At 67.6% G+C, this 115343-nt stretch carries 98 protein-coding genes and 2 tRNA genes (1 of these 100 running past the window's edge); 45 read left to right on the top strand and 55 right to left on the bottom strand.

Annotated elements, in window-relative coordinates; genetic code table 11:
* Nucleotides 1-2560: the 5' portion of a LuxR C-terminal-related transcriptional regulator gene (locus tag U0177_RS20005; RefSeq protein ID WP_409572430.1), read on the bottom strand. The gene continues 167 nt to the left of window position 1, outside the view; only the first 2560 of its 2727 coding nucleotides appear in the window; its start codon is at nucleotides 2558-2560; its stop codon lies beyond the left edge, outside the window.
* Between the two features lie 39 nt (nucleotides 2561-2599).
* On the bottom strand, nucleotides 2600-3838 hold the full coding sequence (locus U0177_RS20000) for an MFS transporter (protein WP_409572429.1): 1239 nt from the start codon (nucleotides 3836-3838) through the stop codon (nucleotides 2600-2602).
* A 459-nt stretch (nucleotides 3839-4297) separates the two neighbouring features.
* On the opposite strand from U0177_RS20000, the gene U0177_RS19995 reads away from it, so the two are divergent.
* From U0177_RS19995 to U0177_RS19970, 6 genes are all read left to right on the top strand, one after another.
* On the top strand, nucleotides 4298-5503 hold the full coding sequence (locus tag U0177_RS19995; RefSeq protein ID WP_409572428.1) for an ABC transporter substrate-binding protein: 1206 nt from the start codon (nucleotides 4298-4300) through the stop codon (nucleotides 5501-5503).
* A 96-nt stretch (nucleotides 5504-5599) separates the two neighbouring features.
* A complete protein-coding gene (locus U0177_RS19990; protein ID WP_409572427.1) occupies nucleotides 5600-7033 on the top strand; it encodes a gamma-aminobutyraldehyde dehydrogenase in 1434 nt (477 codons plus the stop codon).
* Between the two features lie 297 nt (nucleotides 7034-7330).
* Nucleotides 7331-8365, top strand: a complete 1035-nt coding sequence (locus U0177_RS19985; RefSeq protein WP_409572426.1) for an ABC transporter ATP-binding protein — start codon at nucleotides 7331-7333, stop codon at nucleotides 8363-8365.
* A gap of 78 nt (nucleotides 8366-8443) precedes the next feature.
* Nucleotides 8444-9190 carry a Uma2 family endonuclease gene (locus tag U0177_RS19980; RefSeq protein ID WP_409572425.1) on the top strand — a complete coding sequence of 249 codons (747 nt, stop codon included), beginning with the start codon at nucleotides 8444-8446 and terminating at the stop codon, nucleotides 9188-9190.
* 80 nt (nucleotides 9191-9270) lie between these two features.
* The gene (locus tag U0177_RS19975; protein ID WP_409572446.1) at nucleotides 9271-10164 is read left to right on the top strand and encodes an ABC transporter permease; all 894 of its coding nucleotides are present in this window, start codon (nucleotides 9271-9273) and stop codon (nucleotides 10162-10164) included.
* Nucleotides 10165-10176: 12 nt separating this feature from the next.
* Complete coding sequence (locus U0177_RS19970; protein WP_409572424.1) at nucleotides 10177-10995, top strand: ABC transporter permease; 819 nt, start codon at nucleotides 10177-10179, stop codon at nucleotides 10993-10995.
* A 21-nt stretch (nucleotides 10996-11016) separates the two neighbouring features.
* Here U0177_RS19970 and U0177_RS19965 read toward each other — a convergent pair whose 3' ends face one another.
* The 7 genes from U0177_RS19965 to U0177_RS19935 all read right to left on the bottom strand — a co-directional run bounded on the left by U0177_RS19965 (nucleotide 11017) and on the right by U0177_RS19935 (nucleotide 20400).
* Nucleotides 11017-12324 carry an MFS transporter gene (locus U0177_RS19965; RefSeq protein ID WP_409572423.1) on the bottom strand — a complete coding sequence of 436 codons (1308 nt, stop codon included), beginning with the start codon at nucleotides 12322-12324 and terminating at the stop codon, nucleotides 11017-11019.
* Between the two features lie 1058 nt (nucleotides 12325-13382).
* On the bottom strand, nucleotides 13383-13688 hold the full coding sequence (locus tag U0177_RS19960; RefSeq protein WP_409572422.1) for a hypothetical protein: 306 nt from the start codon (nucleotides 13686-13688) through the stop codon (nucleotides 13383-13385).
* A gap of 312 nt (nucleotides 13689-14000) precedes the next feature.
* Nucleotides 14001-14156, bottom strand: a complete 156-nt coding sequence (locus U0177_RS19955) for a hypothetical protein (protein WP_409572421.1) — start codon at nucleotides 14154-14156, stop codon at nucleotides 14001-14003.
* A 78-nt stretch (nucleotides 14157-14234) separates the two neighbouring features.
* Nucleotides 14235-15263 carry a tetratricopeptide repeat protein gene (locus U0177_RS19950; RefSeq protein ID WP_409572445.1) on the bottom strand — a complete coding sequence of 343 codons (1029 nt, stop codon included), beginning with the start codon at nucleotides 15261-15263 and terminating at the stop codon, nucleotides 14235-14237.
* On the bottom strand, nucleotides 15196-17598 hold the full coding sequence (locus U0177_RS19945) for a CHAT domain-containing protein (RefSeq protein ID WP_409572420.1): 2403 nt from the start codon (nucleotides 17596-17598) through the stop codon (nucleotides 15196-15198). Before U0177_RS19945 ends, U0177_RS19950 begins: the two co-directional genes overlap by 68 nt.
* Nucleotides 17599-17615: 17 nt before the next feature.
* Entirely contained in the window at nucleotides 17616-17966 is a 351-nt protein-coding gene (locus U0177_RS19940; RefSeq protein WP_409572419.1) for a hypothetical protein, read from the bottom strand.
* 1057 nt (nucleotides 17967-19023) lie between these two features.
* Nucleotides 19024-20400 carry a tetratricopeptide repeat protein gene (locus U0177_RS19935; RefSeq protein WP_409572418.1) on the bottom strand — a complete coding sequence of 459 codons (1377 nt, stop codon included), beginning with the start codon at nucleotides 20398-20400 and terminating at the stop codon, nucleotides 19024-19026.
* 104 nt (nucleotides 20401-20504) lie between these two features.
* On the opposite strand from U0177_RS19935, the gene U0177_RS19930 reads away from it, so the two are divergent.
* Nucleotides 20505-20696 carry a hypothetical protein gene (locus U0177_RS19930; protein ID WP_409572417.1) on the top strand — a complete coding sequence of 64 codons (192 nt, stop codon included), beginning with the start codon at nucleotides 20505-20507 and terminating at the stop codon, nucleotides 20694-20696.
* A 39-nt stretch (nucleotides 20697-20735) separates the two neighbouring features.
* Nucleotides 20736-20990: a hypothetical protein gene (locus tag U0177_RS19925; RefSeq protein WP_409572416.1), complete on the top strand. Its 255-nt coding sequence runs from the start codon at nucleotides 20736-20738 to the stop codon at nucleotides 20988-20990.
* Here the strand turns inward: U0177_RS19925 and U0177_RS19920 are convergent.
* The 3 genes from U0177_RS19920 to U0177_RS19910 form a co-directional block, all read right to left on the bottom strand.
* The gene (locus U0177_RS19920; protein ID WP_409572415.1) at nucleotides 20960-21124 is read right to left on the bottom strand and encodes a hypothetical protein; all 165 of its coding nucleotides are present in this window, start codon (nucleotides 21122-21124) and stop codon (nucleotides 20960-20962) included. The two genes, U0177_RS19925 and U0177_RS19920, sit on opposite strands and share 31 nt — an antisense overlap.
* Nucleotides 21102-21485 carry a hypothetical protein gene (locus U0177_RS19915; RefSeq protein ID WP_409572414.1) on the bottom strand — a complete coding sequence of 128 codons (384 nt, stop codon included), beginning with the start codon at nucleotides 21483-21485 and terminating at the stop codon, nucleotides 21102-21104. The genes U0177_RS19920 and U0177_RS19915 overlap by 23 nt, the downstream gene beginning before the upstream one ends.
* Nucleotides 21486-23931: 2446 nt before the next feature.
* Entirely contained in the window at nucleotides 23932-24120 is a 189-nt protein-coding gene (locus U0177_RS19910; protein ID WP_409572413.1) for a hypothetical protein, read from the bottom strand.
* A 995-nt stretch (nucleotides 24121-25115) separates the two neighbouring features.
* On the opposite strand from U0177_RS19910, the gene U0177_RS19905 reads away from it, so the two are divergent.
* Both U0177_RS19905 and U0177_RS19900 read left to right on the top strand, forming a co-directional pair.
* Nucleotides 25116-25793: a hypothetical protein gene (locus U0177_RS19905; protein WP_409572412.1), complete on the top strand. Its 678-nt coding sequence runs from the start codon at nucleotides 25116-25118 to the stop codon at nucleotides 25791-25793.
* A 299-nt stretch (nucleotides 25794-26092) separates the two neighbouring features.
* Nucleotides 26093-26584 carry a DUF1572 family protein gene (locus U0177_RS19900; RefSeq protein WP_409572411.1) on the top strand — a complete coding sequence of 164 codons (492 nt, stop codon included), beginning with the start codon at nucleotides 26093-26095 and terminating at the stop codon, nucleotides 26582-26584.
* Between the two features lie 118 nt (nucleotides 26585-26702).
* On the opposite strand, the gene hflX is transcribed toward U0177_RS19900, so the two are convergent.
* Nucleotides 26703-28070: a GTPase HflX gene (gene hflX / locus U0177_RS19895; protein WP_409572444.1), complete on the bottom strand. Its 1368-nt coding sequence runs from the start codon at nucleotides 28068-28070 to the stop codon at nucleotides 26703-26705.
* A 279-nt stretch (nucleotides 28071-28349) separates the two neighbouring features.
* Between hflX and U0177_RS19890 the strand changes: the two genes are divergently transcribed.
* From U0177_RS19890 to U0177_RS19825, 14 genes are all read left to right on the top strand, one after another.
* Nucleotides 28350-29372 (top strand): SDR family oxidoreductase, encoded by a 1023-nt coding sequence (locus U0177_RS19890; protein WP_409572410.1) that lies wholly within the window; start codon nucleotides 28350-28352, stop codon nucleotides 29370-29372.
* A gap of 234 nt (nucleotides 29373-29606) precedes the next feature.
* A complete protein-coding gene (gene polA / locus U0177_RS19885; protein WP_409572409.1) occupies nucleotides 29607-32558 on the top strand; it encodes a DNA polymerase I in 2952 nt (983 codons plus the stop codon).
* Between the two features lie 466 nt (nucleotides 32559-33024).
* Entirely contained in the window at nucleotides 33025-33951 is a 927-nt protein-coding gene (locus tag U0177_RS19880) for a hypothetical protein (RefSeq protein WP_409572408.1), read from the top strand.
* A gap of 67 nt (nucleotides 33952-34018) precedes the next feature.
* Nucleotides 34019-35032: a glycosyltransferase family 2 protein gene (locus U0177_RS19875; protein WP_409572407.1), complete on the top strand. Its 1014-nt coding sequence runs from the start codon at nucleotides 34019-34021 to the stop codon at nucleotides 35030-35032.
* 39 nt (nucleotides 35033-35071) lie between these two features.
* Entirely contained in the window at nucleotides 35072-35566 is a 495-nt protein-coding gene (locus U0177_RS19870; RefSeq protein ID WP_409572406.1) for a GNAT family N-acetyltransferase, read from the top strand.
* Between the two features lie 36 nt (nucleotides 35567-35602).
* Nucleotides 35603-36487: an indole-3-glycerol phosphate synthase TrpC gene (gene trpC / locus U0177_RS19865; protein ID WP_409572405.1), complete on the top strand. Its 885-nt coding sequence runs from the start codon at nucleotides 35603-35605 to the stop codon at nucleotides 36485-36487.
* A 228-nt stretch (nucleotides 36488-36715) separates the two neighbouring features.
* On the top strand, nucleotides 36716-37537 hold the full coding sequence (locus U0177_RS19860) for an ABC transporter ATP-binding protein (protein ID WP_409572404.1): 822 nt from the start codon (nucleotides 36716-36718) through the stop codon (nucleotides 37535-37537).
* 303 nt (nucleotides 37538-37840) lie between these two features.
* Entirely contained in the window at nucleotides 37841-38566 is a 726-nt protein-coding gene (locus tag U0177_RS19855) for an ABC transporter permease (protein ID WP_409572403.1), read from the top strand.
* Between the two features lie 173 nt (nucleotides 38567-38739).
* Nucleotides 38740-39138, top strand: coding sequence for a hypothetical protein (locus U0177_RS19850; protein ID WP_409572402.1), 399 nt, complete (start codon nucleotides 38740-38742; stop codon nucleotides 39136-39138).
* 5 nt (nucleotides 39139-39143) lie between these two features.
* Nucleotides 39144-39959, top strand: a complete 816-nt coding sequence (locus tag U0177_RS19845) for a sensor histidine kinase (RefSeq protein ID WP_409572401.1) — start codon at nucleotides 39144-39146, stop codon at nucleotides 39957-39959.
* Entirely contained in the window at nucleotides 39956-40636 is a 681-nt protein-coding gene (locus tag U0177_RS19840) for a response regulator (RefSeq protein ID WP_409572400.1), read from the top strand. Before U0177_RS19845 ends, U0177_RS19840 begins: the two co-directional genes overlap by 4 nt.
* A gap of 696 nt (nucleotides 40637-41332) precedes the next feature.
* On the top strand, nucleotides 41333-41863 hold the full coding sequence (locus U0177_RS19835) for an SH3 domain-containing protein (protein ID WP_409572399.1): 531 nt from the start codon (nucleotides 41333-41335) through the stop codon (nucleotides 41861-41863).
* Nucleotides 41864-41961: 98 nt separating this feature from the next.
* Nucleotides 41962-42687 (top strand): CDP-alcohol phosphatidyltransferase family protein, encoded by a 726-nt coding sequence (locus tag U0177_RS19830; RefSeq protein WP_409572398.1) that lies wholly within the window; start codon nucleotides 41962-41964, stop codon nucleotides 42685-42687.
* A 98-nt stretch (nucleotides 42688-42785) separates the two neighbouring features.
* The gene (locus tag U0177_RS19825) at nucleotides 42786-43193 is read left to right on the top strand and encodes a hypothetical protein (RefSeq protein ID WP_409572397.1); all 408 of its coding nucleotides are present in this window, start codon (nucleotides 42786-42788) and stop codon (nucleotides 43191-43193) included.
* Between the two features lie 348 nt (nucleotides 43194-43541).
* Here the strand turns inward: U0177_RS19825 and U0177_RS19820 are convergent, their stop codons facing one another.
* Nucleotides 43542-43871 (bottom strand): translation initiation factor, encoded by a 330-nt coding sequence (locus U0177_RS19820; protein ID WP_409572396.1) that lies wholly within the window; start codon nucleotides 43869-43871, stop codon nucleotides 43542-43544.
* 80 nt (nucleotides 43872-43951) lie between these two features.
* On the opposite strand from U0177_RS19820, the gene malQ reads away from it, so the two are divergent.
* The gene (malQ, locus tag U0177_RS19815; protein ID WP_409572395.1) at nucleotides 43952-45469 is read left to right on the top strand and encodes a 4-alpha-glucanotransferase; all 1518 of its coding nucleotides are present in this window, start codon (nucleotides 43952-43954) and stop codon (nucleotides 45467-45469) included.
* A 127-nt stretch (nucleotides 45470-45596) separates the two neighbouring features.
* Here malQ and U0177_RS19810 read toward each other — a convergent pair whose 3' ends face one another.
* Nucleotides 45597-46499: a DNA-3-methyladenine glycosylase family protein gene (locus tag U0177_RS19810; protein WP_409572394.1), complete on the bottom strand. Its 903-nt coding sequence runs from the start codon at nucleotides 46497-46499 to the stop codon at nucleotides 45597-45599.
* 120 nt (nucleotides 46500-46619) lie between these two features.
* Complete coding sequence (locus U0177_RS19805; protein WP_409572393.1) at nucleotides 46620-46976, bottom strand: VOC family protein; 357 nt, start codon at nucleotides 46974-46976, stop codon at nucleotides 46620-46622.
* Nucleotides 46977-47039: 63 nt separating this feature from the next.
* Between U0177_RS19805 and U0177_RS19800 the strand changes: the two genes are divergently transcribed.
* Nucleotides 47040-48707, top strand: coding sequence for a hypothetical protein (locus U0177_RS19800; protein ID WP_409572392.1), 1668 nt, complete (start codon nucleotides 47040-47042; stop codon nucleotides 48705-48707).
* A 165-nt stretch (nucleotides 48708-48872) separates the two neighbouring features.
* On the opposite strand, the gene U0177_RS19795 is transcribed toward U0177_RS19800, so the two are convergent.
* The 10 genes from U0177_RS19795 to U0177_RS19750 all read right to left on the bottom strand — a co-directional run bounded on the left by U0177_RS19795 (nucleotide 48873) and on the right by U0177_RS19750 (nucleotide 55530).
* Nucleotides 48873-49487 (bottom strand): RNA polymerase sigma factor, encoded by a 615-nt coding sequence (locus U0177_RS19795; protein WP_409572391.1) that lies wholly within the window; start codon nucleotides 49485-49487, stop codon nucleotides 48873-48875.
* A gap of 20 nt (nucleotides 49488-49507) precedes the next feature.
* Complete coding sequence (locus U0177_RS19790; protein WP_409572390.1) at nucleotides 49508-49918, bottom strand: DsbA family protein; 411 nt, start codon at nucleotides 49916-49918, stop codon at nucleotides 49508-49510.
* A 149-nt stretch (nucleotides 49919-50067) separates the two neighbouring features.
* On the bottom strand, nucleotides 50068-50442 hold the full coding sequence (locus U0177_RS19785; protein ID WP_409572389.1) for a hypothetical protein: 375 nt from the start codon (nucleotides 50440-50442) through the stop codon (nucleotides 50068-50070).
* Nucleotides 50443-50452: 10 nt separating this feature from the next.
* On the bottom strand, nucleotides 50453-51073 hold the full coding sequence (locus U0177_RS19780) for a copper chaperone PCu(A)C (protein WP_409572388.1): 621 nt from the start codon (nucleotides 51071-51073) through the stop codon (nucleotides 50453-50455).
* Nucleotides 51074-51075: 2 nt separating this feature from the next.
* Nucleotides 51076-51678 (bottom strand): SCO family protein, encoded by a 603-nt coding sequence (locus tag U0177_RS19775; RefSeq protein ID WP_409572387.1) that lies wholly within the window; start codon nucleotides 51676-51678, stop codon nucleotides 51076-51078.
* A gap of 251 nt (nucleotides 51679-51929) precedes the next feature.
* Nucleotides 51930-52418: a hypothetical protein gene (locus U0177_RS19770; protein WP_409572386.1), complete on the bottom strand. Its 489-nt coding sequence runs from the start codon at nucleotides 52416-52418 to the stop codon at nucleotides 51930-51932.
* Between the two features lie 23 nt (nucleotides 52419-52441).
* Complete coding sequence (locus U0177_RS19765; RefSeq protein ID WP_409572385.1) at nucleotides 52442-53053, bottom strand: copper resistance protein CopC; 612 nt, start codon at nucleotides 53051-53053, stop codon at nucleotides 52442-52444.
* Between the two features lie 73 nt (nucleotides 53054-53126).
* Nucleotides 53127-53525, bottom strand: a complete 399-nt coding sequence (locus tag U0177_RS19760) for a FixH family protein (protein ID WP_409572384.1) — start codon at nucleotides 53523-53525, stop codon at nucleotides 53127-53129.
* A gap of 193 nt (nucleotides 53526-53718) precedes the next feature.
* Nucleotides 53719-54201 carry a hypothetical protein gene (locus U0177_RS19755; RefSeq protein WP_409572383.1) on the bottom strand — a complete coding sequence of 161 codons (483 nt, stop codon included), beginning with the start codon at nucleotides 54199-54201 and terminating at the stop codon, nucleotides 53719-53721.
* Nucleotides 54202-54579: 378 nt separating this feature from the next.
* Nucleotides 54580-55530 carry a helix-turn-helix transcriptional regulator gene (locus U0177_RS19750; RefSeq protein ID WP_409572382.1) on the bottom strand — a complete coding sequence of 317 codons (951 nt, stop codon included), beginning with the start codon at nucleotides 55528-55530 and terminating at the stop codon, nucleotides 54580-54582.
* Between the two features lie 170 nt (nucleotides 55531-55700).
* Here U0177_RS19750 and U0177_RS19745 point away from each other — a divergent pair, with 170 nt between their 5' ends.
* The 6 genes from U0177_RS19745 (at nucleotide 55701) to U0177_RS19720 (ending at nucleotide 61453) form a co-directional block, all read left to right on the top strand.
* On the top strand, nucleotides 55701-56432 hold the full coding sequence (locus U0177_RS19745; RefSeq protein ID WP_409572381.1) for a DUF6062 family protein: 732 nt from the start codon (nucleotides 55701-55703) through the stop codon (nucleotides 56430-56432).
* A gap of 41 nt (nucleotides 56433-56473) precedes the next feature.
* The gene (locus U0177_RS19740; protein WP_409572380.1) at nucleotides 56474-58153 is read left to right on the top strand and encodes a CocE/NonD family hydrolase; all 1680 of its coding nucleotides are present in this window, start codon (nucleotides 56474-56476) and stop codon (nucleotides 58151-58153) included.
* A gap of 113 nt (nucleotides 58154-58266) precedes the next feature.
* A complete protein-coding gene (locus U0177_RS19735; RefSeq protein WP_409572379.1) occupies nucleotides 58267-59466 on the top strand; it encodes an MFS transporter in 1200 nt (399 codons plus the stop codon).
* 69 nt (nucleotides 59467-59535) lie between these two features.
* Entirely contained in the window at nucleotides 59536-59838 is a 303-nt protein-coding gene (locus U0177_RS19730) for a hypothetical protein (protein ID WP_409572378.1), read from the top strand.
* A 113-nt stretch (nucleotides 59839-59951) separates the two neighbouring features.
* Nucleotides 59952-60578, top strand: a complete 627-nt coding sequence (locus tag U0177_RS19725) for an NADPH-dependent F420 reductase (RefSeq protein WP_409572377.1) — start codon at nucleotides 59952-59954, stop codon at nucleotides 60576-60578.
* Between the two features lie 20 nt (nucleotides 60579-60598).
* Entirely contained in the window at nucleotides 60599-61453 is an 855-nt protein-coding gene (locus U0177_RS19720; RefSeq protein WP_409572376.1) for a serine/threonine protein kinase, read from the top strand.
* Between the two features lie 131 nt (nucleotides 61454-61584).
* Here the strand turns inward: U0177_RS19720 and U0177_RS19715 are convergent, their stop codons facing one another.
* From U0177_RS19715 to U0177_RS19685, 7 genes are all read right to left on the bottom strand, one after another.
* The gene (locus tag U0177_RS19715) at nucleotides 61585-63945 is read right to left on the bottom strand and encodes a glycosyltransferase family 87 protein (RefSeq protein WP_409572375.1); all 2361 of its coding nucleotides are present in this window, start codon (nucleotides 63943-63945) and stop codon (nucleotides 61585-61587) included.
* An 8-nt stretch (nucleotides 63946-63953) separates the two neighbouring features.
* A complete protein-coding gene (locus tag U0177_RS19710) occupies nucleotides 63954-65054 on the bottom strand; it encodes a DegT/DnrJ/EryC1/StrS family aminotransferase (RefSeq protein ID WP_409572374.1) in 1101 nt (366 codons plus the stop codon).
* A gap of 27 nt (nucleotides 65055-65081) precedes the next feature.
* The gene (locus U0177_RS19705; RefSeq protein WP_409572373.1) at nucleotides 65082-67232 is read right to left on the bottom strand and encodes a glycosyltransferase family 87 protein; all 2151 of its coding nucleotides are present in this window, start codon (nucleotides 67230-67232) and stop codon (nucleotides 65082-65084) included.
* The gene (locus tag U0177_RS19700) at nucleotides 67229-68455 is read right to left on the bottom strand and encodes a PQQ-dependent sugar dehydrogenase (protein ID WP_409572372.1); all 1227 of its coding nucleotides are present in this window, start codon (nucleotides 68453-68455) and stop codon (nucleotides 67229-67231) included. The genes U0177_RS19705 and U0177_RS19700 overlap by 4 nt, the downstream gene beginning before the upstream one ends.
* Nucleotides 68452-69447: an NAD-dependent epimerase/dehydratase family protein gene (locus U0177_RS19695; protein WP_409572371.1), complete on the bottom strand. Its 996-nt coding sequence runs from the start codon at nucleotides 69445-69447 to the stop codon at nucleotides 68452-68454. The genes U0177_RS19700 and U0177_RS19695 overlap by 4 nt, the downstream gene beginning before the upstream one ends.
* A gap of 141 nt (nucleotides 69448-69588) precedes the next feature.
* The gene (locus U0177_RS19690; RefSeq protein WP_409572370.1) at nucleotides 69589-70383 is read right to left on the bottom strand and encodes a glycosyltransferase family 2 protein; all 795 of its coding nucleotides are present in this window, start codon (nucleotides 70381-70383) and stop codon (nucleotides 69589-69591) included.
* Between the two features lie 1920 nt (nucleotides 70384-72303).
* Nucleotides 72304-75171: a class I SAM-dependent DNA methyltransferase gene (locus U0177_RS19685; protein ID WP_409572369.1), complete on the bottom strand. Its 2868-nt coding sequence runs from the start codon at nucleotides 75169-75171 to the stop codon at nucleotides 72304-72306.
* 208 nt (nucleotides 75172-75379) lie between these two features.
* On the opposite strand from U0177_RS19685, the gene U0177_RS19680 reads away from it, so the two are divergent.
* Nucleotides 75380-75455 (top strand) — tRNA-Arg (locus U0177_RS19680).
* Nucleotides 75456-75538: 83 nt separating this feature from the next.
* On the opposite strand, the gene U0177_RS19675 is transcribed toward U0177_RS19680, so the two are convergent.
* Complete coding sequence (locus tag U0177_RS19675) at nucleotides 75539-75703, bottom strand: hypothetical protein (protein WP_409572368.1); 165 nt, start codon at nucleotides 75701-75703, stop codon at nucleotides 75539-75541.
* 125 nt (nucleotides 75704-75828) lie between these two features.
* Nucleotides 75829-76362, bottom strand: a complete 534-nt coding sequence (locus tag U0177_RS19670) for a GNAT family N-acetyltransferase (RefSeq protein ID WP_409572367.1) — start codon at nucleotides 76360-76362, stop codon at nucleotides 75829-75831.
* Nucleotides 76363-76740: 378 nt separating this feature from the next.
* Here U0177_RS19670 and U0177_RS19665 point away from each other — a divergent pair, with 378 nt between their 5' ends.
* The 3 genes from U0177_RS19665 to U0177_RS19655 all read left to right on the top strand — a co-directional run bounded on the left by U0177_RS19665 (nucleotide 76741) and on the right by U0177_RS19655 (nucleotide 80278).
* Entirely contained in the window at nucleotides 76741-77796 is a 1056-nt protein-coding gene (locus U0177_RS19665) for an agenet domain-containing protein (RefSeq protein WP_409572366.1), read from the top strand.
* Between the two features lie 6 nt (nucleotides 77797-77802).
* Entirely contained in the window at nucleotides 77803-79020 is a 1218-nt protein-coding gene (locus U0177_RS19660) for a lycopene cyclase family protein (RefSeq protein WP_409572365.1), read from the top strand.
* 352 nt (nucleotides 79021-79372) lie between these two features.
* Nucleotides 79373-80278, top strand: coding sequence for a diguanylate cyclase (locus tag U0177_RS19655; protein ID WP_409572364.1), 906 nt, complete (start codon nucleotides 79373-79375; stop codon nucleotides 80276-80278).
* Here the strand turns inward: U0177_RS19655 and U0177_RS19650 are convergent.
* The 3 genes from U0177_RS19650 to U0177_RS19640 form a co-directional block, all read right to left on the bottom strand.
* Nucleotides 80262-81212, bottom strand: coding sequence for a ring-cleaving dioxygenase (locus U0177_RS19650; RefSeq protein ID WP_409572363.1), 951 nt, complete (start codon nucleotides 81210-81212; stop codon nucleotides 80262-80264). The genes U0177_RS19655 and U0177_RS19650 overlap by 17 nt on opposite strands.
* A 394-nt stretch (nucleotides 81213-81606) precedes the next feature.
* Nucleotides 81607-82251 (bottom strand): alpha/beta hydrolase, encoded by a 645-nt coding sequence (locus tag U0177_RS19645; protein WP_409572362.1) that lies wholly within the window; start codon nucleotides 82249-82251, stop codon nucleotides 81607-81609.
* Nucleotides 82252-82310: 59 nt separating this feature from the next.
* Nucleotides 82311-82760: a MarR family winged helix-turn-helix transcriptional regulator gene (locus U0177_RS19640; protein ID WP_409572361.1), complete on the bottom strand. Its 450-nt coding sequence runs from the start codon at nucleotides 82758-82760 to the stop codon at nucleotides 82311-82313.
* 357 nt (nucleotides 82761-83117) lie between these two features.
* Between U0177_RS19640 and U0177_RS19635 the strand changes: the two genes are divergently transcribed.
* Both U0177_RS19635 and U0177_RS19630 read left to right on the top strand, forming a co-directional pair.
* A complete protein-coding gene (locus U0177_RS19635) occupies nucleotides 83118-83288 on the top strand; it encodes a hypothetical protein (RefSeq protein ID WP_409572360.1) in 171 nt (56 codons plus the stop codon).
* A gap of 163 nt (nucleotides 83289-83451) precedes the next feature.
* Nucleotides 83452-83847, top strand: coding sequence for a response regulator (locus U0177_RS19630; protein WP_409572359.1), 396 nt, complete (start codon nucleotides 83452-83454; stop codon nucleotides 83845-83847).
* Nucleotides 83848-83970: 123 nt separating this feature from the next.
* On the opposite strand, the gene U0177_RS19625 is transcribed toward U0177_RS19630, so the two are convergent.
* Complete coding sequence (locus U0177_RS19625; protein ID WP_409572358.1) at nucleotides 83971-87432, bottom strand: PAS domain S-box protein; 3462 nt, start codon at nucleotides 87430-87432, stop codon at nucleotides 83971-83973.
* A gap of 358 nt (nucleotides 87433-87790) precedes the next feature.
* On the opposite strand from U0177_RS19625, the gene U0177_RS19620 reads away from it, so the two are divergent.
* Nucleotides 87791-88762 (top strand): hypothetical protein, encoded by a 972-nt coding sequence (locus U0177_RS19620; protein ID WP_409572357.1) that lies wholly within the window; start codon nucleotides 87791-87793, stop codon nucleotides 88760-88762.
* Between the two features lie 194 nt (nucleotides 88763-88956).
* Here the strand turns inward: U0177_RS19620 and U0177_RS19615 are convergent, their stop codons facing one another.
* From U0177_RS19615 to U0177_RS19595, 5 genes are all read right to left on the bottom strand, one after another.
* The gene (locus U0177_RS19615) at nucleotides 88957-89811 is read right to left on the bottom strand and encodes an energy-coupling factor transporter transmembrane component T family protein (RefSeq protein WP_409572356.1); all 855 of its coding nucleotides are present in this window, start codon (nucleotides 89809-89811) and stop codon (nucleotides 88957-88959) included.
* 144 nt (nucleotides 89812-89955) lie between these two features.
* Complete coding sequence (locus U0177_RS19610) at nucleotides 89956-90915, bottom strand: ECF transporter S component (protein ID WP_409572355.1); 960 nt, start codon at nucleotides 90913-90915, stop codon at nucleotides 89956-89958.
* Nucleotides 90902-92593 carry an ABC transporter ATP-binding protein gene (locus U0177_RS19605; RefSeq protein WP_409572354.1) on the bottom strand — a complete coding sequence of 564 codons (1692 nt, stop codon included), beginning with the start codon at nucleotides 92591-92593 and terminating at the stop codon, nucleotides 90902-90904. The genes U0177_RS19610 and U0177_RS19605 overlap by 14 nt, the downstream gene beginning before the upstream one ends.
* Before the next feature lie 537 nt (nucleotides 92594-93130).
* Nucleotides 93131-94567, bottom strand: coding sequence for an ATPase domain-containing protein (locus U0177_RS19600; RefSeq protein WP_409572353.1), 1437 nt, complete (start codon nucleotides 94565-94567; stop codon nucleotides 93131-93133).
* Nucleotides 94568-94660: 93 nt separating this feature from the next.
* Entirely contained in the window at nucleotides 94661-95065 is a 405-nt protein-coding gene (locus U0177_RS19595) for a response regulator (protein ID WP_409572352.1), read from the bottom strand.
* 346 nt (nucleotides 95066-95411) lie between these two features.
* Between U0177_RS19595 and U0177_RS19590 the strand changes: the two genes are divergently transcribed.
* From U0177_RS19590 to U0177_RS19570, 5 genes are all read left to right on the top strand, one after another.
* On the top strand, nucleotides 95412-96197 hold the full coding sequence (locus U0177_RS19590; protein ID WP_409572351.1) for a sortase: 786 nt from the start codon (nucleotides 95412-95414) through the stop codon (nucleotides 96195-96197).
* Nucleotides 96198-96368: 171 nt separating this feature from the next.
* Entirely contained in the window at nucleotides 96369-97424 is a 1056-nt protein-coding gene (gene recA, locus U0177_RS19585) for a recombinase RecA (RefSeq protein ID WP_409572350.1), read from the top strand.
* Between the two features lie 90 nt (nucleotides 97425-97514).
* Nucleotides 97515-98186 carry a regulatory protein RecX gene (locus U0177_RS19580; RefSeq protein ID WP_409572349.1) on the top strand — a complete coding sequence of 224 codons (672 nt, stop codon included), beginning with the start codon at nucleotides 97515-97517 and terminating at the stop codon, nucleotides 98184-98186.
* A gap of 11 nt (nucleotides 98187-98197) precedes the next feature.
* Nucleotides 98198-98866, top strand: a complete 669-nt coding sequence (locus U0177_RS19575; RefSeq protein ID WP_409572348.1) for an MBL fold metallo-hydrolase — start codon at nucleotides 98198-98200, stop codon at nucleotides 98864-98866.
* Nucleotides 98867-99592: 726 nt separating this feature from the next.
* Complete coding sequence (locus tag U0177_RS19570) at nucleotides 99593-101287, top strand: CTP synthase (RefSeq protein ID WP_409572347.1); 1695 nt, start codon at nucleotides 99593-99595, stop codon at nucleotides 101285-101287.
* An 83-nt stretch (nucleotides 101288-101370) separates the two neighbouring features.
* Here the strand turns inward: U0177_RS19570 and U0177_RS19565 are convergent, their stop codons facing one another.
* The 7 genes from U0177_RS19565 to U0177_RS19535 form a co-directional block, all read right to left on the bottom strand.
* Nucleotides 101371-102420, bottom strand: coding sequence for an RNA polymerase sigma factor RpoD/SigA (locus U0177_RS19565; RefSeq protein ID WP_409572346.1), 1050 nt, complete (start codon nucleotides 102418-102420; stop codon nucleotides 101371-101373).
* A gap of 393 nt (nucleotides 102421-102813) precedes the next feature.
* Nucleotides 102814-102890: transfer RNA gene (locus tag U0177_RS19560), tRNA-Pro, on the bottom strand.
* A 185-nt stretch (nucleotides 102891-103075) separates the two neighbouring features.
* Complete coding sequence (locus U0177_RS19555) at nucleotides 103076-105070, bottom strand: acetyl/propionyl/methylcrotonyl-CoA carboxylase subunit alpha (protein ID WP_409572345.1); 1995 nt, start codon at nucleotides 105068-105070, stop codon at nucleotides 103076-103078.
* A 2-nt stretch (nucleotides 105071-105072) separates the two neighbouring features.
* Entirely contained in the window at nucleotides 105073-105867 is a 795-nt protein-coding gene (locus U0177_RS19550) for an enoyl-CoA hydratase-related protein (RefSeq protein WP_409572344.1), read from the bottom strand.
* 36 nt (nucleotides 105868-105903) lie between these two features.
* On the bottom strand, nucleotides 105904-107526 hold the full coding sequence (locus tag U0177_RS19545) for an ATP-binding protein (protein ID WP_409572343.1): 1623 nt from the start codon (nucleotides 107524-107526) through the stop codon (nucleotides 105904-105906).
* Nucleotides 107527-107808: 282 nt separating this feature from the next.
* Nucleotides 107809-109308, bottom strand: a complete 1500-nt coding sequence (locus U0177_RS19540) for an ATP-binding protein (protein ID WP_409572342.1) — start codon at nucleotides 109306-109308, stop codon at nucleotides 107809-107811.
* A gap of 249 nt (nucleotides 109309-109557) precedes the next feature.
* The gene (locus U0177_RS19535; protein WP_409572341.1) at nucleotides 109558-110976 is read right to left on the bottom strand and encodes a hypothetical protein; all 1419 of its coding nucleotides are present in this window, start codon (nucleotides 110974-110976) and stop codon (nucleotides 109558-109560) included.
* Between the two features lie 274 nt (nucleotides 110977-111250).
* Here U0177_RS19535 and lipB point away from each other — a divergent pair, with 274 nt between their 5' ends.
* A complete protein-coding gene (gene lipB, locus U0177_RS19530; protein ID WP_409572340.1) occupies nucleotides 111251-111922 on the top strand; it encodes a lipoyl(octanoyl) transferase LipB in 672 nt (223 codons plus the stop codon).
* A gap of 167 nt (nucleotides 111923-112089) precedes the next feature.
* Here lipB and U0177_RS19525 read toward each other — a convergent pair whose 3' ends face one another.
* The 4 genes from U0177_RS19525 to U0177_RS19510 form a co-directional block, all read right to left on the bottom strand.
* Nucleotides 112090-112914 carry a mechanosensitive ion channel family protein gene (locus tag U0177_RS19525; RefSeq protein WP_409572339.1) on the bottom strand — a complete coding sequence of 275 codons (825 nt, stop codon included), beginning with the start codon at nucleotides 112912-112914 and terminating at the stop codon, nucleotides 112090-112092.
* Between the two features lie 22 nt (nucleotides 112915-112936).
* The gene (locus U0177_RS19520; protein ID WP_409572338.1) at nucleotides 112937-113275 is read right to left on the bottom strand and encodes a hypothetical protein; all 339 of its coding nucleotides are present in this window, start codon (nucleotides 113273-113275) and stop codon (nucleotides 112937-112939) included.
* 28 nt (nucleotides 113276-113303) lie between these two features.
* Nucleotides 113304-113918 carry an RNA polymerase sigma factor gene (locus U0177_RS19515; RefSeq protein WP_409572337.1) on the bottom strand — a complete coding sequence of 205 codons (615 nt, stop codon included), beginning with the start codon at nucleotides 113916-113918 and terminating at the stop codon, nucleotides 113304-113306.
* Between the two features lie 115 nt (nucleotides 113919-114033).
* Complete coding sequence (locus U0177_RS19510) at nucleotides 114034-115197, bottom strand: iron-containing alcohol dehydrogenase (RefSeq protein WP_409572336.1); 1164 nt, start codon at nucleotides 115195-115197, stop codon at nucleotides 114034-114036.
* Nucleotides 115198-115343: the final 146 nt, after the last annotated feature.

Raw genomic sequence — 115343 nt, 5'->3', positions numbered from 1 at the left:
CGCGCTGCTCCTGCGGGCTCAGCGGCTCGGCCAGGGTATCGAGCGCGCCGGGCAGGGCGCGCGGTGGCGCAGCATTCGCGGGGGCGCTCGGGAAGCGCGCCAGCAGGCGCTCGGCCAGTGCGCGCGCCGGGTCGGATGCGGCCAGGCTGCGCGCGGCGCCAGCCAGCAGCGCCGCCATCGGCGCGCCGTGGTCGAGGAACACGCGCCATGCGCCCGATGCCTGTGCCCGCACCAGCGCCAGCCGCAGCGCCTCGGCCGCCTCGTGGGGGTGGCTGCCGGCCTGTGCCAGTGCGAGCAGCGCCAGCAGCGCGATCTCGCTCAGGCCGCGCCCGGCGGCCCGCGCATCGGCCAGCCAGTGCTCGATCGCGCGTACCGCCGCGGTCTGCTCACCCTGGGCGATCAGCCAGCGCGCCACGATCAGCGCCTCGCGCTCTTGCTCGAACCGCGCGACGTCGTCGCCGGGCTGGGCGGCGGCGTTTGCCCAGCGCTGCACCGCGACCATGTCGCCCAGCGCGAGCGCCAGCTCGGCCTGGGCGGCCTGCACCGCGCGGCGCAGCTGGGGGTCGGGGTGCTGCAGGGCGCGGCCGGCCAGCAAACCCAGCAGCGGCTGGGCTTCGGGCCAGGCGCCGCGCGCGATCGAGGCGCGCGCGCGCAGCAGCGATGCGGGTATGAACAGCGCCGCGTCGGTCATGCGGCTGCCGTCGGAGGTGACGCACTGCTCGGCTAGCGCCAGCGCGCGCGCCAGATCGGCCTCGGCGGCGCGCAGGTCGTCGCGCAGGTAGGCCAGCCCGGCGCGCCCGATCAGCGCGTGGCCCTGGTCGATCGGGTCGTCGGCGGCTTCGGCCAGCACCTGTGCGTAGATCGCGCCGGCCTGGTCGAGCTCGCCGCGCTGGATCGCGATCTCGGCCAGAGTCAGCGTGGCGGCGCGCACGCCGTAGCCGTTGGCGCTGGCTTCAAACAGCGCCCGCGCCTCGAGAAGCTGCTCCTCGGCGGCGCGCAGCTGGCCGTGATCGAGCTCGTCGAGGCTCACCTGCATCACGGCGATGCTGCGCCAGTGGTGCTCGCCGGCGGGCAGCAGCGCCAGCGCGCGCCGGGCCACGCGCCCGCTCTGCCGGCGCTGGCCCTGCCACCAGATCGCCAGGGCGCGCAGCGCCAGGGCCGTGCCGAGCCTGCGCTCGTCGCCGGCGCGCATCCAGCCGCGCTCGGCCAGCTCCAGCGGCCCCTCGATCAGCCGGAGCGTGGCCGGCGCGGCGCGGTCTTCGCTGAACAGGAGCGCGGCGGCGTAGGCCAGGCACACGGCCGGGTGGCGCGCGAGCACCGCGGGCGGGAGCTGCTCGGCCCAGCGCCGCAGCGTGTACACCTCGAAGCGCATCTGCCCCAGCTCGCTCAGCTGGTCGATCAGCCCGGCTGCGGCCTCGAAGTCGTGCGCGGCCAGCGCCGCCTCGGTGGCGTCGGCCAGCAGCCCCTGCGCGGCGTACCAGCGGCTGGCGCGCGCGTGCAGCTCGCGTACATGCGCGGCGCCAAAGCGTGCCAGCGCCTGCTGGCGCATCGCCTCGGCGAACAGCGCGTGGTAGCGGAACCAGCGTCGCTCGCCGTCGAGCGGGGTGAGGAACAGGTTTGCGCGCTCGATCGCCTCGAGCGTGGCCTGCCCGGCCTCGCCGCCGGCTACGGCGTCGCATAGCTCGCCCGACAGCCGATCGAGCACGCTGGTGGCCAGCAGAAAGCGCTGGAGCTGCTCGGGCTGGGCGGCGAGCACCTCGGCCGCGAAGTACGCCGCGATATGCTGGTGGCTGCCTGCGAGCGCCGCCAGCGCGCGCGCGGCCTCGTGTGGCGCGGCGCCCTGTGCGATCGCCAGCGTCGCTAGGCATAGCCCGGCCGGCCAGCCTTCCGTGCGCTCGGCGATCTGCCCCAGCAGCTCGGGCGGCAGCGGCGCGGCCAGCGCCTGCTGGAGCAGCGTGCGGATCTCGGCGGGCGTGAAGCGCAGGTCGCCCGCGCGCAGCTCGCTCAGGTCGCCGCCGGCGCGCAGCCGCGCCAGTGGCAGCGGCGGCTCGTCGCGGGTCATGATCAGCAGGTGCAGCGTCGCGGGCAGTCGCTCGATCAGAAACGCCAGCGTGGCGTGGATCTCGGGCGCGCTGATCGTGTGGTAATCCTCGAGCACCAGCACGCTGCGGCCAGGCAGGCCGATCAGGCCGTTCAGCAGCGCGGTGAGCAGCGGCTCGATCTGCAGCGGCTGCGGGCCTGGCAGCAGCGCGGCGGCTGCGTCCAGCGCGCGCGGGTGCAGCCGCTGGCACGCAGCAACCAGGTAGCCCCAGAAGCGGCCGGTGTCGTTGTCGCCCGCGTCGAGCGTGAGCCAGGCTGCCTGCACGGGCGCCCCTGCCGGCTGCTGCCGGGCGGCGAGCCACTCGGCCACCAGCGTGCTTTTGCCATAGCCGGCCGGCGCGGCCACGAGGGTCAGCCTGCGCGCGAACCCGGCGTCGAGCCGCGCCAGCAGCCGGGGGCGCCGAACCAGCGGAGCGCCCGGCTGCGGCAGGGCCAGTTTAGTGTAGAGCAGGTCGTTCATAGCGGTAGTGTAGCGCGAAACGTGCCGCGCCGCGAGTGGCTACGCGCTCTGGGCCGCGCCGGCGGCCTCGCGCGTGGCCGGCACGCGCACGCGCAGCAGCAGCGCGCCGGCCAGCAGAAACAGCGCCGCGCTGAGCCAGAATGGCGCGCTCGGGGCCACGCTGTCGTAGATCAGGCCGGCCGCCAGCGGCCCGCACGCGGTCATCAGGCTTTGCAGCGCGGTGCTCACGCCGGCCAGCTGGCCTTGCTCGTGCTGGCGCACCTTGCCGGCCAGCAGCGACCCGGTGGTGGCCCACACAAAGCCGCCCACGCCGCTGATCAGCACGACGTTCGGGTACAGCCACCACAGCGCTGGCGCCAGCGCGATCACCAGGGCGCCCAGGCTCAGGCCGATCTGGCTCACTACGGCCATGCGCCGCTCGCCCATGCGCGCCACCACGCGCGGCACCAGCGCGGCCTGCATCACTGCGGTGACGAGGCCCGACACCACGAACAGCGCGCCGATCTGCCAGGGCTGCGCCGCGAACTGGCTGGCCAGGTAGACGCTCAGCGCGCTATTCATGCCGTCGAAGGCGAAGGCGAAGACGCACGTGGCCAGCAGCAGTGTCGCTACGCCTGGCTTGCGCGCTATCTCGGCGATCGCGCCAAGCGGGTTGAAGTCGGCCGCGCGCATTGGCGCAGCCTGGCGCCGCGCTGGCGGCAGCGACTCGGGCAGCCAGGCGTAGATCAGCGCCACGCTCGCCAGCGCCAGCACGCCAGCCGCGAACGCCGGCGCGTCGATGCTGATCTGGCTCAGCGCGCCGCCAAGCGCCGGCCCGACGATAAAGCCTAGCCCGAAGGCCATGCCGATCAGCCCGAAGTTGGCCGGGCGCTCTTCGGGCGTCGAGATGTCGGCGATATATGCCCCGGCCGTCGACATATTGCCGCCCGAGATGCCGTCGATCACGCGCGCGAGCAGCAGCACCCACAGCGCGCCGCCCACGCCGAAGATGAAGTAGCCGATCGCCGAGCCAAATACGCACACCAGCAGCACCGGCCGCCGCCCGACGCGGTCGCTGATCTTGCCGATCGCCGGCGCGGCTAGAAACTGCGCGGCGGCGTAGATGCCGGTGAGCGCCGTGACCATGAATGCGTCGGAGCTGAAGCGCTGCACGATAAACGGCGCCACCGGGATGATGATGGTGAGGCCGATGATGTCCAGCAGCATGATCATGAAGATCAGCCCGAGCGCGCGCTTTTTGGCGGCCGGCTGGTCGTGCTCGCCGATGAACCTTTGCATTGTGCCTTCCTTTCTTGGTCTGCTCTTGATCTGCTTATGCCGTGACTCTAGCGCGCGGCCGGGTGAGCGCGCATCACCCGAAATGGATGATCGCGCCGCGTGGCCCGTGTGAGTTGGCAAGATTTACGCGGTGCGTGTTTTTTGCCTTCGGCAGAGCGGTACTTTTTCATGGATGGTGCTGAGATTTTGGCGCAAAGCGCCAAAATCTCAGCACAAAAGAAAGCGAGGTACCATGCTGCCGCAGGCAGAACAAGCCCATATCGGAGGCGACCGCCTAGCCTGTGGCATTTGACAAGATCGCGCCCCGCCGCCTATAATCGCCGAACCCCGGAAACCTCGCCAAAGCTGCATGCGCGCGTCGTGGCTGTCGTCGGCCCGACCGCTGATTCGCACAACAACAAGTGGTACTGCCTGCAATGGCGCAGACTTTTGCATAGCTCGCACAGCATGGAGGGTCGGATGAAGCAAACGCCTGTTTCTCTGGTCGCAGCGGCGATGGTGGTGCTGTTTGTTCTGGCTGGCTGCGGCGGCGCGCCGGCGGCCCCGGCGGCAAGCGGCGGTTCGGCGGCGGGTGGCCCACTCCAGAAGATCGGCGAGGGCGAGGGCGCGGTGTCGATCGTGGCCTGGCCCGGCTACATCGAGCGCGGCGACAGCGATAAGAACTACGATTGGGTCACTGGTTTCGAGAAGGACACCGGCTGCAAGGTCTCGGTGAAGACCGCCGCAACCTCCGACGAGATGGTGGCGCTCATGAACGACGGCGGCTTCGATCTCGTCACTGCCTCGGGCGATGCCAGCCTGCGCCTGGTGACCGGCGGGCGCGTGCAGGAGGTCAATACCGCGCTCATCCCCAGCTGGGCGAAGGTCGATAAGCGCCTGCAGGATGCGCCCTGGCATACCGTCGGCGGCAAGCACTATGGCGTGCCCTACCAGTGGGGGCCGAATGTGCTGGCCTACAACACCGAGGCGTTCAAGGGCCAGGCCCCCGATAGCTGGAAGGTAGTGTTCGAAGAGATCACGCTGCCCGACGGCAAGAGCAACAAGGGCCGCGTGCAGGCCTACGATGGCCCGATCTATATCGCCGACGCCGCGCTGTACCTCAAGGCCACCAAGCCCGCGCTTGGCATCAAGGATCCGTACGCGCTCAGCCGCGACCAGTTCAACGCCGTGATCGAGCTGCTGCGCGGCCAGCGCCAGCTGGTCGGCCGCTACTGGCACGACGCCGGCGTGCAGGTCGACGATTTCACCAAAGAGGGCGTCGCCGCCTCGAGCTCGTGGCCCTACCAGGTGAACTTGCTGCAGGCCAACAAGCAGCCGATCGCCAGCGTGGTGCCGAAAGAGGGCGCCACCGGCTGGGCCGATACCACCATGATGGCCGCCAATGCCCCGCACCCCAACTGCGCGTATAAGTGGCTCGAACACTCGCTCGACCCCAAGCTCCAGGGTGACCTTGCGGCCTGGTTCGGCTCGGTGCCGTCGGTGCCCGACGCGTGCAAGGGCAATGCGCTGCTCACCGACACCGGCTGCTCGACGAATGGCTTCGATAACTTCGATAAGATCGCTTTCTGGCGCACGCCCGTGGCCGATTGCGGCGACGGCAAGCAGGATTGCGTGCCGTACTACGAGTGGGTTACCAGCTATATCGCGGTGATCGGCGGAAGATGACGCTATGGCTGGCTGGCAAGACGACTGGCTTCAGCATGTCGCTGGAATGCCGCCCTGTCGTCTTGCCACCTTGCCATCGTGCCTGTGAGGGTATGTATGCAGCCACAGCTCTGGATCGATGGCGCGTGGTCGGATGGCGCCGCGCGTATGCCGGTTGTGAACCCCGCCACCGGCGCGCAGTACGCCGAGGTTGCCAGCGCCGGCCCGGCCGATGTCGACCGGGCGGTGCAGGCCGCGCGCACAGCCTTCTACGACGGCCGCTGGTCGCGGCTGACGCCCGGCGAGCGCTCGAAGATCCTCTGGAAGCTGGCCGACCTGCTCGAGGCCAACGCCGAGGAGTTCGCCCGCGCCGAGTCCGAGAATACCGGCAAGCCCTACAAGTTCCTCAGCCTCGGCGGCGATATTCCGTTCGCGATCGATAACCTGCGCTTCTTCGCGGCGGCCGCGCGCGATACCCACGGCGCCCGCGCCGGCGAGCTGGCCGCCGGCTACACCAGCATGTTCCGCCGCGAGCCGGTCGGCGTCGTCGGCCAGATCGCGCCGTGGAACTACCCGCTGATGATGGCGATCTGGAAGATCGGCCCGGCGCTCGCCGCCGGCTGCACGGTTGTGCTCAAGCCCGCGCCTGGCACGCCGGTCACGACGCTGATGCTCGCCGAGCTGACCAAGCAGGCCGGCTTTCCCGACGGCGTCGTCAATGTGATCACCGGCGGCAACGACGCGGGCCAGGCGCTGGTCGAACACCCCGACGTGCGCATGGTCAGCCTCACCGGCTCGACAAACACCGGCAAGCAGGTGATGCGCACCGCCGCCGATACGCTCAAGCGCGTGCACCTTGAGCTGGGCGGCAAGGCACCGTTTATCGTCTTCGACGACGCCGATGTCGAGCTGGTGGCCGGCAAGGCGGCCTTCGCCGCCACCATGAACACCGGCCAGGACTGCACCGCCGCCACGCGGGTGTACGCCTCCAGCGCGCGCCTCGGCCAGGTACAGGAGGCGCTGGTCGAGGCGATGCGCGCGGTGAAGCTTGGCGCGCCGTTCGACGACGACACCGAGATGGGGCCGCTGATCTCGGCCGCGCAGCGCGAGCGCGTCAGCGGCTTTGTCGATCGCGCCCGCGCCGCTGGCGCGCGCGTGCTCACCGGCGGCGGCGTGCCCGGCCGCTGGCGCGCGGGCTTCTACTACGAGCCGACGGTGGTGGCCGGCGCAGCGCAGGACGCCGAGATCATCCAGAGCGAGGTGTTCGGCCCGGTGCTCACCGTCAGCCCGTTCGAGGGCGACGACGACGCGCTGCGCCTTGGCAACGATGTGCCGTACGGCCTGGCCGCCTCGCTGTGGACGAGCGATATCGGCCGGGCGATGAGCCTGGCCAGCCGCCTCGAGTTCGGCACCGTCTGGATCAACGACCACCTGCCGCTGGCGTCGGAAGGCCCGCACGGCGGCTTCAAGCAATCCGGCTTCGGCAAGGATATGTCCGCCGAGGCGGTGGGCGACTACCAGGTCACCAAGCACGTCATGATCAAGACGTAGCGCGTCGCGCCAAGCTTGCAAGACGATACCTTTAGGACAAACGCAGCTGGCGTGCTCAGCCTTCGGCAGAGCGGTACTTTCCTTTTGGATGTGTACGTTTTTCCGCGCGCAGCGCGGAAAAACGTACACACGATGATCACAAAGTACCATGCTGCCGCAGGCACCTTGCACAGCTTCGGGAAGCCGAACAGCGCAACTGCGTAAGTCCTATCATTGTCATGGTGAGCGAAGCGAACCATCTCGCTGCCTACCGCATCGCGAAAGCGAAGCTTTGTTCAGCACGACAAGGAACTATTCGTGTCACAAGGTACTCTGCCAGCAGTCGCATTTAGCCACGTCAGCCGCCACTTCGGCGATGTGCGCGCGGTCGACGACGTGAGCCTCGATATTCGCGACGGCGAGTTCTTCACCATGCTCGGCCCATCGGGCTCGGGAAAGACGACCTGCCTGCGCCTGATCGCCGGCTTCGAGCAGCCGACCAGCGGCAGCATCCAGCTGCACGGCGCCGAGGCGGCCGGCCTGCCACCCTACGAGCGCGATGTCAACACGGTGTTTCAGGACTACGCGCTGTTCCCGCATATGACGGTCGGCGAGAATGTGGCCTACGGCCTGATGATCAAAAAGGTGCCGAGGGCCGAGCGCGAAAAGCGCGCCGAGGCGATGCTCGAGCTGGTGCGCCTGCCTGGGCTGGCGCGGCGCCGGCCCGCCCAGCTCTCGGGCGGCCAGCGCCAGCGCGTGGCGCTGGCGCGCGCGCTGGTGAACCAGCCGCGCGTGCTGCTGCTCGACGAGCCGCTCGGCGCGCTGGATCTTAAGCTGCGCCAGCAGATGCAGATCGAGCTGAAGGCGATCCAGCAGCAGGTCGGCATTACGTTTGTGTATGTCACGCACGACCAGGAGGAGGCGCTGACGATGAGCGATCGGATCGCCGTGTTTAACCACGGCACGATCGAGCAGCTCGGCGCGCCCTCGGAGGTGTACGAGCACCCCGCCAGCGCGTTTGTGGCCGGCTTCGTCGGCATCTCGAACATTGTGCGCGGCGCGGCGGCGGCGGCGATCACCGGCGATGAGCACGCCTTCGCCATCCGCCCCGAGAAGATCCGCATGGCCGAGCCGGGCGCGCCGGTGCCGGGCGATATGTTCGCCGCCGCCGGGCACATCCGCGATGTCGTGTACCTGGGGATGCACACGCGCTACCAGGTGGAGCTTGACGGCGGCGGCGAGCTGACGGTGGTTGCGCAAAACCTCGACGGCGGCGCCGTCGACGCGCGCGCCGCCTACGGCCGGCCGGTTCGGCTGCTGTGGCCGCGCCAGCACACCCAGCGCATTGGCTGAGCATGCCGCGCCGGCGCGATGTATAATGGCGCTACCTGCCTCTGCCAGGCGAAATTGTAGCGTGTAAAGGCATTGCCGATGAGCAGCATACCAGCGCCCGCCCGCAACCTGCACTACCCCGAAAGCGATGGCAAGCCGATCGGCGAAACCGACCTGCACCGCGACTTGATGACCGACCTGATCTTTGCGCTCAAGTGGTTTCTGGCGAATGTCCAGGCGTATGTTGCCGGCAACCTGTTTGTGTACTTTGAAGAAGGCAACCCGCGCGCGGTTGTCGCGCCGGATGTGTTTGTGATCCTTGGCGCCGAGCAGCGCCGCCGCCGCACCTACAAGGTGTGGGCCGAGGATGGGCGCGTGCCCGCCGTGGTGATCGAGATCACGTCGAAGAAGACCAGCGCCGCCGACCGCGATATCAAGCCTGCGCTGTATGCCCGCCTTGGCGTGCAGGAGTACTTTTTGTTCGACCCATACGGCGATTACTTGGCGCCGCGCTTGCAAGGCTACCGCCTGGCGAATGGCGCGTACGCGCCGATCGATACCTTTCCGCTGCGCTGCGCAGTGCTGGGCCTCGAGCTGCGCGCCGAGGATCAGGCGCTGCGCCTGTATAACGCCGCCACCGGCGAGCGGCTGCCGATCTCCGATGAAGAAGTACTGGCGCGCCGCGCCGCCGAGGCCGCACGCCACGAGGCCGAGATCCGGCTGCTGGCCGAAACCGAGGCGCGCCTTGCCGCCGAGGCTCGCGCCGCCGAACAATCCGCCCGCGCCAGTGCCGCCGAGGCCGAGGTTGCGCGCCTGCGCGCGCTGCTGGGCCGGAAGGACGGCTAGCATACTCGAAGGAGCGACGTGCCGTGGCAGAAAGCGTAGCGCAACCATCACAAGCGGGCGGCGCGGCGCCCGGCCGCCGCATGGCAACCTACCTCTACCGCCGGCCGCGCCTCGCGCTGGCGCTGCTGCTCGCCCCGCCGCTGCTGTGGCTTGGCCTGGTGTATCTCGGGTCGCTGTTCGCGCTGCTGACCCAGAGCTTCTTTCACCTCGACGGCTTCACCGGCCAGGTGGTGCGTCGTTTCACGCTTGCCACCTACGCCGACCTGCTGACGCGCGCGAATCTCGATATCGCCGCGCGCACCGCCAGCATGGCCGCGCTTGTGACGCTGGCTGCGGCGCTGCTGGCCTTCCCGCTGGCATTCTACATGGCGCGCTACGCGACCCCGCGCGCCAGGGCGCTGCTGTACCTGGCCGTGACAATGCCGCTGTGGTCGAGCTACCTGGTGCGGATCTACGCCTGGAAGCTCATCCTCGCCAAAGAAGGCATCCTCACCTGGTTCTTCGCGCGTCTCGGGCTTGGCGGGCTGATCGATGGGCTGCTGAGCATCCCCGCGATCGGCGGGCCTTCGCTGTCGGTCTCTGCGATCGGCATGTTCCTGGCGTTTCTGTACGTCTGGCTGCCGTACATGATCCTGCCGATCGTCGCGGCGCTTGAGCGCGTGCCGCGCTCGCTCGTCGAGGCCTCGAGCGACCTGGGGGCGCGGCCGGCCGCGACCTTCCGCAATGTGATTTTGCCGCTGGCGTTCCCCGGCGTGGTCGCCGGCTCGATCTTCACCTTCTCGCTCACGCTCGGCGACTTCATCATCCCCGGCACGTTTGGCAACTCGAGCCTATTCATCGGCCAGGCCGTGCAGCAGCAGCAGGGCACCGCCGGCAACATCCCGCTGGCCGCGGCGTTCACGGTTGTGCCGATGGTGATCATGGCGCTGTACCTGATCGGCGCGCGCAGGCTTGGCGCGTTCGATGCGCTATAGAGGAGATTACGCGTGAGTGCACAGGCAACCCAGCCCCGCGCGCCGCTGCTGCTCAAGCTCGCCACTGCCTGCGTGCTGGCGTTTCTGTACGTGCCATTCCTGATCATTATTCTGTACGCCTTCAGCACCGAAGACGCGACGTTCACCTTCCCGCCGCCGGGCCTGACGCTGCGCTGGTTTGGCGTGGCCTGGGCGCGCGACGACGTGTGGCAGGCGATCAGCCTCTCGCTGCGCGTGGCGGCCGTCTCCACCACGGTGGCGCTTGTACTCGGCACGCTGGCCGCGATGGCGGTGTACCGCAGCGCGTTCTTCGGCCGCGAGGCGATCTCGTTTCTGCTGCTGCTGCCGCTGGCGCTGCCCGGCATTGTCACCGGCATCGCGCTGCGCTCGGCCATGAGCCTGGCCGCGCTGCCGTTCAGCTTCTGGACGATCGTGCTCGGCCATGCGACCTTCTGCGTGGTAGTAGTGTACAACAATGTGCTGGCGCGCTTCCGCCGCACTTCGGCCTCGCAGATCGAGGCGTCGATGGATCTGGGCGCCACCAGCTTTCAGACATTTCGCTACGTGGTGTTGCCAAACATTGCTACCGCGCTGCTTGCCGGCGGCATGCTGGCGTTCGCACTCTCGTTCGACGAGGTGATCGTCACCACGTTTACCGCCGGCCAGCAAGAAACGCTGCCGATCTGGATTCTCAGCCAGCTGGTGCGCCCGCGCAACCGCCCGGTGACAAACGTGGTGGCGGTGTTTGTGATCGCCGCGACGTTTCTGCCGATCCTGCTGGCCAACCGGCTCACCCAGGATACCACCGAGGTCGCCGGCGGCGGCAAGTAGCGCGGCCTGGCACCAGGTGGGCTAGCGCTCTGCGTCGCCCTGGCCCAGCCGCGACGACGCCAGCAGCCCCAGCAGCGCGAATACCAGCCCCACCGTGAAGGTGGCGAAGAAGCCGGCGCGCTCGACCAGCCAGCCGCCCAGCACCGGCACAAACGTCGCCGCGCCCAGCAGCGTATTCGCCAGCCCCATATACGTCGGGCGCTCGTCGTCGGGCGCGATCTCGAGCAGGTAGGTGTTTGCGGCCATGTTGCTGCCGTCGTTGGCCGCGCCGCTCGCCAGAAACACCAGCCCGATCGCCAGCATAAGCCCGCCGCTGCCCATCCCCAGCCGCGTGGCTACGATCGGCCCGGCCAGCGCGAGCACCGGCGGCAGCACCAGCAACATTCCGCTCAGCACCACCAGCCTGCGGTTGCCGCTGCGGTCGCTCACGCGGCCCCACAGCAAGTTCGAGAGCGCGCCGGTGATGGCGCGCACCGCCAGAAACAGCCCGGCGGCGCTCGTCGGCAGCCCCAGCGCCTCGGTGGCGTAGACCATATAGAACGGCTCGGCGATCTGGCCTACGCGCGTCAGGATGCGCGAGATAATAAACCAGCGGTAGTTGGCGTGCTCGCGAATAATCGCCGGCGCGCGCCGCAGCCCCTCGATCACCCGCAGCCGCGCGCCCGGCTGGGCCTGCACCGGCTCGTCGATCAGCGCGAACGACAGCAGCCCGCTGCCGATCCCCAGCAGGCCGAGCGTCGCCAGCACGCCGTAGTTATTCGGAAAGCCGAGCGGGGCGTTGTCGTTCAGCAGCCAGCGCGCCAGCGGCCCGACGATCAGAAAGGTGAGCAGGCCGCCGAGCAGCTGGCGCGTGCCGAAGAAGCTGCCGCGCTGCCGGGGTGGTATCACTTTCGCCACAACGTCTTGAAACGCCAGCGTCGAGGTGCCGCCGCCCAGGTTGAAGATGCTGAAGCTGGCGACAATCAGCCACAGGCTGACGCTGGGCGAAAACATGTCGGCGCCGAAGATGGCCGCCAGCAGCACCAGGTAAGCCACCACACGCGCCACGGCCGCGCGCCGGTACAGCGGCAGCTTAGCGGCCATGCCCTGAATGCGCCCGCCGACCAGCAGCTGCGGCAGCAGGTAGCCGCCGGTCTGCAGCGCCGGCAGCAGCCCCACCAGCACCAGCGAGCCGCCAAGCTCGCGCACCAGCAGCGCCAGCACCACGTTCGCGCTCAGCATCGCCTCGCCAAGCGTAAAGAGCACGCCGTTGGCAACGCCAAGGCGGAAGTTCCGGCGCATCGTGGCGGGCGAGGTCGCCGCGGGCGCGGGATGTGGTTGAGTAGACATTGCCTGATTATACGGGAGAACCTGGCGTGCGCTGTTCGCCGCCGATCTACGCGCGCGCTACATCGCGCCTGCGGTTATGGCCAACGCTCTTCGCCTGATCACTTGCACGTTGCCGGGGGTTTGGTGGCGGCATCGCCGCCTGCGAATTTCTTCCTTGGGCTGAACACGTGCTGTATTGCGGGGGTTCGCGGGCGGCGAAGCCGCTCCCGAATTTCTTTGTGTGATGGTTCGCCCGGCTTCGCCGGGCAGGCATCACAACAAGAATGCTAGTTATTGCGCGTGGATGTCGTTTCGCGGGTATGCGGAAAGTGTCGCCGCGCGGGGAATGCAGCCCGCCGGCGAAGGATACCGCCGGCAAGAGCGGAGTGCCAGTCGCGGGCGCGGGACGTAAGTCGCCGCGGGGAGGTTACGCTCGGCGGGCATGGAGTGCAAGTCGTGGCGCGGGGAATGCAAGTCGCCGCGCGGGGGATGTCGCTCGGCGGGTGCGCGCGGTTTGTTTGTGTGCGCCTTTGCGCTCTTCGTGGGCGCTGCCGAAATCCGTACCGTCCATGAGTATTGATTACGAGGTTGCTGGTGCGCTGCCCGGTGGCTCGGTGCTTGCAGGCATTGCACGGGCCTGGGTTGGCGCGGCATCAAGCTCGTCCGCGCGGCGCCTCGCCCGGGCGTGGCGTGCGGCGGCGATTTCTGGCCTCGGCCATGTTGAGTTCTTTGCCCAGGTCGATCAGCGTACCTGCGCGGTTGCGGCGCCACATTGCAACATCGGGCTGAAGCGATGGCTTGCTCAAAGGCTGCCAGGGCTGCCGCTTTGTCGTTGGCGTCTCCGTGGGCATTGCCCAGGCGGTTATAAGTGTCGGCGAGGTACGCGCGCAGGTCATCCCACCCGACGCCAGGGTCGCAGCGAACTCTGGCGTCGCGAGCAGGGCCGCGCCGACTTCGGCGGCGGCCTGCCAGCTGGGTACATCGTCGGATTGTTCGGCGGCGCCCAGGCGTTTCGCCGGTAGCGTTCAAAAGCGCGCTGCACCTGCAACGCGCGACATTTGGCCCGAGCGCAGCCAATCTTAATCCATCGAGGCGCTGGCGCAGTCCTTCGGCCAGATCGCGGTTGCCCGATTGCTCGGCCTGGCGGATTCAGGAGCTTCGACAATGCGGTAAAGCTGCCTCTCTAGCTCCGGCGGTAGTGATTGCCAGAAGCCGGCTAGAGCATCCTGATTGCCGACGGCGATGAACGCCTGGAGCAGTTTGTTCAGGCGATTGCGCGCGCTGCTCGTGATGCGCTGCCAGGAATGCCTCGAACTCTTCGCGAAGCTGCCGTCGGCGTCGAGGGCGCGGCGTAGGCTTGCTTCGTCGGTGGCGCCGGCGGCCACGAGGCGGGCCGCGAGGCCGTCGGGAAGCGTGACAGATGTTGGCTCGGTTGTGTCGGCGGGGCGCGTTGAGGCTGAGGCGCCCCGGCGGGGTCAGCGATGAGCTGATCGATTTGAGCAAGCAGCCGTGGATCCCACGCGCGCGAAAAGCTCGCGTGCGCGCTCGGTATAGCCAAGCGCCCGGCATGCTTGCCGCGCTGCAGCAGGGCGATACCGTAGGGAAGGCGCAGATCGGCGCCTTCACCATACACATCGTCGATTTCACGGCGTATATGGAACGCTTGATCGAGCAGCTGCTCGGAAGCTTGCACATTGCTATCGAGCAGCAAGCGGCTTTGTGCCGCGAGCAATATCTGCTTCGCCGAGACGATCGCCAATCTCGCGGTAGAGGGCGAGGGCCTGCGTGTAGCTGGTCAGCGCGGCATCGCGATCATCTCGAAACTGCTGGACATCGCCGATCGCCTGGAGCACATTCGCTTCGCCGAGATTTGCGCCAATTCGGGCGGTAGAGGGCGAGGGCCTGCGTAGCTGGTCAGCGCGGCATCGCGATCATCTCGAAACTGCTGGACATCGCCGATCGCCTGGAGCAGCGAGCCTGCTCGCCGAGACGATCGCCAATCTCGCGGTAGAGGGCGAGGCCTGCGTGTAGCTGGTCAGCGCGGCATCGCTGTGTTTGCGAAACTGCTGGACATCGCCGATCGCCTTTTGCACATTCGCTTCGCCGAGACGATCGCCAATCTCGCGGTAGAGGGCGAGGGCCTGCGTGTAGCTGGTCAGCGCGGCATCGCTGTGTTTGCGAAACTGCTGGACATCGCCGATCGCCTGGAGCACATTCGCTTCGCCGAGATTTGCGCCAATCTCGCGGTAGAGGGCGAGGGCCTGCGTGTAGCTGGTCAGCGCGGCATCGCCGTGTTTGCGAAACTGCTGGACATCGCCGATCGCCTTTTGCACATTCGCTTCGCCGAGACGATCGCCAATCTCGCGGTAGAGGGCGAGGGCCTGCGTGTAGCTGGTCAGCGCGGCATCGCTGTGTTTGCGAAACTGCTGGACATCGCCGATCGCCTTTTGCACATTCGCTTCGCCGAGATTTGCGCCAATCTCGCGGTAGAGGGCGAGGGCCTGCGCGGGGCTGGTCAGCGCGGCATCGCGATCATCTCGAAACTGCTGGACATCGCCGATCGCCTGGAGCACATTCGCTTCGCCGAGATTTGCGCCAATCTCGCGGTAGAGGGCGAGGGCCTGCGTGTAGCTGGTCAGCGCGGCATCGCGATCATCTCGAAACTGCTGGACATCGCCGATCGCCTGGAGCACATTCGCTTCGCCGAGACGATCGCCAATCTCGCGGTAGAGGGCGAGGGCCTGCGTGTAGCTGGTCAGCGCGGCATCGCTGTGTTTGCGAAACTGCTGGACATCGCCGATCGCCTTTTGCACATTCGCTTCGCCGAGACGATCGCCAATCTCGCGGTAGAGGGCGAGGGCCTGCGTGTAGCTGGTCAGCGCGGCATCGCGATCATCTCGAAACTGCTGGACATCGCCGATCGCCTGGAGCACATTTGCTTCGCCGAGATTTGCGCCAATCTCGCGGTAGAGGGCGAGGGCCTGCGTGTAGCTGGTCAGCGCGGCATCGCGGATCATCTCGAAACTGTTGACACGCCGATCGCCTGAGCACATTCGCTTCGCCGAGACGATCGCCAATCTCGCGGTAGAGGGCGAGGGCCTGCGTGTAGCTGGTCAGCGCGGCATCGCGATCATCTCGAAACTGCTGGACATCGCCGATCGCCTGGAGCACATTCGCTTCGGCCGCGCGATCATGGAGGCGCCGTGCTGCCGCCAGCGCGTGTTGTAGGCGCTCCGATATCGCTGGCAATCTTTGTTCACCGGTGAGCGTCCAGTAGTTGCCAAGCCGGCCCGTGGCCTGGGCGCTCAGGCAGCTGCGTTCAGTTTGTTCATTTGTGTACCCCCAGTCGAGGAAGCGGCGCCAGTTGGGCTGCTCGATCGCGAGTAGCTGGCGCCCTTCGGCGGCTTTGCCATGCCCGCTGATCTGTGTATCGACATCGCCGATAAAGCGATGGAAATATTCCAGCGCAGCTGGGGCATACTGGTCAAGCAATCCGGGCTGCTGGTGCCCTTCGGCATACCAGCGAGCCGGCTCGGGTAGAATAAAGCGCTGATACACTGTGTGGTCATCAGCCGCTGCTCCGAATGCGAGAGGGTCTTCACGCCGCTCGGCCAGGGCATAGCGTGTCAACGTCTCTAGAAGGTCAACACCTTCGGTGCCAAGAATGGCGCGGGCCGCCGTGCGGCTAAGCCCGGCTGGGAACAACGCTAGCACTGGCAGCAGCTGCTGTGCCGCCAAAGGTAGAGCCTGATATGACAGGTTAAGCGTTGCTACCAGGCTGGTCTCGCGATTAGCTTGCTCGCCCTGGTACTGCATTGGAACGTGTGGCTGCTTGCGAAGCTTCTGAACCAGGCCGGCGATGCCGCAGCCTTGCTGCTGCAGATAGGCGGCGGCCAGGCGTATGGGGAAAGGGTAGCCGTCGAGCAGCTGCAGCAGCTCGGGCAGCGCTGCGCGATCAACGTCGGTAAACTTGCCCCAGCTATCCGGCGGCGCGTAGCTGCGAAATGCAACAAAGGCTTCTTCGGGCACGAGCCGGGGTAATAGAATGGTGCGATGGACAATCTGCTGTGTAACCGAATGCCGGCTTGTCAGCAGCAGGCGCAAGGCGCGTGTACCTAGCAGCTGCCGAAGTATATCCGTGAGGCCCGTGGGGTCGGCCTCGATCAATGCGTCGACATCGTCGAGGATGAGTAGCATATGCAGATCGCGCAGTGCCTGGGCCAGCGCGATGTTACTTTCGGCGATTTTCGCCTGGTCGCCAGCTACAATGTGCGCCTGGTCGGTCAGGGCGCGAGCAATCGCACCGCGCGCATCGGCGGCACGCTGCACAGCGCGCAGCTCCACTAGCACCACGCCGTCGGGCCAGCGCGCGCGCTCGTGCTGCCAGCGGCCGGCAGCCTCGGCGAGGGCGGTTTTGCCCATGCCGCCAAATCCGGTAATACTGACGCAGCGGTGGCTGCGCAACAGCCCGGTGATATGGTGAATTTCGCGCTGGCGCCCAACAAAGATTGCGCCGCGTGGCTCGTTCGAAAGATTCGTGCGCTCATTCCACGGCGGCCGGCGAAAGCGAGCCTCGCCCTGAGGAAGATCGCGCGCGAGCGGCGCTGCGTGAGCCTGATCATTGTCTGGAAGCAGCCGGAACTTGAGCGCCTCGGCAAGGTTCACCGGCTGCAGGGTGTGCGGATCGAGGATCTTCCGCAGCGCGTCGTCCGAGCGCACTGCCTGAACTGCCCGATCAAAAGCCTCCTGCACACTGCGCCCGCTCAGCAGTACACTGTAGAAGCAGCGAGCGAGCGCTTGCGCCGCAAGGTCGAGGATGGCGTCGTCGGCATTGATTGCGACGACATGCGCAACGCCGCGCCCGATCAAAGCTGCGGCGAGACCTTCCGAGTGGCAGGCGCTGAGAAACGCCAGGCGACATGGATGCGGGCCAAGCAGAGCGCCAAGCTCGGCGGCATCGACCAGGCGGGCGGCGCCAAGGTCGGCAGTGTCTTCAAGCACAAGCGCGGCGCCATCGGCGCTCCCGGCACCGTGGCCGCTGAAATGTACAAGGTCGAAGCTGCCCTGCACACTGCCAAAGGCGCGGCCAAGCGCCTCGGTGGTGGCGATCTCGGTCTGGATATCGATGGCGACTGGCGTGTCGGCAAGTTTGCACGCCTCGATAATCCCTTCAAGCTCGCGCACAGTATTCAACGGTTGGATCGGCAAAGCCTCGCCTTCGGCCCGGCGCTGCACAAGTGGCGCTGCGATCAGGGCGAGCATGCGTAAAGGGCGGGTGCTGGCCTGTGTGCTCATACTGCCTCTGCTTGATATTAGCGAGTCATGTGGCGCAGCCAGGCTTCGATCTCTTGCGTGCTCTGAACACGCGAAAGATTAAGCTCGGGCTGATCGGGTCGGAACAGCGTGACATCGGGGATAATGCCGCGCTTGTGCAACGCGCGCGCCCAGCCATAGATCATGCCGGCCAGTGTCACGATATTGATGATTGCGTCGGCGGCATCGCCGGCCTGCTTGACAACGGCAAAGATCGCGTCGATCGTGGGGTCTTTTTTTTCGGCGATTTGTACCGTAGCCACGGTTTGCAGCGAAGCGATCAGCGTCTCACGATCGCTCGCCGGCAGAGAAGCCGGAAGTGTAACGCGGAATGGTGTGAGCTGTTCCATGCGACGGCTCCTTGTATTCACGACAAACTGTGTTGTCGGCGCTATCGGTCATTGTATCCTTAAGTACGTCTAGAAAGGTTGCGACGTTGCGCGATCTAAACGCATACCGTTGCATGGCTGCGTGGTCGCGGCGCCCTGGCAGCGGGGTTGTGAAATATCCTGTTTTTTACTAAACGCACCAAAGAGAATTTTTAGTATATGCGGCGGGCCAGCTTGGTACGCTGTGAGCGCAGCGAAGCACCACGCGCGGTTGCAAGAGTTTCTTCCTTCGGCTGAACAGGTGCTGTATTGTGGGGGTTCGGGGGCGGCGAAGCCACTCCCGAATTTCTTTGTGTGATGCCCTGCCCGGCTTCGCCGGGCAGGGCATCACAACAAGAATGCTAGTTATTGCGCGGGGGATGTCGCTCGGCGGGAGCGGAATGATTGTCGCCGGGCGGGGAATGCAAGTCGCCGGGCGGGGAATGCAAGTCGCCGGGCGGGGAGTGCAAGTCGCCGGGCGGGGAGTGCTAGTCGTGGCGCAGGGAATGCAAGTCGCCGCGCGGGGGATGTCGCTCGGCGGGCATGGAATGATTGTCGTGGCGCAGGGAATGCAAGTCGCCGCGCGGGGGATGTCGCTCGGCGGGCATGGAATGCAAGTCATGGCGCGGGGAATGCAAGTCATGGCGCGGGGAATGCAAGTCGCCGCGCGGGGGATGTCGCTCGGCGGGCATGGAGTGCAAGTCGTGGCGCGGGGAATGCAAGTCGCCGGGCGGGGGATGTCGCTCGGCGGGCATGGAATGCAAGTCATGGCGCGGGGAATGCAAGTCGCCGCGCGGGGAATGCAAGTCGCCGGGCGGGGGATGTCGCTCGGCGGGCATGGAGTGCTAGTCGTGGCGCGGGGAATGCAAGTCGCCGCGCGGGGAGTGTCGCTCGGCGGGCATGGAGTGCAAGTCGTGGCGCGGGGAATGCAAGTCGCCGCGCGGGGGATGTCGCTCGGCGGGTGCGCGCGGTTTGTTTGTGTGCGCCTTTGTGCCTCTGTGGGCGCTGCCGAAATCCGTACCGTCCATGAAAGTATTGATTACGAGGTTGCTGGTGCGCTGCCCGGTGGCTCGGTGCTTGCAGGCATTGCACGGGCCTGGGTTAGCGCGGCATCAAGCTCGTCCAGGCGCGGCGCCTCGGGCTCAAGCGTGCGTGCGGCGGCGATTTCGGCCTCGGCCATGTTGAGTTCGCCCAGGTCGATCAGCGTACCTGCGCGGTTGCGGCGCCACATTGCAACATCGGGCTGAAGCGCGATGGCTTGCTCAAAGGCTGCCAGGGCTGCCGCTTTGTCGTTGGCGTCTCCGTGGGCATTGCCCAGGCGGTTATAAGTGTCGGCGAGGTACGCGCGCAGGTCATCCCACCCGACGCCAGGGGTCGCAGCGAACTCTGGCGCGAGCAGGGCCGCGCCGGCCTCGGCGGCGGCCTGCCACAGCTGTACATCGTTGGATTGTTCGGCGGCCTGGTATGCCTGCTGGTAGCGTTCAAAAGCGCGCTGCAATTCCGCAACGCGCGACATTTGGCCCGAGCGCAGCCAATCTAATCCATCGAGGCGCTGGCGCAGTCCTTCGGCCAGATCGCGGTTGCCCGATTGCTCGGCCTGGCGGATCTGTGTTTCGACAAAGGCAGTAAAGCTGCCTTCTAGCTCCGGCGGTAGTGATTGCCAGAAGCCGGCTAGAGCATCCTGATTGCCGACGGCGATGAACGCCTGGAGCAGTTTGTTCAGGCTGGCTTGCGCGCGCTGCTCGTGATGCGCTGCCAGGAATGCCTCGAACTCTTCGCGAAGCTGCGCGTCGGCGTCGAGGGCGCGGCGTAGGCTTGCTTCGTCGGTGGCGCCGGCGGCCACGAGGCGGGCCGCGAGGCCGTCGGGAAGCGTGACAGATGCTGGCTCGGTTGTGTCGGCGGGGCGCGTTGAGGCTGAGGCGTGCCCCTGGCGGGCCTGCGCGATGAGCTGATCGATTTGAGCAAGCAGCTCGTGGATCCCACGCGCGCGAAAAAGCTCGCGTGCGCGCTCGAGATAGCCAAGCGCCTCGGCATGCTTGCCGCGCTGCAGCAGGGCGATACCGTAGTTGCCAAGATCGGCGCCTTCACCATACACATCGTCGATTTCACGGCGTATATGGAACGCTTGATCGAGCAGCTGCTCGGAAGCTTGCACATTGCTATCGAGCAGCAAGCGGCTTTGTGCCGCGAGCACATTCGCTTCGCCGAGACGATCGCCAATCTCGCGGTAGAGGGCGAGGGCCTGCGTGTAGCTGGTCAGCGCGGCATCGCGATCATCTCGAAACTGCTGGACATCGCCGATCGCCTGGAGCACATTCGCTTCGCCGAGATTTGCGCCAATCTCGCGGTAGAGGGCGAGGGCCTGCGTGTAGCTGGTCAGCGCGGCATCGCGATCATTCCGGAAACTGCTGGACATCGCCGATCGCCTGGAGCACATTCGCTTCGCCGAGACGATCGCCAATCTCGCGCAGAGGGCGAGGGCCTGCGTGTAGCTGGTCAGCGCGGCATCGCTGTGTTTGCGTGAAACTGCTGGACATCGCCGATCGCCTTTTGCACATTCGCTTCGCCGAGACGATCGCCAATCTCGCGGTAGAGGGCGAGGGCCTGCGTGTAGCTGGTCAGCGCGGCATCGCTGTGTTTGCGAAACTGCTGGACATCGCCGATCGCCTGAGCAATATTCGCTTCGCCGAGATTTGCGCCATCCCGCGGTAGAGGGCGAGGGCCTGCGCTGGTCAGCGCGGCATCGCCGCTGTGTTTGCGAAACTGCTGGACATCGCCGATCGCCTTTTGCACATTCGCTTTGCCGAGACGATCGCCAATCTCGCGGTAGAGGGCGAGGGCCTGCGTGTAGCTGGTCAGCGCGGCATCGCTGTGTTTGCGAAACTGCTGACATCGCCGATCGCCTTTTGCATTACTCGCTTCGCCGAGATTTGCGCCAATCTCGCGGTAGAGGGCGAGGGCCTGCGTGTAGCTGGTCAGCGCGGCATCACCGGCGGATCATCCTGAAACTGCTGGACATCGCCGATCGCCTGGAGCATATTCGCTTCGCCGAGATTTGCGCCAATCTCGCGGTAGAGGGCGAGGGCCTGCGTGTGGCTGGTCAGCGCGGCATCGCGATCATCTCGGAAACTGCTGGACATCGCCGATCGCCTGAGCACATTCGCTCGCCGAGACGATCGCCACAACTTCGCGGTAGAGGGCGAGGGCCTGCGTGTAGCTGGTCAGCGCGGCATCGCTGTGTTTGCGAAACTGCTTGACATCGCCGCCGATCGCCTTTTGCACATCTGCTTCGCCGAGACGATCGCCAATCTCGCGGTAGAGGAAGCAGGCCTGCGTGTAGCTGGTCAGCGCGCATCGCGGGATCATCTCGAAACTGCTGGACATCGCCGATCGCCTGAGCACATTTGCTTCGCCGAGATTTGCGCCAATCTCGCGGTAGAGGGCGAGGGCCTGCGTGTAGCTGGTCAGCGGCATCGCGATCATCCTGAAACTGCTGGACATCGCCGATCGCCTGAGTACATTTGCCGCCGAGACGATCGCCAATCTCGCGGTAGAGGGCGAGGGCCTGCGTGTAGCTGGTCAGCGCGGCATCGCGATCATCTCGAAACCGCTGGACATCGCCGATCGCCTGAGCACATTCGCTTCGGCTGCGCGATCATGGAGGCGCCATGCTGCCGCCAGCGCGTGTTGTAGGCGCCTGATATCGCTGGCAATCTTTGTTCACTGTGAGCGTCCAGTAGTGTTGCCAAGCCGGCCCGTGGCTCAAGTCAGGCAGCTGCGTTCAGTTTGTTCATTTGTGTACTTCAGTCGAGGAAGCGGCGCTGGTTGGGCTGCTCGATCGCGAGTAGCTGGCGCCCTTCGGCGCTTCGCCATGCCCGCTGATCTGCGTATCGACATCGCCGATAAAGCGATGGAAATATTCCAGCGCAGCTGGGGCATACTGGTCATTAAATCCGGCTGCTGGTGCCCTTCGCATACCAGCGAGCCGGCTCGGGTAGAATAAAGCGCCGATACACTGTGTGGTCATCAGCTGCTGCTCCGAATGCGAGAGGGTCTTCACGCCGCTCGGCCAGGGCATAGCGTCAACGTCTCTAGAAGGTCATCACCTTCGGTGCCAAGAATGGCGCGGGCCGCCGTGCGGCTAAGCCCGGCTGGGAACAACGCTAGCACCGGCAGCAGCCGAGCAAAGCCGCCAAAGGTAGAGCCTGATATGACAGGTTAAGCGTTGCTACCAGGCTGGTCTCGCGATTAGCTTGCTCGCCCGGTACTGCATTGGAACGTGTGGTTGCTTGCGTGAAGCTTGAACCAGGCCGGCGATGCCGCAGCCTTGCTGCTGCAGACAGGGCGGCGGCCAGGCGTATGGGGAAAGGGGTAGCCGTCGAGCAGCTGCAGCAGCTCGGCAGCGCTGCGCGATCAACGTCGAACTTGCCCCAGCTATCCGGCGGCGCGTAGCTGCGAAATGCAACAAGGCTTCTTCGGGCACGAGCCGGGGTAATAGAATGGTGCGATGGACAATCTGCTGTGTAACTGAATGCCGGCTTGTCAGCAGCAGGCGCAGGCGCAAGGCGCGTGTACCTAGCAGCCGCCGAAGTATATCCGTGAGGCCTTGTGGGGTCGGCCTCGATCAATGCGTCGACATCGTCGTGGAGGATGAGTAGCATATGCAGATCGCGCGGTGCCTGGGCCAGCGATGTTACTTTCGGCGATTTTCGCCTGGTCGCCAGCTACAATGTGCGCCTGGTCGGTCAGGGCGCGAGCAATCGCACCGGTGCGCATCGGTGGCACGCTGCACAGCGCGCAGCTCCACTTCAGCACTACGCCGCCGTCGGGCTAAAGCGCGCGCGCCGTGCTGCCAGCGGCCGGCAGCCTCGGCGAGGGCGGTTTTGCCTGATGCCGCCAAATCCGGTAATACTGACGCAGCGGTGGCTGCGCAAACAGCCCAGGATATATGGCACCCTGCGCTGGCGCCGAACAGATTGCGCCGCGTGGTCGTCTGCGTTGACTGTGCGTCATTCTGACAAGGGCTGGCGAAAGCGAGCCTCGCCCTGAGGAAGATCGCGCGCGAGCGGCGCTGCGTGAGCCTGATCATTAATTGGAAGGCAATACGCTGGAATCCCGGTAGCGCTCTCGGCAAGGTTCACCGGCTGCAGGGTGTGCGGATCGAGGATCTTCCGCAGCGCGTCGTCTGGAGCGCACCGCCTGAACTGCCCGATCAAAAAGCCTTCCTGCACTGCGCCCGCTCAGCAGTACACTGTAGAAGCAGCGAGCGAGCGCTTGCGCCGCAAGGTCGAGGATGGCGTCGTCGGCATTGATTGCGACGACATGCGCAACGCCGCGCCCGATCAAAGCTGCGGCGAGACCTTCCGAGTGGCAGGCGCTGAGAAACGCCAGGCGATAGCGGATGTGGGGCCAAGCAGAGCGCCAAGCTCGGCGGCATCGACCAGGCGGGCGTTGCTGTCGGCAGGCCGCCATAAGCGCGCGGCGCCATCGGCGCTCCCGGCACCGTGGCCGCTTTGAAAATGTACAAGGCCTGAAGCTGCCCTGCACACTGCCAAAGGCGCGGCCAGTTCTCGTGGTGGTGATCTCGGTCTGGATATCGATGGCGACTGGCGTGTCGGCAAGTTTGCACGCCTCGATAACTTCCTTCAAGCTCGCGCACAGTATTCAACGGTTGGATCGGCAAAGCCTCGCCTTCGGCCCGGCGCCGTACAAGTGGCGCTGCGATCAGGCGAGCATGCGTAAAGGGCGGGTGCTGGCCTGTGTGCTCATACCGCTCTGTTGATATTAGCGAGTCAGGATGTGGCGCAGCCAGGCTTCGATCTCTTGCGTGCTCTGAACACGCGAAAGATTAAGCTCGGGCTGATCGGTCGGAACAGCGTGACATCGGGGATAATGCGCCGCGCTTGTGCAACGCGCGCGCTCCAGCCATAGATCATGCCGGCCAGCGTCACGATATTGATGATTGCGCCGGCGGCATCGCCGGCCTATTGACAACGGCAAAGATCGCGTCGATCGGGTCTTTTTTCGGCGATTTGTAACGCAGCCACGGTTTGCAGCGCGAAGCGATCAGCGTCTCACGATCGCTCGCCGGCAGAGAAGCCGGAAGTGTAACGCGGAATGGTGTGAGCTGTTCCATGCGACGGCTCCTTGCACCAGCCGACAAACTGTGTTGTCGGCGCTATCGGTCATTGTATCCTGGTACGCGTTCAGAAAGGTTGCGACGTTGCGCCGATCTAAACGCATACCGCGCCGTATGGCTGCGTGGTCGCGGCGCCCTGGCAGCGGGGTTGTGAAATATCCTGTTTTTTACTAAACGCACCAAAGAGAATTTTAGTATATGCGGCGGGCCAGCTTGGTACGCTGTGAGCGCAGCGAAGCACCACGCGCGGTTGCAAGAGTTTCTTCCTTCGGCTGAACAGGTGCTGTATTGTGGGGTTCGGGGCGGCGAAGCCACTCCCCTGAATTTCTTTGTGTGATGACCAAGCTCGGCTTCGCCGGGCAGGGCATCACAACAAGAATGCTAGTTATTGCGCGGGGGATGTCGCTCGGCGGGTGCGGAATGATTGTCGCCGGGCGGGGAATGCAAGTCGCCGGGCGGGGAATGTCGCCGGGCGGGGAGTGCAAGTCGCCGGGCGGGGGAGTGCTAGTCGTGGCGCAGGGAATGCAAGTCGCCGCGCGGGGGATGTCGCCGGCGGGCATGGAATGATTGTCGTGCGCAGGGAATGCAAGTCGCCGCGCGGGGGATGTCGCTCGGCGGGCATGGAATGCAAGCCATGGCGCGGGGAATGCAAGTCATGGCGCGGGGAATGCAAGTCGCCGCGCGGGGATGCCGCCCGGCGGGCGGAGTGCAAGTCGTGGCGCGGGGAATGCAAGTCGCCGGGCGGGGATGTCGCTCGGCGGGCATGGAATGGTTATGGCGCGGGGAATGCAAGTCGCCGCGCGGGGAATGCAAGTCGCCGGGCGGGGATGTCGCTCGGCGGGCATGGAGTGCTAGTCGTGGCGCGGGGAATGCAAGTCGCCGCGCGGGGGATGTCGATCGGCGCCGCGCAATGGTGGCCCGCTTTGTGCAGCGCCAAACCCCGCAAACTATGATAGAGTCACACCATGCCTACTACGATGATTGGAGCCGCCGTGACGAAGCATATGCGGGTGATGCTGGAAATCGGGCCGAGAGGCAAGAAGGTTGTGGCGGTGGCGCCGGATTGGCCCGGCCTCGCGCGCGGGGCGGCGACCGAGCAGGACGCGATTGAGCGCCTGCGATCCTACGTTCCGCGCTATGCGGCGGTGGCCGAGCTGGCCGGGATGCTGGCCAAGTTCGCGGCGATCAGCGGCGTCGAGGTCGCCGAGCGCTATCCCGGCACTGGCTCCACCGACTTCTGGGGCATCTCGTTCGGGTTTTCGAGCATCGACCAGCAGGCCGTGCCGGGCGCGGCGCTCGAGCGCGAGCTGAGCCTGATGCGCGCGAGCTGGGCGTTTTTCGACGCTGTGCGCGCGCGCGTGTCGGCCGAGATGCAGCGCGGCCCGCGCGGCGGAGGGCGCGATCGCGACCATATCGTTCGCCATACGTTTGCCGCAGAGCAGGACTGGGCGAGGAAGCTGGGCGTGCTCACGCCTGCCGAGGCAATGCTCACCGCCGAGGGGTTGAGCGCGCACCGCGACGCCTATTGCGGCGCCATTCGCGCGCTGCATGCCCAGGGCAAGCTGGCCCGCACGTGGCCGCTGCGCTACCTCATCCGCCACACCGTGTTTCACACGCTCGATCACGCCTGGGAGATGCAAGACAAAGATCTGAGCGCCAAGCCAGCCTGAGGCTACGCGCGCCCGCGACGATGCTTATCGTCGCACAGCACACCACACCCAACGCAAACATCGCACCAAATTTGGTATGATATGCTTTTCAAATTCAGGACAAACGCGGTCGCCTGCGCTATCGGCTCCTTCTGCCTGCGGCAGCATGGTACTTCGCTTTCGTTTGTGCTGAGATGTTGGCGCTTTGCGCCAACATCTCAGCACCATCCATGAAAAAGTATCGCTCTGCCGAAGCGCGAAGGCCGCAGGGGAAGCGCCGCGTACATTCTGTGAGCTACCGACAACAGGAGAACGAGACTATGAGCAGCGCGTGGATGGAATTCAAGGCCGAGGTGATTGCCCAGTACCAGGAGCAGAAGGCCATGGCCGAGGCAGCCTTGGGCCGCGTCGACGACGAGGCATTTTTCACTCAGCTGAAAGAAGGTGGCGACGATCACACCAACAGCATTGCGATCCTGGTCAAGCACATCGGCGGCAACTTCATCTCGCGCTGGACTGATTTCCTGACCAGCGATGGCGAGAAGGCCGATCGCCAGCGCCCGCGCGAGTTTGTGCACGAGGGCGGCGACACCCGGCAGCAGATCATGGCCCGCTGGGATGCCGGCTGGCAGCGCCTGTTCGCCACGCTCGAGGCGCTCACCGACGACGACTTTGCCCGCACGGTCTACATTCGCGGCGAGGCGCACAGTGTCGTGAAGGCCATCCTGCGCAACCTGCTCCACGCAACACATCATATTGGCCAGATCGATCTGCTGGCGACGGCGCTGCACGATCGGGAAGGCGCGGCCTGACGCTGAGCGTGGCAGGCTCGCAACTTTGCGCGAGCGGAAATGTTTGCGGATGCAACAAACTGCGGCGCGAGGGAGTGCTCCTCGCGCCGCGTAACTGCGATAGGAAGTGTGCCGGCGGTCACGCGCCCGCGCCGTCGCCGCTCAGCCGGAACGGCGCGATCTGCGCGGCGATTGCGGCAGGAACGCGCCCGCTGATGCGCGTGCCGTCGGCCTCGTACTGCTCGGCATCGACGACGCCGCGCTGGTGCCACAGCGCCACTAGGTCGTTGCGCTTGTAGGGGATGAACGCCTCGATCGGGCGCATGCGCTGGCCCAGCGTCTCCTCGATCCGGCCCAGCAGCGCCTCGAGGCCCCAGCCGCGCTGCGCCGACACCGCCACGTAGTCGTCGGGCAGCCCCAGCTCGCCGGCCAGCCGCCCAACCTCGCGCTCATCCACGCCGTCCATCAGGTCGACCTTGTTGAGCACCGTGATCACCGGCCGGTGGTCGGCGCGCAGCTCCTTGAGCGTTTCGAGCACCGTGTCGGTCTGCTGCGCGGCGTTCTTGTGGGTGATGTCGAGCACGTGCAGCAGCACGTCGGCCTCGCGGATCTCTTCGAGCGTGGCGCGGAACGCGGCGACGAGCTGCGTCGGCAGCTTCTGAATAAAGCCGACCGTGTCGGTAAGCAGCGCCTGCTGGCCGCCGGGCAGCCCGATCTGGCGCGTGGTCGGGTCGAGCGTGGCGAACAGCCGATCCTCGGCGCGCACATTCGCGCCCGAGAGCGCGTTCAGCAGCGTGCTCTTGCCGGCGTTGGTGTAGCCCACCAGCGCGACGATCGGCACGCCGCTTTTGCGGCGGCGCTCGCGGTACTGCTCGCGGTGGCGGTGTACTTCTTCGATCTGGCGCTCGAGCAGCGCGATGCGGTGGCCGATCATGCGCCGATCGAGCTCGAGCTGCGTCTCGCCGGGGCCGCGCAGGCCCACCACGCCGCCGGCCGAGGCGCCGCCGCCGCCGGCCTGGCGCTCGAGGTGCAGCCACTGGCGGCGCAGGCGCGGCAGCAGGTACTTGTACTGCGCCAGCTCGACCTGGATGCGGCCCTCGTGGGTGTGCGCGTGGGTCGCGAAGATGTCGAGGATCAGGCCGGTGCGGTCGAGCACCTGCACCTTGAGCGTTTCTTCGAGGTTGCGCGTCTGCGCCGGCGTCAGCTCGTCGTCGAAGATCACCAGGTCGTATTTCAGCTCGTCGCGCAGCGCGGCCACCTCTTCGGCCTTGCCCGGCCCGATGAAATGCTTGGGGAACTGCTGCTTGAGGCGCTGGTAGGTGCTGCCGACGACGTCGAGGCCGGCGGTATCGGCCAGCAGCGCCAGCTCTTGCAGCGAGTCTTCGGCGCTCCACGGGCTGCGCCCGCCCGTCAGCTCGGCGCCCACCAGAAAGGCGCGCTCGCGTGGCGCGCTGGTGGCGTGCAGCTTCTTGCCGTCGGCCGTGGTTTGGATGGTCTGCTCTTCGATCGTTTTACTCCTTAGGTTTGGCGCCAGCCAGAAGCGTTTGGGCGCGGTAGATCGCCCAGTTTGCTGCGCTTCAGACACAAACGCCCCGGCCGATGGCCGGAGCGCGCAATTCGTTTTGCTCGGTTGAAAGCGGATCGACGCTGGCCGCGATTGTGTGTGTGCTGTGGCCTGTATTGTAGCACGCCGGTTTGAACCCGGCAAGCCGGCCGCGCGCCGCGTGGCCGCAAGCCTGCTACAATACACGCCTGCATTCGCCCACCAGCAAAGCGGAGAACCACCATGAAAGTGCTCTTCATCGGCGGCACCGGCCTGATCAGCACCGCCTGCACGCGCCTGGCCGCCGAGCGCGGCATCGAGCTGTTTGTGCTCAATCGCGGCAGCCGCGCCGGCCTGCCGCCCGGCGCCACCAACCTCGTCGCCGATATTCGCGACGCCGACGCCAGCGCGCGCGTGCTGGCCGGCCACCACTTCGACGCCGTGGTCGACTGGGTGGCCTTCACGCCCGCCGACATCGAGCGCGACATCGAGCTGTTTCGCGGCAGAGCCGGCCAGTACATCTTTATCAGCTCGGCCAGCGCCTACCAGCGGCCGGTCGGGCACTTTCTGATCACCGAGAGTACGCCGCTGGCCAACCCGTTCTGGGATTACTCGCGCAACAAGATCGCCTGCGAAGAGCGGCTGATGCGCGCCTACCGCGACGAGGGCTTCCCTTTCACGGTGGTGCGCCCCTCGCTGACCTACGGCGACACGCAGATCCCGCTGGTGGTGAATAGCTGGCAGCTGCCCTACACCGCGATCGCGCGGCTGAAGCAGGGCAAGCCGCTGATCATCCCCGGCGACGGCACCTCGCTCTGGACGATCACGCACAACACCGACTTCGCCAAGGGCTTTGTCGGGCTGCTCGGCCACCAGCAGGCGATCGGCCACGCCTTCCATATTACCTCCGACGAGGTGCTGACCTGGGATCAGTTCTATGCCGCCGTCGCCGCCGCCGCCGGGCTCGAGCTGAAGGCCGTGCATATCGCCTCGGATTTCATCGCCGCGTGCCTGCCGGATATGCGCGGCAGCCTGGTGGGCGACAAAGTCACCAGCGTGGTGTTCGACAACAGCAAGATCAAGCGCTTTGTGCCGGATTTTTGCGCCACCACGCCGTTTGCGCAGGGCATCAAGCGCACGCTGGCCTGGTTCGAGGCCGACGCGGCGCGCCAGCAGGTCGACGCTGCGGCCGACGCGCAGTGGGATCGGCTGATCGACGCCTACGAGCGCGGCCTGCGCGCCGCCGTCGCGCAGTTTGCCGGGTAGCACACGTAGGCTGCGCGAGCTGCGATCGAGCCAAGCGCCGCCGCGCGCCTGGCCGTGGTGGCGCATGCCTCAGGGTGCGGCGGCAGGTGTGTTGCTGCCCTGAGGCATGCGCCCGCGCCGGGGCCGGCACGGCATTGCTGCGTCGCCAGGCGCCTGCGCGCGGGCAAACCGGCACGCCGGCGACAGATCGAGTATAATGCGGTAGATCGGATGTGCGACTAACAGAGGTGACCCATGCCAAACCAACGGCCGCTGCTGGCTCTGATCGACGGCCACGCCCTGGCATTTCGCGCGTTCCACGCGCTCTCCAAGGTTGGCCTGCGCGCCTCGACGGGCGAGCCGACATACGCCGTGTACGGGTTTATCTCGATCTTGCTCAACGCCATCCACGAGCACCACCCGCGCTATGTCGCGGTGTCGTTCGACATTGGCCGCACCTTCCGCGACGACCTGTACGCCGAGTACAAGGCCGGCCGCGCCGAAACGCCCGACGAATTCCATCCGCAGCTCGCGCGCATCCGCCAGCTGCTCGCCGCCTTCAACATCCCGATCTACACCTACGATGGCTACGAGGCCGACGACGTGATCGGCACGCTGGCGCGCCAGGCCAGCGCCGCCGGCGTCGATACCATGATCCTCACCGGCGACACCGACACGCTCCAGCTGGTCGACGACCACGTCAGCGTGCTGCTGGCCAACCCGTACGTGCAGAAGGGCAAGAACACCGTGCTGTACGACGAGGCCCAGGTGCGCGAGCGCTACAACGGCCTGGCGCCGTCGCAGCTGGCCGACCTGCGCGGCCTCAAGGGCGACACTTCCGACAACATCCCCGGTGTCAAGGGCATTGGCGAGGCCGGCGCAATCGCGCTGCTCAAGCAGTTCGGCACCGTCGAGAACCTGTACGACAACCTTGGCGAGGCGCCGAATCGCTTCAAGAAGGCGCTCGACGGCCAGCGCGAGGCCGCCGAGTTTAGCAAACGCCTGGCGACGATCGTCTGCGATGTGCCGGTGACGCTCGAGTTGCGCGCCGCCGAGCTGCGCGACTACGACCGCAGCCAGGTGATCGCGCTGTTTCAGGAGCTTGAGTTCGGCGCAAGCCTGGTGAAGCGCCTGCCCACCACCGGCAGCGCGATCGAAGAGGCCGAGCTGCCGGGAACCACGAACGCCGAAGAACCGAAGACCAAGGACGAAGAAAGCGCTTCGTCCTTGGTCTTCGGCCCTTCTTCGCCGTCTGCCGACGGCAGCCCGCAGCAGCTGGCGATGTTCGACATGCCGGCGGTGCCGCAGGCCCGCCCGGCGGCGCTGGCGAGCATGCCCGGCGCCGATGGCCGCACCGCGCTCGGCGACTACCGCGCCGTCACCAGCGAAGCGCAGCTCGCCGAGGTGCTGGCCGCGCTCGGCCAGAGCGCCGGCTTCGCCTTCGACACCGAGACGCTCGGCACGCGCGCGGTGCAGGACGACATCGTCGGCATCTCGGTGGCGGTGGCGCCGGGCCAGGCGTGGTACATCCCATTCGGCCACCGCGGCGCCGAGCAGCTGCCGCGCGAGCGCGTGCTCGGCGCGCTGCGGCCGTTCTTCGCCGACGCGCGCCTGCCCAAGTATGGCCACAACGCCAAGTTCGACATCGAAACGCTTGAGCACGCCGGCGTGCCGGTCGAGGGCGTCGTGTTCGACACCATGCTGGCGGCCGCGCTGCTCGACAAGCGCCGCGGCCTGAAAGAGCTGTCGTTCTACGAGCTGAAGCTGCCCGAGCCGATGACCGACATCGAAGAGCTGATCGGCAAGCGCGGCAAGAACCAGCTGACCTTCGCCGACGTGCCGCTCGACGCCGCCACGCCCTACGCCGCCGCCGACGCCGACATGACCATGCGGCTGGTGCAGGCGCTGGCGCCGCAGCTGGCCGAGCAGGCCAAAGTCGCTGAGCTGTACCAGAAGCTCGAGATCCCGCTCATCCCCGTGCTCGTGCGCATGGAGCAGGCCGGCATCGGGCTCGACGTGCCGTTTATGCGCGAGCTTGGCCGGCGCATGGGCGACGACCTGGTGCGGCTCGAAGACCAGATCTACGGCTTCAACGACGGCCTGAAGTTCAATATCAACTCGGGCGATCAGCTGAGCGACCTGCTGTTCAACAAGCTGGGCATGCCCACCGCCGGCCTCGAAAAGACCAAGACCGGCCGCTACTCGCTCACGGCCAGCGTGCTCGAAAACCTCGCCGGCAAAAGCCAGCACCCGGTGATCGACCTGATCTTGCGCTACCGCCAGCTCACCAAGCTCAAGTCGACGTATGTCGACGCGCTGCCCGAGCTGGTGAATCCCGAGACCGGGCGCGTGCATACCACCTACAGCCAGCTTGGCGCCGCCACCGGCAGGCTCTCGTCCAACGACCCGAACCTGCAAAACATCCCGACGCGCACCGACGAGGGCCGCGAGATCCGGCGCGGCTTTGTGGCCACGCCCGGCTGCGTGTTCGTCGCCGCCGACTACTCGCAGATCGAGCTGCGCGTGCTGGCACATATCACCCAGGATCCGAACCTGGTGCAGGCCTTCAGGGAAGACCAGGACATCCACGCCGCCACTGCCGCGCAGCTGTTCGGCGTGCCGATCGAGAAGGTCGATAAGAACCAGCGGCGGATCGCAAAAACCACGGTCTTCGGCGTGATCTACGGCATCAGCGCGTTTGGCCTGGCGGCGCGCACCAGCCTGAGCCGCAGCGAGGCCCAGCAGCTGATCGACGCGCTGTTCGCGCGCTTCCCCGGCCTGCGCGACTACATCGACAGCACGCTTGAAGAGGGCCGCCGCGAGGGCTTTGTGCGCTCGCTGTTCGGCCGCCGGCGCTACATGCCCGATCTACGCACCAGCGGCCCGCGCCGCCAGGCCGCCGAGCGCGAGGCGATCAACGCGCCCATCCAGGCCACCGCCGCCGACATCATGAAGATCGCCATGATCCGCGTCGACGACGAGCTGCGCCGCCGCAAGCTGGCCACGCGCATGCTGCTGCAGGTGCACGACGAGCTGATCTTCGAAGTGCCGCACGCCGAGGTCGACGAGGTTGTGGCGCTGGTGTGCGACCACATGCAGGGCGCGTATGCGCTGCGCAGCGAGAAGACCGGCAACGAAGTGCCGCTCAAGGTCGACCTCGAGATGGGGCCGAACTGGGAAGAGATGCACGAGATCGCGAACAGCTAATACCAGCTCGTTTCATCACACGAGAAACGCGGTGCCCTCCCGCGTGGCAGGTTTGGCGGGCGCAAGCCCTCCCACATCACTCTTTTGCTGGTCGCGGCCACTGGCGTGGCCGCGACCAGCCAAAAAGGAAGTTTTCGGCGGCGGCAAAGCTGCCCCGAACCTGCACCATACAGCAGCCCTGCGCCACACGAGAATCCTACACACCCTCCCAACTGTTCCGCGTATCCGCGCCGCCCGCCCGCCCGTTATATCTACAGCTACGCAGGCACGCTGCGCTCCAGCCGTCGTGTCGGGTTGGAACGCGGCACGGTGTCTTTCGCATCGTCTTCGCCAGCTACATCCGACAACCGCATACATCCAGCCCGGCCACGTCGCCGGCGCTGCTGAAGAGACATCGAGGTATGCCATGAACGCATCGCACTCAGTACTCGATCAGATCGACCCTGTGTCGTTGCCGAAGTATGCTATGATTGCATCGCACCCCTTCCTGAAGCAGATCGATCACGTTGGGATTCGCGCCGACGACGCGCTGCGGCTGTTTCAATTCCTGACGCAAGCGCTGGGGTTTCCCGCCGTGGCGCCGTTCGCCGAGTACGCCGGCTATAGCTCCGGGCGCGTCTCGCTCGGCAACATGGCGCTCGAGGTGATCAGGCTCGGCACGGCGGCACGCTCGGCGCTGGCCCAGTCGAACCCCGCGCACTACCAACTCCTGAGCTTTCTCTCGCTCTCGCGCCCGCTGACGCGGCTGCTGCCCGAGCTTGAGCGGCGGCACCTGCGCCACAGCGGCGTCATCCCATTCTTCACGCCCGCCCCCGAGGGCCAGGAGCCGATCAAGCTGTGGGAGCGCATCTACCTGGGCGATCTGCTGGGCGAGAATGTCTGGCAGCGCGCGCTGTTCTCGCTGATGCGCCAGGCGCCCAGTACACCGGCCGGGCAGGCGCGCCTGAGCAGCCGGATCGCCCACGCACTGCTGGCGCACGCCTCGGGGCGCAGCATGCTCTCGCTCACCGGCTACTACCACAATGGCGCCAGCCTCGTCGCCGACGGCCAGGGCATGGCGCACCACCGCCACGGCGGGCGGATCGGCCTCGAAGGCGTGAGCGAGGTGGTGATCGGCGTGCCAAACCTGATTAAATCCACCGGCGATTGGGTGCAGCTGCTGCAGCCGCTGGTGCCCGGCGACGACGGCCTGTGGCGGGTTGGCGCGGGGCCGGCCATCCGGCTGCGCACCATGGCCCGGCACTGCATCGCCACGCTGGTGCTGAAGGTCGCCTCGCTTGAGCAGGCCCAGCGCGGGCTGCGCGCGCTGCACGCCCCGATGCAGGTCTCGTTCGACCGCGTCTCCTTCTCGATCCCCGGCTCGCCCGGCGTGACATTCGAGCTGACCGAGTAGCGAGATATGTTACAATGCGTGGGTGCTGATGGCCGTGTATGACAAGACGCGCAGGGGATCAGGGCTCATGCAAATCGTCGACCCGCTGGAACAGATCGTGCCGCGCGATCGCGCTGCCCACCAGCCTGCCCGGCCGGTGATCTCGATCGTCGGGCCGGTGTACAACGAAGAGGCGCTGCTCGAAGAGTTCTGCGACCGAACGATCGCCGTGCTTGAAGCCTTCGGCGAGCCGTTCGAGCTAGTGCTGGTGAACGACGGCTCGCGCGACCGCTCGCCCGAGATCCTGCGCCGGGTGCACCAGCGCGACGCGCGCGTCAAGGTGATCAACTTCTCGCGCAACTTTGGCCTGCAGGCCGCGCTCACGGCCGGGCTCGACCACGCGCGCGGCGACGCGATTGTGGTGATGGATACCGACCTGCAGGATCCGCCCGAAGTGGTGCCGCGCCTGGTCGAGCAGTGGCGCGCGGGCTACCAGATGGTGTACGCCCAGCGCGCCGAGCGCGCCGGCGAGACGTGGTTCAAGAAAGCCACCGCCTCGGCATTCTACCGCCTGATTGCCAAGATCACGAACATCCAGATTCCCGTCGACACCGGCGAGTTCCGCCTGATGGATCGCAAGGTGGTCGACGCGATCATCCAGATGCGCGAGTACAACCGGTTTATGCGCGGCCTGTCGGTGTGGGTCGGCTACCGCCAGACGGGCATCAGCTACGAGCGCGACGCGCGCAAGGCCGGCGAGACGAAGTTCTCGCTGAGCAAGATGGTGCGCCTGGCGCTCGACGGCATCACTAGCTTCTCGTACCTGCCGCTGCAGCTGGCCACCTACTTCGGCTTTATCGTGGCGCTGATCAGCCTGATCTTTCTGCTGGCCGTGATCGTGATGCGGCTGGCCAACCCCAGCAATCCACCATTCTACGGCCAGGCCTCGACGCTGGTGAGCGTGCTGTTCATCGGCAGCATCCAGCTGATCTTCCTCGGCATCATCGGCGAGTACCTCGGCCGGATCTACGACGAAGTCAAGCGCCGCCCGCTGTATATCGTGGCCGAGGAGCTTGGCTTCGAGCAGCCGCCGGAGGCGTAGCACGAGGCTGCCGGGTGCACGTCAGCAAGGAGGTGCGCGGTGCCTACCCACAGGACGCCGACATTTGCGTTCATGGTCGCCGACGAGCTGCCCGAGCTGGCCGATATGATGCGGCGCAGCTTTCTGGCGGAGTTTCGGCGCGCCGAGGCCGCCGGCGAGGCCGAGCTGGCCCCGTACATGAGCAGCGACACCTTTTTCCACCGCTGGCTGTTTGGCTGCGTCGACATCGACCGCTACACCATTCGCGACGGCGGCCAGGCGATCGTCGGCGGGATGGTCGTGTGGCGCTTCGAAGATGCCTACAACGTCCTCGGGCTGCTGTTCATCGACCCGGACTGGCAGGACGCCGGGGTCGGCCGCCGCGCCTGGCAGTTCCTCGAGGCCACCTACCCCGACACGGCGCGCTGGAGCCTGCGCACCCCCACCTGGTCGGGGAAAAACCGCTACTTCTACGAGCGCGTCTGCGGCTTCCAGCGCGTGGGCGAGAGCCAGGGCCAGGCTGAGTATGAAAAAGTGCCGCGCGTGCTACAATAGCGCGCGACCGACCGCCATACCAGTGAGGCCACGCCGATGACTGCTCAGGACGCGGGGACATTCCTGACCCGCATTTTAGATCACAAGCGCGCCGAGGTGGCGCTGCGCCGCGCCCAGGTGCCGCAGCACGAGCTGGTGGCGCGCATTGCCGCAGCTCCGCCCGTCCGCCCGCTCGACGCGGCGCTGCGCCGGCCGGGCAGCGTCGCGCTGATAGCCGAGGTAAAAAAGGCCTCGCCGTCGAAGGGCGTGCTGATCGAGAATTTCGACCCGCTGGCGCTGGCAGGCACCTACGCCGCGCACGGCGCCGCCGCGATCTCGGTGCTCACCGACGAGCAGTTCTTCCAGGGCAGCCTCGAATATCTGCAACAGATTCGTACACTCATGCAGCCGGCAAGCGACCAAAGACCAAAGACCAAAGAAGATTCTGCTCTTGGTTCTTTGTCGTTGGTTCTTCGTCCGGTTCCGCTGCTGCGCAAGGACTTCATCATCGACGCCTACCAGGTGTACGAGGCGCGCGCGCACGGCGCCGACGCGCTGCTGCTGATTGTGGCAGCGCTGGCCGACGCGCCGCTGCGCGAGCTGCTGGCGCTGACGCACGCCCTGGGCATGCAGGCGCTGGTCGAAGTACACGACGAGGCCGAGCTGGATCGAGCGCTGGCGGCCGGCGCGCGCGTGGTGGGCGTGAACAACCGCGACCTGCACAGCTTTGTCACGTCGCTCGACACCACCCGGCGCGTGGCGGCGCGGCTGCCGGCCGCCGACCGGCCGCTGCTGGTGAGCGAGAGCGGCATCTTCACGCGCGAGCACGTCGCGCAGGTGCGCGACTGGGGCGCCGATGCCATTCTGGTGGGCGAGGCGCTGGTGAAATCGGCCGACATAGGCGCGCATGTGCGCGAGCTGGCCGGCATGGCGCGCTCGTAGCGCCGCACGCTCGCAGGCTGCGATCGGCAGGTGGCGGCGGGCTGCCTGCCGATTGCGTTGGCCGGCCGCGCGCCCTCGGCATTTCGGCCGAGCGCCGCCGTGACTTTCGGCACCCCCTCGATTAGCCCCTCTGGTACTACCGGCACGCGCCGCGCCGGCGTATGATTGCTCCATCGAACGCGACGCCGCGCCGCCACGGCGGCCCTGCGGCTGAAGGAGGAGCGACCCATGCCGGGCGAGCCAATAATCGAAATGACCGATCTTGAGGTGCGCTACCGCGACGTGCGCGCAGTAGCCGGGCTGAGCCTGTCGATCGAGGCGGGCGAAGTGTTCGGGCTGCTCGGCCCGAACGGCGCGGGCAAAACCAGCACGCTGGCGTGCATCGAAGGGCTGCGCCGGCCGCAGGCCGGGCGGGTGCGCGTGGCCGGCTACGACCTGCCGCGCGGCGCAGAGCAGATCAAGCGCGTGCTAGGCGTGCAGCTGCAGACGGCGGCAATGTTCCCCGAGCTGACGCTGGCCGAGCTGGTCGAGCTATACGCCGCGCTCTACGACCGCTTCCCGACACGCGCGCAGGTGGCGCAGATGCTCGAGCGCTTTGGCCTGGCGCAGAAAGCCAGGGCGCGCGCCGAGCAGCTATCGGGCGGGCAGCGGCAGCGCCTGGCGCTGGCGCTGGCGCTGGTGAACGACCCGCAGATCGTGCTGCTTGACGAGCCGACCACTGGCCTGGATCCGCAGTCGCGCCGCGGAGTGTGGGCGCTGGTGCGGCGCATGCGGGCCGAAGGCCGCACGGTGGTGCTGACGACGCACGCAATGGAAGAGGCCCAGGAGCTCTGCGACCGTGTCGGCATCATTCACGCCGGCAAGCTGGTGGCGCTTGGCACGCCGCGCGAGCTGATCGCGCGCCACGCGCCGCCGCTCGCGCCCGAGGAGGCCGCGCGCCGCCAGCCAAACCTCGAAGACGTATTCATCGCGCTCACTGGCAGCTCGCTGGCCGGCGGCCAGGACGCCCTGCAGGACGAAGAGGCCGCCTGGCTTGCCAGCGTAGCCTGAAGGCCGCGTATCTAAATATGCTTTTCGCTTGATCTCTTTAGGACTTATGCGGTTGCGTTGTTCGGCTCTCGAAGCAGTGCATTTCGCCTGCGGCAGCGTGGTACGTGCCGCTCATTGTGTGTGCGGTTTTCCGCGCGGAGCGCGGAAAAACCGCACACCGCTATCGATTGTGGCGCTGCGTGGCGAAGCCACGCAGCGCCACACAAAAAGAAATTCGGGAGCAGCGAAGCCGCCCCGAACCCCCACCACAGTCTAAGTAATCAAGCGAATTTGGTATAAACCGAGAAGAAAGGGCACATTGCAATGCGGCGCTTTTTTATTCTGGCCAAGGCCAACATGCTGATGAACCTGCGCAACCGCACGGCGCTGTTCTGGAACTTCGCCTTCCCGATCGGCCTGATCTTGCTCTACGGCGTGATCTGGCGCGAGCAGATCGCCTGGCTGACCGTCGGCATCGTGGTGCTCAACCTGATGTCGAGCGGGCTGCTCGGCGACTCGAGCCGGCTGGCCACGCTGCGCGAGCGCGGCGTGCTGTGGCGGGTACACGCCACCCCGCTGCCGGCCTGGCAGCTGATCGCCGCCTACGTGCTGGCGCGGCTGGTGCTGGTGCTCGGGCAGAGCGCGGTGATTGTGCTCACGGCGGTGCTGGTGTACGGCGCCAGCTTCACCTGGGCAGGCCTGGCCATGGCCCTGCCCTACGCGCTGGCCGGCGGCCTGGTGTTCCTGGTGATCGGCCAGCTGATCAGCGCGGTGGCGCCCACCGGCGGGGCCGCCGGCGCGATCGGCCAGGCGCTGTACTTCCCGCTGATGTTCGTCAGCAACCTGTTCATGCCGCTCGAGCTGCTGCCGCGCTGGCTGAGCAACATCAGCATCTGGACGCCCGCGACCATGCTGGTGGATCTGATCCGCCCGCGCATGCTGCCGATCCCGGCCGCGCAGGCGCCGCTTGTCGACCTGCTGGGGCTGCTGTGCTATGGCGCCGTGGCGCTGGTGCTGGCCGGCCGGCTGTTCCGCTGGGAGCAGCGCTAGCGCTCGGCGATGCTATACTACCGAGGACGTACGCGGCTGGCGCGCTCAGCCCTCGGCGGTGCGCTTCTGCAGTAGAAGTGGAACGGCGCAGCTTACTTGTGCGATCGCGCCTGGCGCCACGGCCGCTCGTGGCGCCAGGCGCGCGACCCGGCGCAGACAGACAGGGTGAAGTGATGGGCGAACGATCGATGCACCAACCGGGCTGGCTCGGCTGGTTTCTGGTCTTCTGGCGCTTCATGCTCTGGATCTCGCTGGCGGTGGCCACGTACCAGGCGCTGCACGACGACCCGGCGCTGCTGGGCAGCTGGCGCGGCGCAGGCATGCTCGGGCTGATCGGCGTGTTTCTGCTGGCGTACGAGCTGTTTGAGCGCAGCGACGCGCGCCGCACCGGGCGCTGGCCTGTTCCCTACCGCCAGGTGCTGATCTACATGAGCGTGCAGACGAGCTGCGCGCTGCTGCTGCTGCACTACTCGTCGGGGTTTGTGGGGGTGACGTTCGCGCTCATGGGCCAGGTGTTCGCGGCGGTCGAGCGCCGGCACTGGCTGGTGCCGATCGGCGCGCTGGGGGGGTGATCTGGGTGCCGATCGCCATCGACGAGGCGATCCGCGACGGCGACTGGGGCGCATTGGGCGGCTTTGTGCTGTTTGTGGCCGGCTGGGTCGGGCTTGCGCTGTTTATCGGCATGCTGTTCAACGAGCGCCACGAGCGCGAGCACCTGATCGCCGAGCTGCGCCGCGCCAAGGAGGATCTCGAGCGCTATGCGACCCAGGCCGAAGAGCTGGCCGCGCTGCGCGAGCGGGCGCGGCTGGCGCGCGACATGCACGACAGCCTGGGCCACGCCCTGGTGGTGGTGAATGTCCAGCTTGAGGCCGCTCAGCGCCTCTATGCCGTGGATCGGGCGCGCGGCGACGCGAGCCTGGCGGCCACCCGCGCGCTGGTGCGCGACACCATGGGCGAGCTGCGGCGCTCGCTGGCCGACCTGCGCGCCGAGCTGCCCGGCCTGGCGCACCTGCCCGCCGCGCTGCAAAGCGTCGCCGACGAGGTGCGCGCCCGCGGCGGCCTGCGTGTGAACTACGCGCCGCCGCGCGAGCTGCCGCCGCTGCCGCCGGCCACTGCCGAGGCGCTCTGGCGCGTCGCGCGCGAGGCACTGGCCAACGCCGAGCGCCACGCCGCTGCCGCCAGCGCCACCATTGCGCTCGAGCGCCACGGCGGCGCCCTGGTGCTGCGCGTGGCCGACGACGGCTCGGGCCTGAGCGCGGGAGCGCTGGCGCGGCCCGGCCACTACGGCGTGATCGGCATGCGCGAGCGCGTCGAGGCGCTGGGCGGAACATTTCGTATTGGCGAGCGGCCGGGCGGCGGCACGCTGGTTGAAGCACAGGTGCCACTCGTATGAGCAACCCACCCCAAACGGCCGAGCACGCGGGCGCCCCGGCCATCCGCGTGTTGATCGCCGAAGACCAGACGCTGATGCGCCACGGGCTGCGCACAATCCTCGAGCTCGAGCCGGGCTTCGCAGTGGCCGGTGAGGCCGCCGACGGCCAGCAGGCGATCGAGCGCGCGCTGGCGCTGCGGCCCGACGTAGTGCTGATGGATGTTCAGATGCCGCACGTGAACGGCGTGGCGGCCACCGCGCAGATCGCCGCCGCGCTGCCCGGCACGCGCGTGATCATCCTGACGACCTTCGACTACGACGAGTATGTGTTCGATGGTATCAAGGCCGGCGCGCGCGGCTATTTGCTGAAAGACACCCCGGCCGACGACCTGCTGGCGGCCATACGCCGCGTGCACGCCGGCGAAAGCATTGTGCAGCCCAGCGTCGCCGCCCGCATGATTGCCGAGTTTTCGCGCCGGCGCGTAGAGCCGCAGGAGCCCGAGTACGAGCCGCTCAGCGAGCGCGAGCGCGAGGTGCTGCGCCTGCTGGGCGATGGCCTGAGCAACCGCGAGATCGCCGCGCGGCTTGTTCTGGCCGAGGGCACGGTGAAGAACCACGTCTCGGCCATTCTCGAGAAGCTGCACGCCGCCAACCGCACGCAGGCGGCGCGCGTCGCGCGCGAGCAGGGCCTGATCTAGCGTGCCGCAGGTTTTGGGGCTGCGCCCCCCCGGCGCAAGCTCTTCCGGGTCTTCGCCTCTGGCCTCGATCTTCCGGGGCGCTTTGCCCCGGCCCCGATCTTCCGGGGCGCTTCGCCCCGGCCCCGATCTTCCGGGGCGCTTCGCCCCGACCCCGATCTTCCGGGGCGCTTCGCCCCGGCCCCGATCTTCCGGGGCGCTTCGCCCCCGGCCCCAATCTTCCGGGGCGCTTCGCCCCCGGCCCCCGATTAGGGGAACCAGGCCGGTTCCCCTAAAACCCCTCCCGCTGAAAGCAGGCCGTACCAGCGAGAACATCATTGGCTCATGCCTCAGGGAAAACCAACACATCATTGGCTCATGCCTCAGGGCAAGCCAACACATCATTCTGTGCCCCAAGGCATGCACCACCGGCATCGCATCTGAGGCGGCATTCTTTGGCGGGGTTCGGGGCAGCGCCCCGGCTGTGGTGCAGGGCGCACGAGAGCGCCCTGTTGCGGGGCACGGGGGCGCACAGCCCCCGAATGCGTGCCGGGCGCGGCGGCCGCGCAGGCCCCGGCAGCGATAGGGGGCGCAAGCCCCGAAGCGCGCGGGCGCGCCAAGTAAGGACCATAGTATGATTACCGACTGGTACGCCGCCGCAGGCGGTTATGCTATACTGTGCCGGCAATCGAACTGCCAAATCGCGCTTTGGGAGCACCTGTGCCTAGCAAAATACGCCCCAACGACTGGGATCGCCTGTTTGGCCCGAAGGCGCCGCGCCGTGGCGGGCCGCTGCGCGCGCTGCTGAACTTGATCATCGCTGCGGTAGTGCTGGCGCTGCTCGGCGCGGGCGGCGTGTGGGCCGGCGGCGTGCGCCAGCAGCGGCTGGCCCAGGCGGTCGGCACCGCCACCGCCGCTGCAGCCACCGCCATCCCCCTGCGCACCGCTACCGCGCTCGCCGAGCTGAACGCCACCGCCACGCTGCTGGCCGCGCGCACCGCCACGGCCGTGGCCCGGCAGCCCGTGGTGCTGAGCGCCAGCGTGGCAAACGGCGGCAATGTGCGCGAGCAGCCGGTCAGCGGCAAGCCGATCGGCCAGGTGAGCGCCGGCGAGATCGTGCAGCTGCTGGGCAAGAACCAGGATGCCTCGTGGTTCAAGATCAGCTACAGCCGCAATGGCCAGCCAGTCACCGGCTGGATTAGCCGTACCCTGCTGGCGATCGACCCGGCGGTAGAGCAGCAAGTGCCATAATATGGCAATTGACGGCCGGCGTCAGAGGCGTTACACTTATGAATATTTGTGAATTTTAACTCTGATACGCGGCATATGCCTGCCATTGAAGGAGCATCATGATCCAGCGAAGCACGTCGCGATGGTCGCAGGTAAGCGCGGCTGCCGTCCACCTTTACACTGCCAGTGGCGCGGTGCTGGCCTTCCTGATGGTTCTGGCCGCTATCCAGGGCAACGCAGTTCAGGCGCTGTGGATCAGCCTGATTACGCTGATTGTCGACGGCACCGACGGCTCGCTGGCCCGGCGCTTCCGCGTCAGCGAGATGCTGCCGTGGTTCGATGGCCGCCGCCTCGACGATATCGTCGACTACCTGACGTATGTGTTCGCGCCCATCCTGCTGATCTGGCAGCTCGACTTGCTGCCGCCCGGCGTTGCCGGGATGGCGATCGCCGCCCTGCCGCTGCTGGCCTCGAGCTACCAGTTCTGCCGCGTCGACGCTAAAACCGACGATCATTTCTTTCTTGGCTTCCCAAGCTACTGGAACGTGATCGCATTCTACGCGATCGTGCTGAACCTTTCGCCGTTCACCGTCGGCGTGGTGCTGATCTTCTGGTCGATCATGGTGTTCGTGCCGATCCGCTACCTCTACCCCACGCGCACTGTCGCGTTCCGCTCGACAACGCTGACGCTCAGCGCGCTGTGGCTGGTGAGCTTTGTGCTGATCCTCATCCAGATGCCGAACCCCAACCCGCTACTGGTGAACTTCTCGCTGCTGTATATGGCCTACTATGTGGTGCTGAGCCTGTATATGACCTTCCAGATCAGGCGCAAGGCGCGCGGCTGAAGCGGCGTATGTTTCGATTGGGGGGTGGGGCGGTTGCGGCGCACAGCGGCAATCCCTCACCTTCGCTTTTTGGCCGCGCGGCCCCTGCGAGAGACACAATGCCCGAGACGCACCACGAGCCCTATACACCCTCGCCCGACCCCGAGGTGGCCCTGCTGCAGCGCGAGCTCAGCGAGGCGTACAAGACGATCGGCGCGCTCACGCGCCAGCTTGGCAAAGAGCAGCAGCGCCACGCCGAGATTGTGCGCGCGCATAAGAAGACGATCGAGAACCTGGCTGAGGCCGGCCGCGAGCATGCCGCGCTCGAGCAGGATCTGGAGCTGTGGCGCTCGCGCGCCGAGAACGCTGCGGTGCCGTTTAAGATCGGCGGCCTGACGCTCGATCTGACGCCCGACGAGGCGCGGGCTATTCGCAAGGCCATGGCGCGCCTGCATCACCCCGACGCCGGCGGCGATGCCGAGCGCATGAAAGCCTGGAATGCCGCGCTCGATCCGCTCGAAGGCTGAGCGCAGCATTGATCCTCGGCGCTTCCGACCAGTTGGTTGCGCGCCCTCGCACGCCCTCGCCTAGCCCCCCATACATTTCACATAGCCACAAAGACGCAAAGACTATGCGGCTGCAGCCCGGCTGTGGCAAACGCCTATACTCACCGTATGTGAAAGATTAGGAGTTACGCGCTTGCGTGATTTGGCTTCCTCACGGTACGCGATTGAGCCTGCGGCAACATGGCACGTGTTGATCTTCTGTGTTCATTTTCCGCGCGGAGCGCGGAAAATGGACACGATACGGAGATAGAGTACCGCTCTGCCGAAGGCTGAGGGCGCCACCTGCGTATGTCTTAAAAGGTATTGCGCCTAGCCGCCGACGTGCTTGATCTTGTAGCCCATAGCGCCGAGCGCTGCGGCCACGCGCTCGCGATGATCGCCCTGGATCTCGATCTCGCCGTCTTTGTATGTGCCGCCCGCGCCACACTGCTGCTTGAGCCGCTTGAGCAGCGCCTCGAAGGTGGCCGGGTCGTGCTGCAGCCCGCCGATTACCGTCACGGTCTTGCCGCGCCGGCGCGCGCGGTCGCGCCAGATCCGCGCTGTCTGCTGCGCGGCCGAGGGGTAGGCCGCCGGCGCTGGCGCGTCGTCGGGCGCGGGGTCGGTGCTGTATACCAGGCGCGAGTTTGGTTTCTGTGGCATTGCTTCCACCGCATTGCATTCCGAAAAAGCTAGTATACTATGCCATCAATCAAAAAACCAGCTACTTTAAAGGATACGCGATGACACGCAAGAGCGGTATTTTGCTGCACCCGACCTCGCTGCCGGGGCGGTGGGGCATTGGCGACCTGGGCGACGCCGCCTATACATTTGTCGACTTTCTGGCGGCGACTGGCCAGCAGCTCTGGCAGGTGATGCCGCTCGGCCCAACCGGCTACGGCGACTCGCCATACCAGGGCTTTTCGGCGTTTGCCGGCAACCCGCTGCTGATCAGCCTCGACCGACTGCTGGCCCAGGGGCTGCTGGTGAGCGACGACCTGGCCGGCGCGCAGTTTTCCGACCAGAGTGTCGACTACGGCGCGGTGATCCCGTTCAAGCAGGCGGCGCTGCGGCGCTCGTTCGAGCATTTCAAGCACGCGGCCAGCCAGGCCCAGCGCGATGCCTTCGCCGCGTTTCGTACCGAGCAGCGCGCCTGGCTGGCCGACTACGCGCTGTTCGCGGCGCTGAAAGACGCCCACGGCGGCGCGAGCTGGAATGGCTGGGAGCCGTCGATCGCCCGGCGCGAGGCGCCCGCCGTGGGCGAGTGGGGCAGCCGCCTCAGCGCCGAGACCGAGCGCCACGCGTATATGCAGTGGCTGTTCTTCGAGCAGTGGCGCGAGCTGAAGGCCTACGCTAACGTGCGCGGCATCCAGATCATCGGCGACATCCCGATCTTCGTGGCGTACGATAGCGCCGACGTGTGGGCCAACCGCGCGATCTTCGAGCTGGACGACGCTGGCGCTCCCACGGTGGTGGCCGGCGTGCCGCCCGACTATTTCAGCGCCACCGGGCAGCTGTGGGGCAACCCGCTGTATCGCTGGGACGAGCTGGCGCAGTCGGGCTACCGCTGGTGGATCGAGCGCTTCCGCGCGACACTCACGCTGGTCGATATCGTGCGGATCGATCACTTCCGCGGCTTTGCGGCCTACTGGGAGGTGCCGGCTGGCGAGGAAACCGCGATCAACGGGCGCTGGGTGCTTGGGCCAGGCACCGCGCTGTTCGAGGCGGTGCGCGCTGCGCTCGGCAGCCTGCCGATTATTGCCGAGGATCTCGGCGTGATTACGCCCGATGTCGAGGCGCTGCGCGACGATCTGGGCTTCCCCGGCATGAAGGTGCTGCAGTTCGCGTTCGGCAGCGGCGACCCTCAGGATCTGTACCTGCCGCATAACTACGCACAGCGCTGCGTGGTGTACAGCGGCACGCACGACAACGACACGACGCTGGGCTGGTGGCGCACGCTGCCCGACCACGAGCGCCGCGCTGTGCAGCTGTACCTTGGCCGCGATGGCAGCGACGTCGGCTGGGACTTCATCCGGCTGGCGCTGGCGTCGGTGGCTGAGACGGCGATCGTGCCGATGCAGGATGTGCTGTCGCTCGGCAGCGAGGGCCGCATGAATACCCCCGGCCGCGCCGGCGGCAACTGGGGCTGGCGCTACCACGCCGGCGCGCTCACGCTCGAGCTTGCCGACCGGCTGGCGACGCTCACGCGGATCTATGGGCGGGCGAAAGCGCCGCCCGACGAAGACGCCAGCGCGTCTTGACGAGAACTTACGCAGTGGCTCTGTTCTGCATCGAGCTGCGGCACGTTGCCTACGGCAGCACCGAAGGCGCAGCAGATCTGCCGAGGGAGAGTAAGGAACGCCAGGCGCAGGCCGGCCTGTGCCGGCCTCAGCCCGCCACCCGCATGTAGTGCGCCCAGTAGCCCTGGTAGGCGCCATAGCGCGCGCCGAGCCCGGCCATAGCCGCCGGCGAGAGCCTGCGCCCGCCCGCGTAGTGCTTTTCGACAGCGGCGGCCAGCTTGCTCTCGCCGGCCGGCAGGCGCTCGGTGCGGCCCAGCCCGCGCAGCAGAATGAAGCTGGCCGACCAGGCGCCGATGCCATTGATGCCGCGCAGCCAGCGCTCGGCCTCGTCGTACGGCGCCGTGCGCAGCCAGCCCTCGTCGGCGTGCGCGAATGCCTGCGCTGCCGCCTGAAGGTATTCGGCGCGGCGCATCGCCGGCAGCAGATCGAAGAGCTCGGCCGGGTCGGCCTGGGCTAGCGCGGCGGCCTCGGGGAAGATCGGGTAGCGCTGGCCGGCCAGGGTTGGGCTAGCGCCGTAGCGTTCGGTGAGGCGCTGCTTCAGCCCGCGCGCCGCCGCGATCGAGTTGCGCTGCGTCAGCACGGCCCAGGCGGCGTTCTCGAATGGCGTGAGGAACTTGACCTGGTGGTAACCGTAGAGCTGCCGCGCGATCGGCGCGAAGATCGGGTCGGCCTCGGCGAGCGCGTAGAATGGCCGCAGGTCGTCGTTCAGGCTGAGAAAGAAGCTGAGCCGATCATCGGCCGCGCGCTGCGTCGCCGGGTCGATCGGCCGGTCGGCGTGGAGCGTGTAGGCGAGCCGGGGCGTGGCTTCGTAGCCGGCATCGGCGAGCTGGGCGACGATCGGCTGGCCGTTCGCGAACAGCGCTTTGGTGAGCGTGCGCTCGGCCGCGCGCTGCTCGCCCGCCACCGGGCGAAAGCCGCCGATGAAGCGCAGCGACAGCTCGAAATCGAAGGGCGCGGTCGCCGCCAGCGTCCCGCTGCTCGTGTGGTTCATCGGTGGGCCTTTCTGCTTGTATCAATCGGGCGCCGTGCGGCCGCGCAGCCGCCAGCAGCCGCGCCGTGAGCGCAGCTGCTGGCGACGAGCGCGCCGCGAACTGATGCTGCGTTCGGCCGGCTACACTGCGCCAAGCAGGGTAAGCGCGAAGCCGTCGGGCGCGCCGACATCGAACACCGGGCCAAACGGCAAACTCACGATTGGCGCGGCGTCCACCTGCTGGCGCAGCAGCGCCGCGCGCGCCCCTTCCAGGTCGGCGGTTTTGAAGTACACCTGCACTGTGCCGGCGGCCGGCCCGCCGGGGTGCACCTGCGCCAGGCCGAAATCGACGCCGTGCCCGCCACGGAGAAAATGGAAGCCTGGGGCGTCTTCATCGAGCACGCGCGCGCAGCCGAGCTTCTCGCTAAAGAATGCCAGCGCCGAGCCGAGATCGGCCACGTGGAAGAGCACAAAATCGAGCGCGGGTGTTGCTGCCATTGGGATGCCTCCTGCTGTCGAATCGAATATGCCATAAGTCTAGCAGCCCCGAGTGACACCCCTATGTCAGCAGCGATTCGTGATCACAGGCACTATTATAGCCGCGCCGCGCTGGCGCTGTTCTACCTGCTGGTGGCGATTCTGGCGAGCTGGCCGCTGGCGCTGCACCTGCGCACGCATCTGCCGATCGGCAGCGAGGCGCCGGCCACGGTGGCGCTGTTCAACCTGTGGACGCTGCGCTGGAATGCCGACCGGCTGCTGGCGGGCTACGCCGGCTACTGGCAGGCGCCGATCTTCTACCCGCTTGCTGGCGCGTTTGCGCTCTCCGAGCCGCAGCCGGCCACCGGGCTGGTGTTCGCGCCGCTCTGGCTGCTCGGCGGCGACGAGGTGCTGGCCTACAACCTGGTGCTGCTGCTGGCGCTGGCGGCGAATGGCGCGGCCGCCGGCCGGCTGATGACGACGATGGGTGCGCCGCGCGGCCCGTCGCTGCTGGCGGGCGCGCTGGCGGTGGCGCTGCCATTCGCGGCCTACGAGCTGGGCGTGCTCCAGCTGATCATGCTGTTCCCGATCTGGCTGGCACTCAACGCGCTGGTGCGCTTCCGGCGCCGGCCGGCGCTGGGCACGGCGCTGGCGCTGGGCGCGGCGCTGGCGCTTGCGTTCCTGACGTGCGAGTACTACGGCGCGTTCGCGGTGGTTGTGCTCGGGCTCAGCGCGCTGGCGCTGCTGCCATGGGCGGGGCTGGGGCGGCTGGCGGCCGGCAACCTGCTGATCGGGCTGGCGCTAGCCGCGCTGCTGCTGCTGCCGGTGCTGCCGGCGCAGGCACAGTTCAGCGCGGCCTTCGCGCGCGGCGACGCAACGATCGCCCAGAACAGCGCGCAGGCCGCCGATTACCTGCGGCTGACGCCGGGCGCGCTTGGCGCTGGCCTGCCGTGGCTGCGCGCGAGCGGCGGCAGCGGGCAGACGCTCTACCCCGGCACGGGGCTGCTGCTGCTGGCGCTTGGCGGCGCGGCGGCTGGCTGGCGCGGCCGGCGGCGCTGGGTGCTGTTCGCGCTCGTGGGGTGCGGCGTGGCGCTGCTGATCAGCTTTGGCTTGAACCTGCGCCTGGCGGGCTGGGCGCCATACCAGCTGCTGCGCGCGCTGGTGCCGGGCTTTCGGCAGCTGCGCAGCCCATTTCGCGCCGCCGCGCTGCTTCAGGCGCTGCTGGTGACGCTGGCCGGGCTGGCCCTGGCCGGGCTGTGGCGCTGGCGCGCGCCGCTGGGGCGCTGGCTGGCCGTGGCGCTGACGGCCGGCGCGCTGCTCGAGGTGTGGGTCGTGCCGGCGCCGCTCTACCGCTTCCCGCGCGAGCGCATGGCCGAACCGTGGATCGGCTGGCTGGCGACGCAGCCGCCCGGCGCGGTGGCGATGGCGCCGTTTCCTGCCAGCGGCGCGGCCGGCGACTATGAGCCGACCGCCGTGGCGATGCTGCAGGCATTTGGCCACCGCCATCCGCTGGCGAACGGCTACTCGGGCTTTTTCCCGCCGGCCTACCTGCGGCTGCGCGAGGCCATGCTGGGCTTCCCCGGCGCAGCCAGCCTGGCGGAGCTGCGCGACGCCGGGGTGGTGTATGTCGTGGTCGATCGCGCCTGGGCCAGCCCGGCGCGCCAGGCGCAGCTCGACCGGCTGCACGCCGAGTTGGCGCCGCTGTTCAATGGCGATGTCGCGAGCGTTTATCGGCTGGCTGCGCGCCCGTAGCCCGGCGGCTTGCGAGGCGTTATGGCCTATCATACCAAATTCGCTTGATGACTGACACTTTGGTGGGGGTTTGGGCGGCTTCGCCGCCCCCAATTCATTTTCTAGTGCGGCGCCCGGCTGCCGGGCGCCGCACTAGAAAACACAAGTAATCAAACGGAGTTGGTATCAGGCGTCCCGCGCAGGCGCATAGCTAGGCTCGGCCGCGAGCTGATCGCGCAGCTTGTGCAGCCCGTAGCGCAGACGCCGCCGCACCACGCTCACCGATAGGCCGGCGCACTGCGCGATCTCGTCGGGCGAGAGCTGGGCGTACAGGTATAGCTCGACCGTGGCGCGCATCTGCGGCGCAAGCCGCGCCAGCGTGGTGCGCAGGCTCTCGTGCAGCACCAGCAGCGCCTCGGGGGTGTCGGCCGCGCTGAGCGCGCCGGCCACGTGTGGGTCGCCCAGCCACTCTTCGCGCTGGCGCTGGCGATACAACTTCGAGCGCAGCGCGTCGACGGCGCGATTGCGCGCGATTGCCGCCAGCCATGTCGCGATGCTGCCACCCGGCTCGAAGCGCGCGGCCGCTTGCCAGGCGGCCTGAAACACATCCTGCACCACCTCGTCCGCCGTGGTCTCGTCGCGGGTGATCTGCCAGGCGACGCGCGCCACCAGCCGGCGATGGCGCTGGTAGATCTCGCGCAGCGCGGCCTCGTCGTGCATGCAGACGCGCCGCATCAGCTCGGCGTCGGCGCTGGCGTCGGGCAGCGCGTAGGCGCGCTGGGGCAGCCGATAGGGATTCATCAGGGGCCTCCTTTGCCTGCTCAGCGCGCCTTGGCCTGCAGCGCCGCGTCGACCGCCGCGCGCAGCTCGGATGCCAGGTACTGGCGCCCGCCAATCACGAAAGTCGGCGTCTGCTGGATGTTCGCCTGGTAGCTGGCCTGCTGCGAAGCCAGCACCTCGCTGCGGTGGCTGTGGCTGTCGAGGCACTGCCGGAAGCTGGCGGCGTTCAGCTTGAGCGCGCCGGCGTAGCCGAGAAACTGCGTGAGCGGCTGCGGCTGATCGGCCCACTCGGCCTGGTTGGCAAACAGCAGGCGGTGCATCTCCCAGAAGGCGTTCTGGTCGGCGGCGCAGCGCCCGGCCTCGGCTGCCACAATCGCGTTGTGGTGCTGCGGCAGCGGGCCCTGGCGTGGCGCGGAGCGTACCGCGCGGCCGCGCTCTGATGATGTGCTCATACTCGTTCTCCAGTTGTATGCGGTTTTTCCGCACGCCGCGCGGAAAAACCGCACACAGAAGGCATACTGCCGCAGGCTCAATCTTGCGGCTTCAGGACGCGGAATAATGCAAGTGCGTAAGTTCTGGCAAAATCAGAGCCATAGCGCGCCTATTCCACAATCACGCGTAGCCGCTGGTCGGCGTGAATAGTGCAGAGCAGCTCGTAGGTGCCGCGGTTGTAGTAGCGCTGCACGAAGCGCTGGCCAGGGTCGATCGTGAATGGGCCGATCTGCACCGGCTGGGTGTCGTCGTTACGAATCACCAGGATGTCGTGCTGGTTGAGCGTCAGGTTGATCGTCGCCGGCAGCACCTCGACGGCTTGGCCGGCGGCCAGGCGCGCGGCGGTGCCTGGCGGCACGGCATACACCACCTGGCGCGCGGCCTCGCTCGGGCCGCGCCACCACCATACGCCGGCCAGCGCCGCCAGCAGTGCAACCGCGAGCGCGACGGCGCCGATCGCGCGGCGGGCCAGGGGGGTGTCCATGGCTGTGTCCTTACTCGGGCTGCTTCACTACGGCTTGCACCTTGATCGGCCCGGCCTTCTCGAATTGCAGCGTCATCTCAAAGGTATCGCCAAGCTTCAGGTCGCGGTTCAGGCCGATCAGCATAACGTGGAAGCTGCCGGGCTTCAGCTCGACGCTGCCGTTGGCCGGCACGTCGACCGCCTCGACCGGGCGCATCTGCATTACGTCGCCGTTTTTGATCACAGTGTGCAGCTCGATCGACTTGGCGATGTCGCCAACGACTTTCAGCAGGCGATCGGGGGCGCCGCCGCTGTTGCTGATCGTCAGGTACATCGCGCCGTTCGCGCCGCCCATGTCGCTGGCCATGCCGCCGGCCATGGCGTCGGTGGGCTTGGCGCCGGCCATGGCGTCGGTGGGCTTGGCGCCGGCCATGGCGTCGGTGGGCTTGGCGCCGGCTGTGCCACCCATCGCGGCGGGGCGCGCCCACACGTTTGTGATCGTAATAGCGCTGGCCGGCGCTGTAGGCGCGGCGGTAGCAGGCAGCGGGGCGCTGGTCGGTGCGGCTGCGGGCGCGCTGGCCGTGTCGGAAGTGCCGCAGGCGCTCAGGCCGAGCGCGGCCACGAGAAGCGTGGCAATCAGAAATCGTCGCATAGCTAGCCTCCGTTATGCATAATCGTGCGGATGTCGTTGGCCATATCGGTGGTCGGAATGCCGTCCTGCAGCAGCTCGCGCCAGGTGCCGGCAGGGTCGATCACATAGATGAACGGTGAGTGGTCGATCGTGTACTTGAGCGCCGAGTTGGGCAGCTCGCGGCGGATCGCCGTCACGCCGTACGCTTTCATGATCGGGGCGATTGCCGCCTGGTCGCCGTGCAGGCCCAGAAACGTCGGGTTGAACGCCGCCATATATTTCGCCAGGCGCGCCGGGGTATCGCGCTCGGGGTCGAGCGTAACAAACGCGACCTGAACGTTTTTTGCGTCGTCGCCAAGCTTGCGCATCACCACGGCCATGTCCGAGAGCGCGGTCGGGCAGACGTCGGGGCAGTTGGTGAAGCCGAAGAACAGCAGCACTACCTTGCCGCGCTGCTGGCTCAGGGTAAAAGTCTGCCCGGTGTGGGCCGCGAGCGTGAAATCCGGCGCAGGCTTGGCTGGTTCGAGCACAGTGCCGTGGAGCTCGGGTCGCCCGCACGCGCTTAGGAGCGCCGCGCAGGCGATCAACGCCAGCAGGGCGGCGCGAAAGGGTTGTAGAGCGGGCATATGGCGCCTCCTTTGAAGGGTCTATAGCCGAGCGCAGAGCGCTCGGGCATGGAGCCTAGAACACCCGGCCATCCCGAGTTCTCCCGTAGGGGCACTCTCTCTGCTCTTGGCTATGGTGTTCGCGAAAGATGCGAATGGAGCCGATCTGCGGACGCAGCCGCAGGCCGTTCACGCTGCGAGCATGCGCACATGCGCCGAGCACGCGCGCTACACCGAGTGCGCGGCATGCGAGCTTCGCTGCGGGATGCGGGCTACGCTGAGGGCAGTGCGAGGCGAGGGGGTGGGGTTGGCGGCGCCAGGCCGCCGATGGTGTGGGCTACCACGGCGCGCCGCGGCAGGAATCGCAGCCGCGCCAGCGCACCGAGCCCAAGCACGAGCGCGAGTACCAGCTCGTGCACCGGCGAAGACGGCACAACCGCGCCTGGCGCTGCCGGCTGCCGGGCAGCGTAGAAGCACCACGCCGACGCCGTGCTTGGCGCTGCATCGGTGAAGCTGCTGCCTGGCGCCGGGCGGGCGAGGGCTGCCGCGCCGCCAGGTGCCGTGTGGACGTGTGCGGCCCGGGCGTGCGTGTGGTGCTGCTGGCCACGCAGGAGCCAGGGTGTGTACAGCTGGCAGTGGGCAATGCACGCCAGCGGCTCGGCGAACGCGAAGCACAGCGCCACGAGCAGCGCCAGGCTGGGGAGCAGCGGCCGGCGGGGCCGCCACCACCACAGCGCGCGCAGCCGATCGAGCGCATCCATGCTTCGCGTTCGCCAGCGGTGCATTACTTAGCCCTGCCCGTGCCGCGCCGCAGCGCCAGGCCGCCCACCAGCAGCAGTGCCGCCGCCGCCAGGAAGATGCCGCTCAGCGGCACGTCGCTGCCGCCGGTCTTGGGCAGCGTGCTGGGCGACTCGTCGTGGCTGTGGGCTGCCGCAGTCGGCTGGGCCGCGCCAGTGGCCGCGGCGGTCGGCTGCTCTTCGCTGTGGGCCGCAGCGGTTGGCTGCGCGCCGGGGGCCTTGTTCACGCCAAACGTAAAGCTGCCCTGGCTCTTGCCCTGGTCGTCGGGGGTGATCGTCTGCCAGGTCACGGTGTAGACGCCGTTGCCCAGGCCGCTGTTGAGCGCGCCGCTCAGCGTCGCGTGGTCGACATCGGTGTTGTCGAGTGTGCCCTTGCCAACCTCGGCGCCCTTCTCGTCGGTGACGGTGAAGAAGCTATCGGTCGCTTTGTCGGAGATCTCTTCGCTGAACTTAAGCGTGACCTTGGCGGGCGCGGCGGTGAGGTTGGCGCCGGCCGCTGGGTCGGAAGATACCAGCTTGGCGTGGGCCGAGGCAACGCCAAACAGCGCGAGGCTCAGCGCGAGCGCGATCAATAGGGCTCCAGCGATCCGTCGTGTCATGGGGGTTTCTCCTTATGTGGCCGGCGTAGGCGTGCTGCCCCGCGCGGTGTTGCCGATTACAGCTTGGGCGAAGTCAGGAGGTGCGCTGCTGAAAGCGCGCGATATACTCCTGCCCCGCCACTGTCGCGTGAACTTCCAGGTTCCAATTTCCCGACATCGTGAAGATTGCCGTCACACGGTAGCGGCCGCCGCCCTCGGCCTGCGCGTCGGGCTCGTTCGGGCTCATCTGCATGGTGGGCATGATCAGCGCCAGCCACACCTCGGCGCCGTCGATCGGCTGGCCCGCTGCGTCGGCCAGCGTCACCAGCACCGCTTGCTCGCTGGCCACTTGGGCCACCTCGGGCATGGTCACGCTGATGCTGACCTGATCGATCAGCTGGCGCTGTGTCGCGAGCCGGGCCGGCTGGCTTTGCCCGCCGCACGCGGCAAGCAGTAGCGCCATCAGCACAGCGGCCAGGCGTTTACGTCGCACATTCCAAAGATGCATAGCTGTTGAGCCATCGCAGATACAGCACGCGCGGGCGGCCCAGAAACTGGGGTGCTCGTCGGCTGCATGGGAATCGCCGGGCGTGGCGCGCTACGGACGGGCAGCGCGCGCACGCGCGATCAGCCGCAGGCGCGTGGTTCGCCGCAGGCGCACATGGCGCGCACGCTCGAACCGCGCTTTAGGCGGCGCAGCAGATTGGCGGGCGCAGGAGTGGTGGAAGGAGAGGTGCGGGTGGGTCGCCGGGCGGCGACACCCGGTGGGCGAACAGCAGCCGCACCACCACGATCAGCACGATCAGCGTGGCGACCATGTCGTGCACTGGCGATGGCGGCACGTGGAACGGCGCGCCCGCGCCGCCATCGGCCATGGCGCAGGGCTCGGGCTGGGCCGGCGCTGCCGCTAGCGCGGCGGCCGTGTGTGTGCCGGCGGCGTCAGCTGCGGTGTGGTGGTGATGTTGGTGCTGTGCGCCGAAGTAGCTCTGGAATGCGAGCGGCAGCCAGATCTGGCAGTGGGCGATACAGAGCAGCGGCTCGCCCAGGCTCAGCGCCAGCAGCGCGACGAGAGCGATAGCCGCCTGGCCGCGACGAAGGCGCGCCCGCAGGGCGGCGCAGCGGCGCCTGGCGCGGCGTATCGTGCTAGATATGGCTGGAGCGTCGATCACAGCATCCTCGGCAACAATAGCTCTGTTGTACCGCAGCCACGCGGTTCTGTCAAGCTTAGGAGTTACGCACTCAGGGCGCGTGCAACGTCGGCCCTCACCCCCCTTCCCCCTTCTCCCGCGCGCGGGAGAGGGGGGAAGGGGGGGTGAGGTGCACGAATGTCCCCTTGTGTGAAGGGCGCGAGCACGGTCTTATGGAGCGAGCCCAGCAATGAATGTCCTCTCCCGCGCGCGGGAGAGGGGGGAAGGGGGGGTGAGGTGCGGTCGCCGCCGCGACCGCTCCACACAGCCAGATGTGTTTCCCCTCTCCTGTCAGGGGAGGGGGAGGGGTCGAAAGACGTTGCACCAGCCCTGGTTACGCACTTGCGTGATTCGGCTTTCTCACGGGGCGCTGTGCCCGCGCCACATGCGCTCGGCCTCGGCGGCCAGCAGCGCGCGCAGCGAGTCGGGCTCGAGCACGCGCACGCCCGCGCCCCAGCCCAGCAGCCAGCGCAGCAGCTCGCGCTCGTGGCGCACCTTGAAGGTGATCAGCAGGCCGTCGGCGCGCTGCTCTTCGGCCACCGCGTAGAACGATGGCTCCTCGCGCACCCACGTGGCGATCGCCGGCTCGAACAGCGCGTGCACCACCAGGGTGCGCTGCGGGTCGGGGCTTTGCTCGAGCGCGAACTGAGCTGGGCGGGTGAAGCTGCGCGACAGCACTGCCAGCTCGCCGATCCGGTCGACGCGGAAGTGGCGGATGGCGCCGCGCAGGTGATCGTGGGCCACCAGAAACCATATGCCCGAGGCAAACACCAGGCCGTAGGGGTCGGCCTCGCGGGTGGTGTGGGCGGCGCTGCCGTCGGCGCGCAGGCGCGTGTGGTAGCCGAAGCGCAGCGTGTGATGCCCGACGATCGCGCGCCGCAGGGTGCGCAGCCGCTCGGCCGCGCCCGCGCGCGCGGCCGGGTCGTCGCCGATAAAGCGGATGCTGGCCTGCAGCCCGCGTACCTCGTCGCGCAGCGCTTCGGGCAGCACGCCGAGGATCTTGCGCCCGGCCGACTGGGCGGCGGCGCGGTACTCGGCGTCGAAGCTCTGGGCCATCAGGTCGCCGCCCAGCAGCAGCATCAGCGCCTCGTCGGTGCTGAAGCGCAGCGGCGGCAGGAAGTAGCCCTCGACCAGCGAGTAGCCCTGGCCTGGCGTGGAGACGATCGGCACGCCGGCCTCGCACAGCGCCTGGATGTCGCGGTAGATCGTGCGCTTGCCCACCTCGAAGGTCGCGGCCAGGTCTTCGGCGCGGCGGCGCCCGCGCGCCTGCAGCTCGATCACGATCGCCAGCAGCCTGTCGGTTCGGTTCATGGCTTCTGCTTCAGCTTCAGGTGGGGCAGCCGGCTACCTGGCCGCCTCACGGCCCAATCGCGGTTGCGGCAAGTATACACGAGCTACGCCGCGCCCCGCATCGGCCTGCGGATATGAGACTTCGTCGGCGTGGTACAATGCGCGCGTTCAAGCAAGCTGCGAGAAAGCCTGTGAGCACCGACCCGCGCACCCGCGACGATCTGCTGAGCGCCATGCGCCAGGGCTGCCCGCTCTGCGTGCTTGTCGAGCGCGCCGAGCGCAAGGCGATCGACCATTTCCTGTACGACCAGGTGAACGACATCCGCCAGCGCGACGCGCTGCGCGCCAGCCGCGGCATGTGCCTGCCGCACACCGAGATGCTGGCGCAGGGCCGCAGCGCGCTGGGCGTGGCCATCCTCAGCCGCGACATCCTGCGCACCATGACGGCCGAGCTGGAGGCCGAGGCTGCCGGCCGCAAAGAGCGCGAGAGCGCGGTTGCGAATCCGTTGGCGCTGTTTGCGTCGCTTGGGGCTCAGGTGGGGCAAAAGCTGGCCGATCGCATAGGGCCGCAGGCCAGCTGCTCGATGTGCGCTGAGCGCCCGCGCCTCGAGGCGCCGCTGATCGCCGGGCTGCTGCACAACCTGCGCGACGCAGCGTTCGCGGCGGCCTTCGGCGGCTCGGGCGGGCTGTGCCGCGTGCACCTGGCGAACGCCCTGCGGGCGGCTGGCGCCGCCGACGCGCGCGACCTGGCGGCGCGCCAGGCGGCGATCTGGCGCGGGCTCGAGGCCGTGCTCGACGAGTTCATCCGCAAGCACGACTACCGCTTCCAGGAGCCGCTGCTCGATGCCGAGCGCGACGTGTGGCGCCGCGCGCTTCAGGCCAGCAGCGGCTGGTATGAGCCCGAGACGGGCGAGCGGCCATAGGCAAGGCAACCGCGTAAGCCCTATCTAGAACGAGGATCAGCATGACCAACCTGGCTCGCTCTTCGGCGCCGACCCACGAAGTCCAGATCGACTTCGACATCCGCGTGGCGATGCGCGACGGCGTGGCGCTCTCGGCCGATGCCTACCGCCCGCGCGCCGAGGGGCGCTTCCCCGCGGTGCTGCTGCGCACGCCATACCTCAAGAACGGCGACGGCGCGCTGGCGCTCGGGCGCTTTTTCGCCGAGCGCGGCTACGCGCTGGTGTACCAGGATGTGCGCGGGCGCGGCGACTCCGACGGCGCGTTCGTGCCCTACCGCAACGACGGCCGCGACGGCTACGACACGATCGAATGGCTCGCGGCGCAGCCGTGGTGCGACGGCAATGTCGGCACCATGGGCGGCTCGTACCTCGGGCGCATCCAGTGGCTCGCGGCGCTCGAGCGCCCGCCGCACCTGCGCGCCATGATCGTGTCGGTCTGCCCGTCCGACCCGTTTGTCGAGTGGCCGACCGGCACCAACGGCCTGCAGCACCTGTGCTGGCTGCACATGACCAGCGGGCGCACCATGCAGAACACAGGCGCCGTCGATTGGGATGCGGCCTACTGGCACCTGCCGCTGCTGACGATGGACGAGCAGATCGGCCGATCCATGCCGCAGTGGCGCGATGAGCTGGGCCACGAGCAGCTCGACGACTACTGGCGGGCGATCTGCTACCAGGATAAGTTCGGCCAGATCGACCTGCCGATCCTGCACATCTCGGGCTGGTACGACGACGAGCAGATCGGCACGCCGCTGAACTACCGCGGCATGGTGGCGCAGGCCCCCACGCCGCGTGCGCGCGCCGGCCAGCGCCTGCTGATGGGGCCGTGGGGCCACCGGATTGAGGGCGTCACCAGCCTGGGCGACCTCGACTTCGGCCCGGCCGCGCTGCTCGATCTCAAGGGCGCGCAGCTGCGCTGGTTCGACCACTGGCTGAAGGACATGCCGAATGGCGTGGCCGAGGAGCCGCCGGTGCGGCTGTTCGTGATGGGCGCGAACGAGTGGCGCCATGAGCGCGAGTGGCCGATCGCCCGCGCGCAGAGCACGCGCCTGTACCTGCGCGGCGGCGGGAAGGCCAACAGCCGCTTCGGCGATGGCGCGCTCGGCGACGCGCCGCCGCACGGCGAGCCGGCCGACAGCTACCGCTACGACCCGGCGCGGCCATTCCCGTTCCTCACCGAGCCGACGTCGTCGCAGATCGGCGGCCCCGACGACTACGCCGCGCCGCAGCGCCGCGACGACGTGCTGGTGTACGTTTCGCCGCCGCTCGAGCACGACACCGAGGTCACCGGGCCGATCGGCGTCGAGCTGTACGCGGCCTCGTCGGCGCCCGACACCGACTTCATGGCTATGCTGCTGGATGTGCACCCCAGCGGCTTCGCGCAGCGCCTGTGCGACGGCATGGTGCGCGCGCGCTTCCGCGACGGCATGGCCGCGCCCAGCCTGATCGTGCCGGGCGAGGTGTACCGCTATGCGATCGACTGCTGGAATGTGTCGCAGGTGTTTCGGCGCGGCCACCGCATCGGCCTGCAGATCACGTCGAGCGCGTTTCCGAAGTACGACCGCAACCTGAACACCGGCGAGGCGCTGGCCACCGGCACGCGCATGGCCGTGGCCGAGCAGACAATCTACCACGACGCCGAACGGCCATCCTGTGTGATATTGCCAATTATTCCACGCTAGCACGGCGTACGTGGCCACCCGCCAAGCGGGCCGAGGGCACAAACGCCGGCCGCGTAGGCCAGAGCCTGAAAGAATATGCTGTCAATACGCAATTGACCACTCGGGAATGTGCAATGCTAAGTATCTTCCGCAACCGTCTGTTTGTTGCCGTGGCCTCGGGCCACTTCGCCGTCGACGTGCTGAATAGCGTCGGCCCGGTGCTGATGGCGGTGCTGGCCCAGCCGCTTGGCCTGAGCTACGGGCAGATCGGGCTGGCGCTGACGCTGTACACCTTTGCCGGAGCGCTGTCGCAGCCGCTGTTCGGGCTGCTCGCCGATCGCTTTCGCGGCCGGCCGGTGTTTCTGGCGGGCCTGGGCGCGGTCTGGATGGTGCTGTGCTTTGGTGCTATGGCGTTCCAGACAAGCTGGGCGCTGATCCTGCCGTTCTTCCTGCTGGCCTCGTTCGGCTCGGGGCTATTCCACCCGATCGGCACCGCTACCGCGAGCATGGTCAACCGCGCGCGCGCCGGCAGCGCCACCTCGCTGTTCTTCTTCTCGGGCCAGCTGGGCCTGGCGATCGGCCCGGCATTGGCCGGGCGCCTGTTCGGCTTTGGCGGCGCGCTGGGCATGCTGCCGCTGTGCCTGCTGGCGCTGTTGCCGGCCGGGCTGATGCTCGCCGCGCCGGCGCTGCCGCCCGCGCCGGCCGCCGAGCCGCGCACCGGCGGCGCGGCCGCCCCGCGCGCCGCCGGCCTGATCGTGGCGGCGTTTGTGCTGCTGGTGGCCGTGCGCGCGTCGATCCAGGCCGCCTACACCGCGTTTCTCCCCACGCTATTCGCCGAGCGCGGCTGGAGCGCCGCCTGGTATGGCGCGCTCGCGGGCACGTTTATGCTCGCCGCCGCGATTGGCAATGTGATCTCGGGCGAGCTGGCCGACCGCCACGGCATGCGTATGGCCACCGTCGGCCCGCTGCTGCTGGGCGTGCCGGCCGGCCTGGTGTGCCTGCTGGCGCCCACGCCGCTCACCGCGTTTCTGGCCTGCGCGCTGGCCGGGCTGCTGATCGGCGGCCAGCACAGCGTGCTGGTGGTGCACGCCCAGCGGCTCTTGCCGGTGCGCCAGGGCTTCGCGGCCGGCTTGATCCTCGGCTTTACGTTTGCGGCAGGCGGCATTGGCACCTGGCTGGGCGGGCTGGCCGCGAACCAGCAGGGGCTGCTGCCGGTGATGGAGGCGATCACGCTGCTTGGCGCGCCGGCGGCGCTGCTGGCGCTGACGCTGCCGGGCCGCGCGCCGCGCCCGCACGTGCCCGCTACCACGCCAGGCGCCGAGGCGCTGCGCTAGCCACGGCCGCCGAAGGGCACTGATCTTGCTTGTGTGCCAGGCGAAACGGCTGATACAATAGGTGCGATTATGACTGAACACCAGCGCGAGGACGATCTGCTGAGCCAGCTGCTCACCGCGCCGCCCGAGCGCAGCCCCGTGGCCGGGGCGGCGCGCGGCCTGAGCCCGCGCGACGAGCGCGCGCTGCTGGGCGCGGCTAACCAGGTGGGCACGCCTACGCTGGCGCCGTCGGCCGCCGCGCCGGCCGGCTCGTTTGTGGGCGAGCTTGCCGGCCTGGTTCGGCGCTACCCGCTGCCGGCGGTGGCGCTTGGCGCGGGGATGGCGTTCCTGCTGACGCGCCGGCACTCGCGTGGCGCTGCCGCCTCGCGCTAGCCCGGCGATCCGAATGATAGACGCGGCCGGCGTGTTGTCGGCAGGGCGGCGCTTTTCGATGTATGCTGCCTGATTGCGGCACGGAGCACCACAATCAGCACCGGAGGGCAGATATGCGGATCGGGATCATTGGCGCCGGGCATATTGGAGCGACGCTCGCGCGGCTGCTGGTAGGCGCGGGCCACGAGGTGGCGATCAGCAACTCGCGCGGCCCGGAAAGCCTCGCCGGGCTTGTCGGCGCGCTCGGCGCAGGCGCCCACGCAGCCACCGTCGCCGACGCGGCGGCGTTCGGCGAGCTGGTGATCGAGGCCATCCCGTTTGGCCGCTACGCCACGCTGCCGGCGCCCGCGCTGGCGGGCAAGATCGTCGTCACCGCCTCGAACTACTACCCGCAGCGCGACGGCACGATCGACCTGGGCGGGCGGGCGCAGAGCGAGCTGCTGACCGGGCACCTGGCCGGCGCGCGCGTGGTGAAGGCGTTCAATACGATCTGGTACCAGCACCTGCAAACGCAGGGCGATCGCTCCAAGCCGCTCGAGGCCCGGCGCGTGATCTTCCTCTCGGGCGACGACCCGGCGGCCAAGCAGGTGGTGGCCGATCTGGTCGAGCAGCTCGGCTTCGGCCCGCTCGACCTCGGCGCGCTGCGCGACAGCGCCCAGCAGGAGCCCGGCGCGCCGATCTACAACAACGACCTGACGGTGGCCGAGGCGCGCAACATGCTCGCGCAGCGCGCGCGCTGACGCTGCGCTACGGAGGCACTATGCCGCACCCGCTGCTCGACTGCACGGCGATCGATCGGCCGCCCGAGCAGTTCCTGCGCGCCGCCGGCGACCTGTTCGCCGAGTTTGGCGCCCCGACGCAAGACTCGGGCAATCGCTCGTTTGGCGTGCGCGTCGCCGGCGAGCGCTTTTTTGTGAAGACCGCCGGGGCGCCTGGCGATACGCACCCGCCGCTGGCACACGCCGAGCGGGTGGCGCTGCTGCGCAATGCCGCGCGCCTGCACGCCAGCTTCAGCCACCCGCTGCTGCCGCCGCTGCTGCGGCTGATCGAGTCGCCCGAGGGGCCGCTGCTGGTGTACCCGTGGGTTACCGGCGAGCTGCTGTACGCCGCGCAGGCCGAGCGCGACAGCCCAAGCTCGGCGGCGATGCGCTTCCGGCGCCTGCCCGCCGCGACGATCTGCCGCTGCCTCGACGCGCTGTATGGCCTGCACGAGCAGCTCGCGCGCGCCGGCTGGGTCGCCGTCGATTTCTACGATGGCTGCCTGATCTACGATTTCGCCGCCGACCGGCTGGCGGTGGTCGATCTGGATATGTATCACCAGGGGCCGTTCGAGAACACCAGGGGGCGCATGTTCGGCTCGGCGCGCTTCATGGCGCCCGAGGAGTTTGCGCTGGGCGCGTGGATCGACGAGCGCACGAGCGTGTTTGTGCTGGGGCGGGCCGCGCTGCTGTTTCTCGCCGATGGCGCGCGCGCGGCCGCGGCGTTTCGTGGGCCGTCGGCGTGTTTCGCGGTAGCCAGCCGCGCCACCGAGCCCGACCGCGCGCGGCGCTTCAGCTCGGTGGCCGAGTTCGTGGCGGCCTGGCGCTCCGCGCGAGCAGAAACTGCGGATGGTTGATCTGGCGCTGTGCCAGCGGGCGCGCCAGTGGAGCATGCCTCAGGGCCGCCCGGCATCTGCTTCAGCACCCTAAAGCATGCGCCACCGGCGCGGGGGATGCGGCGGCACGCTTTCCAGCCGCACATAGCCGCTCACGAGCGCGGGGCGCGCGGCCGGGCCGGGCCAGGTAGCGCCGCGCGCCCCCAGCGCAGCCCGCCCGGCACGAATGCCGCGATATCGGCCCACGACGGCGCGCGCTCGGCCAGCAGCGTGGCCGCCAGCACGCCGCCAAGCAGCAGCATGCCGTAGAACTTGTACGACACGCCCACCACCGTCAGCACGCCCATCACCACGCCGTCGTAGAAGCTCCACTGGTTGCCGTAGGCGATCAGCGCATAGCTGAGCGCCAGCGCGCAGGCGCGCGGCAGCGGCAGCATCCGGCCGCGCTCGTGCAGCAGCAGCGCGCCGAACGGCAGGAACAGCAGCGTCTCGTAGTGCATCCACGCCGCCGGCACCGCCAGCACCATCAGCAGCGGGAACTGCCCATACTGCAGCGCGAAGCGCGTGGCGCGCGCAGGCGCAGGCGGCAGCGCCAGCACGCAGCCCAGCAGCCCGGCCAGCGCCGAAATACCCAGGCCCAGCAGCGCGAGCGCGCGATTGCGGAAGATCTCGGACTGCGCCGGCGAGTCGACCAGGCGGGTGATGAACGCGGAGATCGTCTGGTTCTCGACCCAGCTGGTGGTGCCGCCGATGCTCGGCAGCACTTCGGTGAGGTACACCCGGTGCATCTCCCAGCCGATCACCGCCACCGCCACGCCATTGAGCAGCAGCATGCCCAACGCGAAGCCGGCCAGGCCACGCCAGCGCCGCTTGGCCACCAGGAACGCCAGCAGCAGCACCGGGTAGATCTTGAACAGCGTGCCGAGCGCGATCAGCGCGCCGGCCAGGATGTCGCGCTCGGCGCGCAGCGCCCACAGCGCCAGCGTCAGCGCCAGCAGCAGCGCCAGGTCGATCTGGCCGAAGGCCATGGTGTCGGTGAGCGGGCGGAAGTTCAGCAGCACCAGCATGCCGGCGGTGGCCGCCGAGGCCACGCGCAGGCCCCACATGCGCACCCACACGATCGCGGTGGCCGCCAGCAGGATGCAGTTCAGCACGCGGTGGAAGAACAGGATGCGCTCGCCGTCCTGAAACACCCACGGCACGAACAGCATGCCATAGAACGGCGGCACCTTGAACACCTTGCCGAAGTGGTTGGTGCGCACGGCCTCGAGGTCGTACAGCGACCCGCCGCGCGCCCAGTCGCGCGCGCCCTTGAACAGGATCCAGAAGTCGGGGCCCTGGCGGCCGAACGCAAACCAGATCATGTAGGCCAGGTTGGCCACAGCCGCCAGCGCCAGCAGCGCCAGCGCCACCCGGCCGACGCGCCGCCGGCCCTCGGCGCCGGGCAGACCGCGCCAGCGCAGCGCGTACCAGCCGCCCAGCGCCAGCAGCGCCAGCGCCAGCGCCGCGCCGATCCACATGGTCGGGATGCCCGGCCCGACGCGCTCGACGCCGTCGAGGTTCTGGAACAGCTGGAACAGCGGCGCCATCCACCACAGCGCGGCCATGTAGATCGGCAGGTCGTCGCCGCGGATCGCCAGCGGGCGGCGCGCAGGCATTTCGTCGCCGCGCTCGGGCGCCGGCGGCGCCAGCAGGCGCGCCAGACCCACGCCCAGGCAGCCAAGCGCCAGCAGCGCGGCGATGCGCTGCACAAACGGCAGCACCTCGAGCGGGCGCGCGGCTACGCCTGCGGCCAGCGCGAGCGCGAGCGCGAGCGCGAGCGCGAGCGCCACGGCGGGGCGCAGCCCGGCGATGCGCGGCAGCGCGTAGCCCAGCAGACCGAGCGCCGCGCTCCACAGCAGCAGCCACAGCGAGGGAACGAGCGGCCCGCTGGCGAGCGGGGTCAGCGTCACCTGGTCGACCACCGCGCCGAGCAGGCGGGTGTCGTTGGGCAGCGAGAAGGTGGTGCTCTGCAGATCGAGCCGCAGCGCCCAGCTGAGCCGCTCGGATGGCGCGATCAGCGCGCGGTAGCGGCGCGTGCCGTCGACGATCCGCACCACGTCGAACGAGCCCAGCGGCGCGCCGTCGGCGTCGAGCGTCACGTGCGCGTCGGGCTGGTCGGCTGGGCGGCCGCTCGACATGCGCAGCTCGGCCAGCACGCTGGTGCCTAGGGGCGGGCGCGGCAGCGCGATCGTCGCCGCCTCGGTCGTCCAGCGTGCGGGGTGGCCGTCGAGCACCTGCGGCGCGTTGAACCCCGCGACGAAGCGGTCGTCCTGCGTGCCGACGTCGAGCGTGAGCGGCCAGGCGCGGTTGAAGCCGACCGCCAGCAGCAGCACGGCCAGCAGGGCGGCTGCGAGCGCGAGTGTCACGTCGCGCGAGCGGCCTATGGCGAAGGACAAAGGGCGAAGGGCGGCGCCCAGCCGGCGAGCTGTGTCTTTCGTCCCGCGCCCATCGTCCGGCTTCAGCTGTCCCACGGCCCGGCTCATCCGAGCGCCTCGCGCACCGCCGCCGCCACGGCTTCGACCTCGGCATCGCTCAGCTCGGGGTAGATCGGCAGCGACAGCACCTCGTGTGCCAGCCGCTCGGTAGTGGGCAGGCTGCCCGGCTCGGCCAAGCCAGCGTAGATCGGCTGGAGATGCGCGGGCAGCGGGTAGTGCACCAGCGCGCCGACGCCGTGCTCGGCCAGCCGGGCCTGCAGCTGCTCGCGCCCAGGCGCGCGCACGACATACAGGTGAAACACGTGCGAGTCGTTGGGCGGGATCTCGGGCAGGCCGAGGCCGCAGCCGGCCAGCAGCTGGCTGTAGCGGCGCGCAATCGCGCGGCGGCGGTCGTTCCAGGCGTCGAGGTGCGCCAGCTTCGCGCCGAGCAGCGCGGCCTGCAGCTCGTCGAGCCGCGAGTTAATACCGCCGGGCTCGACGAGGTAGTAGCGCGGCGCCCAGCCATACTCGCGCAGCCTGCGCAGCTTCTCGGCCAGCGCGGCGTCGCTTGTGACGATCGCGCCGCCGTCGCCGAGCGCGCCGAGGTTCTTGCTGGGGTAGAAGCTAAAGCAGCCGACCGCGCCGATGCTGCCGGCGCGCCGGCCGCGCCACAGCGCGCCGTGGGCCTGGGCGGCGTCCTCGATCACCGGCAGGCCGCGCTCGCCCGCGATCGCCATGATCGCGTCCATATCGGCCATGCGGCCATACAGGTGCACCGGCATAATCGCCCTGGTGCGCGGGGTGATCGCCGCGGCCAACAGCTCGGGCGCCATGGTGTGGCTGCGCTCATCGACATCTACAAACACCGGGCGCGCGCCGAGCTGGAGGATCGTCAGCGGCTCGTACACCGCCGCGTTTGCCACCGTGATGACTTCGTCGCCCGGCCCGACGCCCAGCGCGGCCATGGCCAGAAACAGCGCCTCGGTGCCGTTGGCCACGCCGATGGCGTGCGCGGCGCCGCAGTAGGCCGCGAAGGCCGCCTCGAACGCGCGCACCTCGGGGCCGAGGATGTACCAGCCGCTGGCCAGCACGCGCGCCGCCGCCGCGTCGAGCTCGGGCTTGATCGCCAGATACTGGCGCTGGAGATCGCCAAATGGTATCTTCAAGGTGTGTCCGTTGCTCCCTTTTGCTCGTTATAATGCGGGCGCGCTGGCTGGCCCGAGCGCCTCGGGCTGCCAGTCGGCGCGCGCGGCCGCCGTCGCCAGCTCGCCGGCGTTCGCCAGCACGATCGCGCCGTACAGCATCAGCATCCCATAGAATTTATACGAAAGGATCAGCTGCCAGTATGGCCCGTGCAACGATTTGTCGAAGAATGTCCACAGGTTGCCGTGGGCCAGCAGCAGCCAGGCCAGGGCGTAGGCCACCGCCGCCGGCCAGCGCAGGGGCCGCTCAGCGTCGCGCGCCAGCACGAACGCCTGGCAGAACGGGATCAGCAGCAGCGCCTCGTAGTGCATCCAGGCGGCCGGGATGATCAGCAGCATGGCGATGATCCACATGCCGTAGGCCACGTCGGCGCGCATCCGCCCTGCTGGCCGTGTGAGCCATGCTGTCAGGGCAGTGAACGCCAGCGCGCACGCGTACGTGGCTAGCCGCAGCGCGCCGCCGCCGTCGGGCAGCAGCGACACCTGCTCGGGCGAGAGCAGCCGGTTGATGAAGCCGTTGAAGGTCTGGTTCTCGACCCACGCGGTGCCTACGCCGGTGAGCGCTAGCACGTCGCGCAGAAACGTGGCGTGCACCGGCCAGCCCAGCCACAGCAGCGAGGCCAGCGTCAGCGCGCCGCCACCGATTGCCGCGCCCAGCAGCGCGCGTGGGCGCCGCCGCAGCAGCGCGAAGCCCAGCAGGTAGGCCGGGTAGAGCTTCAGCGCGGTGGCGATGCCGAGCCACACCCCCAGAAATACGTCGCGGCGGCGGCGCACCGCCAGCAGCCCAAGCGTCAACAGCAGCAGCACGATCAGGTCGACCTGGCCGTAGCCGAGCGTGTCGGTGAGCGGGCGCAGGCTTAACAGCACCAGCAGCATCCCGGCGCCGGCCCACGACCGCAGGCGCACGCGGTACATTCGGAACAGCAACACGGCCGATGCCGCCAGCATCGCGAGGTTGGCGAACTTCCAGACCATAAAGGCCGGCACAAAGCGCAGCGGCGTGATCGGCGCCATCAGCAGGGCGAACATCGGCGGGTACTTGTAGGTTTGGCCCAGCGGGTTGGCGCGGATCTCGTCGAGCAGGTACAGTGGCTGGCCGTTGATCAGCAGCCGGCGCACGCCACTGAACAGCGCGTAGAAGTCGCGCGCGTAGTCGCCGCTGAGCGCGCCGATAGCCATGCCCGCGCCGTAGCCGCCCGCTGCCAGCAGCGCGGCCACGGCCAGCGCCACGCGCACGCGGCCGCGCACCCAGGCCAGCGCCACACCGAGCGGCAGCAGCAGCACCGGCAGATTATGCCAGTGCAGCCAGGTATCCCAGCCCGAGCTGACGTACAGGTACAGCGGGATGAACGCGGCGGCGGCGGCGAACAGCGCGAACAGATCGGCCGGGCCAAGCGCACCGGCGCGGTGCAGCCCGGCGCGCACGGCGCCTACCACCCCGCTGATTAGCGCCAGGCCCAGCACGCTGGCCGGCAGGTATGGCGCGACCCACACGCGCCCGAAGGCCCAGCCGATCGCCAGCGCCGCGCTTGCAGCGATCGCCAGCGGCAGCGCGGCGCGCCCCGCGCCGGCCAGCGCCAGCAGCGCGTAGGCCAGCGGGCCGGCCAGCGCCAGCAGCAGCAGCGGCAGCGCAGGCGGCAGCGCCGCAGCGCTGTCGGCTGGCGCTAGCGCCACAGCCTCGACCAGCGCAACCACCGCGCGCGGGTCGTCGCCAAGCGCCGCGCCGTCCCCGCCGAGCCCGATCGTCAGGCCACCGCCGGGCGGTGGCGGGGTGTCGAGCAGCACGCGGTAGCGCCGCGCCGGCCCGGACGGCACGTCAAACGTCGCCAGCGCCACGTCGCCGGCGCGCACGGTCATCGTCGAGCCGCCGGGGCGGCCAACCATCCGCAGTTGGAGCTGGGCCGGGCCGCGAACCGCCGGCAGCCAGATCTGCGCCGTGGGGCTGCTCCAGCGGTAGGTGCCGTGGTTGCTCTGCTCGGCCGCGTAGAAGCCACGCACAAACGACACGTCGGTGGGCGCGCCGATGTCGAGCGCGACAGGCCCGCCCAGCGCCCAGCCCAGCCAGGCCACTGCCAGCGCCGCGAGGCCTGCCAGCATGGCCGCCAGCCACGGGCGTGTCTGCTGTGGTATCCGCTCGATCATGAGCTGCCGGTGTAGGTGACGCGGTACAAAAAGCCGTTGAAGTCATCGCTGACGAACAGGCTGCCGTCGGGCGCCACCGCCACGTCGACCGGGCGGCCGATCCACTTGGGCGCGTTGGGCGGCACCCACCCGGTGATAAAATCCTCGGCCGGGCCGGGCTTGCCGTCGGTGAACGGCACCCGAACCACCCGGTAGCCGTTCTGGTTCGAGAAGTCGAAGGCGCCGTGTAGCGCGATGAACAGGCTGCCGCGCATCGCCGCTGGGAACAGGCTGCCCTCGTAGAAGGCCAGGCCCAGCGGCGCCGAGTGCGGAGGCAGTAGCAGCGCCGGCCTGGCCACTTTGTCGCGGCAGAACTCGCCCTTGGGCGTGCGGTCGGGCGTGACAATCCCGGTGTCGGCCAGCACCTGCGGGTCGGCGGTGCGGTTGCTATGGCAGTACGGCCAGCCGTAGTGCTTGCCCTCTTCGAGGTGGAACAGCTGGTCGTTGGGCAGGGTTGGCCCGAGGTGGTCGGGGCCGTTGTTTGTGGCCCACAACTCGCTGGTGCCGGGCCGCGACGCCAGGCCCACCACGCTGCGCAGCCCGCGCGCGAAGGTGGCGGCCGGCTCGACGATCGGCTCGGCGCCGCCCAGATGATACTCCTGGATGGTCGCGCGCAGCTTGTTGCCCTCCTGGCAGGCGTTGCAGGTCGATCCGATCGCCACGAACAGGTTGCCGGCGTTGTCGAACACAAACGGCCGCGCCCAGTGGTCGTCCTGGTAGGGCATGTTGGTAATCATGCGCTTGCGCTCGTCGATCACCATGTCGCCGTTGGTGTCGCGGAAGCGCCAGATCGTGCCGGGGTCGGAGACATACAGCACGCCGTCGTGGAAGGCAATGCCATGCGGCCGGTCGAGCCGATCGGCCACCAGCACCGTGCGGTCGGCCCGGCCGTCGTGGTTGTCGTCGGGCAGGGCCAGCACCTTGCCGCCGAGCTTGGTGCCGCGGTTCATCACCGTCACATACGGCACGCCCTGGCCGTCGAAGGCGATGCTGCGCACCTCCTCGAGGCCCTTCGCGTACAGCTGGATCTGGAAGCCGGCCGGGAGGTTGAGCTGCCATGGCAGCTCGGGGTCGCGCGGCGCCGCCACGAGCTTGGGGCTAGCACCGGCGCAGGCAGCCATGGCCAGCGCGAAGATGGCGAGCGCGAACGCGGCGCGAGCGCGTAGGAGAGTTCGAGCGATCACCAGTAGTGCTCTTTCTCGGCGCGATAAAATTCAAGCGTACGGCGCAGGCCCTCGCGCAACGAGACCTTCGGGCGCCAGCCGAGCCGGCCTTGGATCAGCCGGTAGTCGGCGTAGTAGTCGCCAATGTCGATCGGCTTGCGGTCGGCGGGGAACGGAATGATCTCGAAGCTGCCGCCGCCGTTGATCTCGATCAGCAGCTCGGCCAGGTCGCGCAGGTTGATCGTCTCATCGCTGCCGAGGTTGAAGATCTGGCCGTTGGCGGCCGGCGCGGCGGCGGCCAGCAGCAGCGCCTCGACGCAGTCGTCGACATAATTAAAATCGCGGATCTGCAGGCCGTCGCCCCACACCTGGATGGGCTGGCCCTCTATCAGCTGCTTGATCCAGATGCCCAGGAACGTCTGGCGGGCGTCTTTGACGCGCATGCGCGGGCCGATCGTGTTGGTGAGCCGCAGCGCGCATGCGCGCACGCCGTAGACGTTGTTGTAGACGATGTGGTACCACTCGCCGGCCATCTTGTTCACGCCGTTCACGTCGGTGGGGTGCAGCAGGTGGCGCTCGTCGACGGGCAGGAAGTCGGGCTTGCCGTAGATCTGGCGGGTCGAGGTGTACACTACCTTGAGGCGCGGGTTGTGCTTGCGGCAGGCTTCGAGGATCGACAGCTGGGCGCGGCAGTTGATCTCGAGGTCGGTGTACGGGTCGCGCATCGAGTCCATATGGCTCGACTGGCCGGCCAGGTTGAACAGGTAATCCTGCTCCTGCACCAGGTAGTCCATCGAGTACTCATCGCGCACGTCGGCGATGTTCACCTTGACGCGGTCGGCGATCGCGGCGATATTGCGCAGGTTGCCGCCGTAGATCGGGATGAGCGAGTCGACGAGCGTCACGTGCGCGCCCAGCGCCACCAGCCGGTGCGCCAGCGTCGAGCCAATGAACCCCAGGCCGCCGGTGACCAGCACCCGCGCGCCGTCAAAGGTAGTCGCGAATGTGTTCATGCTTTCACTTGTTGTGAGGCAAGCAGTCAAGGAGGCTGGCGCGTTCACGCGGGCACCGCCGGTTGTGCGCGCGGCTGCGCTAGGCCCGCGCGCAACAGCCGGGCGCATAGCCGGGCCGAAACCACGGGAATTGAACCGCGCCTAGCGCACAATGCTCCTTGTCTCCTTGTCGGTTTGCCGCTGTGTCTCGATCGCCCGACGCCGCGTTTTGATCCGGCCCATGTGCTCGCGCCGCACCACAAGCTTCCACCACAGCCAGGCCACGTGCGGCAGCACCCGGCTGAGGCGCCTGAAGTTAAAGAACTGGCTCTTGCCGTAGGTGCGGTGGTAGTGATGCACAGGCACCTCGGCGAAGCGGCAGCCGGCGTCCTGCAGCTTTTTCACCAGCTCGAGGCAGATCGTGCCGTCGGGCGACTCGAGGTCGATCAGGTCGAACACCTCGCGGCGCATCAGGCGGAAGTCGCAGTCGACATCGCGCAGCTTGAAGCCAAAGATCAGCTTGACGAAGTGGTGGTACATCCGGCCAATGATGACCCGGTGCAGCGGGTCGTGCCGCTCGATCTTCCAGCCATTCACCACGTCGATATCGTCGGCCATAGCCGGCAGCAGCAGCTTGAGCTCGCGCGGGTCGTACTGGGCGTCGCCATCGGTGTAGAAGATCAGATCCTTGCGGCACTCGCGGAAGCCGACGCGCAGCGCGCCGCCGTAGCCGAGCGCCTGGCGGTGCGCCAGGTAGCGAAAGTGGTCGTACTTCTCGGCCAGCTCCTCGAGCACCGAGACGGTATAGTCGGTGCTGCCGTTCTCGACGACCAGCACCTCGTAGTCGTCGGTCAGCTCGGCGAGCGTCTGCAGCGTGGTGACGACCAGGCTGCCGATGGTGCCGCCGTCGTTGTAGGCCGGGAAAAACGCCGAGATGCTCGGCCGCTCCTTGATCATAGCATGCCACCTTCGCCGACCAGTGGCGGCCCGGTGGGCCACCTGAGCCGTGATTATAGCATAGGCTTGCGGGTTTGCTGCGGGGCTGCGCCCCGCGCCCCAATCGTGGCTGGGCGCTGCGCCCCCGGCCCCCCGCGAGTGGGTGATACCGGGGCGCTGCGCCCCCGGCCCCCGCGAGTGGGTGATACCGGGGCGCTGCGCCCCCGGCCCCGCGAGTGGGTGATACCGGGGCGCTGCGCCCCCGGCCCCCGCGAGTGGGTGATACCGGGGCGCTGCGCCCCCGGCCCCGCGTAGGAAAACCCTGCCGGTTTTCCTACAACCTTTCCGGCTGAAAGAATGTCGTACCAGCAAGCAATGCGATACGCTCATGCCTCAGGGCAAACCAACCGGTTATTTCATGCCACGAGGCATGCGTCACCAAGGCTGAGCATACCGAGGCATTCATTACGGGGTCTGGGGCTTCGCCCCAGCGGCGGGGTGCAGGGGGCTGGCGGCAGCTTCCTGCCGCGGGGAACGGGGGCGCAGCCCCGAAGCAGTGTCGGACAAAAGGGGGCGCGGGTGCGCGTAGCCCCCGAAAGCCTTTGGGGGCGAGCACGAGGCGCGCACAATGCGCGCCCTACGGGAAAGGCCGTGCCAGCGGCAACGTCAGACGCTCATGCCTCAAGGGCCAACCATCACCCGTACCCGCGCCACGAGGCATCCTCCACCGGCGTTGCGAGAGCGTTTGAGCGTTGGAGCGGAGAGCGAGTGAGCGTTTTGGCCAATGTAGGGCGCGCATCGTGCGCGCCGCCACCGTTAAAGAAGGCCGTGCCAACATCAACGCCGTATGCTCATGCCTCAAGGGCAAACCATCACCCGTACCCGCGCCACGAGGCATCCGCCACCGGCGTCGCACACGCACCGGCATTCATTATGGGGCCTGGGGCGAAGCCCCAGCAGGGAGATGCAGGGGCGGCTGCCCGCCCCTTTGCGCGGGGTACGGGGCGCAGCCCCGAAAGCCCTCAGGCGCAGAGCGGGGCACGGGGCGCGCAGCCCCCGAAAGCCCTCAGGCGCAGAGCAGGTCACGGGGGCGCAGCCCCCGGCGCAGCCCGAGAGGGAGAAGGCGCGCACGATGCGCGCCCTACGGGAAAGGCCGTGCCAACATCAACGCCGTATGCTCATGCCTCAAGAGCAAACCATCACCCGTACCCGCGCCACGAGGCATCCGCCACCGGCGTGGCACATGCACCGGCATTCATTATGGGGCCTGGGGCGAAGCCCCGTCAGGGAGATGCAAGGGGCGGCTGCCCGCCCTTTGCGCGGGGCACGGGGGCGCCGCCCCCGAAGCCCTCAGGCGCAGAGCAGGGCACGGGGGCGCAGCCCCGAAAGCCCTCAGGTGCAGAGCGGGGCACGGGGCGCGCAGCCCCCGAAAGCCATCCCAGGGGCGCGTAGCCCCCGAAAGAGCATCGGACGTTGCGGGGTGGCGGACGGACGTTGCGGGGTGGCGGACGGAGGCTGCGGGGTGGCGGACGGACGTTGCGGGGTGGCGGACGGACGTTGCGGGGTGGCGGACGGACGTCGCGGGGTGGCGGACGGACGTTGCGGGGTGGCGGACGTAACGTTGCGGGGTCGCGGACGGACGTTGCGGGGTGGCGGACGGACGTTGCGGGGTGGCGGACGGACGTTGCGGGGTGGCGGACGGACGTTGCGGGGTGGCGGACGGACGTTGCGGGGTGGCGGACGGACGTTGCGGGTGAAAGCAGGGACGCGATCGATCGCGCCCATACAGTGCCTCCCGGCAAAAATGGTATCATCGCCCGCGATGCAAACTTCGTAAACATGGTGAGCGAAGCTTCCCTCCCCCGACATCGCTGCGAACAGCGTTAAGGGAGTTGACTAGCAAAAACGAATATACTCCTCCGCTGGATGGTATTATCGCCTCTACTCTTCTGTACTGTCCTCTTCTCCCTCCACCACCGGCGCCTCGCTCTGCCCTGCCGCCCGCTCCAAGTTGAGCGCCAGCAGACGCGCCAGTATCTCGTCGTCGCTCAGGTCGTGCGGCCACCCGTAGGCGTCGAACACCGCCGCGTCGAGCCGCTTGTGGATGAGGTCCAGCCAGTCGGGGCGCCTGTTGTAGAGGTTCGTCAGCGTGCGGTCCTTCAGCTTGCCGCCACCGCTGGCTAGCTCTTCGGCCGAGGGGTTTAGCCACTCATCGCGCAGGCGCACCAACTCGCGGGCAGCGTCCGCGATAGCCTGCACCTTCGGGTCGCTCTGGTCTTCCTTGCCGGGCGGCCAGGGGAACGGGAAAGTTTCGAAGCAGGTAGCAACAACGTAAACAGGTCTACCGCCTTCAGCGCCGTCACCGTGAGTAGATGCTTGCGCTAAAGCCCAAACCTCGTGAAGCCGCGAGTGAATCACACCGAACGCAAAATCATCATCGCGCGCAACGACACAGAGTTTATGATCTGGCAACGCTGGAGGCTGTAGCCATACGAAAACCCGATGCTTTGCGACCCTCACCGTAGCGATATAGCGGAACAGTCCCTTTATCGCCGCGCGCATACCAGGGCGGGGCCGCGTGTGGAGCCACCACTTCTCAGCAGTGTCCGCCTCCCGATTTTTCACCCGCTGCGGATATACGAACTGCTTGATGTGAGCAAAAGGCAGCTCATACTGTGCCGCTTGAGCTTCAGTCATATCGACACCAAAATCGATAATCCATACGTTCCGCGAACGGGAGGTAATGTCGACGCCGTTCACTGATGGTCGTACAACTTCCGAATTTGGGCGACCGTTGGGGTTGTCTGTTGCAGCGAGCATCTCGAGAGCGAGTGTCGCCGGTATGTCGAAAGGCCCTGCCTTTTGGCTACCAACAAAGGCTATATTGCTATTCTCGCGAAGGGGCCGCGCAGCCGTTAAATCGACTGCGGCGGTTAAATCTGCGTTGATTGCACCTGCACTTTTGCCATCGTGAACGCGCACTTGTTCTTTGCCGCTATCAAACCCCACCATCGAGACGCGCACAGCAGCACCATCGAGCACCCAAGGGCGGTCGGCCCACGCCATAAAGATGTCCCCGGTTTGCTTAATACGTTCGAGCACCTTCCGATTGGCGCCCGCTCGAATAGATTGAGTGCTCAGGAGGCCGGCGCGCTGAACGTGTCCGTTCGCTATCCGCTCTCTACTCCGCTCGAACCAGTAGGTTACGAGATCCGCTCCACCTGGAACACGCCCTTGGTAAAGTTTCCAGAGGCTCTCGGTGTAGGTGTCACCAAGTTCGCGCCGCAATTTACTGCCACCCAAAAACGGCGGGTTCCCGACAATCACATCCGCCTCGGGCCACTCCGGCTCGGCGGGCTGGCCGTTGAGGTCCGCCGCCAGGATGGCATCGCGGCACTGGATGTTCTGCAACGATTGAAGCACCGGCTCCTCGATGTCGTAGAAGCCGTTGGCGCGCTTCCACTGCAGGTAGCCGATCCACACCACCACCTGCGCCAGCTCGGCCGCGAACGGGTTCTTCTCCAGGCCGTAGAGCTGGGCCGGCGAGACGCTCAGCTCGGGCTGCTGGAGGCCCAGGCCGCCCGCAAACGTCCATACCTGTTTCTCAAGGTCCTTCAGCACGTTGAGCGAAACATACAGGAAGTTCCCGCTGCCGCAGGCCGGGTCGAGCACGCGCACCTTCGCGAGGCGCTCGGTAAACTCCAGCAGCATCCCCTCGGCCACACCCTTGAGCTGGCGCTGCCGGTTGGCGCTGACGCCCTCGGCCAGCCACTGCTCGCGCAAGGCAGCTACGCCGGCCTTCACTTCCTCCCACTCGCGGCGCAGCGGCTGCATCAGCACCGGCTCGACAATTAGCAGGATGTCGTCGCGGCTGGTGTAGTGTGCGCCGAGCTGCGACCGCTTCAATGGATCCAGGCTGCGCTCGAACAGCGTGCCGAAGATCGCCGGCTCGACCTGGCTCCAATCCAGGCGGGCGGCATCCGCAAGAAACGTCAGCTCGTCGGCGTTCAGCGCCAGCGCATCGTCGTCGTTGAACAGCCAGCCGTTGAAGCGCGGCACCTTCTCCATCCCGAAGTAGTCGCCGGTCTTCATTGCGCGGAACAGCGCTCGCGTGCGTGGCACAAACTCGCCGGGCTTGAGCACGGCCTGCTTGATGCTTTGCGACATCAGCTCGGCCGGCAGCACCTGGATGTCCTCGGCAAACAGCGCGAACAGCACCTTCATGAAGAAGTGGGCGATCTCGCTCGGCGCAAACCCGCGCTTCTCAAGAAACTGGGCCACCTGCGCCAGGCGCGCCGCCGCCCGCTCGGTGATCGTCGCCTGCCGCTCGACTGGCCGTAGCTGCTCGGGGTTGCTGAGCACCTGGCGCAGCAGCTCGCGCGTGTCGGCGTTCTGAAGGTCGGCGTTCTTGAACGCGACCACCTTCGAGGAGAAGCCGGTGAACTCGATATGCACCTCGTAGCTGGCGATGTCGCAGGCGACGAGGATCGGCGGGTTGTCGAGGTCGGCGCGGTAGAGCGTGAGCTGCTGGTAGGCAGCCGTCAGGTCGGGGTACTTCCCCTTGGTCTTATACTCCCAGGCGAAGCGATCCTTGTACCAGACATCCGCGAAGCCCTTGCCGCCGCCGGATTTCGCGAGCGGCTTCTCGAAGCGGAAGAACGTGCCTTTGGGGTCGGCGTCGAGCGGGGCCTTCACGCCGAGCAAAGCGCACAAGTCGTTGAAGTGCGACTGCGCGACCGCTCGCTCGTTGACGGTAACGGCATCCCACTTCTTGACAAACTCCTGTGCGCGGGCGGCGATGTCGGTCATCGTTGGGCCTTTTTGCTGAGCGGCGGTGTCGCTGATTATTCTACACCAGGGGAACGCTGGTTGTGAAGTGCGAGATACGCAACCATGCGTTCCCCTCCCCTGGCAGGCGCAGGGGGAGGCATCGCACGACCTGCGCACTATTGACGAAAGCCGCGATAGCCACTACAATACGGCCCCACAGCCTGCGCGCAGCCAGCAGGCGGCACACGGCCCGGTAGCTCAGTGGATAGAGCACCAGTCTTCGGAACTGGGTGTCGGGGGTTCGAATCCCTCCCGGGTCGCCAGCCATACCAGCAGCAAGCCCCGCACGACACTGATCGTGCGGGGCTTGCTGCCTTGAAGCCCAGTGAGCAGTGCTGGCCACCGCCTACTGAAACCGACGCGAGAGCAGCAGAAATCCCATCGCGACGAGGAGCAGCGCCCAGTTCCACCAGGTGCCCGGCGCAACGAAGTTGAGCGCCAGCGAGGCCGCGACGCACACGAGGCCTGCTACCGAGAGGACGACCCGCAGCCGGCGGTTTGGTTTGCTCATCGATACAGCTCCAGTTGGTGGAGGTTCGAGGGCGGCTTCGCCGCCCCCGAAGTTCGTATTGTGTTGCACGACGTGGCGAAGCCACACAGTGCACCACAAACTATACGTGATCAAGCGAACAGCGATCATACCAGCTGCCGGGCGAAAAAGAGCGCGATCTCGCTCCCCGCCGATCCTTGCGGATCGTACAGCGTCGTATCCAGCCCGCAGAACTGAAACCCAACCCTCTGATAGAACTGGATCGCGCCGTAGTTGACGTTCTGGGTTTCGAGCCAGAGGCAGCGCGCCTGCCGTTCCCGCGCGGCCCGCACCACGTCGTCGATCAAGGCGCGGCCAGCTCCGCGTACGCGGTACGGTGGGGCAATGTACAGGTGCCCAAGCACGGCGCGGCGATTCCACAGCTCGAGCTTCAAGGCCGCCACGCCAACCAGCGTCTCCTCGATTTCGGCGACGACGACGTGATCGAACGTCGGGAAGCCATCCACGTCGTCGGCAAGCTCATAGGCTTTGTGCAGCGGTGGCGCGATTGCGGTGTCTTCCAGCCGAACCGACAGGCCGCTCACCACAGCCTGATACACCCGGCCGGTCGTGAAGGAGGTGTCGAGCGCGCAGAGTGCGGCGCGATCATCTGGCCAGCGCAAGGGGCGAAGCTTGACCATTGATAGCAGCTCCGTTTGATCTCTTTCGCTCTATGATACCACCTCCGTTTGATTATGTTCTTCGGGGCTTACGCAGTTGCAGGGCTCGTGCAACGTCTGTCGACCCCTCCCCCTACCCCCTCCGCTGTCAGAGGAGGGGGTAAGGGGAGTGAGGGCCGACGTTGCACGAGCCCTGTACGCAGTTGGCGCTCACAGCCTTCGGCAGAGCGGTACTATGCTCCGTATCGTGTGCGGTTTTCCGCGCTGTGCGCGGAAAACCCCACACAGAAATTGTTAATTGTTACTGTAGTGGTATAATCGCAGCCGCCCCGCACGCACCTGCGTTCACGCCACGTGTTGCCCGCCGCGGCTGTACATAGCAAACAGAAAGCAACGACCGTGACACACTCGCCTACCCTTGGCTGGAGCCCCGAGCGCACCTGGCTATTCGCGGTTGGCACACTGGAATGGCAGCACGCCGAGGACTTCGCTTCCTTCCCTAAAGAGAACCGCCGCGACGCCGCGCTGGTCGAGTTCTTCCGCGCGCAGGGCCTTCCGGCGGCGCAGATCGTCTACCTGCAAGACCGCCAGGCCACCACGGCGCGCATCCAGCATGCGCTCGAAGCCCAGCTCGCCGCCGCCGGCCCCGGCGACCTGCTGGTGCTCTACTACTGCGGCCACGGCTACCGAACCGACAGCGGCGCGGCGTGCTTCGCCAGCTACGACGCGGGCGCGGCGAACAATGCGGGCTGGGCGGTCGAGAGCATCCCCGCGACGATCGAGCGCTGCTTTGGCGGCGCGCGCGCCCTGCTGCTGGCCGACTGCTGCTGCTCGGGCAGCCTGGCCGACGCGATCACCCGCCAGGCCAAGAAGGTCGCCTACGCCTGCCTGGCCTCCTCGCTGGCGAACGAGTCGTCGACCGGCAACTGGACGTTTACCGAGGGCCTGCTGGCTGGGCTGCGCGGCCAGGCGTTTGTCGACGCCAACGGCGACAGCACGATCTCGCTGCGCGAGCTGGCGGCGCAGATCGCCGAGAGCATGGCCTTCGCCGAGGAGCAGATCGCCACCTTCGCCACCACCCCCGGCTTCGACGCCGACATCGTCGTGGCGGCGGCGCGCCCGCGGCTCGACCCGCGCGTCGGCCAGCGCGTCGAGGTGCTTTCGGCGGGCGAGTGGTACCCGGCGCAGATCATCGACGCGCGCGCCGGCCAGCTCAAGGTGCACTACTACGGCTACGAAGAAAGCGACGACGAGTGGGTGGCGGGCGAGCGCACCCGCGCGCCAGTGCGCCCGGTGTACGCGGTTGGCGCGCGCGTCGAGGTGCGCTGGAAGCGCACGTGGTACCCCGCCAGGGTTGTGGATGTCCGCTCCGGCATCCACCAGATCAAGTACGACGACTACGGCCCCGAGTGGAACGAGTGGGTCGCCTCCGAGCGCATCCGCCCGGCCAAGTGAGCGCATATGCCAGCGTACGACTATATCATCGCGGGCGGCGGCGCGGCCGGCCTGAGCCTGGCCTACCAGCTGATCAACAGCCCGCTGGGCGACCGCGCGATCCTGATCGCCGACAAGGGCAACAAGCGGCAGAACGATCGCACCTGGGCGTTCTGGGCCGACGAGCCCACGCCGTTTGAAGCGATCGTATACCGCTCGTGGGAGCAGCTTCAGCTAGCCGACGACGACAGCGCGCAGCTGATCGACCTGAAGCGCTACCGCTACCAGATGATCCGCGGCATCGATTTCTACCGCTTCGTCCACGCCGCGCTCGCGCGCTGCCCGAATGTGACCATGCTGCAAGGTACGGTCGAGCAGATCGCCGACGACGAGGCCTGCGCGCATGTGATTGTCGACGGCCAGCGCTACAGCGGCGCCTGGGTGTTCGACAGCGTCTTCCGGCCGGCCGAGGTTGCCGAAGACGCGCGCCACCAGTACCTGCAGCTGCACTTCAAGGGCTGGGAGATCGAAACCGCATCCGATGCCTTCAACCCCGCAGCCGCCACGCTGATGGATTTCCGCACGCCGCAGGAGCGCGAGACGCGCTTCTTCTATGTGCTGCCGTTCTCGCCACGGCGCGCGCTGGTCGAGTTCACCGCCTTCGCCGACGACCGCTTCAGCAACACCGAGTATGCCGAGGCGCTGCGCGAGTACCTGGCCGACGTGCTGCACATCGCCGAGTACCGGGTCGTCGCCGAAGAGCAGGGCGTCATCCCGGCCACCGACCACCCGTTCCCGCGCCGCCTGGGCCGCCGGGTGATGGCGATCGGCACCAAGGGCGGGCGCGTCAAGCCCAGCACGGGCTATGCGTTTGTACGCATCCAGCACGACTCGTCGGCGATCATCCGCTCGCTGATCGAGCACGGCCACCCGTTCGACGTGCCCGAGGACGCGCAGCGCTACCGCCTGCTCGACGCGGTGATGCTCGAGATGATGGATCACTATGGCGACCAGCTCAAGCCAATCTTCACGGCGATGTTCGAGCGTAACCCGATCGACCGGATCTTCCGCTTTCTCGATGAAGAAAGCTCGCCGCTCGAGAACGCACAGCTGATTGCCACGCTGCCGCCGGCGCTGTTTGTTCAGGCGGCGTTGCAGTGGCAGTTCACGCACAATACGCCGCTCAGGCCGTTCGCCAGGCTGTTTGAAGAGCCGCCGGGCGAGCACGACCGCGCCGCAGAATAATGCCCACGGCTCGTGCAGCGTCTCGCCGCCGCTCCCTCCGCCGCCTATCAGCGACAGGGCTCGTGCGACGTCTTTCGACCCCTCCCCTCTCAGGGAAGGGGGTAACACATCTGGCTGTGTGGTGCGGTCGCGGCGGCGACCGCACCCACAGCCAACAATAATCCCCTCTCCCGCGTGCGGGAGAGGGGAAGGGGTGAGGGCCGGCGTTGCGCAGGCACTGAGCGAAGGCAGCGCACCCAAGTGCGTGCTCGCTATGCTACAATAGCGCCAGTTCCTTGGCGCCCAATGCTGAAGCCGGGCGCGTTCTCCGGAGGCGCCGCCGGCAGCATGCCAGGCCGCCTGGGTTCAAACCATGCAGATACTGATCGTTGACGACGACCGCATCCAACGCCACATTTTGTCGAAGCAGCTCGGCCAGCTTGGGTATAGTGTGCGCGAGGCCGACGACGGCGCGCTAGCGTGGGCCATGCTGCAGGAAGCGCCTGCGCCGATTGTGGTGACGAACTGGAGCATGCCCGGCTTCAACGGCCCCGAGCTGATCGCCCGCATCCGCGCGGCGCGCTTTCCCGGCTACACCTATGTCATCCTGCTCACCGCCAAAGACGGCCGCGACAACATCGTGCGCGGGCTCGACGCCGGCGCCGACGACTACCTCATCAAGCCGTGCGACCCGAGTGAGCTGCGCGCGCGCGTGGCCATCGCCGCGCGGATCGTCGACCTCGAGATGCGCCTGCGCACCGCGCGCGACACCGATGGCCTTACCGGGCTGCTCAACCGCATGGCGATCACCAACGCCGTCGAGATCGAGCTGGCGCGCGCGGGTCGCGAGGGCACGTCGGCGGGGGTGGCGCTGCTCGACGTGGACTATTTCAAGCAGGTGAACGACCAGCACGGCCACCAGGTCGGCGACATGGCGCTACGCCATGTCGCCGTGGTGGTCGCCCGCAACATCCGCCCATACGATCTGCTGGGCCGCTGGGGCGGCGAGGAGCTGCTGCTGCTGCTGCCGCGCACGACGCTGGCCGAGGCCACCGCAGTCGCCGAGCGCGTCTGCGCCGGCATTGCCGCAGCGCCGATCGACCTGGGCCAGGGCCGGCAGCTGCGCCTGAGCGCCAGCCTGGGCGTCGCCAACACTGCCGGCGACCCGACCTGCCCGCTGGATACGCTGGTGCAGCGCGCCGACGCGGCGCTCTACCAGGCCAAGGCCGCCGGCCGCAACTGCGTGCGCGCTGCGCAGCCCCCTAATCGAGCGGCTTGAGGTTCGCCACAATCGCAGCGCGCTGCGGCTCGAGAAACGGCGCCAGCACGATCTTCTCGCCCAGCGTCGCCGGGTCTTCGTCGACGGCAAACCCCGGCTCGTCCGAAGCAATCTCGAACAGAATGCCGTTTGGCTCGCGGAAGTACAGGCTGCGGAACCAGTAGCGGTCGATCTTGCCGCTGTTCGGAATGCGCAGGCTGTTCAGGCGCTCGGCCCAGGCGTCGTACTCGGCGAATGTGGGCGTGCGCAGCGCGACGTGGTGCACCCCACCCGCGCCCGAGCGCGCTGGCGGCAGATCAGGCTGCACGGCCACGTGCAGCTCGGCGCCCGGCCCGCCCGCGCCCATCGCATAGACGTGCACGGCGTGGCGATTGTTCTCGGGGTGGGCGTAGCTGCGCGCCGGCTGCATGTTCAGCACGCGCTGCAGGATCGCGTCGGTTGGCGCAAGCTCGGGCACGCTGAGCATGATCGGGCCGAGCCCGCGCACCTGGTAGGCCGCCGGGATGGGGCTGCGATCCCACGGGTGCGCCTCGCCCGCGCCGCCGTCGTCCACCAGCGCCAGGCGCTGCCCCTCGTGATCCTCGAAGTCGAGCGTAAGCCGGCCATCGCGCTCGGCAAGCTCGCCGGCCGCCACGCCGCGCTCGCGCAGGTGCCCGGCCCACCACGCCAGCGCCTCGGCGCCGGCCACGCGCAGGTGGGTGCGCGTGATCGCGCGCGTGCCACGCCGCTCGCGCGGCACCGGCCAGTCGAAGAACGTCAGGTCGCTGCCGGGGCTGCCCTGCGCGTCGGCATAGAACAGGTGATAGGCGCTGACGTCGTCCTGGTTCACGCTGCGCTTCACCAGGCGCATGCCCAGCGTCTGCGTATAGAAGCGGTAGTTATCGCGAATCTGCGCCGACACGGCGGTCAGATGGTGAATGCCTAGCAGGTTCATGGTCTTCCTCCAAAGTAATAGACATAGGAGCTACGTAGCTGCGTGCGGAAAACCACACGCAACACACAAGGATAGTAACGCTCTGCCGAAGGCTGAGCACGCCAACTGCGTTTGTCCTAAGAGACTGTTTGAAAAGCCAGTGTACCACCAAGGCACCAAGGCACCAAGCGCTCATTCGCTGAAAAAGCACCAACACGACATACTCGATCGTGGTGTCTTCGTGTCTTGGTGGTTACTTCTCAAACAATTTCTAAGAAGCTGTTTGAAAAGGGTGGTTTGGAGGGACGAAGTCCCTCCAAGTTTCCACTTTTCTGGCGGGTGGCCGCCACCCGCCAGAAGGGAAGTGCGAGGGCTATGCCCCTCGCGCACCCCTTCTCAAACAATTTCTAAGACATTAGGGGTTACGCACTCGCGGCGCGTGCTCGAGCAGCCAGCCAGTGGCGGCGCGCACCTCGGCCGGGCTGAGCGCGTGGCCGCCCGGCTCCCAGTGCAGCGTCACCGCCGCGCCGGCCTGGCCCAGCAGCTCGGCCAGCCGCTCGGTCTGCGCCGGCGCGACCATCTGGTCGAAGCGGCCGGCGCCGAGGAACACCGGCACGCCGCGCAGGTCGGGCGAGCGATCGGGCTCGAACGGCACCATCGCGTGGAACAGCACCGCCCCGGCCAGCACGCTCGGATGGCGCAGCAGCAGGCTTGCGGCGATGTTCGCGCCATTCGAAAAGCCCACCGCAATCACCTGCCTGGCGTCGAGCTGATAGGCCGCGCAGGCGCCGTCGACAAACGCGGCAAGGTCGTCGGTGCGGCGCCGCAGGTCGTCCTGGTCGAATACGCCTTCGGCCAGGCGGCGGAAAAATCGCGGCATGCCACGCTCAAGCACCTGGCCGCGCGGGCTGAGCAGCGCGGCGCCGGGGTGCAGCGCGCGGCCAAGCCCCAGCAGGTCGTGCTCGTTGCCGCCGGTGCCGTGCAGCAGCAGCAGCGTCGGCGCGCCCGCCTCGCGCGCCGCGACGAACTGGTGAACAAACGAAAGGGTGCCGGTCTCCATCTAGCGCCTCTCCTTCTCCGGGGCAGTGCTGTTTAGCACTAAACTTGAAAGCCAAAAAACTACGATGGCAGGTTCTGATCGAGCTTGCGCAGCAGGCGCAGCAGCTCGTGCTGCTCGTCGGCCGAAAGCGGCGCGAGCATACCGGCGATCAGCGCCTCTTGCTGCGGCACCACCGCCGCGAACAGCTCCTGGCCACGCTCGGTAAGCGAAAGGCAGTTGGTGCGGCCCTCCTGGCGCCGCGTGATCAGGCCATCTTGCTCGAGCCGGTTCAGCAGCTGCGAGATGTTGCCTTTCGTCACCAGCAGGGCGTTCGCCAGCTCCTGCTGGCTGATGCCGCTCGCCGCGCCGACCTGCGCCAGCACGTCGAACTGCGCGGCGTTCAGGCCGTGCTGCCGAAAAAAGCGCTCCGAGCGCGTGTCGACCTTCTGGAACACGCGCGCCAGCCGCAGCCATGCCAGCACTGCCGGCTGCCGCAAGCTCGATCGGTGTGTGTGCGCAGTTCGTTTCATGGCAACCAGTTTAGCACTAAACTTTGTTTGTGTCAAGCGGCCGCGCGAGGACACCAGGGCTCGTGCAAAGTCGCCCCTCACCCCCTACCCCCTCTCCCGAGCGCGTGCGACCGCACCACACAGCCAGATGTGTTTCCCCTCCCCTGATAGGGGAGGGGGGAGGGAGAGGGGTCGAAAAACGCTGCACGAGCGCCTGTGCGAGGCCACGCCCTGTGGCGCAGCGGCGCTTGTAGGGGAAATACCTGACACAGTGCCCAGTGTTTTCCTTACAACAGAATCACCAGGATATGGTTATAGTGCTAGGCAACCTCAGAGCCACGATCTTCGCCGAGATGCATAAGCAGCGATGGAGTAGAGGTGGCGTGGTGGGATACGATTCCCATTTTCATCACCAGCACCGACACATGCGTGCTGGATCTGCTCGCCGCGCCGCTCAAGCACCTGAACCGCCGCTGTTTCGCGAAGCCGTTTGATGTCGATCTATTTCTGGGGTGCGTGTTGCAGGCACTTGACACAGCCAGCCAATAGACTTTATTGGAAATAACAATGGTGGGAGTTTGGGGGCCGCACGCCCCCAAGAATCCTCTCTTGGTGGGGCAAAGCCCCTTCGGCTCCCCTATTTCCGATAAAGTCTAATGGCGCGAACCTATAGAGTTACTTGAGCTAGTACCCACAGGATAGGAAGCGCACTATGACACAACCAGTTGTGCGGCGCCGTCGCTCGAAGCACCCAATGATTGTCGTGATCGGCGGCGGCCGCATTCTACCCGAGTACTTCAACCAGCAGCTGCGCGGCCCGGCGTCGTGCGAGATCGTGACAGCCATGCTGCCAAGCGAGGTATTATGGCGGCTCGGGCGGCAGCGCGTGCCTGTGGTGATCTGCGACGACACCGCGCCGGGCATGCGCAACTTTCAGCTCATGCGCGAGATCAAGGCGCGCTCGCCGCAGACATGCGTGGTGCTGGTGGTGCCCAGCGGCTCGCCCGACCAGGAGCAGCGCGCCAAGGCGGCCGGCGCCGACGTGTACCTGCCGCAGACGTTCGCGCTGCGGCGCCTCCAGCTGCTGCTCGACAGCATTACGATCTGATGTGGCGCTGCCAAAGCCGGCAAGCCGATCCATTACCCATGCGCCGCCTACCCGGCAGGGTTTGCGGGCCGCTGTGGCGGCTGCCGACCGGGTGCGTACCCCGCGCCAGACATGGCGTGGCCGCTACAGCGTGGGGTGGGCGCGCTCGGCCATGAGCGCCTCGATGGCGCGCTCCAGCTCCTGCTCGATGCGCTCGAACAGCCCGGCAGCCTCGTGCTGTGTGCGCTGGCGCGCGTTCTGCTCGAGCTCGGCGCAGCACGCGGCTAGGTCGGTGGCGCCGAGGTTCAGGCTGCTGCCGCGCAGCCGGTGCGCCAGCGCCGCCGCGGCTTCCATGTTGCCGCTGGCCAGCGCAGCGCGCAGCGCTGCCACCTGCGTGTGCGCGTCGGGCACGAACATGTCGATCAGCTCGCCGAGCATGTCGGGCTCGCCCGGCGACTGGAGCGCGCGCACGTGCGCCAGCGTCTCGCGGTCGAGCTGCGCCGGCGTGCTGGCCGATGGGCCACGCAGCCAGCGCGCGAGCACCAGCTCGAGATCGGCCCGCCGCACCGGCTTGCTCAGGAAATCGTCCATACCCACCGCAACGCAGGCCTCGCGGTCGCCCGGCATGGCGGTGGCGGTCATTGCGACGATCGGCGTGTGCCTGCCGCTGGCGCGCTCGAAATCGCGGATCGCGCGGCTGGCCGCGAACCCATCAAGCTCAGGCATCTGGCAGTCCATCAGGATCAGTGCGTAGGGCGTTCCGGCCACCACCGCCTCGAGCGCGGCGCGGCCGTTCGCAGCCAGATCGGCCTGGTAGCCCAGCGCGGCCAGCTGGCGCTGCGCCAGCTGCCGATTGACGGCGTGGTCGTCGGCTACCAGAATGCGCAGCCCCACCAGCGGCGCGGGCTGGGGCTGTGCCGGCGTGGCGCGGCGCTCGCTGGCATGCTGGCCCTCGTGTGCCAGCCGCACCAGCGTGTCGAGCAGCGGCCCCTGCCGGATCGGCTTGGTCAGGTATGCTGCGAAGCCGCTTTGCAGCGCCTGCTCGCCCTGGCCGCGCTCGTCGAACGCCGTGAGCAGAACGCGGCGCGTGTGCGCGATCGCCGGGTCGCGGTCGATCGCGCGCGCCAGCGCAAAGCCGTCGAGCTCGGGCATGGCCAGGTCGGTGATCACCAGGTCGTAGGGCGCGCCGGCCGCAGCCGCGCGCCGCAGCATTGGCAGCGCGGCGCCGCCGCTCTCGCAGCCGTCGGCGCAGGCGCCCCAGGCGCGCAGCACCCGCACCAGTATATCGCGGCTGGTGCGGCTGTCGTCTACCACCAGCAGCCGCAGCCCCGCCAGCCCAGCCGGAAGCGCGCGGCCGGCATCGGCAGGCTGGCTAGTGAAGCGCGCAGTGAAGCTGAAGCTGGTGCCCTGGCCTTCGCTGCTGGTCAGGCCGATGTCGCCGCCCATCAGCTCAACCAAGTGCTTGCAGATCGCCAGACCCAGGCCAGTGCCGCCGTACTTGCGCGTCACCGAGGCGTCGGCCTGGCTGAATGGCTGGAACAGCCGCCGCTGGTCGGCCTCGGATATGCCAATGCCCGTATCCTGCACCACAAAGCGCACCAGCACGCTCGTGCCGCTGGCCTCGGCCAGCTCGGCGCGCACCACGATCTCGCCCTGTTCGGTGAACTTCACCGCGTTCCCCAGCAAGTTCAGCAGCACCTGGCGCAGCCGGCCGGCATCGCCGCGCAGCCGCCTGGGAATATCCGGCGCCACGAATGTCAGCAGCGCGAGCTTTTTCTCGCGCGCCCGGCCCGTCAGCAGCTCGGCGCTGCCCTCGACAACCGCCAGCAGGTCGAGCTCGGCCTCGTCAAGCTGCAGCTTGCCCGCCTCGATCTTCGAGAAATCGAGAATATCGTTGATGATCGTCAGCAGCGCCAGCGCCGATTCGTGCACGATCGTCGCACACTCGCGCTGGTCGGCCCGCAGCTCGGTGTCCAGCAGCAGCTCGATCATGCCGATGATCCCGTTCATGGGCGTGCGGATCTCGTGGCTCATGGTCGCCATAAACGCCGACTTCAGCCGCGATGCTTCGAGCGCCTGGTCGCGCGCCTGCGCCAGCTCGGCCTCAAAGCGCTTGCGCTCGGTGATGTCGAGCGTGATGCCCTGCATCAGCAGCGGCTTGCCGCCGTCGTCGTATACGACGTGGCCGGCGTCGCGGAACCATACCACCCGGCCGTCGCGCGTGAGCGCGCGGTACTCGGCCGGGATCGGCTGCACGCTGGTTTGCGCGTCGTTCACGCGCGACAGCACATACTCGCGGTCGTCGGGGTGGATCTGCTTGAGCCAGAGCGTCGGGTCGGCCAGCCACTCGGCCGGCGTAAAGCCGAGGATGCTCTCGATTTGCGGGCTGATGTAGCGCGTGCTGCTGCTCTCGTCGACATTGGCGGTATAGATGATCGCCGGGATCTGCTCTACCAGGCTGCGGTACTGCGCTTCGGCGGCGCGCAGCGCCTCTTCGGCCTGGCGCCGCTCGGTGATGTCTTCGACGACATAGGCGAAGCGCGGACGGTCGCTCGCTACGCCCGCGATCGGCCCCAGCGTCGCGCGGCGCCAGCACATGCGCCCGCCGATCCGCCGCTGGTACTCCAGGCTGGCCGGGCCGCCACGCCGCAGGCTCTCGCGGGCCATCTCGAGCCATGGCACTAGCTCGTCGCGGCTGAGCCAGCTGCTCAGCGGCTGGTTCTGCATGCCGGCCTGGCTGAGCCCGAAGCGCTCGGCGCCTTTCTGGTTCACGCCCACGAACAGCAGGTCGTCGTCGGCAAGCTCCAGCACGCCCATGAGGAATGGCGTGCTGTCGTAGAAGCTGCGCAGCGTGGCCTCGCTGGCGCGCAGCGCCTGCTCGGCGGCGCGGTGATCGGTCACATCCGCGCCGGTGCCGATCAGGTACTCGGGCGCGCCGGCCGCGTCGCAGATCGCGGTGTTCGTCCAGGCGATCAGCCGGCAGTGGCCGTCGCGCGCGATCCATTCGTTCTCAAAGGCGATCGGGAACTCGCCGTCACACAGCCGCCCGAACATCGCGCGCACCGCCGCGATCTGCTCGGGAGGCAGCAGCAGATCCCAGAACACCCTGCCACGTACTTCGTCGAAACAGTAGCCCGAGGCCTGCTCGCAGGCGCGGTTGAAGCGCACGATCCGCCCCTGCCGATCGGCTACGATCACCAGGCTGCTGATCGTCTCGACCACTGCGGCGGCGAAGTCGTGCTCGCGCCGCGCCGAGCTGGCCACGCGGCGCGCGGCCCGCGCTGGGCGCCTGCGCACCGCATCGCCGAGAAACAGCAGGGTTTGCGTTTCGGCCACCGGCAGCAGCCGGCCGCGCAGCCGCAGCCCTCCGGCGCGCGCAACCAGCGTCGCGCATACGTGGGCGCTCAGCGCCTCGTAGGTTGCGGGCGGCGCCGGCCGCTCGATCCTGAACGCCTGGTCGAGCGCCATGCCAGGCGCCAGGCTGGGGTAGCGCTGCCGCAGCGCCGGGCCGATCTGCACGACACGCAGCTCGCGGTCGAGCATAAGATGCATCGGGAACGCGCGCGCCAACGTGTCGGGGGCGATTCCAAGCGATGAAGTGGACACGCCCGATCCTCCTGTAAACACACATATCGCATATGCCAAAGGCCGCGCCGCCGGGCTCGCGCCCCGCGCGGCGATCTGCAGCATAGCACGCGCGCGCGCGAAACAATAGCGTTGGGCATCGCAAAATTGGAGCGATTTGGTGTCGAAATGCGTGCTTTTGCCTGGCTACGCGTGCCACTAGCGGAGAGGAAAGCAGGCCGTGCCGGCGAGCCATGGCCTGTGCGCATGCCTCAGGGCAGCGCAGCACCGGCCGCCGCTCCCTGAGGCATGCGCCACCGGCGCCGGCCTGCCAACCACGCGCGCCAAACCTGCTACCATGCCCGCGCTCGCCCAATGAAACCACGAAATGGAGCCAACCATGCGCCAGCCATTTACCTCCGCCGACTGGGTCGGCGCCGCATTCGACGCGCTCTGCCCCGGCCGGCACACGCTGGTCGGCGCCGCGCGCCTGATCGACGAGCGGCAGACCGCGTATCAGCACCTGGTGATCGCCGACGTGCCGGTGCTCGGCCGCGGCCTGTTCCTCGACGGCAATGTCCAGCTGATCGCCTGCGGCGAGCAGGCCTACCACGAGCGCCTGGCGCTGCTGCCGCTGCTCGCCCACGATCGGCCCGGCGAGGTGCTTATTCTTGGGGGCGGCGACGGCTGCGCCGCGCGCGAGGCGCTGCGCGACCCGCGTGTCGAGCGCGTCACGCTGGTCGAGCTCGACGGCGCGGTGATCGACGCCTGCGCGGCGCACTTGGCCGAGCTTAATCGCGGCAGCCTGGCCGACGCGCGCGTGCGCGTGGTGGTGGCCGACGCGCGCGAGTTTCTGCGGCAGGCGCCGCTGGCCGATTACGCGGTGGTGATCGTCGATTTCCTCGATGCCTACAGCGCCGCCGACCTGGCGCTGTACGAGCAGGTGCTGGCCGAGCTGGCCACCGCTGTAGCGCCGGGCGCGATCGTCAGCCTGCACGGCGACGCCGGCAACCCGCCCTACTGGTCGGCGCTGCGGCTGCAGGCGCTAGCGGCGCGCCACTTCCGGCATGTGGCCATGCACAGCGCGTTTGTCAACTGCTACGCTAGCGAGTGGGGCTTTCTGCTGGCCGGCAATGGCGCGCCGCCGGCCGAGTGGTTGAGCGCCGGGCGCATCGCGGGGCAGGCGGCGGCGCTGGCGCAGCCGCTGGCCACGATCGTGCCCGAGCTGTTTCCTGCGGCGCTGCGCCTGGCCCCGCACACGGCCGCGCTGGCCGCCGAGCTTGCCGCCGACCCATACTTGCTGCCGGCGGGGCACCAGGCCGAAGCGCGCTGGGTGCCGGGCGGCGAGGCCGCGCATACCAGCTCTGTTTGATCACTTTTGTGTTGCGATGCCCTGTCCGGCTTCGCCGGGCAGGGCATCGCAACAAGGTCGGGGGCGGCTTCGCCGCCCCGACCCCCACATACAGCACGTGATCAGCTGGAGAAAGATCCCGGAGCACTAGCTCCCTCCAAGATCCTTCTTCAAAGCAGCAGGGCGTCTCGTGGCCGCCCCAGACCGCCGCGCCACTAGCGCGCCAGCGCCGAAAGCCAGGCAGGCACCCACAGGTCGCCAAAGCCGGGCAGCGCGAAGTTGAGCACCGTCACGGTCGCCAGCGTGCCCAGGCCGAGCGCCAGCAGCATGTAGTCGGGCAGGCGGTAGGCCAGCTGGTGGTACCAGGTGCGCTTGCCGGTATTGAAGGCGCGCAGGTCCATTGCGTCGATCAGCTCCTCGCCCTTGAGGATGGCGCCGATCGTCACCGGCACAATCAGCGGCGCCAGGTTACGCAGCGCGCGGATCAGCCCGCCGGCGCGCTCAAGCTCGTAGCCGCGGGCGCGCTGCGCGTCCATCGTGGTCGAAAAATCGTGAGCCAGGTTCGGCACAAAGCGGAATGCCAGGTCGGTGGCGACCGCCCAGGTGTCGCGCAGGCCCAGCGAGCGGAACGTAATGCCATAGCGCGCCGGGTGGATCGTATACGGAAACACCCCCACCAGCAGCGCCATGGTGCCCAGGCGCACGAACTGGCTGGCCGCAAACGCCAGCCGCTCGCTGCTGATCGTCAGCGCCAGCCAGCCCTGGCCGCCCTGCCAGAGGATATGCGTATCGCTGAAGACCCCCACCCCGCCCCGGCCGGTCAGAAATGTCACCACCGTAATAAAGGTGATGAACACGCCCATGATCGTCCAGAAGGCGCGCGTCTCGCCGAACGTCAGCCGGCTGGCGCGGTACTGGATCAGCGCGGCCGCCAGGAACAGCAGCAGAATGCGCAGATCCCACACCTGGATGATCGCAAACAGCAGCGCCAGCATGAAGATCAGCCGCGCGCGCGAGTCGAGCCGCTGGTAGGCGGTGCCGCGCTCTTTATACTTCCAGGTGACAATCATAGCGCCCTACGATGCCTTGTGCTTGCCCGCGCCTGCGCGTTGCTGGGCCGAAGGCCGTTGCACGAGCCGAGCCCGCCGCTCGCGCCAGGCGCGCAAGCGGCGGGCAGGTGGTTGAATCCGCCCTAGCAGCTGCGCCGCAGCGCGCTAGCGGCCGCTGCGCGCCCGCGCCGCCGTCCAGGCCGTCAGCAGGATCGGCAGCAGGATCAGCACATTGATCAGATTCGAGCCAGCCGCCGGCACGAACTCGCCAAAAAACGCCAGCGCCGGGCTGGTGCCGTTCTGGAACACCCCGCCAAACGCCGCGAAGCCAATGCCGATGATAATGCCCAGCGCGCCCCAGACCTCGGCTGCGGCCAGCTCCTCGCGCTTGGCGAACAGATAGCGCGCGCCCACCGCCAATACGCCGCCCAGCAGCGGCAGCCACCACAGCGGGCCGACCGGATTCTCGTTGCCGTTGAAGTCGGTAACCGTGAAGCTCGCGTTCGTCACCAGCAGCAGCGTGGCCAGCAGCGACAGCGCCGCCACCACGATCGTCACCACGTCGAGCGCGCGCCGGCGGGTGCTGAACGCCACGATCAGGCCCGGCACCAGGCCCATCAGGCCGTTGCCCACATCCCACAGCGGGTACACACCCCAGCCGGTGAGCGCGTCGCCCAGCACATTGCCCACGAAGCCGCTGAAGAAGCCCACCAGCGGCCCAAACGCAATGCCGAAGAACACCGGAATCACCACCGCCGGCCGCAGCGCCACCAGGCTGATCGACGGCAGCTGGATGATGTTGGTCGCCCACGAGAGCACGCCATACAGCGCGGCGCCAATCGCGGCATACACCACCTCGCGCGTCCCAAACTGCCAGATCGGCTTGGCCGCCAGGCCAACATACAGCCCGTACAAGATCACCGCCGTCGCCGCGATCACGCCCAACCAGCGCGAGAGCGGCAGCGCCGCGTCGTCGGTGGCGCCCTGCGCCGTCGCCACAAAGCCGCCGAGGTACAGCAGCACAATTGCGGCGATGGCGATGATCAGCAGCGGCAGCAGCGGCCGCACCCAGCGGTTCTGCGCCGTGCTGTTCCGCCCGCTGGCGGCCGGTTCACTGATGCTCATGGTGTCCTCCTTGGTCTGTTGGCTTGCCTGCCGCGGCTGACACGGCCGCAGCATGTTCGATATCAACAGTGCCGCGCTGGATCGCGGCGATCTGCTGCACCCCCATGAACCGGCCGGTGCGCGGCAGCAGTTCCAGATTCAGCTCCAACAGCGTCGTTGGGAGAACATTACAACGTCGTAGCAGCCTGGTGTCGCTCAGCACTGCCTCAGGCGCGCCGTCGCCAACAACTTGGCCGTCGTTGAACAGCAGCACGCGGTTCGCGTATGTCAGCGCCAGGTCGAGGTCGTGCGTCACGAATATCACCGCGTCAAACGCACCCAACGCCGTGACTTCGTCCATAAACCGGGTGGCGCTGGCGTAGTCCTGGCCGGCGGTCGGCTCGTCCATCACCAGCACCCGGCTCTGCATGGCCATCACCGCCGCGATGCCCACGCGCTTCTGCTGCCCAAACGAGAGGCTCAGCGGCGCGCGCTCCAGCAGCTGCCCCAGCCCGGTGGCCGCCAGCGCCCGCGCGGTGGCGCGCTCGATCGTCTGCGCGTCGGCCCCCAGGTTGCGCGGGCCAAACGCCAGCTCTTCACGCACGCTCGGCGCGAAGAGCATGTGTGTCGGGCTTTGAAACACATACCCGACCGTGCGCGCCATCTGCGCCACTGTGGCATCGCGCGTGTCGCGGCCCTCGACGCGCACCCGGCCGGCGCGCGGCCGCAGCAGCCCAAGCGCATGCTTCACCAGCGTCGATTTGCCCGAGCCGTTTGGCCCCAGCAGCGCGATCACGTCGCCCTTGCGAATATCGAGCGATACGCCCTTCAGCACCGCGCGGCGCTCGTCGTCGTACCAGAACTCCACCTGCTCGAATGCGATGATCGGCTCGGCCTGCGCCGCTGCCGCGCCAGCGGCAGCGGGCCGCGCTGGCATAGGCGGGCGCTCAAGCAGCCGCGCCACCGCCGTCGGCGCCGGTAGCTTCACCGCCAGCGGGTCGGCTGCGCGCAGCAGCCCGGCGGTGCCGCCCTGGTAGATCTGGCGCCCGCCCTCAAGCAGCAGCGCCTGGCTCGGCTGGCTGTGCAGCGCGTCTTCGACGCGGTGCTCCACCAGCAGCACGCAGCGCCCACGCTCGGCCTGCGCGCGGATCACCTCGATCGCCGCGTGCGCCGCCAGCGGGTCGAGGCTTGCGAGCGGCTCGTCGAGCAGCAGTACCTGCGGCTCCATCGCCAGCAGCCCGGCCAGCGCGACTTTCTGCTTCTCGCCGCCCGAAAGGTGAAAGGTCTCGCGGCCCTTCAGGTGCGCAATGCCCAGCTCTTCCAGCGCCGCATCCACCGCCGCGCGGATCCGCGCGCGCGGCCAGCCCAGGTTTTCTGGCCCAAACGCTACTTCCTCGGCGACATAGCTGGCCACAATCTGCTTCTCGGGGTCCTGCTGCAGCGTACCGATCAGCTGGGCGATCCGCGCCAGCGAGAGCCCCGCCGTGGCCTGGCCCCGCACATGCACCGTGCCGCTGAGCTTGCCGCGGTACGAGCGTGGGATCAGCCCGTTGATGCAGCGCAGCAGCGTCGATTTGCCACAGCCGCTGCTGCCGGCGATCAGCATGATCGCCCCACCCTCGGCCGTAAGGCCGATATCTTCAAGCGCGGCGGTGTCGGCGGCCGCATACTGAAAGCTGAGCTGGTTGATCTGTAGCATCGCTTCGTGTCGATAGCTGGCCGACCGCCTGTCGTGGGCGACAGCGGTATCGCGCAGCTGGCGTACGCCAATCCTAGCCGGCGCGCTCGCATCGAGCGGCGGCGTTGTTGCACTACTTAGCCTGGATGACACGAATATAACGTGCTTGCTCGGGTTTGTCAAAACCGGGGCTTATTTTAATTTTATTTATCAAGATTGTCAAGTTTAGCGCAGCACGGCTGGTTGCGCCGGGGTGGGGGTGCGGGCGGCGGCGAAGCCGCCCCCGAAATTGCTTTAGGTCTTACATAGCGGTACTATTCTACGTATCGTGTGCGGTTTTCCGCGCGGAGCGCGGAAACCGCACACAAAAGATAAACAAGTACCATGCTGCCGCAGGCCCAATCTCGTACTCTGAGGAACCCGAGTCACGCAAGTGCGTAACTCCATATTCTTTTAGGGATGCCCTGCCCGGCTTCACCGGGCAAGGCATCCCTAAAGAAAAATGATCAAACCGAGCTGGTCTGAGCCAGCGCAGGTAGAGGAGGGCGAGCCGCGCGATCAGGTAGTGGTGGGCGAGCCGCCTGGCGCCAGCCGCCGCTGCACAGTATCTTCGAGCGGCGCCAGGTGTATGCCCGCGCTATCGAGCACCAGCTCGTACAGCGTGCGATCGAATATGCTCAGGCGCATACGCAGCACGCCCAGCACCCGGCGCAGCGCCCCGCCGATCTCATACTGCTGGATCACCAGCACATTATCGCCCAGCACCGATGTTGGCGTGTTCGAGAGGTTCACGCGCAGGCCATCGAACGGCGCGATCTCGATCATATACATGCTGGTGATCTGGGCGCTATAGGTGATATCGCTGAGCGCGCTGAGGTAATCGCGCGTGCGCTCGCCAAGCTCGTGCAGCAGCGAGGCCACGTCGTCTACCACCAGCCGCGCCACCTTTTGCTCAGCCAGCTCGTCCAGCAGAATCCCGGCGAATCGGTCGGGGTTCAGCTCCACCGCCGAGAGCCGCAGCAGGCGCACGCTGCCGCGCGCCACCGCGCCCCGCAGATCGAGGCCGAAGGCTGCGGCTTTCAGCTCAAGCTGATCCGGCTGCTCGGCGAACGAGATAAACAGGCTGGCCGCCTCGGGCCGCGCATTGGCCACCGCCCAGTAGAGCCCGAGCATGGTTTTGCCCACGCCGGGCGCGCCCGCCAGCAGCGTGGTCGTGCCCACGTTCGGGCCGCCGCCCAGCAGATGGTCGAGCACGGGCAGCTCAAACGGCACCCGCGCGTCGCTGAACTGCTGCGGGCGCGCCGGCAGGAAGCCTTCGATCCGGGGAAATACACGCACGCCCTGGGCATCGATCTGGTAGCTGTGCAGCCCAGGCCACTGCGCCCGCCCGCGCAGCTTCACCACCTCCAACAGCCGCCGGTGGTAGCGGCCCTCGGTTCGGTAAACCATCCCGATCGCCGCGTCGGCCACCGTCATCTCGGTATATAGGTGCGGGTCGCGCACTTCGCCGGCGATTGTCACCAGGATCGTCACGTCGAGGTAGCGGATCTGGGTGGCCAGCGCCGAGAGCATGGCGCGCATGCTCTGCCCGCCCGGCAGCAGCGGGTCGGCGCCTTGGAAGCCGTCCAGCAGCACAATATTGGCGCCGCTCGTGCGGATCAGCCGCGCCATCGCGGTCGACGGCAGGCTGTCCTCGGCCGTAAGCTGGCTGGCCAGCGTCAACACCTGCACGCCGTTGCTCAGCAGGCCGGCATCAAAGAATGTAAGCGAGCGCATATGCTGGATATACTGCTCGGCGCCCTCCGAGAACGAGGTAAACACGATCGCCCTGTGGCCCTGGCGCGCGGCGTGAAAGATAATCTGGCTGGCAAGCACAGTTTTGCCAGCGCCTGGCGCACCGATCAGCACCACCAGCGACGGCCGGCTGAGCCCGCCGCCTAGAATAGTGTCAAGGCCGTAGATGCCAGTCGAAACCAGATCTTCCGCGTTTGTCATAGGGACACTGTTCTCCACACATAGCGCCGCTGGAATCAGGCTTAATGCCCGCCAAGGCTACCTCTATCACCGCCTCGCGCCCGCCCGTCGTCACTACGCTAGTTGTACCTTGCGCACAACCTCCACGACCTGGTCAATAGCGAATGGCTTGTGAATCACCGCCGCGAACAGATCATCCACATTCTTTGGCATCGCCGCCGACATCAGCACCAGCGGAATTGCCTGGGTATCAGCGTTTGCGCGCACCCGCCGCGCCAGCTCGATACCGCTCATGTTCGGCATCATCAGGTCGGTCAGAATCAGCGCCACTGGGGCGCGCTGAACCAGGTAGAGCGCGGCGGCGCCATTGCTGGCGCTGAGCACGGCATAGCCTGCCTCTTCAAGCACATCGCGCAGCAGATCGAGAATGACAGGCTCATCGTCCACAATCAGCACCTGCGGCTCGTGGCCAGGCGCCTGATCATCGATCGATGGCGGTCGAGTATTCCCAGACGACATGCACACTCTCTTCGCACGAACGGCCGCTGGCACAAACAAAGGTTGCACCGCAAATTCCATACCATTAGTGAACGATGAGAATCGCGCTCCTGGCCGCGCCTGGCTTGATAACAGCTTGGCCAGGGTGGTATACTGAAGCCGCAGGCGCCTGCGCTATGGCAATAGCGCGCCTCAAAGCCGGTACCGTGGCATGCAAACTGCAGCTATCGCCTGTGTTCGCCGCCGCAGCGTCAGCTCCGGGTAAAGAAACATGCGTCGTTTTTGGATCGTGAATCGCTCAGCCTCCGCCGCTAAGCTGCCCGCGCCTGGGCGTCGCTTCGGCGCGGGCAGCAGCCATGGTTCCGCCTTGAGCGGCCGCGCCAGGCTGCTCTGGACATTCGGCAACCTGTTCATGCTGGTCGGCGTGGTGCTGCTGCTGTACGTCGGCGGGATCTACAGCCAGGCCGAGTACGAGCGCTACGCCGCACGCGGCGATACCGACTTGCCCGCCCCCGCGCCGATCGTGCCGCAGGTCGATCAGGAGCCGGCCCCGTTTACCGCGCCAGTCCTCGGCTCCGCCGCCGCCGACGGCGAGGCCGGCGGCCAGGTGGTAGGCCCGATCCCCAGCGTCAACCCCGATCACCGCTCGGCAATCACCCGCGTCGCGATCCCCAGCATCCACGTCGACTCAAAAGTCGTCGAGGTTGGCTGGGAAGTGAAGCAGCAAGACGGCCAGGAGGTCGCGCTGTGGCAGGTAGCCGAGTACGCCGTCGGCCAGCATCGCGGCTCGGCAAACCCCGGCGACGGCGGCAATATCGTGCTGGCGGGCCACGTCGGCGGCTACGGCAAGGTCTTTAAGGATTTATATTACGTCAAGCCGGGCGACCAGATCACGCTCTACAGCGCGGGCCAGCAGTACCTCTACACCGTCAGCGAGCGCATGCTCGTCACCGAAGAGGGCGTTTCCCCCGAACAGCACGCCGCGAACGCCCAGCTGATCGCTCCAACCGATCGCGAGATGGTCACGCTCGTGACGTGCTGGCCGCCCAAAGGCCCCGATAAATTCACCCAGCGCGTGGTTGTGCGCGCACTGCCCTTTAGCCCCGCCTTCGCAGCGCAATCGCCAGCGCAGAGCAGCTGGACGATCCGCTAGCTGGCGCGTATTTCGCCGAATAAAACACTTGTTCAGAGCGAACGTTCGTGCTATAATCGTGATGCAGTGGCACGCCCACACCCTGCTTTTGACAGGGCTGGCACGGTGTAGTAAAGTTTGAGCATCTAAGGAGTAGCACGAGTGAGTACGCAAAACGGAGGAGCGCCCGCGATGGCCATTTCGCCCGAGAAAGAAAAGGCTTTGGCCGCAGCCATGAGCCAGATCGACCGCAAGTACGGCAAGGGCTCGATCATGAAGATGGGGGAGGCCAGCTCGAAGCTGAGCATCGATGTCATCCCCACCGGCGCGATCGCGCTCGACATCGCCCTGGGCGTCGGCGGCGTGCCACGCGGCCGCGTCATCGAGATCTATGGCCCCGAGTCGAGCGGCAAGACGACGCTTGCCCAGCATATTGTGGCCCAGGCCCAGAAGATCGGCGGCGTCGCGGCGTTCATCGACGCCGAGCACGCCTTCGACCCGATCTACGCCGCGCGCTGCGGCGTCGACACCAACAACCTGCTGGTGTCGCAGCCCGATTTTGGCGAGCAGGCGCTCGAGATCTGCGAGATGCTGGTGCGCTCGAATGCCGTCGATATCATCGTGATCGACTCGGTGGCCGCGCTGGTGCCGCGCGCCGAGATCGAAGGCGACATGGGCGACTCGCTGCCCGGCCTGCAGGCCCGCCTCATGAGCCAGGCGCTCCGCAAGCTCTCGGGCGCTATCAGCAAGTCGCGCACCGTGGTGGTCTTTCTCAACCAGCTGCGTATGAAGATCGGCGTGATGTTCGGCTCGCCCGAAACCACCACCGGCGGGCAGGCGCTGAAGTTCTACGCATCGGTGCGCATGGATATCCGCCGCATCGAGACGCTGAAATCCGGCCAAGAGGCCATCGGCATGCGCTCGCGCGTCAAGGTTGTGAAGAACAAGGTCGCGCCGCCGTTCCGCCAGGCCGAGTTCGACATCATGGCCAACGAGGGCATCTCGCGCGCCGGCAACATCCTCGACGTCGCCACCGAGCTGGAGATCATCCGCAAGAGCGGCGCCTGGTTCTACCTTGGCGAAGATCGCCTCGGCCAGGGCCGCGAGAATGCCAAGGCGTTTCTGAACGAGAACCCGGCCCTGGCCGACGAGATCGAGCGCCTGATCCGCGCCCAGGCCATGGTTGTGCCGGCCGCCGCTGCGAGCACCGCAGAGGGCGACGACGGCGACGGGCTGTTTGAAGAATAGCGTCGAGCAATCGGCATTGCAGCATGAGTTTTCTGTTCTGAGTCGGGTGCGCTCGGCTCAGAACGAAAACTCATGCCGTTTCATGGGCCTATGCCAGCTGGAACGATCACGAGCCTGCGGGCACAACTGAATGACCCCGAGCGCGTGAATGTGTTCGTCAACGGCGAGTTCGCCCTTGGCGTGAGCCTCACCACGATCACCCGCGCTGGGCTGCACGTGGGCAAAGTGCTCGGCGAAGCCGAGTACGCGCAGCTCGAGCAGATCGAGAGCGGCGACAAAGCCTTTCAGGCCGCGCTGCGCTTCCTCGAAGCCCGCCCGCGCTCGGTCGCCGAGATCCGCACCCGCCTCGGCCGCAAGGATTTCGCGCCCGAGGCGATCGATAGCGCGCTCGATCGCCTGGCTCAGCTCGGCCTGGTCGATGATGCCGCATTCGCGCGCTTCTGGGTCGAGAATCGCCTGGCCTGCCGCCCGCGCGGCGCCAATGCCCTGCGCGACGAGCTGCGCCGCAAGGGGATCGACAGCGAGACCGCCGGCGCAGTGCTGACCGACCAGGCGCTCGCGGGCGACGAAGCCGAGCGCGCGCTGGTGGTAGCACGCGGCGCCCTACGCAAATACGCCGACTCGGCCGATCGCCAGGCCTTCACCCGCCGCATGGGCGGCTACCTGCAGCGGCGCGGCTTCACCTTCGACGTGATTCGCCCAATTATCGACCAGCTGTGGGCCGAGGCGCACGGCACCACATCGGACGAAGAAACAAGCTAGAGACATAGACTATGCCAGACATTCAGTATCTTGGCCATTCTTGCTTTCGGCTGCGCGGGCGCGACGGCATTGTGCTCTGCGACCCATTCGACCGCTCGGTTGGCATCGAGATTGGACGGCCCAGCGCACACATCGTCACCGTGAGCCACGCCCACCCGGATCACAACAATGTCGCCGCAGTGAAGCCCATGCGCGAGCGGCTATTTCTGATCGAAGGCCCTGGCGAGTACGAGGTCGGCGGCGTGATGATCGCCGGCGTGCGCACATTCCACGACAAGCAGCGCGGTGCCAGCCGCGGCGGCAATACCGTGTATGTGATCCATCTGGACGACGTGGTGTTTTGCCATTTAGGCGACCTGGGGCACGAGCTGACGACGCACCAGATCGACGAGATCGGCAACGTCGATGTGCTGTTCGTGCCGGTTGGCGGCGACGAGACAATTGGCCCAGCCGAGGCCGTCGGCGTGATCAGCCAGATCGAACCGCGGATCGTCATTCCTATGCATTACGCCCTGAGCGACCAGCGCAGCTTCACCTCGGAGCTGGCGCCACTCGAGAAGTTCACGCACGAGGTGGGCCTCAAAGAGATCGTTCCTGAAGAAAAGTTAACTATCACCGCCACAAACTTGCCTGCAGATGAAGAGGAAACACGCTTCATTATTATGAAGCCTAGTAGCTGACCGCTATGTCGTATAGGGCTAGCCAAAGCACCGCAAGCGGTGGTATAATGATTGCGGAGGTGAGTCTATCTGGCGAGGACATATTACAAGTACGTCACACTTTCAGCCAGGCACCTCGAGGCTGCTATGGACATTGGAGTGGACTGTCGATTTAGCCAGGGAAGGTTACAAACTCGGCGCCGGCGGGTGAACCTGCCGTGCCGCTGGCTCATTCCTCCCCTTGTTCCTGGCGGCTACCGGTTTTTCCTTGGCATCTGCGGCTGGCATCGCCTCCGTCGAAAACCATTCCGCAAGCTCAGCGCCAAACATACCTTGCTTGAGAGGAAGGTCGCATTGCCTTCCTCTCTTTTCTTTTGCCCGCAGCCGGTACGGTTACTGTTTGATTACGGCACTGAGATGCCGTATAGCGCATCGGCGTGACTTTTCGGCATTTGCGGCGTCGTCAAGTGCAAGCAAATCGAGCGCGTAGCATTGTCAAAAAGCACTACTCACTCGTTATTATAAGGAGGCAAGGGGTAGCGCACGATGTAAGCGGCCGACGCGCCCTGCAGAGCAGCAATGACATCACGATTGACGACAATCTACTACCAGCTGTCAGGTGCGGGTCCGTTCGATCGGGGGAGCTGAACGACCCGTATTGTTTTTACTAGAGATAGTAGTAAGTGTACGACGATGAAGCACGATCTGAGTCAGCCGATTGACCAGCAAAAAGGAGCGACAGCAGCAATGGCAAAGTACATCTTCGTCACAGGCGGCGTGGCATCTTCCGTGGGCAAGGGTATCACCGTTGCGTCGATCGGGCGGCTGCTCAAGAGCCGTGGCTTGCGAGTCTCGGTTCAGAAGCTAGATCCATACATCAATGTTGATCCGGGTACAATGTCGCCCTACCAGCATGGCGAGGTATTTGTCACTGAAGACGGCGCCGAGACAGACCTGGACCTGGGGCACTACGAGCGATTTATCGACGAAAACCTTTCGCGCCTGAGCAATGTCACTACCGGGCAGATCTACTCTTCGGTGATTCAGAAAGAGCGGCGCGGCGATTACCTTGGCGGCACGATCCAGGTGATTCCACATATTACCAACGAGATCAAGGGCCGGATCGCCGCAGTGGCGCGCCAATCGAACGCCGACGTGGTGATCGTCGAGATCGGCGGCACGGTGGGCGATATCGAGGGCCTGCCGTTTCTTGAGGCTATTCGCCAGATGCGTAAAGATGTCGGCCGCGACAACGTGCTGTATATTCATGTCACGCTACTGCCGCATATCGGTGCCACTGGCGAAGTCAAGACCAAGCCAACCCAACACTCGGTTATGGAGCTGCGCCGCGTTGGCATCACCGCCGACGTGATCGTCTGCCGCGCCGATCACCCGATCTCCGACGAGATCCGCGAGAAAGTAGCGCTGTTCGCCGACGTCGACGTCGAAGCGGTGATCCCGATGCACACCGTCGAGACGATCTACGAGGTGCCGCTGGTGCTCGAGGAGACCGGCCTGGGCAACTACTTGGTATCGCGGCTGGGCCTTTCCAATGCCGCAACGCCCGATCTGCGCGATTGGCAGCGGCTGGTACGGCGGATCAAAGCGCCAAAGCGGCGCCTGCCGATCGCAATCGTCGGCAAATACGTCGAGCTGCACGACGCCTACCTAAGCGTGGCCGAGGCATTGCGCCACGCCGGCCTGCATCAGAGCGTCGATGTCGAGCTGAAGTGGGTGTCGTCGGAGGTGATCGAGCGCGAAGGCCCGGAGGCCTGGCTGAACGACGTCTATGGCATTGTGGTGCCGGGCGGCTTCGGCTACCGCGGCGTCGAGGGCAAAATTGCCACGGCCGACTATGCGCGCGCCGCGAGCGTGCCCTACCTGGGGCTGTGCCTGGGCATGCAGTGCGCCACGATCGCGTTCGCGCGCCACGTGATGGACGATACGCTCGAGGCCAACAGCACCGAGTTCGTGCCGCAGACGCCGCACCCGGTGATCGACTTCATGCCCGACCAGCTGGATATCACCGACAAGGGCGGCACGATGCGCCTGGGCGTATACCCGTGCGTGCTGAAGCCGGGCACCAAAGCCGCCGCAGCGTACGGCACCGGCGAGGTAATGGAGCGCCACCGCCACCGCTTCGAGTTCAACAACAAGTATCGCAGCCTGCTTGAAGGCGCCGGCCTGGTGATCAGCGGCCTCTCGCCCGATGGCCGGCTCGTCGAGATCATCGAGCTGCGCGACCACCCATGGTACGTCGCGTCGCAGTTCCACCCCGAGTTTCTGTCGCGCCCGAACCGGCCGCACCCGCTGTTCCGCGATTTCATCGCGGCGGCCCTGCACACCTTCCGCGAGGGCGACCAGCGCCCGCTGCCGCTTGAGGAAGTGCTGGCGAAGAACGGCAACGGCAATGGCCTGCTGCATGCACTGCGGGCGAAGTAGCGCCCACAGCGCGCCCAACAGCAAAACGCCGGAACTCGAGCTGAGTTCCGGCGTTTTGCTGTAGCTGCGAATCGGCGCTGACGCTACTCAAGGTAATCGCGCAGATGCTGGCCGACCTCGGGGGCACGCAGGCGCCGCAGCGCCTCGGCCTCGATCTGCCGGGCGCGCTCGCGCGTCATCCCCAGCACCTTGCCCACCTCTTCCAGCGTACGGCGCTGGCCATCGGCCAGGCCATAGCGCAGGTCGATGATCCGGCGCTCGCGCTCGTTGAGGTGATCGAGCGCGGCCGCCAGGTCGCGCCGCAGCAGCTGCTGCGATGCCATCTCGGCCGGCGTGGGCAGCTCGTCGTCCTGCAGGAAGTCGCCCAGCGTGTGCTCGCCATCCTCACCCACCGGCGTCTCGAGCGAGACGGGGCGGCGGGCGGCCTCGAGCACGCGCTCGATCCGATCGATCGGCTGGCCCAGCGCCGTCGCGATCTCCTCGGCGGTAGGCTGGCGCTCGAGCGCCTGGGCCAGGCGCTCGGCGGCGCGCTTCACCTGCCCGACCGACTCGCTCATGTGCACCGGCAGGCGAATGGTGCGGCCCTGCTCGGCGATCGCGCGGGTGACGGCCTGTCGGATCCACCAGGTGGCGTACGTCGAGAAGCGGTTGCCCTTGTGGTAGTCGAACTTCTCGACAGCGCGCATCAGGCCGATGTTGCCCTCTTGAATCAGATCGAGCAGCGCCAGGCCGCGGCCGACATACTTCTTGGCGATGCTCACCACCAGGCGCAGGTTAGCCTGAATCAGGTGGCGGCGCGCCTCCTGGCCGCCGATCAGGTCGGCGCGCAGCGCGGCGCGCAGCTGCGGGCTCAGCTCCTCGGCCAAAGCCTGGCGCTGCGCCGCAGCCTTGCCGCGCTCCATACGCTCGGCCAGCTCGACCTCCTCGGCTGCGCTGAGCAGTGAAACCCGGCCAATCTCTTGCAGGTAGTGCTGTACAGAGTCAAGCGACGGCTCAGCCGGTAGGGCCGCCTCTTCCAATATATCGTTTGCTAGCTCTTCGACATCGGCGATCGCCTCGACAGTCGGCTCTTCGTTCTCGTCGGGGCGCTCGTCGAGCTCCCATGCCTGCTGCTCGTTGTATGTGCGCTTCATCACTCGGCACCTCCAAGAGACACAGCGCGGCTCCTCCCGAAGCGGAAGGAGCCGCGCCCTCATTATGGTTCTGAGACAGTCGTGCTCGGCGAACTTGGCCGAACACTACGCGATTACGCTTGTCATCAGAGGGTGCGACACATTATGGGGCTTTCCGCATAGAAAGCCCTGCGCAGATTATACACCCACCTGCGCAGTTTGTCAATATTTTTCGACGCACCTGGCACTCAAAAACAGTACCAGCGCAGCTTGCTAGTAGAATACCCGCTTATAATACGTTTGACACCGGCTAGTTGGATGCATGGCGCCGCAGCAGCGGCACACGCACGTACCTCTGACGCATTGCTGCAAGATATGGGCCACGAAGCGAGGGAAAGACGAAGGAGTGAGAGGTGGTCGGGGCGGAGGGATTTGAACCCACGACCCCAGCGTCCCAAACGCTGTGCTCTACCAGGCTGAGCCACGCCCCGACACTCCGTTGATCATACGTGATGAGTATGCCTTTGTCAAATCGCCTGCTTGCGCGGCGCACCTGCCACGGGCGCAAAGGCGCCCACAGCGAGCTGCACATATCAGACGGCGGCGCTCACGTTTTTGTTGCACCGCAGCGCGCGGGCAGGCGCGCTACGATCATGTCTCGGCTGAGGCTATTTCGTTACACCGCGGCTTCGTCGAGCTCGACGAGCACGGCGCCTTTGGCCACCAGCGCGCCTGCGGCGTAGCAAACCTGCTGAACCAGGCCGTCGTAGGGAGCGACGACCACGTGCTCCATTTTCATGGCCTCGAGCACCACCAGCGGCTGCTGGGCGGCCACGGCCTGGCCCACCTCGACAAGCAGCTTGACGACCGTGCCGGGCATAGGCGCGGCGAGCGAGGCGTGGCCGTGCGCGCGCCCCGCGCCGGTGCCTAGCGTGTCGACGCTGAGCGCGGCGGCGCGCGCCAGCCGGTAGCTTGCGCCGCGCCAGCCGACCAGCCGGGCGCCATCGGCGTCGCGGGCGAGTGTGAAACGCGCCTGGGCCGCGCCCGCAGCCAGTATCAGCTCGCCAGGGCGCGCCGACACGACCCGGCGCTCGTAGGCTGTGCCGCCGAGCGTAACGAGCCAGCCGCCGGGCTGGCGCGCGGCGCCGACGGCATACTCGCGCTCGCCAGCGGTGTAGCGCAGGGTGGTCGTGTCGCCGAGAGGGCGCCAGGCGCCAGCGCGCCAGGGATTGGGCTGCACATCATCAGCGGCGGGGCTGCTCGCCAGCACGTCGCCGATCGCGGCGGCCACAAGCACGTCGGCCGGCACTGGCTGATGTTCCTCCTCGATCTGCAGCCCGGCGTCGGCCAGAAAGCTCGTGGTGGTAGCGCCTGCGGCGAAATCGGGGTGGCTGGCGATCGCGCGCAGCAGCGGCAGGTTGGTGGTGAGCCCCAATACCGCATACTCAGCGAGGGCGCGGCGTAGGCGCTCGATCGCGGCGTTGCGGCTGGGCGCGGCGACGATCAGCTTGGCCAGCATGGGATCGTAGTGAACCGTCACCTCGTCGCCGGTTTCGACGCCGGCATCGTTGCGGATGCCGGGGCCAGCAGGCGGCGCAAACAGCGCGACCTGGCCGATCGAGGGCAGGAAGGTGACCGGGTCTTCGGCGTAGACGCGCGCCTCGATCGCGTGGCCGCGCTGCGCCAGGTCAGGCTGGGTGAAGGGCAGCGACGCGCCGGCGGCGATCGCGATCTGCAGCTGCACCAGGTCGACGCCGGCCACAGCCTCGGTAACCGGGTGCTCGACCTGGAGGCGCGTGTTCATTTCGAGGAAGTAGTAGCTGCCGTCTTCGGCGAGCATGAACTCCATGGTGCCGGCGCCGACATAGCCGGCGGCCTGGGCCAGGCGCACTGCGGCGTCGCCCATCTCGGCGCGCAGGCCAGGGCTGAGCGCCACGCTGGGCGACTCTTCGATGATCTTCTGGTGGCGGCGCTGGATCGAGCACTCGCGCTCGAACAGGTGCACGCAGTGGCCGTGGGCGTCGGCCAGCACCTGGATCTCGACGTGGCGCGGCCGCTCGATCAGGCGCTCGAGAAACACCGCGTCGTCGCCAAACGCCGCGCGGGCCTCGCGGCGGGCGCCATCGAGCGCGGGCTCGAGCTCGGCGAGGCTGCGCACCACGCGCATGCCTTTGCCGCCGCCGCCAGCGCTGGCCTTGATCAGCAGCGGGAAGCCGACGCGACGGGCCTCGTCGCGCAGCCGCTCGATCGCCTGGTCGTCGCCCATGTAGCCAGGCGCGGTGGGCACGCCCGCCTGCTCGGCCAGGCGCTTGGCGGCGATCTTCGAGCCCATCAGCTCGATCGCCTGGGGCGGCGGGCCGATGAACACAACCTCGGCGGCGGCGCAGGCGCGCGCGAAGTGGGCGCGCTCGGAGAGAAAGCCATAGCCGGGGTGGATGGCCTCGGCGCCGCTCTGCCGGGCCGCCGCGAGGATGCGCTCGGCGCTAAGGTAGCTATGCGCGGCGGCGGCCGGGCCGATCGGGAAAGCCGCGTCGGCCTGACGCACGTGGAGCGCGCCCGCGTCGGCCTCGCTATAGACGGCCACGGCGGCGATGCCCAGCTCGTGGCAGGCGCGAATAATGCGCACCGCGATCTCGCCGCGGTTGGCGATCAGAATGGTGTTGAAATACATCGCTAACGCTCAAGCACGGGCGCCCAGGATGGGCGGCGCTTTTCGAGAAACGCGCGCAAGCCCTCCTGGCCCTCGGGGCCAGTGCGAGCCGCGGCGATCGCCTCGACAACATAGGCGCGCGCGGCCTCGCGGTCGCGCGATGAGACGACGTCGAGCACGCGCTTGGCAGCGGCGATCGCGCCGGGCGCGCTGGTGAGCATACGCGCGGCCAGCGACCGCACGGTGGCGTCGAGATCGCCCGCGCTGGTGATCGCGTGCACCAGGCCGATCTCAAAGGCGCGCTCGGCGGTAAAGCGCTCGCCGCTGACGAACAGTGCGCGGGCGTGGCCAAGGCCGATCTTAGGCACCACATACTGAGCGATGACCGCCGGCAGCAGGCCGAGCTTCACCTCGGTGAAGCCAAAGCGCGCCGAATCCTCGGCCACCACCAGGTCGCAGCAGGCCACCAGCCCGGCGCCGCCGCCGAGCGCCGCACCGTGAACGCGGCCGATCAGCGGCTTGGGCAGGCTCCAGGCGGCGTCGAACAGCGCGTCGAGCGCCTGGGCATCGGCGACATTCTCGGCGTGGCTCCAGCCCAGGCTGGCGCGCATCCAGCGAGCATCGCCGCCGGCGCAGAACGACGGCCCGGCGCCGGCCAGGATCACGACGCGCACGCTGGCATCGGCGGCGAGCGCAGCGAAAGCAGAGCGCAGCTCAGCGATCATGGCTGCGTCGAAGGCGTTGTGAAGATCGGGCCGGTTGAGCGTGAGTGTGGCGAGCGGGGCAGCGATCGAGAGATCGATTGAGGTATACACCATTCCCTCTTCTTTGAAGGCGATTATGTCGTGGCGAGATTATAGCACGTCGCGCGGGGCCAGCGGGAGGGTAAAGAGGTAGGTGCTGCCGTGGCTGCCGCTGCTCTCGACCATCACCCTGCCGCCATGGGTTTCGACCACGAGCTTGCTGAAGGCCAGGCCAAGCGCGGGGGCCTTGCGCTCGTCGGGCATGACGCGCTGGTCGAACAGCAGCTCGCGCTGCTGCGGCGTGAGGCCGGGGCCCTGGTCGCTAATGCGCACGGCCATGACATCGCTCTGGCATTCGGTGCGCACCTGCACGGTACTGTAGGGCGGGCTCTGGCGCAGCGCGTGCTCGAGCAGGTGCACAAACGCGCGGCGCACCCGCTCGCCGTCGATCAGCACCACGCCGTCGCCGCTGTACTCGACCACCACCTGCACCGCGCCCTGGTGCTGGAGCGGCGTAGTCTGGGCGATGCCGGCATCGAGGATGGGGCGCAGCGGCAGCGGCGCGCGGCGCAGCGCGTTGGGGTTATGCTCAAGCTGGTTGATCTCGAGCATGGTGGTGACGAGCTCGAGCAGGCGCTGGCCGCTGCGCCGCGCGCCCACCAGCACACGGTCGGCGCCTTCGGGCAAATTCTGGCCGAGCGTCATCTCGAGCGCGGTGACCATCGAGGTCAGCGGGTTGCGCATCTCGTCGGCCAGCAGGCTGAGCAGCTCGCCGCGCAGGCGCGTGAGCCTGGCGCGCTCGCGGCGGTCGAGCAGCACGTGGGTGTAGCCTTCACCGCCAGCGGCCTCGTCGCGCGGCAGCTCGACGATATCGACGAACTGGGTGGGCGCGGTGGGGCCCATCAGGGTAGCGCGCAGCTGGTCGAAGCGCTGGCCGATCAGATCGCCGCCGGTGATCTCGACCCACAGCTCGCGCGCGGTCGCGTTGGCGCGCACCACCTTGCCAGCCGGGTTGATCGCGATCACGCCGTCGCTGACGTGCTGGAGCACGGTGTCGAAGTTGCGCTCGCGCTCTTCGAGGTCGGCCTGGGCCGCGTCGCGCGCCAGCTCGGCAGCCAGCCGGTCGTCGGCGGCGGCGAGCGCGGCGGCCTCGCCGTGCTGGAGCTGGCCGAGCAGGCGCGCAAGCTCGCCGCGCAGCGGGGCCAGGATCAGCGCCAGGAAGCCGAGCGCAACCGCGCCACTGGCGGCGCTGAGGGCAGCGCCAGGGGGCGGCAGGCCCAGCGCCAGCGCGGGCGGCGGCAGCTCGCCCGCAAGCGCGGCGGCACCAGCCAGCGCCCCAAGGGTAGCGAGCGTGGCAAGATACACGGCGGGCCGGCTCAGCAGCAGCGCGGCCAGCGCCACCGGGATGCAGGCAAACGGCAGCAGCGCCAGGGTGTAGCCGGGCAAGAGGTAGATCGCCAGCGCCAGCGCCAGCAGCACAAACGCGATCACCAGGCTGCCGGCGACGGTATAGCGGCGCACGCGGCTAAACAGATACGCGGCCAGCAGCCAGCCGCCGCCGAGCAGCAACGCCAGCGCGGGCAGCAGCGTCAGGTCGCCGAGGCGCCAATCGCCGCGCCCGAGGCCGACGCCTGCGATCACCGCAGCCGCCATGAGCAGGCCAATCACCAGCAGGCAGCTATTCAGCAGCTGGCTGCGGCGCAGGAGTTCTATGTCGGTTGAAGAGCGTACCATACGTGTCGGCGTGCCTGGCGCGTCTGCGCGCCGTCGGTTGCTTGGTTGCGTGCGAGGGCGCGCGGCCAGCCGCAAGCAGCGGCGGCGCACAGGCGCTCTCGCAAAATTATAGCAGCGCGCATGCCGAGCGTCTATGACATACGCATCTCAGTGGGGCGTCAGCTTGTCATCGTTTGTTCACGCGCGGGCGCGGGCGCGGCGCGCGCCAGGGGGTGCGCCCCGGCGCGCGCCGGCTGTGGCTGGCCGCAGCCAAGCGTACGGATGTGCGAGATAAAGGGCTATTCAGACGTGTGGAACCGCGCCGTGAAGAAATTGTAACTCGGGGACGGCGCCGTTGGTTTGTGGATCGAGCGGCAGAAACAGGCTGAAGCGGCTACCCAGGCCAGGCGTGCTTTCGACCTGCACCTGCCCGTCGTGCATCTCAGCGATCCACTTAACGATCGCCAGGCCCAGGCCGGCGCCGCCGCGCCCACGCGAGCGCGAGCGGTCGGCGCGGTAGAAGCGCTCGAAAATATGCGGCAAGTCGTCGGGGCCAATACCAACGCCGGTATCTGCCACGCTCAGCTCGGCCCTGTCGCCGTGCCGCGCCAGGCTCAGCGTCACGCTGCCGCCCGGCGGCGTGTGCTGCAATGCATTGATCCCCAGGTTCAGCAGCGCCTGCTTGATCCGGTCGCGGTCGCCGGGCACGACGATCTGATCTTCCTCGCCGATGCGCAGCTGCACGCCCTCGGCCAGCGGGCGCAGCTCGCGGTGCACCTCAAGCAGCAGCGTATCGAGCTCGACCGGCTCGTGGCGCAGCTGCACGCCGGCATCGCTCTGGGCCAGCAGCAGCAGATCGTTGGCCATGCGGATGAGGCGCGCGACCTCGCGGCGCATATCGGACAGCGACTCGGCCAGCAGCTGCGGGTCGCGCGCCGCGCCGCGGTCGAGCACCTCCAGGTTGCCCTGCATGGCCGCGAGCGGGGTGCGCAGCTCGTGCGACACATCGGCCACGAAGCGGCGCTGGGTGCCGAACAGCGCCTCGACGCGCGCCAGCAGATCGTTGATCGTGATCGTGAGGCGCTGCAGCTCGTCCTGGGTTGGGGGCACCGGCACGCGCCGGCTGAGGTCTTCGGCGCGCACGATGCTCTGGGCGGTGCGCGTGATCTCGTCGATCGGCCGGAACGCCGCGCGGGTGAGCCAGGTGCCGCCGCGCGCCGCCGCCAGCAGCACCACAACGCCGCCGCCGAACAGGGCGTAGAACAGCAGCTTAAGCGCAAGGTCGGCGTCTTTCATCGAGCGGGCGATCTGAAACACGCCAATAACCTTGTTGCGAAACATGAGCGGGGTGTACAGCTCGCGCATGCGCGGCTGGCCTACGCCGGCGCTCGGGTCGGGCGATTGGCCGGCGAGTGCCTGCTCGAGCAGCTGGCGGTTGGGCTCGAGCGGGTTTTGCGCGTTCGACGTGCGCTGCTGCAGCTCGCCGTTTTCGAGCAGAAACGCCTGCACTACCAGGCTCGTCGTCTCGAAGTTCTGCACCTGCGGGGCGCGCAGGCGCACCAGCCACTGCTCGCCGTCGAAGTAGGCGCGCGGCATCTGGTTGCTGTCGTCGAATTCTTGCTGGAGCAGCTGCGCGCCCAAGCGCAGCTCGTTGTCGATGCTGTTGAAGAGCGCCTGGCGGACGATCAGGTACAGGCCGATATCGAGGATGATCAGCGCCACAGCAAAAAACCCGACGTACGAGATCGTCAGGCGGCGGCGCAGCGGCATTGCCGCAATATGGCGTGAATCAGACAGTTTCATAGCTGTAGTGTAGCACGCCGGGCCACGCGCTGAGATAAGAGGTTGGTTAGGGTGCCGGGCCGGCACTCTTGCCCCCTGCTCTGCCGCACATGGAAGAAGGGATACTACGCTGTTCGCTTGATCACTTAGGGACATTGTGTTGCACTACGTGACTTCGCCACGTAGTGCAACACAATAAGAGGTTCGGGAGCGGCGAAGCCGCCCCCGAACCCCCACCATAAAGCAATTGTTCAGCAGTGAAACGAGGAGCTACTGCGGCGTGGGGTACACCGGCCGGTAGTAGGTGGTAGCGCCGTAGGTCTGGCCGTTGGGCGCCTTGATCGCGACATCGATGTAGACGGTGTAGTGATCCTTGCCATTCTCGACCGGGAAGCCGATCTCGGCCACACCTTCGGCGCCGGTGGTAGCCGGGCCGTAGTAGGCATCTTTGCCGTAGCGGTAGGCGATCGCATTAACCTCGGCGCCGCTCACGACCGCGCCATTGACGATCAGGCGCGCGCAGATCGAGTCGAACTGGTTGGGGTCGTTCGGCTGGTTCACGGTGACCCATGCCTGCGCGCCTTCGACAGGCGCCGGCGCATTGGCGGCGCACGCGCCGGTTGGCGTGGGGATGTTTGGCAGCACCGGGCCGCTGGGCGGCGGCTCTTCGAACGAGTAGCGCGGCCGGAAGTTCGTCGTAGCGCTGTACGCCTGGCCGCCCGGCGCGCTGAAGCTGACGTCGATCGCCACGACGTAGCGATTCTTGGCCTTGTCGATATTGAAGTCGATCTGGGCCTGGCCATCGGCGCCGGTGGTAGCCGGGCCATAGCTAAACGTCGCGTCGGAGTAGCGCGCGGTGGCCTTCACCTGAGCGCCGGCAACCGGCGCGCCGTTGACGATCAAGCGCGCGCAGACGGCGTTGTTGGTGGCGGGCGCGGCCGGCTCGGCGTCGGCGACCCACGCGGCGGCGCCTTCGGCGATGGCCGGCGCGTTCGGCGCGCAGCCGATCGCCTTGGCCGGCTTGCCGGCGGGCTGCGACTGCTGCGGCGCGGCATGGTAGGCATCGGCGCCCAGCAGGCCGAGCAGCACGTCGTAGGGCGCCTTGTTCTCGGGGTGGTACTCGAACTTAGCGCGCTGGAACCACTGCGTCAGGTACATCTGGCCGTCGGAGCCAGGCTCCATCTGCGGCTCGGAGATCGGGAAGCCGAACAGCGCGAGCGACTCGGCCGGGCTCTTGGCTTTTTTGTTGCCATCGAACTCAAGGCCATTGCTCGACCAGAAGCCCCAGAACTGCGGTGCGATCGCGTGGCCGGTCTCGGCGAAGTAGTGTGGCGCGCTCGGGTCGGCCTTCGGGAACGTCTGCCAGTCGCGGCCCTGCGCGGCCAGCCGGTCGGCGCCAAGCAGCCCGAGCAGCACATCGTAGGGCTTGGCGTTCTCTTTGTGCAGCTCGAAGCGCGCGCGCTCGAGGTACTGCACCTTGTACTTCTGATCGCCGACCTGCTCGTTCTTTGCCGGCGAGAGCGGCAGGCCGAACACGGCCAGCCCGCCGTTGTCGCGCCAGAACGAGGCGAACCGGAAGGTCAGGCAGTCGGGCACCTGTTGAAAACAGATTTCATTCGAGGCAGCCTGGGCCGGCGCTGCGGCGGCGAAAAGCGAGAAAAAACAAATGATCAACAACAAACGACGCACACGGGTCTCCTTTCAGCTTTGCTTGCGGCGGGCGTATAAGCGACCATTCAACAGATTACAATGCGGCCGCGGTTAGCAGGGCAGAGCCTGAATTGGTAGTGTTAAGTGTAACCCAAGGCGCCGGCAATTTCAATGAATATGGCGTTATCTTGGTGGCCGTGCCGCCGGCGCACACGCGGGTTTCGCTTGTTCAGAAGCGGCTGGACGCTCCAGGGCATCGGCGCGGCTGAGATGACAGTTTCGACATCGGGCGCGCAATGGTATACTACCGGGCATGACGAGCGCACCCACAACCGGCCGGCGCGGCGTGCATGTGCTACGCGCCGGGCTGATGGAGTACGAGGCGGCCTGGCAGCGCCAGCGCGAGCTGGGCCGGCTACGCTCGGCAGGCGCGATCGGCGATACGCTGATGCTTGTCGAGCACCCGCACACCTACACCTTCGGCAGCCGCCCCAAGCCCGAGCAGTTGCTGGTGCCGCGCGCGGCGCTTGCGGCCCAGGGCGTGGCGCTGGTCGAATCCGACCGCGGCGGCGACATCACCTACCACGGGCCGGGCCAGGTGGTCGGCTACCCCATTCTGAAGCTCTCGCAGCACGGCGGCGACGTGCTGCGCTACCTGCGCATGCTGGAAGAGACGATTATTGTGGCGCTGGCGAGCTATGGCGTGGCGGCCGGGCGCATCGCCGGCCTGACCGGCGTGTGGGTTGGCGAGGAGAAGATCTGCGCGATCGGCGTGAAACTGAGCGCCAGCGGCGTGACGCAGCACGGCTTCGCGCTGAATGTCGCCACCGACCTGCGTTTCTTCGCGCAGATCGTGCCGTGCGGCATTGCCGACAAGGGTGTGACATCGCTGGAGCGCGTGCTGGGGTACGCCCCGCCGCACGCCGAGGCCGAGCAGCGCGTGGCGGCAGCGTTTGGCGAGGTGTTCGGAGTCGCGCTGCTATAATATCTAGCAGTTACGCACTTGCGTGATTCGGCTTCCTCAAGATACGAGATCGCAGCCTGCGGCAGCATGGTACGTGTTCATCTTCTGTATGCGGTTTTTCCGCGCGGAGCAGGGAAGAACCGCATACAGAGATAGCTGAGAGCCCTCGGCAGCCGAGTGCTCGGGGGCTAGGCCGCAGGCGGCCGGGGGGCGCGCACGGTTGCCTCGATCAGCGTGCTGTTCGGCAGCACCACCTCGCCCTCGGCGGTGCGCAGCACGGTGTTAACGCTGCCAACTAGGCTGACCTCGCCGCGCACGTCGGCCACTGCGATCGGCTGGCCGGTGGCGAAGCGCTGGCGCAGGTAGTAGCCGGCCAGGATGTTGTACACCACCCCGCGCGCGCCGAGGCCCAGCGCCAGGCCCAGCGCCAGGCCAAACGCCGCGATCACAATCGTGATCGCCGTGACAAGGATGGCGGTATCGACGCCCAGCTGCCCGAGCGCCAGCACCACCACGAACAGGCTGATCATGTACTGCACCACCCGGCCCACGCGCGCAGCGTAGCTCAGGCCGCTGAGCGCGCCGACGCTCGCCACCAGATTGCCCACGAACTGCGCCACCACGCCGCCCAGCAAGAAAATGATCACTGCGGCGATGATGTTCGGCAGAAAGCCGAGCAGCCGCTCGAGCAGCACCGCCACCGCCGCCAGGCCCATCAGGCGCGTCGCGGTGATCAGGAACGACAGCAGCAGAAACGTGAAGATCGTCTGCGCCAGAATCCACGACAGCGGCGTCTTCACGCCCAGGCCACGCAGCGAGCCGGTGATGCCAGTGCGCTCGATCAGCGGGTCGAACTTGAGCTGGCGCAGGACGGTCGCCAGCACCCAGCGCACGACCCGCGCGATCAGGTAGCCGATCAGCAGAATGATCAGGCCATTGACCAGATTCGGTATGAAATTGATGATGTCGGTGACGATCTTGGTGAGCGCGTCGATTACAACTTGAAAGTTCATCACACCCCCAGCAGCGATGTCGTCAGGAAGGCTGTGCGGCGGCGGCCGGCTCGGGCGCCGGCAGCAAGCTAAACAGGATATTCAGCAGCTCAAGCAGCGCGCGACCAAGGCCCGTCAGCCCCAGGTCGAGCAGATCAAGCAGCGTGCGGTCGTCGCGGATGCGCGCCATCAAGCGCGCCTCGAAGCCCTCGGGCACGGCGATCTGGGCTTCGTGCAGGCGGCCAAGCAGCCGGCGCACGCGCCGGGCCAGCTCCACCTCGGCGGCGGCCTCGGGGTGCGCTTCGAGCCAGGCGTCCCACTCCGGCCCGGCCAGCACGCCATCGGCCAGGTCGGTCAGGTTCACATCTGCGGGCAGATCCACGGCGATTCCTCCTGAAACACGTGTGTGGCTAGCCAACGCGGCCGCTGGCCTGGCGCAAGCCGGGGCAGATCTGCTCGAGCGCGTGCTGGAAGGCCAGCCGGGCGCGGTGAATTCGCATCTTCGCCGCGCTGAGGCCCACCGCCATGATCTCGGCGATCTCCTGGTACGGCCGGTCTTCAATATCGCGCAAGATCAGCGCCGCCCGGCCAGTCGGGTCGAGCTCGGCGAGCGTTTTCTCGAGGCAATCCCAGACCTCGCGGCGCAGCGCCGCCTGCTCGGGGCCAGGCAGGCGCGTGTCGGCGTAGCGCGGCTCCTCGGCGCCGTCGTCGCCGGGCGGAGCCAGCGGTATGGTCTGCGGGCGGCGCTTCTGCCTGCTCAATGCGTCGAAGCAGGTATTCGTCGTCACGCGGTAGACCCACGACGTCAACGTGGATGGGTCGTCGAGCTGCCTGATGCCGCGGTAGATCTTGAGAAATGCCTCCTGCGCCTGATCTTCGGCGTCTTGCCGGTTGCCCATGAGCCGGTAGGCCGTAGAGAAGACCCGATCCTTATACATCGATACAAGCGTCTCAAAGGCGCGTGTGTCTTCAGGAAGGCCCTTCTGGCAGAGGCGCACCAGCTCCTCGGGCGCGATTGCCTCCATCAAGACTCCTTACCATTCGACAAGTGAAAGTTCTCTACGCTACCAAAACAGCGGCAAGTTGTCAACTCGGCACATATGCCAGGACGCCCTGCTACGTAGAAAGTCACTTTCGGCATCACAGTGCCGCGCCGATTGCCTCTTCCAGCTCGGCGGGCGCCAGCGCCACCGGGTTGGCGCGTGTGCTGCTGGCGCGGGCAGCCTGCTGGGCCAGCGCCGGCACGCCATCGGCCGCCAGGCCATAGGCCGAGAGGCGCGGGATGCCCAGCTCGGCCACCAGCTCGGCCAGCGCGCGCACCATGTCGTCGATCAGCGCGGCGCGCTCGCCGCCGCGCCCGAGCAGCACCTCGGCCGCGCGGGCGTAGCGCCGCAGCGCGGCGCCCTCGGGGTCGCTGCGGCGCAGCGCCGCGATAGCGCCGGCGCAGACGTGGGGCAGCAGCGCGGCGCAGGCGGCGCCGTGCGGCGCGGGGTAGCCGCCGCCCAGCGGCGCGGCGATGCCGTGGACGGCGCCGAGGCCGGCGTTGGCCAATGCCAGGCCGCTCAGCAGGCTGGCGCTGCTCATGGCCTCGCGCGCCTCGGCGTCGGCCGGGCTGTGGTAGGCGCGCCGCAGCGCCCAGGCCGCGCGCCCCAGGCCCTCGAGGCACAGGCCGTCGGTGATCGGCTGGGCGCGCGCCGAGACGTACGCCTCGAGCAGCTGCGTCAGCGCGTCGAGGCCGCTGCTGGCGGTGATGCTCGGCGGCAGATCGTGGGTGAGCGCCGAATCGACCAGCGCGACACGCGGCAGCAGCGAGGCGTGGCGAATGCTGGCCTTGGCGCGCTGCTCGGGCGCGGCCACCACGGCATTGCGCGTAGCCTCGCTGCCGGTGCCGGCGGTGGTGGGCACGGCAATCACCGGCAGCGCCGGGCGCTCGAGCGGCTTGCCGGCGCCGACGACCTCGAGGTACGCCAGCGCGCCGCCGTCGTTGGCGGCCAGCGCCGCCACCGCCTTGGCGGTGTCGAGCACGCTGCCGCCGCCGATGCCAACGACGACATCGCAGGCGTGCTCGCGGGCCAGCCGCGCGCCGGCCTCGACATCGGCGACTGACGGCTCGCCCGCGACCGCAAGCTCGGCGGCTGCAGCCACGCGGCGCGCCAGTTGCCCGGCCGGGCCGCCGCGCGCAGCGGCGCCGCGCCCCTGCACCAGCAGCGCGCGCCCGCCAAACGCGCGCGCCAGCTCGGGCAGCTCGCTCGACGTGCCCGGCCCGACGATGATCCGGCCGGCGGTGGCAAATTCGTAGCGCATAGATGCTCCTTATTCGCTCTCAGCTGACGCAGGCCCGCATTCACACGAGCGGAAGGTTGCCACAAAGCCTCAGAGCCTCGAAAGCGACTGGAGGCCACACATGCTTCGCGTTTTCGAGTCTTCGTGGCTATTTGACAGGACTTACG

Origin of the sequence: Kouleothrix sp., from assembly GCF_046328425.1 — a bacterium.
In the GTDB taxonomy this organism is placed as follows: domain Bacteria; phylum Chloroflexota; class Chloroflexia; order Chloroflexales; family Roseiflexaceae; genus Kouleothrix.
This window is presented reverse-complemented; position numbering and strand designations above follow the sequence as displayed.

Coding starts and splice junctions, on each gene's coding strand:
- U0177_RS20000 (WP_409572429.1), bottom strand. CDS start 3,838: ATGCAAAGGTTCATCGGCGAGCACGACCAGCCGGCCGCCAAAAAGCGC.
- U0177_RS19995 (WP_409572428.1), top strand. CDS start 4,298: ATGAAGCAAACGCCTGTTTCTCTGGTCGCAGCGGCGATGGTGGTGCTG.
- U0177_RS19990 (WP_409572427.1), top strand. CDS start 5,600: ATGCAGCCACAGCTCTGGATCGATGGCGCGTGGTCGGATGGCGCCGCG.
- U0177_RS19980 (WP_409572425.1), top strand. CDS start 8,444: ATGAGCAGCATACCAGCGCCCGCCCGCAACCTGCACTACCCCGAAAGC.
- U0177_RS19975 (WP_409572446.1), top strand. CDS start 9,271: ATGGCAACCTACCTCTACCGCCGGCCGCGCCTCGCGCTGGCGCTGCTG.
- U0177_RS19965 (WP_409572423.1), bottom strand. CDS start 12,324: ATGTCTACTCAACCACATCCCGCGCCCGCGGCGACCTCGCCCGCCACG.
- U0177_RS19945 (WP_409572420.1), bottom strand. CDS start 17,598: ATGAGCACACAGGCCAGCACCCGCCCTTTACGCATGCTCGCCCTGATC.
- U0177_RS19940 (WP_409572419.1), bottom strand. CDS start 17,966: ATGGAACAGCTCACACCATTCCGCGTTACACTTCCGGCTTCTCTGCCG.
- U0177_RS19935 (WP_409572418.1), bottom strand. CDS start 20,400: ATGTCCAGCAGTTTCCGGAATGATCGCGATGCCGCGCTGACCAGCTAC.
- U0177_RS19920 (WP_409572415.1), bottom strand. CDS start 21,124: ATGTCCAGCAGTTTCCGAGATGATCGCGATGCCGCGCTGACCAGCCAC.
- U0177_RS19915 (WP_409572414.1), bottom strand. CDS start 21,485: ATGTCCAGCAGTTTCAGGATGATCGCGATGCCGCTGACCAGCTACACG.
- U0177_RS19910 (WP_409572413.1), bottom strand. CDS start 24,120: ATGGAACAGCTCACACCATTCCGCGTTACACTTCCGGCTTCTCTGCCG.
- U0177_RS19900 (WP_409572411.1), top strand. CDS start 26,093: ATGAGCAGCGCGTGGATGGAATTCAAGGCCGAGGTGATTGCCCAGTAC.
- U0177_RS19890 (WP_409572410.1), top strand. CDS start 28,350: ATGAAAGTGCTCTTCATCGGCGGCACCGGCCTGATCAGCACCGCCTGC.
- polA (WP_409572409.1), top strand. CDS start 29,607: ATGCCAAACCAACGGCCGCTGCTGGCTCTGATCGACGGCCACGCCCTG.
- U0177_RS19880 (WP_409572408.1), top strand. CDS start 33,025: ATGATTGCATCGCACCCCTTCCTGAAGCAGATCGATCACGTTGGGATT.
- U0177_RS19875 (WP_409572407.1), top strand. CDS start 34,019: ATGCAAATCGTCGACCCGCTGGAACAGATCGTGCCGCGCGATCGCGCT.
- trpC (WP_409572405.1), top strand. CDS start 35,603: ATGACTGCTCAGGACGCGGGGACATTCCTGACCCGCATTTTAGATCAC.
- U0177_RS19860 (WP_409572404.1), top strand. CDS start 36,716: ATGCCGGGCGAGCCAATAATCGAAATGACCGATCTTGAGGTGCGCTAC.
- U0177_RS19855 (WP_409572403.1), top strand. CDS start 37,841: ATGCGGCGCTTTTTTATTCTGGCCAAGGCCAACATGCTGATGAACCTG.
- U0177_RS19850 (WP_409572402.1), top strand. CDS start 38,740: ATGGGCGAACGATCGATGCACCAACCGGGCTGGCTCGGCTGGTTTCTG.
- U0177_RS19840 (WP_409572400.1), top strand. CDS start 39,956: ATGAGCAACCCACCCCAAACGGCCGAGCACGCGGGCGCCCCGGCCATC.
- U0177_RS19830 (WP_409572398.1), top strand. CDS start 41,962: ATGATCCAGCGAAGCACGTCGCGATGGTCGCAGGTAAGCGCGGCTGCC.
- U0177_RS19825 (WP_409572397.1), top strand. CDS start 42,786: ATGCCCGAGACGCACCACGAGCCCTATACACCCTCGCCCGACCCCGAG.
- U0177_RS19820 (WP_409572396.1), bottom strand. CDS start 43,871: ATGCCACAGAAACCAAACTCGCGCCTGGTATACAGCACCGACCCCGCG.
- malQ (WP_409572395.1), top strand. CDS start 43,952: ATGACACGCAAGAGCGGTATTTTGCTGCACCCGACCTCGCTGCCGGGG.
- U0177_RS19810 (WP_409572394.1), bottom strand. CDS start 46,499: ATGAACCACACGAGCAGCGGGACGCTGGCGGCGACCGCGCCCTTCGAT.
- U0177_RS19805 (WP_409572393.1), bottom strand. CDS start 46,976: ATGGCAGCAACACCCGCGCTCGATTTTGTGCTCTTCCACGTGGCCGAT.
- U0177_RS19800 (WP_409572392.1), top strand. CDS start 47,040: ATGTCAGCAGCGATTCGTGATCACAGGCACTATTATAGCCGCGCCGCG.
- U0177_RS19795 (WP_409572391.1), bottom strand. CDS start 49,487: ATGAATCCCTATCGGCTGCCCCAGCGCGCCTACGCGCTGCCCGACGCC.
- U0177_RS19790 (WP_409572390.1), bottom strand. CDS start 49,918: ATGAGCACATCATCAGAGCGCGGCCGCGCGGTACGCTCCGCGCCACGC.
- U0177_RS19785 (WP_409572389.1), bottom strand. CDS start 50,442: ATGGACACCCCCCTGGCCCGCCGCGCGATCGGCGCCGTCGCGCTCGCG.
- U0177_RS19780 (WP_409572388.1), bottom strand. CDS start 51,073: ATGCGACGATTTCTGATTGCCACGCTTCTCGTGGCCGCGCTCGGCCTG.
- U0177_RS19775 (WP_409572387.1), bottom strand. CDS start 51,678: ATGCCCGCTCTACAACCCTTTCGCGCCGCCCTGCTGGCGTTGATCGCC.
- U0177_RS19770 (WP_409572386.1), bottom strand. CDS start 52,418: ATGGATGCGCTCGATCGGCTGCGCGCGCTGTGGTGGTGGCGGCCCCGC.
- U0177_RS19765 (WP_409572385.1), bottom strand. CDS start 53,053: ATGACACGACGGATCGCTGGAGCCCTATTGATCGCGCTCGCGCTGAGC.
- U0177_RS19750 (WP_409572382.1), bottom strand. CDS start 55,530: ATGAACCGAACCGACAGGCTGCTGGCGATCGTGATCGAGCTGCAGGCG.
- U0177_RS19740 (WP_409572380.1), top strand. CDS start 56,474: ATGACCAACCTGGCTCGCTCTTCGGCGCCGACCCACGAAGTCCAGATC.
- U0177_RS19735 (WP_409572379.1), top strand. CDS start 58,267: ATGCTAAGTATCTTCCGCAACCGTCTGTTTGTTGCCGTGGCCTCGGGC.
- U0177_RS19730 (WP_409572378.1), top strand. CDS start 59,536: ATGACTGAACACCAGCGCGAGGACGATCTGCTGAGCCAGCTGCTCACC.
- U0177_RS19725 (WP_409572377.1), top strand. CDS start 59,952: ATGCGGATCGGGATCATTGGCGCCGGGCATATTGGAGCGACGCTCGCG.
- U0177_RS19720 (WP_409572376.1), top strand. CDS start 60,599: ATGCCGCACCCGCTGCTCGACTGCACGGCGATCGATCGGCCGCCCGAG.
- U0177_RS19705 (WP_409572373.1), bottom strand. CDS start 67,232: ATGATCGAGCGGATACCACAGCAGACACGCCCGTGGCTGGCGGCCATG.
- U0177_RS19695 (WP_409572371.1), bottom strand. CDS start 69,447: ATGAACACATTCGCGACTACCTTTGACGGCGCGCGGGTGCTGGTCACC.
- U0177_RS19690 (WP_409572370.1), bottom strand. CDS start 70,383: ATGATCAAGGAGCGGCCGAGCATCTCGGCGTTTTTCCCGGCCTACAAC.
- U0177_RS19685 (WP_409572369.1), bottom strand. CDS start 75,171: ATGACCGACATCGCCGCCCGCGCACAGGAGTTTGTCAAGAAGTGGGAT.
- U0177_RS19675 (WP_409572368.1), bottom strand. CDS start 75,703: ATGAGCAAACCAAACCGCCGGCTGCGGGTCGTCCTCTCGGTAGCAGGC.
- U0177_RS19670 (WP_409572367.1), bottom strand. CDS start 76,362: ATGGTCAAGCTTCGCCCCTTGCGCTGGCCAGATGATCGCGCCGCACTC.
- U0177_RS19660 (WP_409572365.1), top strand. CDS start 77,803: ATGCCAGCGTACGACTATATCATCGCGGGCGGCGGCGCGGCCGGCCTG.
- U0177_RS19655 (WP_409572364.1), top strand. CDS start 79,373: ATGCAGATACTGATCGTTGACGACGACCGCATCCAACGCCACATTTTG.
- U0177_RS19650 (WP_409572363.1), bottom strand. CDS start 81,212: ATGAACCTGCTAGGCATTCACCATCTGACCGCCGTGTCGGCGCAGATT.
- U0177_RS19645 (WP_409572362.1), bottom strand. CDS start 82,251: ATGGAGACCGGCACCCTTTCGTTTGTTCACCAGTTCGTCGCGGCGCGC.
- U0177_RS19640 (WP_409572361.1), bottom strand. CDS start 82,760: ATGAAACGAACTGCGCACACACACCGATCGAGCTTGCGGCAGCCGGCA.
- U0177_RS19630 (WP_409572359.1), top strand. CDS start 83,452: ATGACACAACCAGTTGTGCGGCGCCGTCGCTCGAAGCACCCAATGATT.
- U0177_RS19620 (WP_409572357.1), top strand. CDS start 87,791: ATGCGCCAGCCATTTACCTCCGCCGACTGGGTCGGCGCCGCATTCGAC.
- U0177_RS19615 (WP_409572356.1), bottom strand. CDS start 89,811: ATGATTGTCACCTGGAAGTATAAAGAGCGCGGCACCGCCTACCAGCGG.
- U0177_RS19610 (WP_409572355.1), bottom strand. CDS start 90,915: ATGAGCATCAGTGAACCGGCCGCCAGCGGGCGGAACAGCACGGCGCAG.
- U0177_RS19605 (WP_409572354.1), bottom strand. CDS start 92,593: ATGCTACAGATCAACCAGCTCAGCTTTCAGTATGCGGCCGCCGACACC.
- U0177_RS19600 (WP_409572353.1), bottom strand. CDS start 94,567: ATGACAAACGCGGAAGATCTGGTTTCGACTGGCATCTACGGCCTTGAC.
- U0177_RS19595 (WP_409572352.1), bottom strand. CDS start 95,065: ATGTCGTCTGGGAATACTCGACCGCCATCGATCGATGATCAGGCGCCT.
- recA (WP_409572350.1), top strand. CDS start 96,369: ATGGCCATTTCGCCCGAGAAAGAAAAGGCTTTGGCCGCAGCCATGAGC.
- U0177_RS19580 (WP_409572349.1), top strand. CDS start 97,515: ATGCCAGCTGGAACGATCACGAGCCTGCGGGCACAACTGAATGACCCC.
- U0177_RS19575 (WP_409572348.1), top strand. CDS start 98,198: ATGCCAGACATTCAGTATCTTGGCCATTCTTGCTTTCGGCTGCGCGGG.
- U0177_RS19570 (WP_409572347.1), top strand. CDS start 99,593: ATGGCAAAGTACATCTTCGTCACAGGCGGCGTGGCATCTTCCGTGGGC.
- U0177_RS19565 (WP_409572346.1), bottom strand. CDS start 102,420: ATGAAGCGCACATACAACGAGCAGCAGGCATGGGAGCTCGACGAGCGC.
- U0177_RS19555 (WP_409572345.1), bottom strand. CDS start 105,070: ATGTATTTCAACACCATTCTGATCGCCAACCGCGGCGAGATCGCGGTG.
- U0177_RS19550 (WP_409572344.1), bottom strand. CDS start 105,867: ATGGTGTATACCTCAATCGATCTCTCGATCGCTGCCCCGCTCGCCACA.
- U0177_RS19545 (WP_409572343.1), bottom strand. CDS start 107,526: ATGGTACGCTCTTCAACCGACATAGAACTCCTGCGCCGCAGCCAGCTG.
- U0177_RS19540 (WP_409572342.1), bottom strand. CDS start 109,308: ATGAAACTGTCTGATTCACGCCATATTGCGGCAATGCCGCTGCGCCGC.
- lipB (WP_409572340.1), top strand. CDS start 111,251: ATGACGAGCGCACCCACAACCGGCCGGCGCGGCGTGCATGTGCTACGC.
- U0177_RS19525 (WP_409572339.1), bottom strand. CDS start 112,914: ATGAACTTTCAAGTTGTAATCGACGCGCTCACCAAGATCGTCACCGAC.
- U0177_RS19515 (WP_409572337.1), bottom strand. CDS start 113,918: ATGGAGGCAATCGCGCCCGAGGAGCTGGTGCGCCTCTGCCAGAAGGGC.
- U0177_RS19510 (WP_409572336.1), bottom strand. CDS start 115,197: ATGCGCTACGAATTTGCCACCGCCGGCCGGATCATCGTCGGGCCGGGC.